General features: G+C 69.5%; 117 protein-coding genes (2 of these 117 cut by a window edge). 56 read left to right on the forward strand and 61 right to left on the reverse strand.

Going from position 1 to position 109,525, the window contains the following annotated elements:
• Positions 1-576, forward strand: partial view of a glutamine synthetase family protein gene (locus tag Q1A87_RS01130; protein ID WP_299646183.1) — the 3' portion only. Its footprint begins 822 nt before the window's first position; only the last 576 of its 1,398 coding nucleotides appear in the window; the start codon falls outside the window, past its left edge; it ends in the stop codon at positions 574-576.
• Positions 573-1,835, forward strand: coding sequence for an FAD-binding oxidoreductase (locus tag Q1A87_RS01135; RefSeq protein WP_299646184.1), 1,263 nt, complete (start codon positions 573-575; stop codon positions 1,833-1,835). The genes Q1A87_RS01130 and Q1A87_RS01135 overlap by 4 nt, the downstream gene beginning before the upstream one ends.
• Positions 1,836-2,226: 391 nt before the next feature.
• Here Q1A87_RS01135 and Q1A87_RS01140 read toward each other — a convergent pair whose 3' ends face one another.
• Entirely contained in the window at positions 2,227-3,048 is an 822-nt protein-coding gene (locus Q1A87_RS01140) for a nucleotide-binding protein (RefSeq protein WP_299646187.1), read from the reverse strand.
• Positions 3,045-3,947 carry an FAD-dependent thymidylate synthase gene (gene thyX, locus Q1A87_RS01145; protein WP_299646189.1) on the reverse strand — a complete coding sequence of 301 codons (903 nt, stop codon included), beginning with the start codon at positions 3,945-3,947 and terminating at the stop codon, positions 3,045-3,047. Before thyX ends, Q1A87_RS01140 begins: the two co-directional genes overlap by 4 nt.
• A 120-nt stretch (positions 3,948-4,067) precedes the next feature.
• Here thyX and Q1A87_RS01150 point away from each other — a divergent pair, with 120 nt between their 5' ends.
• Positions 4,068-4,502: a VOC family protein gene (locus tag Q1A87_RS01150; RefSeq protein WP_299646191.1), complete on the forward strand. Its 435-nt coding sequence runs from the start codon at positions 4,068-4,070 to the stop codon at positions 4,500-4,502.
• Positions 4,503-4,608: 106 nt separating this feature from the next.
• Here the strand turns inward: Q1A87_RS01150 and Q1A87_RS01155 are convergent, their stop codons facing one another.
• Genes Q1A87_RS01155 through yajC form a run of 5 tightly spaced genes read right to left on the reverse strand, consistent with a single transcriptional unit; the run spans position 4,609 to position 8,688 of the window.
• Positions 4,609-4,965 (reverse strand): Mth938-like domain-containing protein, encoded by a 357-nt coding sequence (locus Q1A87_RS01155; RefSeq protein ID WP_299646193.1) that lies wholly within the window; start codon positions 4,963-4,965, stop codon positions 4,609-4,611.
• A gap of 24 nt (positions 4,966-4,989) precedes the next feature.
• On the reverse strand, positions 4,990-5,742 hold the full coding sequence (locus tag Q1A87_RS01160; protein ID WP_299646195.1) for a sulfite exporter TauE/SafE family protein: 753 nt from the start codon (positions 5,740-5,742) through the stop codon (positions 4,990-4,992).
• Complete coding sequence (gene secF, locus Q1A87_RS01165; RefSeq protein WP_299646197.1) at positions 5,735-6,700, reverse strand: protein translocase subunit SecF; 966 nt, start codon at positions 6,698-6,700, stop codon at positions 5,735-5,737. The genes Q1A87_RS01160 and secF overlap by 8 nt, the downstream gene beginning before the upstream one ends.
• Position 6,701: 1 nt before the next feature.
• On the reverse strand, positions 6,702-8,366 hold the full coding sequence (secD, locus tag Q1A87_RS01170) for a protein translocase subunit SecD (RefSeq protein WP_299646199.1): 1,665 nt from the start codon (positions 8,364-8,366) through the stop codon (positions 6,702-6,704).
• Position 8,367: 1 nt separating this feature from the next.
• Positions 8,368-8,688 carry a preprotein translocase subunit YajC gene (yajC, locus tag Q1A87_RS01175; RefSeq protein WP_299646201.1) on the reverse strand — a complete coding sequence of 107 codons (321 nt, stop codon included), beginning with the start codon at positions 8,686-8,688 and terminating at the stop codon, positions 8,368-8,370.
• A 165-nt stretch (positions 8,689-8,853) separates the two neighbouring features.
• On the opposite strand from yajC, the gene serS reads away from it, so the two are divergent.
• Positions 8,854-10,146, forward strand: coding sequence for a serine--tRNA ligase (gene serS, locus Q1A87_RS01180; RefSeq protein WP_299646203.1), 1,293 nt, complete (start codon positions 8,854-8,856; stop codon positions 10,144-10,146).
• Between the two features lie 101 nt (positions 10,147-10,247).
• Here serS and Q1A87_RS01185 read toward each other — a convergent pair whose 3' ends face one another.
• Positions 10,248-10,940, reverse strand: a complete 693-nt coding sequence (locus tag Q1A87_RS01185) for an HAD family hydrolase (protein ID WP_299646204.1) — start codon at positions 10,938-10,940, stop codon at positions 10,248-10,250.
• A gap of 104 nt (positions 10,941-11,044) precedes the next feature.
• On the opposite strand from Q1A87_RS01185, the gene clpS reads away from it, so the two are divergent.
• From clpS to Q1A87_RS01210, 5 genes are read left to right on the forward strand one after another with little or no spacing between them, the layout of a single operon-like run.
• Positions 11,045-11,368, forward strand: coding sequence for an ATP-dependent Clp protease adapter ClpS (gene clpS, locus Q1A87_RS01190; protein ID WP_299646206.1), 324 nt, complete (start codon positions 11,045-11,047; stop codon positions 11,366-11,368).
• Between the two features lie 55 nt (positions 11,369-11,423).
• The gene (locus Q1A87_RS01195) at positions 11,424-12,362 is read left to right on the forward strand and encodes a methyltransferase (protein ID WP_299646208.1); all 939 of its coding nucleotides are present in this window, start codon (positions 11,424-11,426) and stop codon (positions 12,360-12,362) included.
• Entirely contained in the window at positions 12,359-13,171 is an 813-nt protein-coding gene (locus Q1A87_RS01200) for an SDR family oxidoreductase (RefSeq protein ID WP_299646210.1), read from the forward strand. Before Q1A87_RS01195 ends, Q1A87_RS01200 begins: the two co-directional genes overlap by 4 nt.
• Positions 13,172-13,206: 35 nt before the next feature.
• Entirely contained in the window at positions 13,207-14,838 is a 1,632-nt protein-coding gene (locus Q1A87_RS01205; protein ID WP_299646212.1) for a peptide chain release factor 3, read from the forward strand.
• Positions 14,835-15,203: a hypothetical protein gene (locus Q1A87_RS01210; RefSeq protein WP_299646214.1), complete on the forward strand. Its 369-nt coding sequence runs from the start codon at positions 14,835-14,837 to the stop codon at positions 15,201-15,203. Before Q1A87_RS01205 ends, Q1A87_RS01210 begins: the two co-directional genes overlap by 4 nt.
• Positions 15,204-15,260: 57 nt before the next feature.
• Here the strand turns inward: Q1A87_RS01210 and Q1A87_RS01215 are convergent, their stop codons facing one another.
• Entirely contained in the window at positions 15,261-15,686 is a 426-nt protein-coding gene (locus Q1A87_RS01215; protein WP_299646216.1) for an OsmC family protein, read from the reverse strand.
• Positions 15,687-15,910: 224 nt separating this feature from the next.
• Between Q1A87_RS01215 and Q1A87_RS01220 the strand changes: the two genes are divergently transcribed.
• Complete coding sequence (locus Q1A87_RS01220) at positions 15,911-17,386, forward strand: DEAD/DEAH box helicase (protein WP_299646218.1); 1,476 nt, start codon at positions 15,911-15,913, stop codon at positions 17,384-17,386.
• A 27-nt stretch (positions 17,387-17,413) separates the two neighbouring features.
• The gene (locus Q1A87_RS01225; protein WP_363322936.1) at positions 17,414-18,610 is read left to right on the forward strand and encodes a TCR/Tet family MFS transporter; all 1,197 of its coding nucleotides are present in this window, start codon (positions 17,414-17,416) and stop codon (positions 18,608-18,610) included.
• Here the strand turns inward: Q1A87_RS01225 and Q1A87_RS01230 are convergent.
• From Q1A87_RS01230 to fabA, 7 genes are all read right to left on the reverse strand, one after another.
• The gene (locus Q1A87_RS01230) at positions 18,601-19,551 is read right to left on the reverse strand and encodes a threonine/serine dehydratase (RefSeq protein WP_299646220.1); all 951 of its coding nucleotides are present in this window, start codon (positions 19,549-19,551) and stop codon (positions 18,601-18,603) included. The two genes, Q1A87_RS01225 and Q1A87_RS01230, sit on opposite strands and share 10 nt — an antisense overlap.
• On the reverse strand, positions 19,533-20,357 hold the full coding sequence (locus Q1A87_RS01235; RefSeq protein ID WP_299646222.1) for an alpha/beta hydrolase: 825 nt from the start codon (positions 20,355-20,357) through the stop codon (positions 19,533-19,535). Before Q1A87_RS01235 ends, Q1A87_RS01230 begins: the two co-directional genes overlap by 19 nt.
• Entirely contained in the window at positions 20,358-21,047 is a 690-nt protein-coding gene (locus Q1A87_RS01240) for a haloacid dehalogenase type II (RefSeq protein WP_299646224.1), read from the reverse strand.
• A 50-nt stretch (positions 21,048-21,097) separates the two neighbouring features.
• Positions 21,098-21,289 (reverse strand): hypothetical protein, encoded by a 192-nt coding sequence (locus tag Q1A87_RS01245; RefSeq protein ID WP_299646226.1) that lies wholly within the window; start codon positions 21,287-21,289, stop codon positions 21,098-21,100.
• Positions 21,290-21,403: 114 nt separating this feature from the next.
• A complete protein-coding gene (locus tag Q1A87_RS01250; protein ID WP_299646228.1) occupies positions 21,404-22,186 on the reverse strand; it encodes an enoyl-ACP reductase in 783 nt (260 codons plus the stop codon).
• A 4-nt stretch (positions 22,187-22,190) separates the two neighbouring features.
• Entirely contained in the window at positions 22,191-23,423 is a 1,233-nt protein-coding gene (gene fabB / locus Q1A87_RS01255; RefSeq protein ID WP_299646229.1) for a beta-ketoacyl-ACP synthase I, read from the reverse strand.
• A gap of 17 nt (positions 23,424-23,440) precedes the next feature.
• Positions 23,441-23,950, reverse strand: a complete 510-nt coding sequence (gene fabA, locus Q1A87_RS01260; protein WP_299646231.1) for a bifunctional 3-hydroxydecanoyl-ACP dehydratase/trans-2-decenoyl-ACP isomerase — start codon at positions 23,948-23,950, stop codon at positions 23,441-23,443.
• A gap of 150 nt (positions 23,951-24,100) precedes the next feature.
• Between fabA and irrA the strand changes: the two genes are divergently transcribed.
• Both irrA and Q1A87_RS01270 read left to right on the forward strand, forming a co-directional pair.
• Entirely contained in the window at positions 24,101-24,526 is a 426-nt protein-coding gene (irrA, locus tag Q1A87_RS01265) for an iron response transcriptional regulator IrrA (protein WP_299646525.1), read from the forward strand.
• An 83-nt stretch (positions 24,527-24,609) separates the two neighbouring features.
• Entirely contained in the window at positions 24,610-25,494 is an 885-nt protein-coding gene (locus tag Q1A87_RS01270) for an NAD(P)-dependent oxidoreductase (RefSeq protein WP_299646233.1), read from the forward strand.
• A gap of 117 nt (positions 25,495-25,611) precedes the next feature.
• Here Q1A87_RS01270 and Q1A87_RS01275 read toward each other — a convergent pair whose 3' ends face one another.
• Genes Q1A87_RS01275 through mobA form a run of 3 tightly spaced genes read right to left on the reverse strand, consistent with a single transcriptional unit; the run spans position 25,612 to position 28,732 of the window.
• Positions 25,612-27,675 (reverse strand): molybdopterin-binding protein, encoded by a 2,064-nt coding sequence (locus Q1A87_RS01275; protein ID WP_299646235.1) that lies wholly within the window; start codon positions 27,673-27,675, stop codon positions 25,612-25,614.
• Positions 27,663-28,127 (reverse strand): molybdopterin-guanine dinucleotide biosynthesis protein B, encoded by a 465-nt coding sequence (gene mobB, locus Q1A87_RS01280; RefSeq protein WP_363322937.1) that lies wholly within the window; start codon positions 28,125-28,127, stop codon positions 27,663-27,665. Before mobB ends, Q1A87_RS01275 begins: the two co-directional genes overlap by 13 nt.
• Before the next feature lie 5 nt (positions 28,128-28,132).
• Positions 28,133-28,732: a molybdenum cofactor guanylyltransferase MobA gene (gene mobA / locus Q1A87_RS01285; RefSeq protein WP_299646527.1), complete on the reverse strand. Its 600-nt coding sequence runs from the start codon at positions 28,730-28,732 to the stop codon at positions 28,133-28,135.
• A 260-nt stretch (positions 28,733-28,992) separates the two neighbouring features.
• Between mobA and Q1A87_RS01290 the strand changes: the two genes are divergently transcribed.
• Positions 28,993-30,198: an IS110 family transposase gene (locus Q1A87_RS01290; protein WP_299646239.1), complete on the forward strand. Its 1,206-nt coding sequence runs from the start codon at positions 28,993-28,995 to the stop codon at positions 30,196-30,198.
• A gap of 11 nt (positions 30,199-30,209) precedes the next feature.
• Here Q1A87_RS01290 and Q1A87_RS01295 read toward each other — a convergent pair whose 3' ends face one another.
• Entirely contained in the window at positions 30,210-31,037 is an 828-nt protein-coding gene (locus Q1A87_RS01295; protein ID WP_299646241.1) for a formate dehydrogenase accessory sulfurtransferase FdhD, read from the reverse strand.
• 62 nt (positions 31,038-31,099) lie between these two features.
• Between Q1A87_RS01295 and Q1A87_RS01300 the strand changes: the two genes are divergently transcribed.
• From Q1A87_RS01300 to Q1A87_RS01310, 3 genes are all read left to right on the forward strand, one after another.
• On the forward strand, positions 31,100-31,783 hold the full coding sequence (locus tag Q1A87_RS01300; protein ID WP_299646243.1) for an AzlC family ABC transporter permease: 684 nt from the start codon (positions 31,100-31,102) through the stop codon (positions 31,781-31,783).
• A complete protein-coding gene (locus tag Q1A87_RS01305) occupies positions 31,780-32,100 on the forward strand; it encodes an AzlD domain-containing protein (protein ID WP_299646245.1) in 321 nt (106 codons plus the stop codon). Before Q1A87_RS01300 ends, Q1A87_RS01305 begins: the two co-directional genes overlap by 4 nt.
• A gap of 275 nt (positions 32,101-32,375) precedes the next feature.
• The gene (locus Q1A87_RS01310) at positions 32,376-34,325 is read left to right on the forward strand and encodes a Calx-beta domain-containing protein (RefSeq protein WP_299646247.1); all 1,950 of its coding nucleotides are present in this window, start codon (positions 32,376-32,378) and stop codon (positions 34,323-34,325) included.
• 46 nt (positions 34,326-34,371) lie between these two features.
• On the opposite strand, the gene Q1A87_RS01315 is transcribed toward Q1A87_RS01310, so the two are convergent.
• Complete coding sequence (locus Q1A87_RS01315) at positions 34,372-34,863, reverse strand: Lrp/AsnC family transcriptional regulator (protein WP_299646249.1); 492 nt, start codon at positions 34,861-34,863, stop codon at positions 34,372-34,374.
• A 104-nt stretch (positions 34,864-34,967) separates the two neighbouring features.
• Between Q1A87_RS01315 and ald the strand changes: the two genes are divergently transcribed.
• The gene (ald, locus tag Q1A87_RS01320; RefSeq protein WP_299646251.1) at positions 34,968-36,083 is read left to right on the forward strand and encodes an alanine dehydrogenase; all 1,116 of its coding nucleotides are present in this window, start codon (positions 34,968-34,970) and stop codon (positions 36,081-36,083) included.
• 60 nt (positions 36,084-36,143) lie between these two features.
• Here ald and mscL read toward each other — a convergent pair whose 3' ends face one another.
• From mscL to rbfA, 9 genes are all read right to left on the reverse strand, one after another.
• A complete protein-coding gene (mscL, locus tag Q1A87_RS01325; protein ID WP_299646253.1) occupies positions 36,144-36,560 on the reverse strand; it encodes a large conductance mechanosensitive channel protein MscL in 417 nt (138 codons plus the stop codon).
• Positions 36,561-36,775: 215 nt separating this feature from the next.
• Entirely contained in the window at positions 36,776-38,908 is a 2,133-nt protein-coding gene (pnp, locus tag Q1A87_RS01330; RefSeq protein ID WP_299646255.1) for a polyribonucleotide nucleotidyltransferase, read from the reverse strand.
• A 231-nt stretch (positions 38,909-39,139) separates the two neighbouring features.
• Positions 39,140-39,706: a hypothetical protein gene (locus Q1A87_RS01335; protein WP_299646257.1), complete on the reverse strand. Its 567-nt coding sequence runs from the start codon at positions 39,704-39,706 to the stop codon at positions 39,140-39,142.
• A gap of 129 nt (positions 39,707-39,835) precedes the next feature.
• On the reverse strand, positions 39,836-40,327 hold the full coding sequence (locus Q1A87_RS01340) for a hypothetical protein (protein WP_299646259.1): 492 nt from the start codon (positions 40,325-40,327) through the stop codon (positions 39,836-39,838).
• 299 nt (positions 40,328-40,626) lie between these two features.
• Positions 40,627-40,896 carry a 30S ribosomal protein S15 gene (gene rpsO, locus Q1A87_RS01345; RefSeq protein ID WP_299646261.1) on the reverse strand — a complete coding sequence of 90 codons (270 nt, stop codon included), beginning with the start codon at positions 40,894-40,896 and terminating at the stop codon, positions 40,627-40,629.
• A gap of 115 nt (positions 40,897-41,011) precedes the next feature.
• Complete coding sequence (locus tag Q1A87_RS01350; protein ID WP_299646263.1) at positions 41,012-41,533, reverse strand: DUF1643 domain-containing protein; 522 nt, start codon at positions 41,531-41,533, stop codon at positions 41,012-41,014.
• 40 nt (positions 41,534-41,573) lie between these two features.
• Positions 41,574-42,473: a tRNA pseudouridine(55) synthase TruB gene (gene truB, locus Q1A87_RS01355; protein ID WP_299646265.1), complete on the reverse strand. Its 900-nt coding sequence runs from the start codon at positions 42,471-42,473 to the stop codon at positions 41,574-41,576.
• Between the two features lies 1 nt (position 42,474).
• A complete protein-coding gene (locus Q1A87_RS01360) occupies positions 42,475-43,197 on the reverse strand; it encodes a phosphodiester glycosidase family protein (protein WP_299646267.1) in 723 nt (240 codons plus the stop codon).
• The gene (rbfA, locus tag Q1A87_RS01365; protein ID WP_299646269.1) at positions 43,194-43,607 is read right to left on the reverse strand and encodes a 30S ribosome-binding factor RbfA; all 414 of its coding nucleotides are present in this window, start codon (positions 43,605-43,607) and stop codon (positions 43,194-43,196) included. The genes Q1A87_RS01360 and rbfA overlap by 4 nt, the downstream gene beginning before the upstream one ends.
• A gap of 108 nt (positions 43,608-43,715) precedes the next feature.
• Here rbfA and dapB point away from each other — a divergent pair, with 108 nt between their 5' ends.
• Positions 43,716-44,525: a 4-hydroxy-tetrahydrodipicolinate reductase gene (gene dapB, locus Q1A87_RS01370; RefSeq protein ID WP_299646271.1), complete on the forward strand. Its 810-nt coding sequence runs from the start codon at positions 43,716-43,718 to the stop codon at positions 44,523-44,525.
• A 3-nt stretch (positions 44,526-44,528) separates the two neighbouring features.
• Here dapB and Q1A87_RS01375 read toward each other — a convergent pair whose 3' ends face one another.
• Complete coding sequence (locus Q1A87_RS01375; protein ID WP_299646273.1) at positions 44,529-44,819, reverse strand: DUF1674 domain-containing protein; 291 nt, start codon at positions 44,817-44,819, stop codon at positions 44,529-44,531.
• A 77-nt stretch (positions 44,820-44,896) separates the two neighbouring features.
• On the opposite strand from Q1A87_RS01375, the gene Q1A87_RS01380 reads away from it, so the two are divergent.
• The 11 genes from Q1A87_RS01380 (at position 44,897) to Q1A87_RS01430 (ending at position 59,855) form a co-directional block, all read left to right on the forward strand.
• The gene (locus tag Q1A87_RS01380) at positions 44,897-46,147 is read left to right on the forward strand and encodes a transcription antitermination factor NusB (protein WP_299646275.1); all 1,251 of its coding nucleotides are present in this window, start codon (positions 44,897-44,899) and stop codon (positions 46,145-46,147) included.
• Between the two features lie 87 nt (positions 46,148-46,234).
• A complete protein-coding gene (locus Q1A87_RS01385; RefSeq protein WP_299646277.1) occupies positions 46,235-47,932 on the forward strand; it encodes a heparinase II/III family protein in 1,698 nt (565 codons plus the stop codon).
• 20 nt (positions 47,933-47,952) lie between these two features.
• Positions 47,953-49,536, forward strand: coding sequence for a bifunctional phosphoribosylaminoimidazolecarboxamide formyltransferase/IMP cyclohydrolase (purH, locus tag Q1A87_RS01390; RefSeq protein ID WP_299646279.1), 1,584 nt, complete (start codon positions 47,953-47,955; stop codon positions 49,534-49,536).
• The gene (gene lspA / locus Q1A87_RS01395; RefSeq protein WP_299646281.1) at positions 49,536-50,003 is read left to right on the forward strand and encodes a signal peptidase II; all 468 of its coding nucleotides are present in this window, start codon (positions 49,536-49,538) and stop codon (positions 50,001-50,003) included. The genes purH and lspA overlap by 1 nt, the downstream gene beginning before the upstream one ends.
• 58 nt (positions 50,004-50,061) lie before the next feature.
• Positions 50,062-50,571: a DUF3035 domain-containing protein gene (locus Q1A87_RS01400; protein WP_299646283.1), complete on the forward strand. Its 510-nt coding sequence runs from the start codon at positions 50,062-50,064 to the stop codon at positions 50,569-50,571.
• Between the two features lie 174 nt (positions 50,572-50,745).
• Entirely contained in the window at positions 50,746-52,158 is a 1,413-nt protein-coding gene (locus Q1A87_RS01405; RefSeq protein WP_299646529.1) for a pitrilysin family protein, read from the forward strand.
• Positions 52,159-52,163: 5 nt separating this feature from the next.
• The gene (locus tag Q1A87_RS01410) at positions 52,164-53,468 is read left to right on the forward strand and encodes a pitrilysin family protein (protein ID WP_299646531.1); all 1,305 of its coding nucleotides are present in this window, start codon (positions 52,164-52,166) and stop codon (positions 53,466-53,468) included.
• A 60-nt stretch (positions 53,469-53,528) separates the two neighbouring features.
• Positions 53,529-55,298, forward strand: a complete 1,770-nt coding sequence (gene mutL, locus Q1A87_RS01415; RefSeq protein WP_299646285.1) for a DNA mismatch repair endonuclease MutL — start codon at positions 53,529-53,531, stop codon at positions 55,296-55,298.
• Positions 55,295-56,347: a DNA recombination protein RmuC gene (gene rmuC / locus Q1A87_RS01420; protein ID WP_299646286.1), complete on the forward strand. Its 1,053-nt coding sequence runs from the start codon at positions 55,295-55,297 to the stop codon at positions 56,345-56,347. Before mutL ends, rmuC begins: the two co-directional genes overlap by 4 nt.
• A 38-nt stretch (positions 56,348-56,385) precedes the next feature.
• The gene (gene rnr, locus Q1A87_RS01425; RefSeq protein WP_299646288.1) at positions 56,386-58,638 is read left to right on the forward strand and encodes a ribonuclease R; all 2,253 of its coding nucleotides are present in this window, start codon (positions 56,386-56,388) and stop codon (positions 58,636-58,638) included.
• Positions 58,639-58,706: 68 nt separating this feature from the next.
• Positions 58,707-59,855 carry a lytic murein transglycosylase gene (locus tag Q1A87_RS01430; protein WP_299646290.1) on the forward strand — a complete coding sequence of 383 codons (1,149 nt, stop codon included), beginning with the start codon at positions 58,707-58,709 and terminating at the stop codon, positions 59,853-59,855.
• A gap of 41 nt (positions 59,856-59,896) precedes the next feature.
• Here Q1A87_RS01430 and Q1A87_RS01435 read toward each other — a convergent pair whose 3' ends face one another.
• Positions 59,897-61,096, reverse strand: a complete 1,200-nt coding sequence (locus Q1A87_RS01435) for an aminotransferase class V-fold PLP-dependent enzyme (RefSeq protein ID WP_299646291.1) — start codon at positions 61,094-61,096, stop codon at positions 59,897-59,899.
• Positions 61,097-61,215: 119 nt separating this feature from the next.
• Here Q1A87_RS01435 and Q1A87_RS01440 point away from each other — a divergent pair, with 119 nt between their 5' ends.
• The 3 genes from Q1A87_RS01440 to Q1A87_RS01450 all read left to right on the forward strand — a co-directional run bounded on the left by Q1A87_RS01440 (position 61,216) and on the right by Q1A87_RS01450 (position 64,387).
• Positions 61,216-61,929, forward strand: a complete 714-nt coding sequence (locus Q1A87_RS01440; protein ID WP_299646293.1) for a folate-binding protein — start codon at positions 61,216-61,218, stop codon at positions 61,927-61,929.
• 74 nt (positions 61,930-62,003) lie between these two features.
• Positions 62,004-63,815, forward strand: coding sequence for a M3 family oligoendopeptidase (locus Q1A87_RS01445; RefSeq protein ID WP_299646295.1), 1,812 nt, complete (start codon positions 62,004-62,006; stop codon positions 63,813-63,815).
• Entirely contained in the window at positions 63,812-64,387 is a 576-nt protein-coding gene (locus tag Q1A87_RS01450) for an NUDIX domain-containing protein (RefSeq protein WP_299646297.1), read from the forward strand. The genes Q1A87_RS01445 and Q1A87_RS01450 overlap by 4 nt, the downstream gene beginning before the upstream one ends.
• Positions 64,388-64,429: 42 nt before the next feature.
• Here the strand turns inward: Q1A87_RS01450 and Q1A87_RS01455 are convergent, their stop codons facing one another.
• A complete protein-coding gene (locus tag Q1A87_RS01455; protein WP_299646299.1) occupies positions 64,430-64,975 on the reverse strand; it encodes a DNA starvation/stationary phase protection protein in 546 nt (181 codons plus the stop codon).
• A 135-nt stretch (positions 64,976-65,110) separates the two neighbouring features.
• Here Q1A87_RS01455 and pth point away from each other — a divergent pair, with 135 nt between their 5' ends.
• From pth to Q1A87_RS01470, 3 genes are all read left to right on the forward strand, one after another.
• Entirely contained in the window at positions 65,111-65,803 is a 693-nt protein-coding gene (gene pth / locus Q1A87_RS01460) for an aminoacyl-tRNA hydrolase (protein WP_299646301.1), read from the forward strand.
• 85 nt (positions 65,804-65,888) lie between these two features.
• On the forward strand, positions 65,889-66,275 hold the full coding sequence (locus tag Q1A87_RS01465) for a DUF2237 domain-containing protein (protein WP_299646303.1): 387 nt from the start codon (positions 65,889-65,891) through the stop codon (positions 66,273-66,275).
• A 79-nt stretch (positions 66,276-66,354) separates the two neighbouring features.
• Entirely contained in the window at positions 66,355-66,951 is a 597-nt protein-coding gene (locus Q1A87_RS01470; RefSeq protein WP_299646305.1) for a GNAT family N-acetyltransferase, read from the forward strand.
• A gap of 106 nt (positions 66,952-67,057) precedes the next feature.
• On the opposite strand, the gene trpB is transcribed toward Q1A87_RS01470, so the two are convergent.
• The 5 genes from trpB to rpsA all read right to left on the reverse strand — a co-directional run bounded on the left by trpB (position 67,058) and on the right by rpsA (position 71,734).
• Complete coding sequence (gene trpB / locus Q1A87_RS01475) at positions 67,058-68,290, reverse strand: tryptophan synthase subunit beta (RefSeq protein WP_299646307.1); 1,233 nt, start codon at positions 68,288-68,290, stop codon at positions 67,058-67,060.
• A 60-nt stretch (positions 68,291-68,350) separates the two neighbouring features.
• A complete protein-coding gene (locus Q1A87_RS01480; RefSeq protein ID WP_299646309.1) occupies positions 68,351-69,013 on the reverse strand; it encodes a phosphoribosylanthranilate isomerase in 663 nt (220 codons plus the stop codon).
• Between the two features lie 16 nt (positions 69,014-69,029).
• On the reverse strand, positions 69,030-69,377 hold the full coding sequence (locus tag Q1A87_RS01485) for a LapA family protein (protein ID WP_299646311.1): 348 nt from the start codon (positions 69,375-69,377) through the stop codon (positions 69,030-69,032).
• A 47-nt stretch (positions 69,378-69,424) separates the two neighbouring features.
• Positions 69,425-69,709 carry an integration host factor subunit beta gene (gene ihfB, locus Q1A87_RS01490; RefSeq protein WP_299646313.1) on the reverse strand — a complete coding sequence of 95 codons (285 nt, stop codon included), beginning with the start codon at positions 69,707-69,709 and terminating at the stop codon, positions 69,425-69,427.
• Between the two features lie 345 nt (positions 69,710-70,054).
• Positions 70,055-71,734: a 30S ribosomal protein S1 gene (gene rpsA / locus Q1A87_RS01495; protein ID WP_299646315.1), complete on the reverse strand. Its 1,680-nt coding sequence runs from the start codon at positions 71,732-71,734 to the stop codon at positions 70,055-70,057.
• Between the two features lie 205 nt (positions 71,735-71,939).
• Here rpsA and Q1A87_RS01500 point away from each other — a divergent pair, with 205 nt between their 5' ends.
• The gene (locus tag Q1A87_RS01500; RefSeq protein WP_299646317.1) at positions 71,940-72,632 is read left to right on the forward strand and encodes a zinc transporter; all 693 of its coding nucleotides are present in this window, start codon (positions 71,940-71,942) and stop codon (positions 72,630-72,632) included.
• A gap of 4 nt (positions 72,633-72,636) precedes the next feature.
• Here the strand turns inward: Q1A87_RS01500 and Q1A87_RS01505 are convergent, their stop codons facing one another.
• The 5 genes from Q1A87_RS01505 to aroA all read right to left on the reverse strand — a co-directional run bounded on the left by Q1A87_RS01505 (position 72,637) and on the right by aroA (position 77,107).
• Entirely contained in the window at positions 72,637-73,320 is a 684-nt protein-coding gene (locus tag Q1A87_RS01505; protein WP_299646319.1) for a dienelactone hydrolase family protein, read from the reverse strand.
• A complete protein-coding gene (locus tag Q1A87_RS01510; RefSeq protein WP_299646320.1) occupies positions 73,313-74,536 on the reverse strand; it encodes a DUF2130 domain-containing protein in 1,224 nt (407 codons plus the stop codon). The genes Q1A87_RS01505 and Q1A87_RS01510 overlap by 8 nt, the downstream gene beginning before the upstream one ends.
• A 49-nt stretch (positions 74,537-74,585) precedes the next feature.
• On the reverse strand, positions 74,586-75,203 hold the full coding sequence (locus Q1A87_RS01515; RefSeq protein ID WP_299646322.1) for a (d)CMP kinase: 618 nt from the start codon (positions 75,201-75,203) through the stop codon (positions 74,586-74,588).
• Positions 75,200-75,607, reverse strand: coding sequence for a GFA family protein (locus Q1A87_RS01520; protein ID WP_299646324.1), 408 nt, complete (start codon positions 75,605-75,607; stop codon positions 75,200-75,202). The genes Q1A87_RS01515 and Q1A87_RS01520 overlap by 4 nt, the downstream gene beginning before the upstream one ends.
• Positions 75,608-75,772: 165 nt before the next feature.
• Positions 75,773-77,107, reverse strand: coding sequence for a 3-phosphoshikimate 1-carboxyvinyltransferase (gene aroA, locus Q1A87_RS01525; protein ID WP_299646326.1), 1,335 nt, complete (start codon positions 77,105-77,107; stop codon positions 75,773-75,775).
• Between the two features lie 99 nt (positions 77,108-77,206).
• Here aroA and Q1A87_RS01530 point away from each other — a divergent pair, with 99 nt between their 5' ends.
• Positions 77,207-78,250 (forward strand): MBL fold metallo-hydrolase, encoded by a 1,044-nt coding sequence (locus tag Q1A87_RS01530; RefSeq protein ID WP_299646329.1) that lies wholly within the window; start codon positions 77,207-77,209, stop codon positions 78,248-78,250.
• A 7-nt stretch (positions 78,251-78,257) separates the two neighbouring features.
• Here Q1A87_RS01530 and Q1A87_RS01535 read toward each other — a convergent pair whose 3' ends face one another.
• Genes Q1A87_RS01535 through Q1A87_RS01550 form a run of 4 tightly spaced genes read right to left on the reverse strand, consistent with a single transcriptional unit; the run spans position 78,258 to position 80,699 of the window.
• Positions 78,258-78,968 (reverse strand): tRNA (guanine(46)-N(7))-methyltransferase TrmB, encoded by a 711-nt coding sequence (locus tag Q1A87_RS01535; protein WP_299646331.1) that lies wholly within the window; start codon positions 78,966-78,968, stop codon positions 78,258-78,260.
• Positions 78,965-80,029, reverse strand: a complete 1,065-nt coding sequence (locus tag Q1A87_RS01540; RefSeq protein ID WP_299646333.1) for a 5-(carboxyamino)imidazole ribonucleotide synthase — start codon at positions 80,027-80,029, stop codon at positions 78,965-78,967. The genes Q1A87_RS01535 and Q1A87_RS01540 overlap by 4 nt, the downstream gene beginning before the upstream one ends.
• Positions 80,026-80,511 (reverse strand): 5-(carboxyamino)imidazole ribonucleotide mutase, encoded by a 486-nt coding sequence (purE, locus tag Q1A87_RS01545; protein WP_299646335.1) that lies wholly within the window; start codon positions 80,509-80,511, stop codon positions 80,026-80,028. The genes Q1A87_RS01540 and purE overlap by 4 nt, the downstream gene beginning before the upstream one ends.
• Positions 80,512-80,522: 11 nt before the next feature.
• Complete coding sequence (locus Q1A87_RS01550; RefSeq protein WP_299646533.1) at positions 80,523-80,699, reverse strand: DUF465 domain-containing protein; 177 nt, start codon at positions 80,697-80,699, stop codon at positions 80,523-80,525.
• A 204-nt stretch (positions 80,700-80,903) separates the two neighbouring features.
• Here Q1A87_RS01550 and Q1A87_RS01555 point away from each other — a divergent pair, with 204 nt between their 5' ends.
• Both Q1A87_RS01555 and Q1A87_RS01560 read left to right on the forward strand, forming a co-directional pair.
• A complete protein-coding gene (locus Q1A87_RS01555; RefSeq protein ID WP_299646337.1) occupies positions 80,904-81,329 on the forward strand; it encodes an Hsp20 family protein in 426 nt (141 codons plus the stop codon).
• Between the two features lie 21 nt (positions 81,330-81,350).
• Positions 81,351-81,581 carry a DUF1150 family protein gene (locus Q1A87_RS01560; protein WP_299646339.1) on the forward strand — a complete coding sequence of 77 codons (231 nt, stop codon included), beginning with the start codon at positions 81,351-81,353 and terminating at the stop codon, positions 81,579-81,581.
• Positions 81,582-81,648: 67 nt separating this feature from the next.
• Here the strand turns inward: Q1A87_RS01560 and Q1A87_RS01565 are convergent, their stop codons facing one another.
• The 4 genes from Q1A87_RS01565 to trxB form a co-directional block, all read right to left on the reverse strand.
• A complete protein-coding gene (locus tag Q1A87_RS01565; RefSeq protein WP_299646341.1) occupies positions 81,649-82,026 on the reverse strand; it encodes a response regulator in 378 nt (125 codons plus the stop codon).
• A 185-nt stretch (positions 82,027-82,211) separates the two neighbouring features.
• On the reverse strand, positions 82,212-83,930 hold the full coding sequence (locus Q1A87_RS01570; protein ID WP_299646343.1) for a bifunctional sulfate adenylyltransferase/adenylylsulfate kinase: 1,719 nt from the start codon (positions 83,928-83,930) through the stop codon (positions 82,212-82,214).
• A gap of 151 nt (positions 83,931-84,081) precedes the next feature.
• Complete coding sequence (locus Q1A87_RS01575) at positions 84,082-84,363, reverse strand: hypothetical protein (RefSeq protein ID WP_299646345.1); 282 nt, start codon at positions 84,361-84,363, stop codon at positions 84,082-84,084.
• Positions 84,360-85,385 carry a thioredoxin-disulfide reductase gene (gene trxB / locus Q1A87_RS01580; protein ID WP_299646347.1) on the reverse strand — a complete coding sequence of 342 codons (1,026 nt, stop codon included), beginning with the start codon at positions 85,383-85,385 and terminating at the stop codon, positions 84,360-84,362. Before trxB ends, Q1A87_RS01575 begins: the two co-directional genes overlap by 4 nt.
• Before the next feature lie 441 nt (positions 85,386-85,826).
• Here trxB and Q1A87_RS01585 point away from each other — a divergent pair, with 441 nt between their 5' ends.
• Positions 85,827-86,327 carry an Lrp/AsnC family transcriptional regulator gene (locus Q1A87_RS01585; protein ID WP_299646535.1) on the forward strand — a complete coding sequence of 167 codons (501 nt, stop codon included), beginning with the start codon at positions 85,827-85,829 and terminating at the stop codon, positions 86,325-86,327.
• 24 nt (positions 86,328-86,351) lie between these two features.
• On the opposite strand, the gene Q1A87_RS01590 is transcribed toward Q1A87_RS01585, so the two are convergent.
• Positions 86,352-87,272 carry a manganese-dependent inorganic pyrophosphatase gene (locus tag Q1A87_RS01590; protein WP_299646349.1) on the reverse strand — a complete coding sequence of 307 codons (921 nt, stop codon included), beginning with the start codon at positions 87,270-87,272 and terminating at the stop codon, positions 86,352-86,354.
• Positions 87,273-87,362: 90 nt separating this feature from the next.
• Between Q1A87_RS01590 and Q1A87_RS01595 the strand changes: the two genes are divergently transcribed.
• Genes Q1A87_RS01595 through Q1A87_RS01605 form a run of 3 tightly spaced genes read left to right on the forward strand, consistent with a single transcriptional unit; the run spans position 87,363 to position 89,670 of the window.
• Positions 87,363-88,007 carry a DUF2161 family putative PD-(D/E)XK-type phosphodiesterase gene (locus Q1A87_RS01595; RefSeq protein WP_299646351.1) on the forward strand — a complete coding sequence of 215 codons (645 nt, stop codon included), beginning with the start codon at positions 87,363-87,365 and terminating at the stop codon, positions 88,005-88,007.
• A gap of 42 nt (positions 88,008-88,049) precedes the next feature.
• Positions 88,050-88,910, forward strand: coding sequence for a DMT family transporter (locus tag Q1A87_RS01600; RefSeq protein WP_299646353.1), 861 nt, complete (start codon positions 88,050-88,052; stop codon positions 88,908-88,910).
• Between the two features lie 31 nt (positions 88,911-88,941).
• Positions 88,942-89,670, forward strand: coding sequence for an alpha/beta hydrolase (locus tag Q1A87_RS01605; protein ID WP_299646355.1), 729 nt, complete (start codon positions 88,942-88,944; stop codon positions 89,668-89,670).
• 77 nt (positions 89,671-89,747) lie between these two features.
• On the opposite strand, the gene Q1A87_RS01610 is transcribed toward Q1A87_RS01605, so the two are convergent.
• The gene (locus Q1A87_RS01610) at positions 89,748-91,874 is read right to left on the reverse strand and encodes a tetratricopeptide repeat-containing sulfotransferase family protein (protein ID WP_299646357.1); all 2,127 of its coding nucleotides are present in this window, start codon (positions 91,872-91,874) and stop codon (positions 89,748-89,750) included.
• Between the two features lie 212 nt (positions 91,875-92,086).
• Here Q1A87_RS01610 and Q1A87_RS01615 point away from each other — a divergent pair, with 212 nt between their 5' ends.
• The 5 genes from Q1A87_RS01615 (at position 92,087) to Q1A87_RS01635 (ending at position 96,238) form a co-directional block, all read left to right on the forward strand.
• Entirely contained in the window at positions 92,087-92,758 is a 672-nt protein-coding gene (locus Q1A87_RS01615; RefSeq protein WP_299646359.1) for a Hint domain-containing protein, read from the forward strand.
• An 82-nt stretch (positions 92,759-92,840) separates the two neighbouring features.
• Positions 92,841-93,713, forward strand: coding sequence for a TIGR01459 family HAD-type hydrolase (locus Q1A87_RS01620; RefSeq protein WP_299646361.1), 873 nt, complete (start codon positions 92,841-92,843; stop codon positions 93,711-93,713).
• 119 nt (positions 93,714-93,832) lie between these two features.
• Entirely contained in the window at positions 93,833-94,750 is a 918-nt protein-coding gene (locus Q1A87_RS01625; protein WP_299646363.1) for a bifunctional riboflavin kinase/FAD synthetase, read from the forward strand.
• Positions 94,740-95,219: a YcgN family cysteine cluster protein gene (locus tag Q1A87_RS01630; protein WP_299646365.1), complete on the forward strand. Its 480-nt coding sequence runs from the start codon at positions 94,740-94,742 to the stop codon at positions 95,217-95,219. The genes Q1A87_RS01625 and Q1A87_RS01630 overlap by 11 nt, the downstream gene beginning before the upstream one ends.
• Entirely contained in the window at positions 95,219-96,238 is a 1,020-nt protein-coding gene (locus Q1A87_RS01635) for a beta-eliminating lyase-related protein (RefSeq protein WP_299646367.1), read from the forward strand. Before Q1A87_RS01630 ends, Q1A87_RS01635 begins: the two co-directional genes overlap by 1 nt.
• 35 nt (positions 96,239-96,273) lie before the next feature.
• On the opposite strand, the gene Q1A87_RS01640 is transcribed toward Q1A87_RS01635, so the two are convergent.
• Complete coding sequence (locus tag Q1A87_RS01640; protein WP_299646369.1) at positions 96,274-96,528, reverse strand: accessory factor UbiK family protein; 255 nt, start codon at positions 96,526-96,528, stop codon at positions 96,274-96,276.
• A 95-nt stretch (positions 96,529-96,623) separates the two neighbouring features.
• Between Q1A87_RS01640 and lgt the strand changes: the two genes are divergently transcribed.
• The 3 genes from lgt to pgeF are packed head-to-tail and all read left to right on the forward strand — an operon-like array spanning position 96,624 to position 99,306.
• Complete coding sequence (lgt, locus tag Q1A87_RS01645; protein WP_299646537.1) at positions 96,624-97,523, forward strand: prolipoprotein diacylglyceryl transferase; 900 nt, start codon at positions 96,624-96,626, stop codon at positions 97,521-97,523.
• Positions 97,520-98,569, forward strand: a complete 1,050-nt coding sequence (locus tag Q1A87_RS01650; RefSeq protein WP_299646371.1) for an SAM-dependent methyltransferase — start codon at positions 97,520-97,522, stop codon at positions 98,567-98,569. Before lgt ends, Q1A87_RS01650 begins: the two co-directional genes overlap by 4 nt.
• Complete coding sequence (pgeF, locus tag Q1A87_RS01655; protein ID WP_299646373.1) at positions 98,566-99,306, forward strand: peptidoglycan editing factor PgeF; 741 nt, start codon at positions 98,566-98,568, stop codon at positions 99,304-99,306. Before Q1A87_RS01650 ends, pgeF begins: the two co-directional genes overlap by 4 nt.
• A gap of 306 nt (positions 99,307-99,612) precedes the next feature.
• On the opposite strand, the gene Q1A87_RS01660 is transcribed toward pgeF, so the two are convergent.
• Genes Q1A87_RS01660 through sseA form a run of 3 tightly spaced genes read right to left on the reverse strand, consistent with a single transcriptional unit; the run spans position 99,613 to position 103,311 of the window.
• The gene (locus Q1A87_RS01660; RefSeq protein ID WP_299646375.1) at positions 99,613-101,250 is read right to left on the reverse strand and encodes a thiamine pyrophosphate-binding protein; all 1,638 of its coding nucleotides are present in this window, start codon (positions 101,248-101,250) and stop codon (positions 99,613-99,615) included.
• A gap of 25 nt (positions 101,251-101,275) precedes the next feature.
• On the reverse strand, positions 101,276-102,460 hold the full coding sequence (locus tag Q1A87_RS01665; protein ID WP_299646377.1) for an amino acid aminotransferase: 1,185 nt from the start codon (positions 102,458-102,460) through the stop codon (positions 101,276-101,278).
• Positions 102,460-103,311 carry a 3-mercaptopyruvate sulfurtransferase gene (sseA, locus tag Q1A87_RS01670; protein ID WP_299646379.1) on the reverse strand — a complete coding sequence of 284 codons (852 nt, stop codon included), beginning with the start codon at positions 103,309-103,311 and terminating at the stop codon, positions 102,460-102,462. Before sseA ends, Q1A87_RS01665 begins: the two co-directional genes overlap by 1 nt.
• 155 nt (positions 103,312-103,466) lie before the next feature.
• On the opposite strand from sseA, the gene Q1A87_RS01675 reads away from it, so the two are divergent.
• A complete protein-coding gene (locus Q1A87_RS01675; protein WP_299646381.1) occupies positions 103,467-104,117 on the forward strand; it encodes a 50S ribosomal protein L25/general stress protein Ctc in 651 nt (216 codons plus the stop codon).
• A gap of 61 nt (positions 104,118-104,178) precedes the next feature.
• Here Q1A87_RS01675 and Q1A87_RS01680 read toward each other — a convergent pair whose 3' ends face one another.
• The 4 genes from Q1A87_RS01680 to Q1A87_RS01695 form a co-directional block, all read right to left on the reverse strand.
• Complete coding sequence (locus Q1A87_RS01680) at positions 104,179-105,162, reverse strand: Gfo/Idh/MocA family oxidoreductase (protein ID WP_299646383.1); 984 nt, start codon at positions 105,160-105,162, stop codon at positions 104,179-104,181.
• Positions 105,163-105,232: 70 nt separating this feature from the next.
• Positions 105,233-105,502: a DksA/TraR family C4-type zinc finger protein gene (locus Q1A87_RS01685; RefSeq protein WP_299646385.1), complete on the reverse strand. Its 270-nt coding sequence runs from the start codon at positions 105,500-105,502 to the stop codon at positions 105,233-105,235.
• A 25-nt stretch (positions 105,503-105,527) separates the two neighbouring features.
• Entirely contained in the window at positions 105,528-106,424 is an 897-nt protein-coding gene (gene rpoH, locus Q1A87_RS01690) for an RNA polymerase sigma factor RpoH (protein ID WP_299646387.1), read from the reverse strand.
• A 211-nt stretch (positions 106,425-106,635) separates the two neighbouring features.
• Positions 106,636-107,640 (reverse strand): RluA family pseudouridine synthase, encoded by a 1,005-nt coding sequence (locus tag Q1A87_RS01695; RefSeq protein ID WP_299646389.1) that lies wholly within the window; start codon positions 107,638-107,640, stop codon positions 106,636-106,638.
• Between Q1A87_RS01695 and Q1A87_RS01700 the strand changes: the two genes are divergently transcribed.
• The 3 genes from Q1A87_RS01700 to Q1A87_RS01710 all read left to right on the forward strand — a co-directional run.
• Positions 107,612-107,917: a DUF6476 family protein gene (locus tag Q1A87_RS01700; protein ID WP_299646391.1), complete on the forward strand. Its 306-nt coding sequence runs from the start codon at positions 107,612-107,614 to the stop codon at positions 107,915-107,917. The genes Q1A87_RS01695 and Q1A87_RS01700 overlap by 29 nt on opposite strands.
• A gap of 155 nt (positions 107,918-108,072) precedes the next feature.
• Positions 108,073-108,906 carry an EAL domain-containing protein gene (locus Q1A87_RS01705; RefSeq protein WP_299646393.1) on the forward strand — a complete coding sequence of 278 codons (834 nt, stop codon included), beginning with the start codon at positions 108,073-108,075 and terminating at the stop codon, positions 108,904-108,906.
• Between the two features lie 162 nt (positions 108,907-109,068).
• Positions 109,069-109,525: the 5' end (the start) of an acetyl-CoA C-acetyltransferase gene (locus Q1A87_RS01710; protein WP_299646395.1), read on the forward strand. It continues 719 nt past the right edge of the window; only the first 457 of its 1,176 coding nucleotides appear in the window; it begins with the start codon at positions 109,069-109,071; its stop codon lies off the right edge, out of view.

Raw genomic sequence — 109,525 nt, forward strand, 5'->3', positions numbered from 1 at the left:
CATATCCACCATTCGGTCGTCGACATGGAGACGGGGCGCAACCTGTTCGACGGCGGCAACGGGACCGAGACGCCGGCGTTCCTGCATTTCATCGGCGGGATGCAGCGGCACCTGCCCTCGGTCATCGCCCTGCTCGCGCCCTACGTGAACTCCTACCGGCGCTACGTCCGGGACTTCGCCGCGCCGATCAACCTCGAATGGGGGCGCGACAACCGCACGACCGGCCTGCGCGTGCCGGTCTCCGAGCCGGAGGCGAAGCGGGTGGAGAACCGGATCGCGGGGATGGATTGCAACCCGTATCTGGGCCTCGCCGGCTCGCTCGCTTGCGGCTATCTCGGGCTAGTGGGGGAGATCGACCCGGCGCCGCAATTCACCGGCGACGCCTACGATTCCGGCGAAGGCATCCCGCGCGACCTGTCCGCCGCGCTGGACCAGTTCGATGCCGATTCCGAGATCCGGGAGGTCCTGCACCCGCACTTCGCCGCGATCTATTCGGCGGTGAAGCGGCTGGAGCACGGGGCATTCCTGCAGGTCATCTCGCCCTGGGAGCGCGAGCACCTGCTCCTGAACGTATGAGCTGGCTGCACGCCAACGGCGACGGCTGGCCCGGCACGCTCTACGACGAGGGGCTGCCGCCCGCGCCGGAGCATCCGCCGCTCCGGGGTCGGCGCACGGCCGATCTCTGCGTCGTGGGGGGCGGGATCACCGGGCTGTCGGCGGCGCTCCACGCGGCACGGGCGGGCATGTCGGTCGTGGTGCTGGAGGCGCAGCGCGTGGGCTGGGGCGCGTCGGGGCGCAACGGCGGGCAGATCGGGCGCGGGTTTAACTGGTCGCAGCGGCAGCTGGAGGCGAAGCTGGGCGAGCGGACGGCCCGGGCGCTGTGGGAGCTGTCGGAGGAGGCGGTGCGGACGACGCGGGAGGCGCTGCCGCCGGAGGCGGGGCACCGGTCGGGCATCCTGACGGCGGCGCGCTCGGACGGGGAGCGGGCGCGGATCGCGGCGGATGCCGAATGGATGAACGAACGCTACGGGACCGACGCGCGGGTGCTGGACCGCGACGAGATCGCGGCGGCGATCGGGACGCGGGCCTATGCGGGCGGCGTGCTCGACCGGGTGGGCGGCACCTGCAACCCGCTGGCCTATATCCGGGCGCTGGCGCGGCAGGCCACCGAGGCGGGCGCGGCGATCCACGAACGGTCGGAAGTGCACCGCATCCACGGGACGGAGGTGGCGACGGCGCAGGGGGCCATCGCCGCGCGGTTCGTGCTGCACGCGACGAACGGGTATTCGCCGCACCTGACCGGGCCCACGGCGGCGCGGGTGCTGCCGATCAACAACTACATCGCAGCGACCGCGCCGGTGCCGGGGGCCGAGGGGAGGGACGGCTTCGCGGTGGCCGACGACCGCTTCGTGGTGAACTACTTCCGGTGGACGCCGGAGGGGCGGCTCATCTACGGCGGCGGCGAGAGCTACGGCCGCCGCTTCCCGCGCGACATACCGTCAAAGGTCCGCGCCAACCTCGTCCGCGTCTATCCGGAACTGGCGGAGGTGGAGCTGACCCATGCCTGGGGCGGCACGCTCGCGGTGACGGCGACGCGCCTGCCGTATCTGGCGGAGGTGGCGCCGGGCGTCTTCGCGGCGGGGGGCTATGCCGGGCACGGGCTGGCGCTGGCGGGCCTCGCGGGGCAGGTAGCGGTCGAGGCGATGCGGGGCGAGCGCACCCGCCTCGACCTCCTCGCGCACCTCCCTGTGCCGGCGTTACCGGGCGGGCGGATCTTCGGGCCGTGGGCGGCGCAGGCGGGGATGGTTTTGGGGGCGATGCGCGATCGGCTTTAGCCGACCGATCGCTCCGGTGGAGCGATCGGAGCGCAGAGCGCCCGAAGCGCAAGCGGAGGGCTTAGAATCGGTTTTGATCCTCCTGCGTATGCAGGGGCCGAAACGGAGGCACCCGCCCGGCCGAGGGGGGCGTGGAACACGCCCGCCGTGGGGGCGGACGGGCGTGTGCCGGGCCGCCGGCCGACCCAGCTTTGTGGGTGTGGTGAGATCCAGCATCGAGTGGACTGGGGGTCCGATGGAGCGGCCAAACCGAACATCCCGCCCATATGGAATGGGCCGACTTTCAATAAATAAAATGCAAGGGGGAGGGCCGGGCGAAGTCTACAGTTGCGCGAATGACGAAGAACGACCGGTGGGTTGACCTAACTCTACGCTATGCAACGTCAACTCATCAAAATGCGTTGTTAAGATCAATATTAAGGCCAGCAGCTTTCATTTCCCTAGCCAGAGCACCCTTCCATGCTCCGGCACCATCTATAAGGTGATATATTATCCCATGAAAGTCGGACGGAATTTCAACATCTTTGTCGCGCAGAACCACGACACGTTCCCTTCCTATTTTAGCAACAAAGTAACCTAACTCCAAGACTGCGTTCTGTCTTGCTCTGGGCTTTAACTGTTTATTATCGACCTCCTCAAGAGATCCCCCCATATCGTCCGCTGTAAATAGTATTACTGCGAATGATGCTGAAGATTCCTCTTCGAACTTCTCGATTATTGTTCGACCCCTGTTCGGTTCATCTCTCAATACAACGGGTTGAAGCCTAAGCTTATGAACCAGTAGTTCTACCTGATGTGTTGCCGCGTCACGGTGACCGTGAACTATAAAGACGCGTTCTTGACCATCACTTATTGGCCGAACAGGATGCGAGAGTCTTTCAGTTATCTCGCGTGTCTGATCCAGCTCCGACGAACTTCCAAAAAGTCTTATTACCCTCAAAACGCGTCGTATTCTTATACCCAGATCTTCTAAATCTTGACTTTGATACTGATACTGATCCTCACCAATCCGTAGATCGTTTAGCTTTGCAAATAGTTCTTCAGGCTCACGGGCGCGCGCATAATCTACTGCATCCTCCAAAAGTTCTTTGAACATTCTCCATAAACGAGTCTTTTCTTCGTTTTGGTATGATGCGTAATCTTGGTTGTTTCTTTCAAACTCAACGGAATCTAATAGATTCTGAAATTCGTTGAAGAACTCGTGCATACTCATAATGCGATTGTCCCCATAAACTCCCGCCACTCCCCCTTAGACATCCCGGACGTCTCCTGCGTCACCTCCTCGCCCGCCAGCATCCGCCGCACGCACTCGACCCCCCGGGCGGAGAGCGACGCGCCGCCCAGCCGGTAATCCTCGAAGGCCGCGTAGGCGGCGGGGACCCAGTCGCGGACGATCTCGCAGAGCGCCTCGGCGTAGACGCGGATTTCCATCTGGGCGTGGGGGTCGGCGCGCAGGCGCAGGAAGTGGAACAGGTTGTGCAGGTCCACCTTCCAGTACCATTGCGTGTAGACGTTCGCCGGCAGGTTCATCCGCGCCAGCTCCCGCGCGAGACCCTGCTGGCCCTCCTGCGAGATCATCGCCTCGTAATGGTCGTAGGCGCGGTTCGCGTCGTCGCGGAGCCAGTCGAGCACCCGCGCCGCCTCCTCCCCCTCGAGCGCCGCGCCCCGGCCCTGGTTGTTGACCTCCGACTGCGCGGCGAGGTGTTCGGGCGCGGGGATGTAGAACTCCCGGTCGAGGATCGAGTAGCGGGCGGAATATTCGTTCACGTTGGCGGTGCGGTGGCGGATCCATTGCCGCGCCACGAAGACCGGCAGCTTCACGTGCAGCTTGACCTCGCACATCTCGAACGGCGTCGAGTGCCAATGCCGCATCAGGTAGCGGATCAGGCCCGTGTCGCTCGAGACGGCCTTGGTGCCGCGCCCGTAGCTCACCCGCGCGGCCTGACAGATCGCCGCGTCGTCGCCCATGTAGTCCACCACCCGGATCATCCCGTGGTCGAGCACGGAATGGGCGGTGTGGAGGTGGCGCTCCATCCCCTCGGCCACGGCGCGCAGCGTAGGGGTGGGCGTCGCGCGAAGCTCCTCGATCTCGGCCAGCTGTTCCGGTGTCATGTCGTCCCTCGCATCGGTTCCACGGGGAGGCTACAGGGCACCTTGCGCGCGGGACAGAGGGGCGGCGTGATTTCGAGCGCCCGCGTCCTAGGTGCCGCGGGGAACAGGAATGGAGGGCATATGCCGACGACTTATCTGCACACCATGGTCCGGGTGAAGGACCTCGACGCGACGATGGATTTCTTCAGGATGCTGGGGCTCACCGAGCGCCGCCGGATCGAGAACGAGAACGGCCGCTTCACCCTCGTCTTCATGTGCCCGCCCGAGCAGGCCGACGGAAAGGCGGACGTGGAGCTGACCTACAACTGGGACGGCGACGACAAGCTGCCGGACGATTCGCGGCATTTCGGGCATCTGGCCTACACGGTGGACGACATCTACGAGATGTGCCGGACGCTGCAGGAGGCGGGCGTGACCATCAACCGGCCGCCGCGGGACGGGCACATGGCCTTCGTGCGCTCCCCCGACAACGTGTCGATCGAACTGCTTCAGGCGGGCGACGCGAAGGAACCGCAGGAGCCGTGGGCGAGCATGGAGAATACCGGCCACTGGTAAGGGGCCTCGCCGTCGATCCGGGCCTGTCGCTCACAGAGGACAGCGCCCGGCCTTGCGGTCGGGCGGACGGGTCACGCGCGATGGTTCGGGCAGTTGATCCGTTGCCCTAGTCCACGGGAAGGACGGCCGCGGCGACGCGCCGGCCTTCCCCCACCAGCACGTTGTAAGTGCGGCAGGCGGCGGGCGTGCTCATCGCCTCGAGCCCCAGACCCGTCGCCTCCACCGCTTCGCGGAGCTCGCGTGGGATGTGGGCGATCTCGGTGCCGGTGCCGACGAAGATCACGTCCACCTGCCCGGCGAAGGCGGTGAGCGCGTCCGCATCCGCGTAGCCGCCCCAGCCGCGCAGGCCGCCGGGGTGGACGATCACCGCGCCTTCCACCACGTCACCGCCGACGCGGAAAAAGCCGGGGCCGTAGCCGTCGAAGGGGCGGGCGTCGTCGAAAGTCATCTCGGTCAGTTGCATGGGGGTCGAGTTAGGGCCCGGGGCTCAGTCGAACAAGGGCAGACCCGCCACCACCGCCGCCGCGACGACGAGATGGGCAAGCGTGCGATAGAGCCGCTCCGCCTCCGGCCGGAACAGCGCGGCGCCCACCAGCGTGGCGAGCATGTAGACTGGCAGGAGGACGAGGCCGACCCCGACGGCGCGGGCCGGCAGGGCGTCCTGCAGCCAGAGAAGCGGCAGGAAGGCGCAGTTCACGACCGTCAGGAAGGTCGAGACGTTGGCGCGCATCCGACCCGCCCCGTCGCCCGAGGCCAGCGTCGTCAGGATCACCACCGGGCCGAGCAGCCCCGTCGCGCCGCCGACCAAGCCCGCCGCCGCGCCGAGGGATAGGCGCGGCGCGGGGCCGGAGCCGAGGCGCAGCTTCCAGCCCGACAGGACCGCCGCGAGCGTTCCCGCCACGATGAGGCACATCGCCCAGCGGAGCGGGACCGGGTCGGCCCGCGCGAGAAGCCAGATCCCGGCCGGCATCGTCGCCACTGCGGCCAGTATCATCCATGTCGTGGCGCGCCGCTCCGATTGCGCCCATGTCCGCGGCAGCATGGTGACGACCGAGCCCATGCCGATCAGCGACATGATCGCGACCGCCGCTTCGGGCGGAACGACGCTGGCGGCGATCGGAAGGAAGATGAGCGCGGTCCCGAAACCGGCGAAGCCGAAGCAGAGCCCGGCGACGATGGTGGCGATCAGCAGCCAGACCAGCCCCGGCTCCGCCAGGGCCGATCCGAGCGCGTCAGGCATCGATGTCGGCAAATTGCGTGCCCGCCTCGGAGGGCTTCTTCGGGTCGCGGTCGATGCCGAGCATCAGGACGATGTTCTTGGCGACGTAGACCGAGGAATAAGTGCCGACGATGATGCCCCACAGGATCGCGAAGACGAATCCCCGGATCACGTCGCCGCCGAGGATCAGGAGCGCAAGAAGCGCGATCAGCGTGGTGCCGGAGGTCATCAACGTCCGGCTCAGCGTCTCGTTGACGGCGCGGTTCATGACCTCGATCAGCGGCGTCTTCTTGAACTTGATGAGGTTCTCGCGGAGCCGGTCGAAGATCACGACCGTGTCGTTGATCGAATAACCGATGATTGTGAGAAGCGCCGCGATCGTGGCGAGGTCGAAGCGGATCTGCAGGAGCGAGAACAACCCGATCGTTACGATCACGTCGTGGAACAGGGCGGCAACGGCGCCGACCGAGAACTGCCATTCGAAACGCAGCCAGATATAGACGAGGATCGCGAGCAGCGAGGCGCCGACCGCGAGGAGCGCGGTGGTGATGAGCTCGCCGGAGACCTTCGGCCCGACAGATTCGACCGACGGGAAGGTGATCGAGGAATCGACCTCCTGCAGCGCCGTCTCCACCGCGGCGATCGTGTCGGCGGTGACCGCCTCCGCCCCCTCCTGCGCCTGGATGCGGATTTGCGCGACGTTCTGGTCGGCCTCGAAGGTCGGGTCGAACACCTCCGTGATCGTGACGTCGCCGAGCCCCAGCGGCGCGATCGCGTCGCGGTAAGCACCGACGTCGACGCTCTCCGCGCTCTCGGTGCGGATCGTCGTGCCGCCGAGGAAGTCGATACCGAAGTTCAGCCCGATGGAGAGCCAGATGACGAGGCTCGCGATCACCGCCACGACCGACGCGCCGAAGGTGAGGTTGCGGTACTTGAAAAAGTCCCAGTTCGTCTCGTCGGGAACCAGTTTCAGGCGCATGTCAGACCTCGATCTGCTTGGGACGGCGGCGCTCGAACCAGAGCACGATCAGAAGTCGCGTGACGAAGATCGCCGTGAAGACGGATGTCAGGATGCCGATGCCCAGCGTCACCGCGAAGCCGCGGACGGGGCCGGATCCCAGCAGGAACAGGATCACCGCGATGATGAAGGTGGTGATGTTGGCGTCCACGATCGCCGAGAGCGCCCGCTCGTAGCCCAGCTCGATGGCGCGGGCGGGACCGCGGGCGGTCTTCAGTTCCTCGCGGATGCGCTCGAAGACGAGGACGTTGGCATCGACCGCCATGCCGATCGTGAGCACGATCCCGGCAATGCCCGGCAACGTCAGCGTGCCGCCGATGAGGCTCAGGATGCCGAAGATCAGCAGGACGTTCACGCCGAGCGCGACCGTCGCGAACACGCCGAAGAGCCCGTAGCTCGCGATCATCAAGACGACGACGGCGACCATCGCGACGATGGAGGCGACCTTGCCGGCGTCGATGCTGTCCTGCCCGAGCTGCGGCCCGATCGTGCGCTCCTCCAGGAAGGTCATCTCGGCGGGAAGCGCGCCGGCGCGCAGCAGGATGGCGAGGCGGTTCGCCTCCTCCACGTCGAAATTGCCGGTGATCTGGCCTGAACCGCCGGTGATCGCCTCGTTGATGCGCGGCGCGGTCACGACCTCCTCGTCGAGAACGATCGCGAAGGGCGCGCCCACGTTCTCGGCCGTGTAGACGCCGAAGGCGCGCGCGCCGGCCGGGTTGAAGCGGAAGGTGACGGCGGGCCGGCCGTTCTGGTCGAAGCCGGGCTGGCTGTCCACGAGATCGTCACCGGTGACGACGGGCGTGCGCTCCAGCGTGTAGAACTCGCCATCGTCGTCGAGCGACCGCACGAGGAGTTGGTTGCCGTCGACCCGCGCGTTCGGGTCCGTGCCGCGACTGACGACCGGGTGGAACGTCAGGCGCGCGGTGGTTCCGATCAGCGCCTTGAGCTCCTGCGCGGAACCGATGCCGGGCACCTGGATCAGGATGCGGTCCTCGCCCTGACGCTGAATCGTCGGCTCCCGCGTGCCGGCTTCGTCGACGCGGCGGCGAATGATCTCGAGCGACTGCTCCATCGTGCGGTCGTCGGTCGCCGCCCGCTCCGCTTCCGAGAGTTGCAGCGTCAGCGTGTCGCCCGAGCCACTCACCTCGATGTCGTTCTGACCGACCCCGCCGAGCGAGACGATGGGCTGCGCCAGTGCGCGCACGGCGTCGACGGCGGCCTGAAGCCCTTCGGGCCGGCTGATGCGGACCTGAAGCGTGCCGGGCGCGCCGTCCTGCCGGCGGATCGTGCCGACCTCGTCGCGCAGGGACCGGAGCGTGTCGCGCACCTCGGGCCAATAGCCGTCGATCCGGCCCGCGTAGACGTCGCCGAGCTGCACCTCGGCCAGAAGATGCGCGCCCCCGCGCAGGTCGAGGCCCAGATTCATCAGCGATGCGGGGAGCCAGTCGGGCCAGGCCGCGCGCCCCGCGGTCAGATCCGGCGTCTCGACCGAGCCGCGCTCCAGGGCGGTCACGGCGTCGTTGTGGCGCTCGACGCGGGAATAGAACGCGTTGGGCAGCGCCAACGCCAGACCCGCGAGGCAGACGACGAGAATCGTCAATCGCTTCCAGAGCGCGATCTGGAGCATGTCAGGTGGCCGGATCGGTCTTGGAAAGGACCTGCGCGACCGTGGCGCGGACGATGCGCACGCGCACGCCGTCGGCGATCTCCACCTCGATCTCGTTGTCGTCCTTGACCTTGCTCACCTTGCCGACGATGCCGCCCTGCGTGACGACCTGATCGCCCCGGCGAAGGGCTGCGACCATGGCGCGATGCTCCTTCACCTTCTTCTGCTGCGGGCGGATCAGGAGGAAGTACATGATCGCGAAGATCAGGATGAGGGGCACGAAACTCCCGAGCCCGGCGGCAGCGTCGGCCATCCCCTGCGCGTTGGCGGCGGTTACGAACATGTCCTATCCCTTCGGTTCCGGGGCATCGTGGCGCACCCCTGCCAGAAATCGTGGGCGAACCTATGCGCCGCATATCGGGCGTGCAAGCAGCGGTGGCAACCTCTGGCCGCGCGGGAAGCGCTGTGGCATGTCGCGGGCGACGCGACGACATCGGGGAACCGAGCCATGCACGACATCCGCACCATCCGCGACGACCCTGCCGCCTTCGACGCCGCGCTGGCGCGTCGGGGACTGGCGCCAGTCTCGGCCGACCTGCTCGCTCTCGACGAGACGCGCCGCCGCGCGATCACCGGGGCGGAGGCCGCGCTGGCGGATCGCAACGCCGCCTCGAAGCAGGTGGGCGCCGCCAAGGCCGCGGGCGACGACGCGGAGTTCGAGCGGCTGCGCGTGCTCGTCGCCGCCAAGAAGGACGAGATCGCGGCCCTCGAGGACGAGGCACGGAAAGCCGACGAGGCCTTGCGCGCCGCGCTTCTCGAGATCCCGAACCTGCCGGATGCCGACGTCCCCGACGGCAAGGACGAGGCCGACAATGTCGAGATCGCCCGCTGGGGCGAGCCCGCGACCTTCGACTTCGCTGCGAAGGAGCATTTCGAGATCGCGGGCGTGATCCCGGGCATGGATTTCGAGACCGCCGCCAAGCTCTCGGGCAGCCGCTTCGTCCTGCTCCGCGGCGCGGTCGCACGCATCCACCGGGCGCTCGCGCAGTTCATGCTGGATACGCATGTGGCCGAGAACGGGCTGATGGAGCACATGACCCCCGTACTGGTGCGCGACGACGCGATGCTCGGCACCGACAAGCTGCCGAAATTCGGCGACGACAGTTTCCTGACGCGCGAGGGCTACTGGCTCATCCCGACCTCCGAGGTCACGCTGACCTATTCCATTGCCGGGGACGTGCTGGACGAGGCCGCCTTGCCCCGCCGCATGGTCGCGCACACGCTCTGCTTCCGCTCGGAAGCGGGCAGCGCCGGTCGGGACACGGCGGGGATGCTGCGCCAGCACCAGTTCGAGAAGGTGGAGATGGTATCGGTCACCCATCCCGACCGGTCGCGGGCGGAACTCGACCGGATGACCCGTTGCGCCGAGGGCATCCTCGAGCGGCTGGGCCTGCCCTACCGCACCGTCGTGCTCTGCACCGGCGACATGGGCTTCGGCGCGCGGCGCACCCACGACATCGAGGTCTGGCTGCCGGGCCAGGGCACCTACCGCGAGATCTCGTCCTGCTCGACCACCGGCGATTTCCAGGCCCGCCGGATGAACGCGCGGTTCCGCCCCGCGGGCGGCGGCAAGCCCGATTACGTCCACACGCTGAACGGCTCCAGCCTCGCGGTCGGCCGCTGCCTCATCGCGGTGCTCGAGAACGGCCAGCGTGCCGACGGTTCCGTCGCCCTGCCCGAGGTGCTCGGCCCTTGGCTCGGCGGCCGGCTGACGCTAACGGCCGAAGGCGAGCTGGTCTGAGCCGGGAATGAGTATTTGAGCCAAGAAGAAGCGGGAATGCGCCTTCTTCTTGGTCCGAATACTCCCGCCGGAGGCTCCGCGACCCGCCCCCTGCGCCGCCGTCAGATGGTCGCGACGAGACCGGGCAGATCCGCGAGGCTCACGATGCGGCGGAAGCGCGGCGCGTCCTCGGGGGCCTCGGCGCGCTCCAGCGCCCACTCGATCTCGGAGGGGCAGAACACGCCCCAGGCGCCGGCCTCGATGGCCGGGATCACGTCGGATTTCATCGAATTGCCCACCATCAGCGCGCGGTCCGGCCCGTCGCCGTGGCGCGCGAAGGCGCGGCGATAGGTGGCGGGGGTCTTGTCGCTGACGATCTCGACCCCGTCGAACAGATCGCGCAGGCCGGATTCCGCGAGCTTTCGCTCCTGGTCGAGCAGATCGCCCTTGGTGATCAGCACGAGGTTGTGAGAGCCCGCGAGCGCCCGCACCGCGTCTTCCGCTCCGTCGAGAAGATGGACGGGATGGCGCAGCATTTCTCGTCCCTCCGCCAGGATCTCGCCGATGACGCTTGCCGGCACCCGGCCGTCGGTCACCTCGATCGCGGTCTCGATCATCGAGAGCATGAACGCCTTGATGCCGTATCCGTAATGTCCGAGGTTGCGACGCTCCGCATCGAGCAGACGTTCCATCAGGTGGTCGCTCTCCGCATGGTCGGCCAGCAGCGCGGCGAAGCGCTCCTGCGTCAGGCGGAAGAAGTTCTCGTTCTGCCAGAGCGTGTCGTCGGCGTCGAACCCGATCGTGGTAACCGTCATGCCGCGACCCCCTTTCCTCGTGCGCCGCGTTCATTATATCAAGGCACGCAGCCCGTCACCCCGCCAATGGATCGCCCCCCATGTCTCCGCTCGAGATCACAGCCATGGCCCAAACTCCCGACGACGGCGACGGCGACACCTCCGTCGTCACCAAGACCCGTCCGAAGACCGCCAAGCCCCCGCTCTACAAGGTCATGCTCCTGAACGACGATTACACGCCGATGGAATTCGTCGTGATGGTGCTCGAGAAGTTCTTCCAGATCGGCCATTCGCAGGCCGTCGAGATCATGCTGACGGTGCACAAGCGCGGCCTCGCCGTGGTCGGCGTCTTCAGCCACGAGATCGCCGAGACCAAGGTGGCGCAGGTCATGGATTACGCGCGCCGCCACCAGCATCCGTTGCAATGCACGATGGAGAAAGAGGACTAGTCCTCCCTTCACGGTCGTGCAGTCCCGCCTGTCCCTCGCCCACGCGGCCGGTGCCGTGACCTTTCCCGAGGGACGGGTGGCGCTGTTCCGTCCGCCCGTCGATCTCGACCTGGAAGGGCTCGATCCCGGGCGGCTTGTCGCGGTGCACGGCTTCAGACCGGACCACGACGCCCTCGCGGGGCGCGGGCTGGCGGTCGCACCGGAACTTGAGGGCGCGCTCGACGGCGCGGTGGTCTTCGCCACGCGCTCGAAGGCCTTCGCCCGCGCGCTTATCGCCCGGGCCTGCGCCGCCCTGCCCATGGGCGCGCCGGTCGTCGTCGACGGGCAGAAGGGCGACGGGATCGACTCGCTGCTGAAGGCCTGCCGCGCTGCGTTCGACGTGGGCGAGGTCTTCTCGAAGGCGCATGGCAAGTGCTTCGCCTTCCCGGCCGCGCCGGCGCCGGCGGACTGGACGGACGGACCGATCGAGGCGGACGGGTTCGTCACGCGACCGGGGGTCTTCTCCGCCGACGGCATCGATCCCGGCTCGGCCCTGCTCGCCGCGGAGATGGGACCGCTCGCCGGGCGGGTCTGCGATCTCGGCGCGGGCTGGGGCTTCCTCGCGCGGGCGGCGCTCGCCTCGCCGGACGTCACCGAGGTGGCGCTGGTCGAGGCGGAGCGGATCGCCCTCGACTGCGCCCGCTCGAATGCCCCCGATCCGCGCGCCGTCTTCCACTGGGCGGACGCGACGCGCTTCGAGGCGGCGCCGTTCGACCACGTCATCTGCAACCCGCCCTTCCACACGTCCCGCAAGGCCGATCCCGAGCTTGGCCGCGCCTTCGTGCGAGCCGCAGCCCGGCTGACCGCGCCGCGGGGCCGGTCCGTCTTCGTGGCGAACCGGCACCTGCCCTACGAGGCGACGTTGCAGGACGCGTTCGGCTCCGTCGTGGTGCTCGGCGAAATGGCGGGCTACAAGGTGATCCAGGCCGAGAGACCGCAGCGGAGCCGCGCATGAGCCTCAGCATCGAAGGCAAGACCGCCATCGTCACGGGGGCCGCGAACGGGGTCGGCCTCGCCATCGCCCGGCACTTCGTCGAGCAGGGGGCGAACGTCGTCTTCGCCGACCGCGACGAGAGCCGGCTCGAGGCGGAGGTGGGCGACGCGCAGATGGAGGAAGGCGCCCGCCTGCATTACTTCGCGGGCGATCTGCGGGAACGGCTGACCATCGCGAACCTGCTTTCGGCCACGATCGACGCCTACGACCGCGTCGACATCCTCGTGAACGCTTCGCGCCAGATGCTGATCACCGACCCGCTCGACGCCGAGGACAACTCGGTGATGACGCTCCTGGAGCAGAACCTGATGACCGCCCTGCGCCTGAGCCAGGCGGTCGCCAAGCGGATGATCCATCAGGCCGCCCGGGACGGACAGGACGAGGGGATCATCGGCACGATCGTCAACGTGGGCTCCATCGCCGGACGGCGTACGCAGCCGGAGCTTCTGGCCTACTCGATCAGCGCCGCCGCGCTCGATCAGGCGACGCGCAGCCTCGCGGTCTCGCTGGCGGCCGAGCGCATCCGCGTCAACGGCATCGCCCTCGGCTCGGTCATGTCGAACAACCTGCAGATTCGTCTGGCCGATGCCGAGGAGTTGCGGCAGGGCATCATCGACGCCACGCCGCTCGGCCGGATCGCCGCCCCGTCCGAGCTTGCCGAGACGGTGCAATACCTCGCCTCCGACGCGTCGGGCTTCATGATCGGCCAGGTCCTGACCGTGGACGGAGGCCGCACGCTGATCGACCCGGTGGTCGAGCCGGCGCACTGAGCGGCGCGATTGCGGCGCATCCCCGCCCCGCCTATATGCCGCCCATGCCCGACACGCTTCTAACCAACGCCCCGCCGCTGCCGCCCGAGATCGGCCGCCGCCGCACCTTCGCGATCATCTCGCATCCGGATGCCGGCAAGACGACGCTGACCGAGAAGTTCCTTCTCTACGGCGGCGCGATCCAGATGGCGGGACAGGTCCGCGCCAAAGGCGAGGCGCGACGCACCCGGTCGGACTTCATGAAGATGGAGCAGGACCGCGGCATCTCCGTCTCCGCCTCGGCGATGTCCTTCGACTTCGCGCGGGGGACGGAGCGCTACCGCTTCAACCTCGTCGACACGCCGGGCCACTCGGACTTCTCGGAGGACACCTACCGCACGCTCACGGCGGTGGACGCGGCCGTGATGGTGATCGACGGGGCCAAGGGCGTGGAGAGCCAGACGCGGAAGCTCTTCGAGGTCTGCCGTCTGCGCGACCTGCCGATCCTGACCTTCTGCAACAAGATGGACCGCGAGAGCCGGGACACGTTCGAGATCATTGACGAAATTCAGGAGAACCTCGCCATCGACGTGACGCCGGCCTCCTGGCCCATCGGCGTCGGGCGCGACTTCATCGGCTGCTACGACCTGATCCACGACCGGCTGGAGCTGATGGACCGGGCGGACCGGAACCGCGTCGCGGAAACGGTGAAGATCTCGGGCCTCGACGACCCCAAGCTCGTCGAGCGTGTGCCGGCCGACCTGCTGGCGACGTTGCGCGACGAGCTGGAGATGGCACGGGAGCTTCTGCCGCCGATGGATGCGGCCGCCTTCCTCGAGGGCTCGCTCACGCCGATCTGGTTCGGCTCCGCGATCAACTCCTTCGGCGTGCAGGAACTGATGGCCGGCATCGCCGAATACGGCCCACCCCCGCAGCCCCAGCGCGCCGAGCCGCGGCAGGTGAGCGCCGATGAGACGAAGGTCGCGGGCTTCGTGTTCAAGGTGCAGGCCAACATGGACCCCAAGCACCGCGACCGGGTGGCCTTCGTCCGCCTCGCCTCGGGGCATTTCGAGCGCGGCATGAAGCTCATGCACGTGCGCTCCAAGAAGCCGATGGCGATCTCGAACCCGGTCCTGTTCCTCGCCGCCGACCGCGAGCTCGCCGAGGAAGCCTGGGCCGGCGACATCATCGGCATCCCGAACCACGGCCAGCTCCGCATCGGCGACGCGCTGACCGAGGGCGAAAGCTTGCGCTTTACCGGCATCCCCTCCTTCGCGCCCGAACTCCTGCAGGGGGTGCGCGCGGGCGACCCGATGAAGGCCAAGCATCTCGAGAAGGCGCTGATGCAGTTCGCCGAGGAGGGCGCGGCCAAGGTCTTCAAGCCCGCCATCGGCTCCGGCTTCATCGTCGGCGTGGTCGGCGCGCTGCAATTCGATGTCCTGGCGAGCCGGATCGAGCTGGAATACGGCCTGCCCGTCCGCTTCGACGCCTCGCAGTTCCAGTCCGCGCGCTGGCTCTCCGGCCCGAAGGACGCGGTCGAGGGCGTGATCGCGAAGAACAAGCAGCACATCGCCCATGACAACGACGGCGACCCGGTCTTCCTGACGCGCCTGCAATGGGACATCGACCGCATCGAACGCGATCACCCGGAGGTGACGCTGTCGGCGACGAAGGAGATGATGGGGTGATCCCGCGCGCCACGGTCGCCGCGGCGCTCGGCCTGCCCGCGACGACGGACGCGCTCCCAGAGGGCGACCTGCCGCTCGACCGCTTCGCCGCGCGTTACGTGGCCTACCTCGTCTCCGGTGAGACCGAGAGCGGTGCCGCGGATGGCTGGACCGGGGCGGTGATGGACCACCTGATCGCGGAACATCCCGATCTGGCGCTGGACGCGATCCGCGCCGGATTGCCGCAGGACGAGGCCGATTGCCTCTCGGACCCGCTCGCGGACCTTGCGCAGCGTCCGGGCATGTCGACCGTCATATCGCGCGCAGCGTCAGGCGACCCCGCCCTTGCCCGACTGGTCGACCGCGCGAATGCCGGGGGCGATTGAGTGAATCGGCCCGGGCCGACTGCCCGGAGCGATCCTGTAGTAATCGGTCGGGTGAGGTCAGACGACCTTCGCGTCCATCGTGATCTCCGTCGCCAGAAGCTTGGAGATCGGGCAATTCGCCTTCGCCGTCTCGCAGGCGTCGAGTACGTCCTGCTCCGATGCGCCGGGCACGCTTACCGTCACGTCGAGATGCGACTTGGTCACGGCGAACCCGCCGTCGACCTGATCGAGCGTCACCGTGCAATCCGTGTCGATGGCCGAGGGCGTCATCTCGCTCTGACCCAGCACCATGCTGAGCGCCATCGAGAAGCACGAGGCATGGGCGGCGGCGATCATCTCCTCGGGATTGGTGCCCGGCTTGTCCTCGAATCGCTGGCCGAAGCCGTAGGGCTGCTTGTCGAGCGCGCCGGATTCCATGGAGACCGTGCCCGTGCCCTCCTTCAGACTGCCTTCCCAATGGGCGGAGCCGTGTTTCTTCGGCATGTCGTATCCTTTCATCCGTGTTGCCGGCAGTAACCCGCAGCCGCGCCCGGCCGTTCCCTCAGACGGCTCCGTCAGCCGACATTGACCGCCGGCCTTCCTTTTGATACTGGTTTCGCGCCTGCCGAATGCGGGCAGACGTTACCGCGGGGCGCACAGGCAGATCGGCGTCCCACAAACCCCAGAGTGGTCCGGCAATACGGCCCTCCGCTCCAAACAGGACGCTCATGACCAGCTTTACCGACCTGAACCTCGATTCGAAGGTTCTCAAGGCCATAGAGGCCGCCGGATACACGACACCGACGCCGATCCAGAAGGGGGCGATTCCCCCCGCGCTCCAGGGGCGCGACGTGCTCGGCATCGCGCAGACCGGCACCGGCAAGACGGCGAGCTTCACGCTGCCGATGATCACCATGCTGTCGAAGGGCCGGGCCCGTGCGCGGATGCCGCGCTCGCTCGTGCTCGCCCCCACGCGGGAGCTCGCCGCGCAGGTGGCCGAGAACTTCGACACCTACGCCAAGGGCAGCCGCCTGACCAAGGCGCTCCTCATCGGCGGTGTCTCCTTCAAGGAGCAGGACCAGCTCATCGACCGCGGCGTCGACGTGCTGATCGCCACGCCGGGGCGGCTCATCGACCATTTCGAGCGCGGCAAGCTGCTGCTGACCGGCGTGCAGATCATGGTCGTGGACGAGGCCGACCGGATGCTCGATATGGGGTTCATCCCCGATATCGAGCGAATCTTCGAGATGACGCCCTTCACCCGCCAGACGCTGTTCTTCTCGGCGACCATGGCGCCGGAGATCGAGCGGATCACCAACAAGTTCCTCTCGAACCCCGAGCGGATCGAGGTCGAGCGGCAGAATTCCACCTCGGACGCGATCGAGCAGATTCTGATCGAGCACACGCCCCGGCGGCGTGACATGGCCGCAAAGGACAAGCGCGAGATCCTGCGGACGATCATCGAGCGTGACGGCGCGGCGCTCCGCAACGCGATCATCTTCTGCAACCGCAAGACCGAGGTCGACGTGGTGGCGAAATCGCTCCGCAAGCATGGCTACGACGCCGAGCCGATCCACGGCGATCTCGACCAGTCGCAGCGGACGCGGACGCTCGATGGGTTCCGGGACGGCACGCTGCGCTTCCTCGTGGCCTCCGACGTGGCGGCGCGCGGCCTCGACATCCCGAACGTGAGCCACGTCTTCAACTTCGACGTCCCGAGCCATGCGGAGGATTACGTCCACCGGATCGGCCGCACCGGCCGTGCCGGCAAGACCGGTATCGCCTACACGCTCTCGACCCCGTCGGACTCAAAGTATCTCGACGCGATCCAGCATCTCGTCGGCTCGGAGATTCCGCGCGGCGAAAACCCGTGGAGCGCGCCAGCGCCCAGGGGCAAGCCCGACGAGATCGAGGAGGAGGCTCCCAAGCGCACCGCCTCCCGCTCGCGGAGTCGGAAGAAGGACAAGCCGGAGGCGGTGGTGGAACCCGCTCAGGAGGCGCCGGCAGATGTCGCCGTGGCCGAGGAGCCCGTGGCCGCACCGCGCGACAATCGCTGGGACCGGGGCGGACGTGCTGACGAGGATCGCGGGCCCCGCCGTGGCGGACGCGGCCGGCAGGACAGCGGCCCGAAGGTCGTCGGTCTGGGCGACCACGTGCCGGGCTTCATCGAGATGAGCTTCGAGGAACGGCGCGCCGAGGGCTGACGGCCCGCCCGGCGGCGGATCGTCCAGATGATCCGTCTGCCCGTCCTCTTCATCCTGGTGACGATGGTGATCGAGGCCATGGGCATCGGTCTCATCATGCCGGTGATGCCCGCGCTACTCGAGGAGGTGCAGGGCGTCGGACTCAGCGAGGCCGCGCTCTGGGGCAGTGTTCTCGCCTCCGCCTACGCGCTGATGCAGTTCCTGTTCTCGCCGCTGATCGGCAACCTTTCCGACCGGTTCGGGCGTCGGCCCGTGTTGCTCGTGTCGATGGCGGTGATCTGCCTCGACTACGTGCTCATGTCCGTCGCGCACACGTTCTGGCTCCTCCTCATCGGACGGGTGATCGCGGGGGTGGCGGCCGCGACGATGGCCACCGCCACCGCCTTCATGGCCGACATCTCGGCGCCGGAGGAAAAAGCCGCCAATTTCGGCCTCGTCTCCGCCGCCTTCGGGGCGGGCTTCGTCCTCGGCCCGGCCTTCGGCGGCATCCTCGGCGAGTACGGCGCGCGAGCACCGTTCTGGGCGGCGGCGCTCCTCGCGGGCGCGAACGTCGTCTTCGGCCTCCTCGTCCTGCCCGAGACGCTGCGCCGTCCGCGCGCCTTCGACTGGCGCCGCGCGAACCCGCTGGGCAGCCTGCGCGCCCTCAACGCGCTGCCGGGTATGGGCGCGCTGCTCGCGCTGTGGTTCGTATTTCAGGTCGCGAACTGGGTCTATCCGGCCGTCTGGGCGTATTTCACGCAATCCGCCTTCGGCTGGCGCGAGGGAATGGTCGGCCTGTCGCTCGCGGTCTATGGCATCTCCATGATCGTCGTGCAGGGCGTCGTGATCCGGTGGGTGATCCCGTGGCTGGGGGAGCGGCGGACGATCGCGTGGTTCCTGCCCTACAACGTCGCCATCCTCGTCGCCATCGCCTATGTCCCGAACGGCACGCTGCTTCTGATCCTCACCCCGCTCTCCGCGCTCGGTGCGCTGGTGCAGCCGGCGATCCAGGGGCTGGCCAGCCGCATCGCCGACGACGACGCCCAAGGCGAATTGCAGGGTGTGCTGGCGTCGATCACCGCCATCGCGGCCATCCTGTCACCGCTCGTCATGGCGCGGATCTTCAACCTCGCGACGGAGGGTGCGCGGCATTTTCCCGGCGCCCCGTTCCTTGCGGCGAGCGGATTGATGGCGATGGCGTGGCTTCTCTACTGGCGCCAGAATGCGCGCGGCGTTCAGGCGTAGGCGAGCGCGCGGACGAAGGTCTCCCGATCGACATTGCCGCCCGAGGCGACCACGGCCACGTCGCCCTCGTGGTGGAACAGAGCGGCGGCGAGCGCGACCGCGCCGCCCGGCTCCAGCACGATCCGCAGATGCGTCCAGGCCAGCGCCCCGGCGCGCAGCGCCTCCTCGTCGGTGACGACGAGCCCCGGACCGCAGAGCCGGTGGAGAATCGGGAAGGTCAGCGCCCCCGGCGACGGCGTAAGGATCGCGTCGCAGAGCGAGCCGGTCAGCTTCGCGTTCGTTTCCCGCCGGCCGGAGGCAAGGGAGCGCGTCACGTCGTCGAACCCTTCGGGCTCCACCGGGCGGACCCGCGCGCGACCCTCCAGCGCGAGCGCGGTGCCCGACGTCAGACCGCCCCCGCCGCAGCAGACCAGCACCTCGTCGATCCCGTCGAGCAGGTCGTCCGCGATCTCGAGCCCGCAGGTCCCCTGCCCCGCGATCACCCGCGGATCGTCGTAGGGTCTCACCAAGTCGAGGCCCCGCTCCGCCTGCAGCGCCTGCCCGATCTCCTCCCGACTTTCGTTCGCACGGTCGTAGAGGACGACCTCCGCGCCGTAGCCGCGCGTGTTGGCGACCTTCACCGCCGGCGCATCCGAGGGCATGACGATCACCGCCTCCCGCCCCGCCATGCGCGCGGCCAGCGCAACGCCCTGTGCGTGGTTGCCGGACGAATAGGCGACCACGCCGCCGGTTCCCTGCGACACCGCGTTGAAAGCGCCGCGGAACTTGAAGCTGCCGGTCTTCTGCAGGCATTCCGCCTTCACGAAGATCCGCCGGCCCGCGACCGCGTCGAGCGACGGCGCGTTCAGGAGGGGGGTGCGCGCCGCGTGGCCCGCGATCCGCCGGGCCGCGGCCTCGATATCGGCGCGGGTGACCGCCTCCGTCAGAGAAGCATCGTCCATTCGTTCAGCGCCTCCAGCGATTCGGGTTCGTCGAGGAACGGGACGTGGCCGCGACCCGGCACCTCCGCCACGATCATGTCGGGCCGGCGCCGCCGCATCTCGGCCAGCGTCTCTGGGCTGAGCAGGTCCGAATTCGCGCCCCGGATGCAGGCCAGCGGCAATCCGTCCAGCGCGTCGAAGAGCGGCCAGAGATCGGGCGGCGGCCCCTCTCCCGCGGCCAGCACCGCGTCGCGCAGCTTGGCGTCGTAGTTGATGACGAGGCCGTCATCCGTCTCCCGGTAATGCTTCTCGACCTCCTCGCGCCAGCGGCTCTCGGGCACGTCCACGAACCCGGCCATCAGCGCGGCACGCCCCGCCACCGCGTCGTCGTGCGTCGCCGCCTCGGGGTTGAGCCCGACATAGCCGCGGATCGCCTCCATCCCGTCTTCGGAGATCTCCGGGCCGATATCGACGAGGCAAAGCCCGCCCAGTCGCGCCTTCGCGGTGAGCGCCAGCGCCATGCCGATCAGCCCGCCGCGCGACGTGCCGAGGATCGGCACCCGGTCGAGGCTGAGATGGTCGAGCAGCTCCACCACGTCGCGCGCCTCGGTCGGGATGTTGTAGGTTTGCCAGTCCGGCGCACGCTGCGACTTGGCACGGCCCCGGTAATCGAGCCGGATCACCCGGTGCTCGCCCACCAGATAGGGCAGCACGTAGTCGAAATCGGTGGAGTTCCGCGTCAGCCCGCTCAGGCACAGGAGCGGCGGGCCGTCGCCCTGATCCTCGTACCAGAGGCGCAAATTGTCGGATGTCTTGAACTCGGGCACTCAGATCGACCCCGCCAGCTCGGGCACGCCGGTCAGGTCGTCCAGGACGTGATCGGGGCGCCACGGCAGACGGTCCATCGGCTGCCCGGCCCGGTTCACCCAGGCCGTGCGGAACCCGTAGCCCGCCGCGGCGGCCACGTCCCAGCCGTTCGACGAGACGTAAAGCACGTCGTCCTTCGCGCAGTCGAAGGCCCGGTTCACCAAGTCGTAGACCTTGGACGACGGCTTGTAGATTCCGACCGACTCGACCGACAGGACATGATCGAGCAATCGCCCGATCCCCGCCGACTTCGCCGCCGATTGCAGCATCTCGGGCGAGCCGTTGGACAGGATACCGGTCGCGAGTCCGGCGTCCTTCAGACGCTCCAGCATGGCGGGCGCCTCCGGATACGCGGCAAGATCGACATAGAGCTCCTTCAACCTGTCCCGGAGGCCGTTCTCCCCCTCGAGGCCGGAGGCTTCGAGCGCGTAATCGAGCGACTCGCTCGTGACCTGCCAGAAATCGGCGTGCTCACCGGTGATCGCGCGAATCCAGGTGTATTGAAGCTGCCGCTCCCGCCAATCTGCGGCGACCTTCTGCCAGCGTTCCGCAAGCGCCGGATGGTTCCCCTCCTCGGCCGCCAGCCGCGCCGCGGAGGTCACGTCGAAGAGCGTGCCGTAGGCGTCGAAGATGCAGGTGTCGATGGTCACGTCCAGGCCCCTCGCGTCGGATCGGGCGGACCCTGCCACGGGCTGCGGGACTAGTCGAGGGCAGCGCGGACCAAGGCACAGGGCCCTGTCCCCTCGCATTCCACAGACGCGGCGTCGAGAATACGCGGCGGCCCGTTCGCGATGACCGCGAGCGAGGTCAGGACGAGGCAGATCGTCAGTACGAGCCAATCGAGGCAGACCACGCCCTGGGCGTCGATCGGGATGGGTCTCGGTAGGGGCATCGGCGGGTCCGCTCGCTCGGGCTTCGATGCAAACGGGGTCGCCTGCCGGAATGGCGAGAATGCGGCGGAAACGGCAAGACTTTTCGTCGATTTTTCGATGCCGCCGGAAACCGGTCAGAGATTGTCGGGCCGCGGCATGCCCATGACGTGGAATCCGCCGTCCACGTGGACGATCTCGCCCGTCGTGCAGGCGCCGTGCGCGGAGGCGAGATAGAGTGCGGTGCCGCCCACGGCCGAGAGCGTCGCGTTGGCGCGCAGCGGCGCGTTGGCCTCCGCGTGCTTGAACGTCCGGCGGGCGCCGCCGATGGCCGAACCCGCCAGCGTCTTCATCGGCCCGGGCGAGATCGCGTTCACGCGGATGCCGTCGGGGCCGAGATCGGCGGCGAGGTAGCGCACCGTCGCCTCGAGCGCGGCCTTGGCGACGCCCATCACGTTGTAATGCGGCATGACCCGCTGCGAACCGTCGAAGGTCAGCGTCAGGATCGTGCCGCCATTGGTCATCAGCGGCGCGGCGCGGCGCGCGATCTCGATCAGCGAGTAGCAGGAGATGTCGAGGGAATGCTTGAAGTTCGCGCGGCTCGTGTTGACGAAGCGCCCGGTCAGCTCGGACTTGTTGGAATAGGCGATGGCGTGGACGATCACGTCGAGCGGCCCCTGTTCGGCCAGCGTCTCGAACGCGCCGTCGAGGGAGGCGTCGTCGGTCACGTCCACGTCGAGAAGCGTCTCGGAACCGAGGGTCGCCGCAAGCGGCCGGACCCGCTTGCCGAAGGCCTCGCCCTGATAGGTGAAGGCCAGCTCGCAACCCTCGGCCGCCAGCACCCGCGCGATCCCCCAGGCGATGGAGTGATCGTTCGCGACCCCCATCACGAGTGCGCGCTTCCCGTCCATCAATCCCATCGGTCTACTCCAGATGCTTCGAGATGATGACGGTGCCGTTCGTGCCGCCGAACCCGAAGGAGTTCGACAGGATCGAATCAATCTCGACATCTTCGCGCAGTTCGGTGGCGATCTCGGCCGGAGCGAGCTCCGGGTCGAGATCGGTCACGTTGATCGACGGCGCAATGAATCCCTTGTTCATCATCAGCATCGAATAGATCGCCTCCTGCACGCCCGCAGCGCCGAGCGAATGGCCCGTCATCGCCTTGGTGGAGGTGACCGGCGGGGTGGAACCCTCGCCGAAGACGTTGCGGACCGCGACGATCTCCCTGACGTCGCCCACCGGGGTCGAGGTGCCATGCGCGTTGATGTAATCGATCCGGCGGCCCTCCGGCATCTGGCTCAGCGCGAGGCGCATCGAGCGCTCGCCCCCCTCGCCCGAGGGAGCCACCATGTCGACCCCGTCGGAGGTCGCCCCGTAGCCCGTCACCTCGCCGTAGATCGTGGCGCCGCGCGCGATGGCCCGGTCCCGCTCCTCCAGCACGACGACCCCCGCACCGCCGGCGATCACGAAACCGTCCCGGTTGGCGTCGAAAGGGCGGGAGGCGAGCTCCGGCGTGTCGTTGTACTTGGACGACATCGCGCCCATCGCGTCGAACAGGCAGCTCAGCGTCCAGTCCACCTCCTCGCCGCCTCCGGCGAAGACGATGTCCTGCTTGCCGAACTGGATCTGCTCGACGCCGTTGCCCATGCAATGCAGCGAGGTCGTGCAGGCCGAGGTGATCGAGTAGTTGACGCCCTTGATCCCGAACGGCGTGGCCAGACAGGCGGAGTTGGTCGAGGACATGCAGCGCGTGACCATGAACGGCCCCATCTTCTTCGGGCTGCCCTTCTCGATCACGGTGTCGAAGGCGGTGAAGAAGTTCGACGTGCTCGGCCCGCCGGAGCCCATCACGAGGCCGGTCCGCTCGTGGGAGACCTCACCGGGCTCCAACCCGGCATCGGCGATGGCGCGTTCCATCGCGATGTAATTGTAGGCCGCGCCGGGGCCCATGAAGCGGAGCTGCCGCTTGTCGATGTGGTCCTCGAGCACGATGTCCGGCACGCCGTGGACCTGGCTGCGGAAGCCGTGGTTGGCGTAGCTCTCGGAGAATGTGATGCCGGATTTGCCGGCACGCAGCGAGGCCTCGACCTCGTCGGGGGTGTTCCCGATCGGCGAGACGATCCCGATCCCGGTGACGACGACGCGTCGAAGCATGGTCTGTTCCCTTTCGATCAGCTCTCGGAGAGAGCGACCTTCATGTCGCGGACGACGTAGATCTCCTCCCCGTCCGCCTCCACCCGTCCGTCGGCCACGCCCATCGTCAGGCGCCGCGTCTGCACTGCCTTGGTGAAGTCGACGTAGTAGGTCAGCATCCTGCGCTCGGGCCGAACCATGCCGGTGAGCTTCACCTCGCCCACGCCGAGCGCGTAGCCGCGCCCCTGCCAGCCGCGCCAGCCGAGGTTGAAGCCGGTCAGCTGCCAGAGCCCGTCGAGCCCGAGGCAGCCCGGCATGATCGGGTTGCCCGGAAAGTGGCAGTCGAAGAACCACAGGTCGGGATTGATGTCGAACTCCGCGACGACGTGTCCCTTGCCGTGCAGCCCCGCATCGGCCGAAATGTCCGTGATGCGGTCCATCATCAGCATCGGCGGTTCGGGAAGCTGCGCGTTCCCGGGCCCGAACAATTCGCCGCGGGCACAACGCAAGAGGGCGTCCCGGTCGAAATAGGTCGGATATTCGGCCATGCGTCCTCCCTCGGCGACAGTTCCGCCCCTCTATCACCCGAGGTTTCGGCGTCGCAACCCTGCGCGATTGGCGGAGTCGGGACGGGCGGAAGGGGACGGTTTTGCGATTCCGTTTGAAAACGCTGCTGTCGCACCCCTATATTGCCCGTGATGCAAACGATCGATCCAAACAGCACCCGTGGCGAAACCTGGCTTGCCCGCGCCAACCTCCGGCCCACACGCCAGAGGCTCCTTCTGGCCGACCTCCTCGTGGGCGACGGGCGCGACCGGCACGTGACGGCGGAATGGCTGCACGACGCGGCCCGGCGCAGCGGCGACAGGGTCTCGCTCGCGACGGTCTACAACACGCTCCGGGCCTTCACCGAGGCCGGCCTCGTGCAGGAGATCACGGTCGACGGCACCGGCAGCTATTTCGACACCCGGGTCGACGATCACCCGCATTTCTACTGGGAAGACGATGCGCGGCTGACCGATGCCGGCACCCAGCCGATGGAGATCGTCAACCTCCCCGCCGCGCCCGAGGGAATGGAGATCGCCAAGGTCGACGTCGTGATCCGCCTCCGCGCCAAGGGCTGACCCCGAGGGTCGAGTTCTCCCCTCCGCTCGACATGCCGGACCGAGCATGCGACGCAGGCCCGACCAATCAGGGGAGAGACGATATGGAACGGATCGGCTTCGTCGGCGTGGGCCTCATGGGTCACGGCATGGCCGCGAACATCCTCGCGGCCGGGCACCCGCTCACGGTGATCGCACACAGCAACCGCACGCCCGTCGAGGATCTCGTGTCGAAGGGGGCCGAGGAGGCCGCGGACCTCGCCGCGCTCGCACGGGCCTCGGACATCGTGCATATCTGCGCCCCCGGCTCGCCACAGGTCGAGGCCATCGTGGACGGGATGATCGACCACCTGCCCGAGGGCGCCGTCGTCGTCGACTGCTCCACCTCGAGCCCGGTCTCGACCGAAGCGCTGGCCGCGAAGCTCGCCGAACGCGGCTTCGCGATGGCCGATGCCCCGCTCGGCGGCACGCCCGTGCAGGCGGAAGCGGGCGAGTTGACGGCGATGGTTGGCGCCACGGAGGAGACGTTCGCCCGGATCGAGCCGGTGCTCGCGACCTGGGCCAAGACGATCCGTCGCGTCGGCGAACCCGGCGCGGGCCACAAGATGAAGCTGCTGAACAACTTCGTCTCGCTGGGCTATGCCGCGATCTACGCCGAGGCGCTGGCGCTGGCGGAAAAATCGGGGCTCGGCATCCAGACTTTCCACAGCGTGATCGGCGGTAGCCGGATGGATTGCGGCTTCTACCAGACCTTCATGGGCTACGCCGCGGAGGGCAACCGCGAGGCGCACAAGTTCACGCTGACCAACGCGCTCAAGGACATGAACTATCTCGCCGCCTTCGCGGAGGGGACCGGCGTGGCGAACCCGGTCGGCGCGACGGCGCGCGACAGCTTCGATGCGGCGGTGAAGGCGGGCGGCGACGGGCCCGAGGATTACGTCCCGCACCTCGTGGACTTCGTGGGACGGGCGAACGGGATCGACCGGTAATGTCTTGAGGGCAGGCCCCGGCCGCGGGTGGGGGTGAAGCCCTCACCCCGGGGGCGGTCGGGGACTGCCCGGCCGATCACCGGGCTGAACATCGAATCGAACCGCCCTCGCTTCGCACTAGCCGATCCCAAGCTCGGCGAAGGAGACGTAGCGCACCGGGTCCCCCGCCTCGACGCGCGCGGCCTCGTCGGGCAGGTCCACGAACCCCTCCGCCCAGGAGAGTCCGGAGACGAGGCCGGACCCTTCCGAGCGGAACGCCTCCGCCGCCCCGTCCCGCAGACGCGCGCGCAGGAGTTCCCGCCGCCCGGCCTTCTTGCGCTTTGCGAAGGCCGCGGGGACCATCAGCCCGACCGGCTCCCGCCAGCCAGCGCCCGCCATCTGCAGGAGCGCGGGCCGGGCGAACCATGCGGCGCAGGTGAAGGCCGCGACCGGGTTGCCCGGCAAGCCGAAGACCGGCACGCCCTGCCAGAGCCCGAGCGCCAGCGGCCGGCCCGGCTTCACCGCGATCCGCCAGTGATGGAGGCTCCCCCGCGTGCGGAGCAGGCGTGACAGGTGGTCCTCGTCGCCCGCGCTCGCCCCGCCCGAGGTCAGGATCGCGTCGGTCGCCGCGCCGCCGAGCATCGTGGCGAGGGTCTCCGCATCGTCCGGCGCGTGGCCCAGATCGACCGCCGCGAACCCCCACCCCGCGAGCATGGCAAGCAGCATCGGCCGGTTCACGTCAGGGATGCCGCCCTCCGCGCCCGGCGCCACGATCTCGTCGCCGGTCGAGAGCACGCCGACCCGAAGCCGTGTCCGCACCTGCAGCGTCCCGTGCCCCGCCGCGATGGCGAAGCCCACGTCGCCGGGCCGCAGGATCGTGCCCTGCGCGAGCACCGGCCCGCCTACCCGGACATCTTCCCCGGCCGCGCGCGTATTGGCGCCCGCCTTCGGCACCGCGGCTAGCGAAAGGCCATCGTCGCCCGCCTCCGCGTCCTCCTGCAACGCGACCGTGTCCACGCCCGCGGGCAACGCCGCGCCGGTCAGGATGCGGATCGCGTGGCCGGGGGGGACCACACCGGGATAGGGTTGTCCTGCGGCCGCGCGGCCTTCCACGATCGGAACGCGGCCTTCCGAAAGTGTGCCGTGCGCAAAACCCCACCCGTCCACCGCGGCATTGGCCTCGGGCGGGTTGGCGCGGCGGGCAGCGATGTCCTCGGCGAGGATGCGGCCCGTCGCCTCGGACACGTCGACACGTTCGATCCCCGTCGCCACGTCGCTCGCCGCGCGCAGGGTCGCGAGCGCCGTTTCTACCGGCGTCCAGGTCACGCCCGGCGGCAGGGCGAAGCAGTCCGAGGCCACGCGCGGCGCTGGCGGCGCGGGATACGGCCCGTCCGGCCCGATACCGAGGATCCACCCCTCCTCCACCGCAAGGCGCGTCGCGTCGGGATGCACCGCGGGGGCGGAGAACCACTCGGCCGGCGCGGCGCGCAAGGCGCGCGCCGTGGCGACCACCTGCCCCTCGTCGCGGATCGCCGCCGGAGCCGGCGGCCAGAGCGAAGGGTAGATCTCCGCCAGAACGATCCGCGCCTCGGGCCGGACGAACCCCGTCTCCTGCGGCCAGACGACGAGGTCGGGCCTTTGCCGCAGGCGGGCGAGCGCCGCGCAACCGAGCAGGCTCTGGCTGCCGACCGCGCCGGCATATGCGAGCTGCCAGACCGGCTTGGCCGTGGGGGCCAGACGCTCGACGGCGCGGCGCATCGCGGTCAGGGGGTGATCCACGACCGCCCGCGTCGGCGGCAGGTCGGGCAAGTCGAGATGCGCCGGGCGGCCCCAGAACGGCCCCGTACCCGGCAGGCTGCGGTTGATCGCCTGTCCGACCGCGAAGCGGTTGTTGGCGTTGTCCGGCCCATCCTCGATCTGCTCCGCAAGCCAGTCCCAGAGCGCGAGCGCCTCGGACCGGCCGGTCAGATGCGCGGCGAGCCCGGCCGGAAACCCCATCGCGAAGTCGAATGTCAGCAACGTGCGAAGCCCGCGATCGAGCTGCCTGTCGATCCATTCGAGCGCCGCGGCGCGGGTGCGGAAGTATTCGGTCGTCTCGACCCCGCCCTCCTCGGCGCAGATCCAGATCGCATCCTTGCGCGGCGCCGCCCCGGTCGGCACCGCGGCAGCGGACCAGTCGGCGACGAGGATCAGGTCGAACATACGAAGTCCGCGATCGCGGCCACGTCGTTCAGATCCAGCACGTTCTGCGTCACCTCCGGGTCGCCGGCCGCGGCCACGGCCCGGATCGTCGGATCGTTCCGCGCGAGGGGCGCCCGGCCCGTCTCCGGCCGCCAGACCTCGATCCGCGGATGCCGCCCGGCCTTCCATCCCTCGGCCAGCACCACGTCGCAGGGTGCCAGACGGGTCAGGAGATGCGCGATGCCCGGTGCCCTCGCCTCCTCCATCAATGTCAGCCGCCGATCGGTCGCCAGCACGACCTGCTGCGCGCCGGCCATGCGGTGAAGGTGCGTGTCCGTCCCGGGCGTCTCCAGGTCGACGGCGTGATGCGTGTGCTTGAGCGTGGAGACCCGCAGGCCGCGGCGGGTGAGCTCGGTGACGAGCGCGGCGGTCAGCGTCGTCTTGCCGGCGTTCTTGTGTCCGACGATGCCCATCAGGATCACGCCATCGCCTCCGCCCGCGCCAGATCCTCGGGCGTGTTGACGTTGAAGAACGGGTCCCAGGGCTCGGTCGGGAACACCGCGAGCCCGGCCCCGTGCGCGTCGGTCCAGGCGACGATCTTGCGCGTGCCCGCCGCCAGCGCCGTGCGCAGGTCGTCCCGCAGCGCGACGGGCCAGAGGCCGAAGGTCGGCTGTGCCCGGACGCGGCCGTCCACCTCGGTCGCCGCGAGCGCGAAGCCGGATGGCGCGGCAGCGGCGAGCAGGCGCGGCACGAGGTCGGGCGGCAGGAACGGCGTGTCCGCGGCGGCCGTCACGATATGCGGGCAGCCCGTCGCCGCCGCCCAGTCGAGACCGGCGAGCACCCCCGCGAGCGGCCCCGGCCTGTCCGGCGCCTCGTCGGGGAGGACCGGCAGGCCCAGATCGGACCAACGGTCCGGCGCGCCGTTGGCGTTGAGCGCCAGTCGATCCACCTGCGGCGCCAGTCGGTCGACCACTCGTGCGACGAGCGACCGGCCCGACAGCATCAGTCGCCCCTTGTCGCCGCCGCCCATCCGCGTGGCCCGGCCCCCGGCCAGGATCACGCCATGCGGCTGCACCATGCCGCTCATTGGTGCACCCTTCCCACTGGAAGCCTTACCGTTGTTGATGCGAGCCTTCTGCTTCCAGCGTCCCGTCGCGACGGCCCAGGGCGCTCGCCGCTCGACGGCCCGCATGAGACCCGCCGCGCGGCGGGCGCCGGGAGGATGCAATGGGCGACAGGCTGATCCGCCGTGGGCTGGCCCCCAGAGCGCCTGACAATGAGCTTCCCGCAGATCCTCTCGGCCGGAATAGATGTAACGCACACGGGAGGGATGATCCCATGACTTTCGTGATCGGACTTGACTGGGGCGGGGCGGCACACGCCGTCTGCGTGATTGATCGGAGCAGCGGCGCCGTGGTCGACCGTTTCGAGACGCGCCACGACGCTGGCGGCTTGCGCGATATGACACGCAGGCTCGCCCGGCACGGCGCGGCTGCAGATCTGCCCGTAGCAGTCGAACGGCCTTCGGGGTTGATCGTCGATGCACTGGTCGCAGCGGGCCTTCTGGTCGTGCCCATCTACCCGAACGCCGTCAAGGCCTCGCGCCCGCGCTACCGTGCCTCCGGGGCCAAAGACGATCGTGGCGATCCGTACCTGCTGACCGATCTCTTGCGCACCGACGGGCACAGGTTCCGGCCGCTCCCTCCGCCCTCTGACGCGGTCCGCGCCCTGCGCACGCTGGTGCAAGGCCGCGACGACCTCGTCGCCGTCCGTGTGCAGCTTGCCAACCAGTTGCGCGCCTTGCTCGAAAGCTTCTGGCCCGGAGCCGCAGCGATCTTCGCCGACATAGACAGCCCCATCGCGCTGGTCTTCCTTGAGCGATATCCAACGCCCGACAGCGCCACGCGTGTGGGCGTGAAGCGCCTCGCAAGCTTCCTTGCCCAGTACCGCTACACCGGCCGCCGCAGCCCGGAAGAGCTCCTCACCCGCCTGCGTGCCGCCCCCCAGGGCCTCGCTGGCCCCGCCGAGGCTGAAGCGAAGGGCGAAATGGTCCGCGCATTGGTCGCCTTTCTCGGTCCCCTCGTCGACAGCATCACGGATCTGTCTGCGCGCATCCGCCACAATGCTATCGCAAGCGAGGTCGGCCGCATTCTCATGAGCTTTCTTCGCGCGGGCCAACTCTGCGCTGTCCAGATCCTGGCCGAACTCGGCGAGGACCGTGCCCGATACCTGACCGCCGACCAGCTTGCCGCCGACGCAGGCCTCGCCCCAGTCATCAGACAGTCGGGCCGGTCGCGTGGGGTCTCCTTCCGGTGGGCCTGCAACAGACGTCTGCGCAAGGCGCTCACCTGCTTTGCAGACAACTCCCGCCACGCTTGCCCGTGGGCGGCATCCGTCTATCTCATGGCACGCGGTCGAGGATGCAGACATCCGCATGCTATCCGCATCCTCGGCCGCGCCTGGCTCCGCGTTCTCTGGCGCGCCTGGCAGGATCGGAAACCCTACTATCCGCTCCTGCACGGCGCTGCTCAAGCCATAGGTTGACACAGGCTGTCTCATGCCGCGTCCCAGACGACGCGGTCGGCGCCCGACAGGCAGACGAAGCGCGTGCCCTTCATCCGGCCGATCACCGTCAGCCCGACCTGCCGCGCGATCTCCACCCCCCAGGCGGTGAAGCCCGAGCGCGAGACGAGCGACGGGATGCCCATCAGCGCGCACTTGATGATCATCTCCGACGTCAGCCGGCCGGTCGTGTAGAGCGTCTTGTCGCCCGGCGCGACGCCCTCCATCCGCATCCAGCCGGCCAGCTTGTCGACCGCGTTGTGCCGGCCGACATCCTCGAAATAGGCGAGCGGGTCCGGGCCGTGGCAGAGGCAGGTCCCGTGGATCGCGCCCGCCTCAAGATAGAGGCTGGGCGTCCGGTTGATCGCCGCCGACAGGGCCTGCAGGTCGGCGACATGCAACGGCGTCGCCGGCAGCGTCAGCCCCTCGAGCCCCGCCATCATGTCGCCGAAGACCGTTCCCACGGCGCAGCCCGAGGTGCGCGTCGCACGCGCGAGCTTGGCCTCGTGATCCGTCTCCACCGCCGTGCGGACCACGACCGTCGCCAGCTCCTCGTCGTAGTCGATGCCCGTGACCGTGTCGGCGGCGCGCACCATCCCCTGATTGACGAGGAAGCCAAGGCCCAGCCATTCCGGATGATCGCCGATCGTCATCGCCGTCACGATCTCCCGCGAATTGAGGTAGATCGTCAGCGGCCGCTCCTCCACCACGCGCAGGTCGACGGGCGCGCCGGACTGGTCGCGCCCGGTCACGCCTCGGGTCAGGCGCGGATCGTCGGGGCGCGGGGCGACGCGGAGGCTGGCGGGGGTTTCGGTGGACACTTGAGACCTGTCACGAGGAGGACTACGCCCACGATGTCCGTCAGATCGAAAGGATGCAAGCGATGGCCCGCGCCGCGTTTCGCAAGGGCATCGCCGAAGGGCTGCCGTTCATCATCGTCATGGTCCCGTTCGGCGCGCTGTTCGGCGTGCTTGCCTCGGAGGCCGGGCTGCCGATCGGGCAGATCATGGGCTTCTCCATCGTCGTGATCGCCGGGGCGGCGCAATTCACGGCGGTGCACCTGATGTCGGACGGCGCGCCATGGGCGATCGTGCTGCTCTCGGCGCTCGCGGTGAACCTCAGGATGGCGATGTATTCGGCGTCGATGGTGCCGTGGCTCGGCCGCGCGCCGCTGTGGCAGCGGGGGCTGATCGCCTACATGCTGGTCGATCAGACCTATGCCCTCTCGGCGCAGGCCTACGAGGCGGAGCGCACCTGGTCGGTTCGCGACCGGGTGATCTACTTCGCCGGCACCGCGCTGCCGGTGTTCCCGGCCTGGGTCGGAGCGACTTGGGCGGGCGCGGCGCTCGGCACGCGGATCCCGGAGGAATGGGCGCTGGACTTCGCGATGCCGCTCGCCTTCCTCGCGCTGGTCGGGCCGATGCTGCGGACCCGCGCGCATGTCGTCGCGGCAATCGTCTCTGTGACGCTGGCGCTGCTCCTGTCCTGGATACCGTGGAACCTCGGCCTCATCATCGCGGCCGCCTGCGCGATGGCGGCCGGCGCGGAGACGGAGCGGCGAACATGAACGACCTCTATGTCTGGAGCATCGTCCTCGTCCTGGGCGCCGGAACGTTCCTGATCCGGTTCCTGTTCATCGGCTTCGTCGGCGACCGCCCCCTGCCGTCCTGGGCGCTGCGTCACCTGCGCTATACCGGCGTCGGTGTCCTGCCCGCCCTCGTCGCGCCGCTCGTCGTCTGGCCGGAAGCGACCGGCGGCGCGCCCGACCCCGTGCGCCTGATCGCGGCCGGTGTCACGCTCGCCGTCGGATTGTGGCGGCGCGACACGATCCAGGCGGTCATCGCGGGCGGGCTGACGATGCTGGTGCTGAGCCTCGCATTGTAAGCTGCCGTCGCCCTGACAACCCGTGGCCGGCCGCAGCTCGATAGGATAGTACTGACGAAAGGCAACCGAAGCGTCCGAAAAAACTTTGCAAAATGTTAAAGGTTGTTAAAACTTCCAGCGTCGTCTGCTGACGGTGCCCGCAAGATTGTATGTTTGAGGACATTTCCATGCCCATTGCCCGCGTATCCGGTTCAACGATTACGGAACCCGATTCATCTTATTCCAACCTGACCTTCCTGATTTCTTTGGACCAGGTCGCGACCGAGACGATACGGGTGCCCTGGCAAGTCGTCGACGGTAGCGCGACCGGTGCGGTGGACACGTATTCCGGCGGCAGTTACTCCTCCGGCACGGCCTACATCTATGCCGGCCGTTCGCAGGCAGAGGTCAACGTCCGTGTCTTGGGCGACCTCGAGGCGGAGGCGGACGAGTCCGTCGTCATGGAGATCTTCAAGCCGATCAACGCGGACCTCGAGAACGGCGTGATTTCGGAGCAGGCCGTCGGCTGGATCAACGACGACGACGGCACCCTTCGGCCCACCTCGCTCTTCGTAAGCAGCCCGCGCGTCATGGAAGGCGGGCGCGCGGTCTTTGACCTGAAGCTGTCACGTCCTGCAACCGAGACGATCACGATCCCCTTCTCGCTCGACGGAACCGCAGAGGCCGGTTCGGATTACCGGGACATTTTCGGACGCGTCAAATTCCTTGCAGGCCAGGACGAGGCCTCCATCGTCGTGAACGTCAAGAACGACCGCGTGGCCGAGTCGCTCGAGCATATCGACCTGAAGCTCGACCTGCCGAACTCCATCGCGGAAATGACCGGGGGCCAGATCACCATCATCGACGAGGACGATCGTCTCGACGAGCCCTTCGTCCTGATCGCCGGAACTTCTATCGAGGAAAGCGATTCGTCCTATCGGAACATGACCTTCACGGTCATGCTGACGGAACCCAGCTCCGAGACGGTGACCGTCCCGTGGAGCATGTCTCCCGCGCTCGCCGAGGGGACGTCGGATCGCTATTCCGGCGGCTCCTACGATGCCGGAACGCTCTATTTCAGCCCCGGGGAGATGATCGAGCGGATTAACGTCCGGGTCACCGGAGACACGGAGGCCGAAACCGACGAGAGTGTGGTCGTAAAGATCGGCACGCCGAACAACGCGCAGCTTCCGGGCGGGGTGAACTTCGTCGAAGCGACCGGCTGGATCCTCGACGAGGACGGCTCCACGAAGACGCTCGCGATGCAGGTGTCGAACCCGGAGGTCGAGGAGCTCGACTCAGAGAACGTGACGGCGAACTTCATGGTGGAGCTTTCGGCGCCGGCGCCGCGGGACCTGTCGATAAACTGGCGCACGGTTGCAGGTTCGGCCAAGGGCGGCCACGACTTCAAGGCCACGAACGGCACGTTGGAGATCGAGAAGGGCCAGAGCATCGGTTCCATCGGCGTCGAGGTGAAGGGCGACACGGCGACGGAGAGTTCCGAGACGTTCTCGCTGCAATTCTTCCTGCCGCCCGAAATCGCCGCGGCCCGCGGCGGGACGGCCACGATTCTCGACACCGATTTCGGCAAACCCGAGATCGTGTACGGCAACGACGGCGACAACACGCTTCGGGGCAACGACTACATCCAGCGGTTTTTCGGCCGGGACGGGGACGACCGGCTGATCGGCAACGGGGGCGACGACAGGCTTTTGGGCGGCAGCGGTCGGGACGAGCTCGTCGGCGGGACCGGTGCGGACCTCCTCAAGGGTCAGGCCGGGAACGACGTGATGAAGGGTCAGGCCGGCGGCGACGTGATCCGCGGCGGCGGCGGCAAGGACAAGGCCTACGGCGGAGGCGGCAACGATCGTCTTTACGGCAACGGCGGCGACGACCGGCTCGAGGGTCAGGCCGGCAGCGACAACCTCGTCGGCAACAGTGGCGACGACCGCCTGATCGGCGGCGGCGGGAACGACATGCTGAAGGGCGGTCGCGGCCGGGACGTGTTGACCGGAGACCGCGGCAAGGACGTCTTCGTCTTTGACAAGGCGTCGGGCCGCGATGTCGTCACCGACTTCCAGAACGGCAAGGACACATTCGAGATCGAGAACGGTGCGACCCGCTTCCGCGACCTCGACATCTCGCGGGAGGATGGCGACGTCCATATCGAGTTCGCCAACACGACGATCGTGATCGAGGACACGCAGCTGCGCGAGATCGGCGCGACCGACTTCTTCTTCACCTGAAGACGCGGGCGAGCCGGACCCGTCCGGCTCGCCCCTCGGGTCACGCTCAGACCGGCAGCGCGGTCGTGTGGAACACGGTCTTGAGCGCGAAGGAGGATTGCAGCTTGGCCACGCCCGGCAGCCGCGCGAGATGGCGGCGATGGATGAGGGCGAAATCCTCCGAGTCGCGCGCGGCGACCTTCAGCAGATAATCGTAGGCGCCGGTCATCAGGTGGCATTCGAGCACGTCGGGAATGCGCGCCACCGCCGCCTCGAACGCGTCGAGCACCTCGTCGGCCTGCGTTGCGAGGCTGATCTCCACGAAGACGGTGGTCGGCCGCCCGACCGCGCGCGGATTGAGCAGCGCGACCGTCCGCTCGACGATCCCGCACGCCTCCAGGCGTTGCAGGCGGCGGTGACAGGCCGAGGGGCTCAGGTTGAGCCGTTCCGAGAGTTGCCCGGCGGTCAGTCGCGCGTCCTGCTGCACGAGGCGAAGAAGCGCCGCGTCCGTCGCGTCGTAGCCTTGTGCGAGATTTTTGCCTGCCTCGCCCGCTACCATGCGCGACAATCCTGCGTAACTCCGATCCTTGTGCGGGAAGATAACGAGATAATCCCGCGCCGTCGCGGATAAACTTCCCGCGACCAGCCAAAGGGGGATCAGGCATGCTCATCGGGTGCCCGAAAGAAATCAAGCCGCAGGAATTCCGTGTCGGGATGACGCCGTCCGCCGCGCTCGAGGCGATCGCGCACGGCCATTCCGTCGTCGTCGAGACGAAGGCCGGCGCAGGTTCCGGCTTCGAGGACGGCCAGTACGAGGCCGTCGGCGCGAAAATCGTCGATACCGCGGAGGAGGTCTTCGCGACCGCCGACATGATCGTGAAGGTGAAGGAGCCGCAGGCCGTCGAGCGGGCCCGGCTGCGCGAGGGCCAGCTCCTCTTCACCTACCTCCACCTTGCCCCCGACCCGGATCAGACACGCGACCTGATCGCGTCCGGCGCGACCTGCATTGCCTACGAGACGGTCACCGACCGGAATGGCGGCCTGCCCCTGCTCGCGCCGATGTCGGAGGTCGCGGGCCGGCTGGCGCCGCAGGTCGGGGCCTGGACGTTGCAGAAGGCCAATGGCGGTCGCGGCGTCCTGCTCGGCGGCGTGCCGGGCGTCGGGCCGGCGCAGGTCGTGGTGATCGGCGGCGGCGTGGTCGGCACGCATGCGGCGCGGATCGCCGCCGGGATGGGTGCGGACGTGACCGTGCTCGACCGCTCCCTGCCCCGCCTGCGCTATCTCGACGACGCGTTCGGTTCGGTCTTCAAGACGCGCTACGCCAGCGCCGGCAACACCGCCGAGATGGTGATGGCCGCCGACATGGTGATCGGCGCGGTCCTGATCCCCGGCGCGGCGGCGCCGAAACTGGTGAAGCGCGCCGACCTCAAGCACATGAAGACAGGCGCGGCGATCGTCGACGTGGCGATCGACCAGGGCGGCTGTTTCGAGACGTCGCATGCAACCACGCACGAGGACCCGATCTACGAGATCGACGGCGTGATGCATTACTGCGTGGCGAACATGCCGGGCGCGGTGGCGCGGACCTCGACGCTTGCGCTGGGCAACGCGACGCTGCCATTCCTGCTGGCCTTGGCCGACAAGGGCTGGAAACGCGCCTGTGCCGAGGATCCGCATCTGCGCGCCGGGCTCAACGTCCATGCCGGTCAGCTGACCTACGGCGCCGTGGGCGAGGCGCTCGGCCTCGACCATGTCGAGGCGGAGAAGCTGGTCGCCTGACCGGACAGCTTACCGAGGAAACCGCAGGAGCCCACGGGGGCCCCTTTTCACGTGCGCCGCTCAGATCGGGTCGGCGGGGTCGCGTGGGGCGGCCGACCGGGCGGCGAGCTGATCGCGGATGTCGATCAGCACGTCGAGCTCGGACGGCGCGGTGTGCACCTCCGGGGCGACGTCGTCGGGACGCTCGGCTACCGAGCGCAGCCGGTTCACGGCCTTCACCAGCAGGAACACGACGAAGGCGACGATCAGGAAGTTGATCACCGAGGTGATGAAATTCCCGTACATGAACTGCGCCTCGCCCACGCCGAAGCTCAGCCCGCTGAAGTCCAGGCCCCCGACGAAGAGCCCGATCAGCGGGTTGATCAAATCCTCGACCATGGAAGTCACGATGGCGGTGAAGGCCGCCCCGATGATGATCCCGACGGCGAGGTCCATCACGTTGCCCTTGGCAATGAAATCCTTGAATTCCTGTATCACGATGGTCCCTCGTCAGTTTGCGCGCGGCGCGCCTTTCTGCGCCTGGGGCAGAGCTTTCGCCCGCGCCCGGACGTTGTCACCACATTTCCGCGCCCGCATCGAAAGCGGCGGATTGCCGTGGGGCGGGGGCAACGCCGGAATGAAGCGCCGATCCCCGAACGCAGAGGGCCCCGGCATCGCTGCCGGGGCCCTCGCATCTTCGCTCGGAGTTCGCCCTACTCGGCGTCTTCCTTCACGCTCTCCTCGCCGGTCTCCTGGTCGACCATCTTCATGGCCAGCCGGACCTTGCCGCGGTCGTCGAAGCCCAGGAGCTTGACCCAGACCTCCTGGCCTTCCTTGAGCACATCGGAGGGGTGGTTCAGCCGCTTGTTCTCGATCTGGCTGACATGGACGAGCCCGTCGCGCTTGCCGAAGAAGTTCACGAAGGCGCCGAAATCGACGATCTTCACGACCTTGCCCTTGTAGACCTTGCCCTCCTCCGGCTCCGCCACGATCGAATAGATCATGTCGTAGGCCTTCTGGATGGCCTCGCCGTTGGCGGAGGCGATCTTGATCACGCCGTCGTCGTTGATGTCGACCTTGGCGCCGGACGTCTCCACGATCTCGCGGATGACCTTACCGCCCGAACCGATCACTTCCCGGATCTTGTCCGTCGGGATCTGCATCGTCTCGATCCGCGGGGCATGGGCGGAGAATTCCGACCGGCCCTCGGCCAGCGCCTTCGACATCTCGCCCAGGATATGGATACGACCGGTCTTGGCCTGCGCCAGCGCCGTCTCCATGATCTCGGGCGTGATGCCCGCGACCTTGATGTCCATCTGCAGCGAGGTGATGCCGTCCTCGGTGCCCGCGACCTTGAAGTCCATGTCGCCGAGATGGTCTTCGTCGCCCAGGATGTCGGTCAGCACCGCGTAGTCACCGTCCGATTCGAGGACGAGGCCCATGGCCACGCCCGCGACCGGCGCCTTCAGCGGCACGCCCGCATCCATCATCGACAGCGAGGAGCCGCAGACGGTGGCCATCGAGGAGGAGCCGTTCGACTCGGTGATCTCGGAGACCAGACGGATCGTGTAGGGGAAGTCCGTCGCCGACGGCAGGACCGCCTGCAGCGCCCGCCAGGCGAGCTTGCCGTGACCGATCTCGCGCCGGCCCGGAGGCCCGAAGCGCCCGACTTCACCGACCGAATAGGGCGGGAAGTTGTAGTGCAGCAGGAAGTTCGATTTGAAGTTCCCGTGCAGCGCGTCGATGAACTGCTCATCGTCGCCGGTGCCCAGCGTGGTCACCACGAGACCCTGGGTCTCGCCGCGCGTGAACAGCGCCGAGCCGTGGGTCCGGGGCAGCAGGCCGACTTCGGAGACGATGGGGCGCACGGTGTCGAGCGCACGGCCGTCGATCCGCTTGCCGTTCTTCACCACGTCGCCGCGCAGCACCGCGGATTCGAGCTTCTTGAGCGCGGTGCCGAGGTTCGGGTCCTCGAGCTGCGCCTCGGTGAGCTCGGCCTTGATGGCCTCCTTTGCCGCGGAGACGGCCGATGTCCGCTCCTGCTTGTCGGTGATGGCGTAGGCGTCGCGCATGCGCTGCTCGCCCGCGGATTTCACCGCGTCGTAGAGCGCTGAATAGTCCGGCGCCTGGAAGTCGAACGGCTCCTTCGCGGCGTCCTCGGCCAGCGACACGATCAGGTCGATCACCGGCTGCATCTGCTCGTGGCCGAACTTCACGGCCCCCAGCATCTCCGCCTCGGAGAGCTCGTAGGCCTCCGACTCGACCATCATCACGGCGTCCTTCGTGCCCGCGACGACGAGATCGAGACGCTGCTCGGGATCGTTCTTCAGGCCCTGCATGTCGTCGACGGACGGGTTCAAAACGTATTCACCGTCGACGAAGCCCACCCGGGCGCCGGCGATCGGACCCATGAACGGCGCGCCGGAGATCGTCAGCGCGGCGGAGGCGGCGATCATCGCAACGACGTCGGGGTCGTTCTCGAGGTCGTGGCTCAGCACGGTGCAGATGACGAGGACCTCGTTCTTGAAGCCCTCGACGAAGAGCGGCCGGATCGGCCGGTCGATCAGGCGCGAGGTCAGCGTCTCCTTCTCGGTCGGCCGGGCCTCCCGCTTGAAGAAGCCGCCGGGGATCTTGCCCGCGGCGTAGTATTTCTCGTTGTAATGGACCGTCAGGGGAAAGAAGTCCTGCCCCGGCTTCGGCGCCTTGGCATAGGTGACGGCGGCCATGACGGAGGTCTCGCCGTAGGTGGCGACGACGCAGCCGTCGGCCTGACGCGCGATCTTGCCCGTCTCCAGAGTGAGGGTGTCGTGACCCCACTCCATCTCTTTCTTCACGATGTTGAACATGTCGTATCCTGTCTGGAGGCTTACCCGGCCCTCCGGGTCCTCCGTGTGTATGGCGGCCCCATTGCCGCCGATCCCTGTCCTTCGCACGACGCCGGGATCCAGTGCGTCACGTCTCAGATTTGGCGGCCATATCCTGTTTTCCACCCCGAGGTAAAGACATGCAGGGTCCGGTCCGTCCACGGGACCGGTCGATGCCGGTCGCGCGGATGGTCGTGTCGGACCTCGCAGGCATCAGTTCCCGGAACCGGACCGCGCCAGTTCCCGGGCCGACCGGACGGCCTCCGTCATCGTCGAGTTCGGGGTCGTGGTGCATTGGTCGAGCAGAGCGTTGACGACAGGGACCAGTTGCAGGTCTTCGTCGCCCCCCGTGCCGGTCGCTTGCGGCGTGCCGGTCGCGGAGGTCTCCGCGGTCGCGCCAGACCCACTGGAGGTTTCGGACGACGTGATGCCCGCGGAGGGGCTCGCGACGTCGGATGCGGTGGGTCCGTTCATGTCACTGAACTCGGTGCCAATGCCGTCTTCTGCACCCGTTGCCCTCACGCTTGCCGACCCGCCCGAGGCCGCGCCCGGACCGCCCGCATCGTTGCCCGCGAGACGTGGCAGCAGCGCGGCCGCCTGATCCGCCATGCCGAGTTCGAGAAACGTCGCGCAGGTCATGTCGCCGCTTTCGTTCGTGGCGGACAGACCGGAGGGCGAATCGCCGGCTGACGGTGCCGTGCCGGATGTCTGCGCGCTGGCGACACCGAACATGAGGAGGCTCGCGGTGGCGGCTCCGACGAGGGCGCTGGAATATCGCATGACGGTCGGTTCCTTCTTCGGGGCAAGCTCGGTCGCCTATGCAGGCAGCCAACTCGCAAACCGAGCCCGGAAGGTTGCGGTTCCATGAGGTCGGAGGCCTCGCGATGCCTGTCTGCTCCGTTCGCGCGATCAGTTCGACGATCGCGACGCGTTCTGCGCGGATCGGCCGACGCTCTGCATGGCCTCGTCCATCTTTGCCTCGGGATCGCCAGCGCAATATCCGAAGAGACCCGTCACCACCGCGACGAGACGCGTGTCGTTGGTCCTGCCCGGCGCGCCGGAGGACGACGTATCGCCGGATGCCGACCCCGCGGAGCCGTCGATGTGCCGGTGGCACCTATCGCGGCGTCCGCACCCGACGTAGCCCTGTCTCATGCCGTCGTACCGGACGAGCTGTCCGAACCGGCCGAGGCGGGGTCGGTCGGCAGCCTGCCGCGCGGCGAACCGAACATGGAGGAACAGGAGCCGTCCGATGCGCGCGCGGTGTCCATACCGCTGCCCATCGAGCCCATGTCGGTGCTCGCGGTGGAGCCGGTGCCGCTGCCGGCGGACATCGTATCGCTTGACGAGGCGCTCGGGCTGTCCGGTGGAGTTCCGGCCCCACCGGGCTGCATGACCCATTGGAGGTGCCCGACAGACCGGACGACATGTCGACGGAAGGCGGAAAACCGGTCCCGTCAGGGGCGGACCCTTGCCAGTTCTGGAAAGACAGCCCCAATCGCGCCAGCGTACGGTTCTCGACCGACCGTTCCGGACGGGTCAGCTCGCAGCGGATACGGTTTCGGCATCTTCATAGTCGAAAACGTCGGGGCTTGAGACGTTCCCTGCTGCCGACCGAAAGATTGCAAAGGAATGGAAGTCCCTATGCAAAAGGGGGCCGATCGGCCCCCTCCTCGTCCCGTATACAGACGTGACCCGGCTCAGCGGCGGATGCCGAGCCGCTTGATCAGATCCTGGTAGCGGGCCTCGTCGTTCCTGCGGGTGTAGTCCAGCAGCTTCCGGCGCTGCGCGACCATCATCAGGAGACCACGACGGGAGTGGTTGTCCTTCTTGTGGGTCTTGAAGTGCTCGGTCAGCGCGGTGATGCGGCTGGTCAGGATCGCGACCTGGACCTCGGGGGAGCCGGTGTCGCCCTCCTTGGTCGCGAATTCCTTCATCAGGCGGTTCTTCTCTTCGACGGTGATCGACATCGGGGTCTCCTTCGGGTTCGAGGAATGGCGCAAGCCGGGATGTCGTCCAGCAAGGCCCTTGGAGTGAGGCGCGCCCATACGACAGGGGCGGCTCGAAGGGAAGCCCCGATCTCGGCTAGTCCGGTGCAGCCGGCCAGGGGGCGGGCGCGACCCCGTAGCCGATATAGAGCGGATGCTTCGGATGGCCGTGCTTCGAAAGGCCGAACGTCTCGAGCGGCACGTCCGCCGCGCGCAGCAGCCGCTCCACCGCCGCGCCGCGCCCCAGATGCGCACCGTGCGCGCCCCAGGCGCAGACCACCCGGTCCGCCCAGAGCGCGGCCTCGCGGATCGCCGCGTCGTTCGCGGGTCCGCCCACCGGGTCCGGGCAGGCCCGCATGTCCTTCGGATCGGTAGCGCGGAAGGCGAAGATGTTGGTCACGCGGAACGCGCCGTAGCCCAGCGTCCGCGCGCGGCGCTCGCAGCGCTCCACCGTCGGATCGTTGGCGAGCTCGGTCGCGGTCGAGGGGTTCAGCATCACGAAGTTGATCTTCGCGCCGTCCGGGTCCCAGACGCGGACGAGATCGTAGCGGTGCCGCTCGTCGTCGGAATAAGTGGCGACGGAGGCGGCATCGCCCTTGGTGAACTCGCGCGTGATCATGGCTCGCGCGGGATGCCACCAGAGGCGTCGGCGGGCAAGCCTAGCGGACGAAGACCTTGGAGGGATGCAGCTGCCCCGCTCGGTAAGTGCCGATCGCGACCGCCCGCCCGCCGGCGGACGCCCAGCAGGTCTCGCCGTATTCCGCGCCGGTCAGGACCTCGGCGGGGTTGCCGTGCGCCAGACGGGCGGCCGCCATCTCGCTCACCGCCAGTTCCGGCAGGTCGTCGAGCGCCAGTTCCAGCGGCTGCACCAGCGCGAGCAGGTCCGGCGTCCGGGCCAGCGCCTCGATCCGGTCCCAGGCGACCGCCTGGTCCACATGGAACGGCCCGGACCAGACCCGGCGGAGCCAGCCGACATGGCCGAGACAGCCGAGCGCGCGGCCAAGGTCGCGGGCGATACTGCGCACGTAGCCACCCTTGCCGCAGACCATTTCCAGCTCCGCCCCCTCCGCATCCGCGGCGATCACGTCCAGGCGATCCACGAAGAGCGGCCGGGCGACGAGCTCCATCTCGACCCCTTCACGCGCGAGGTCGTAGGCCCGCTCGCCCTCGACCTTCACGGCGGAGACCTGCGGCGGCACCTGCAGGATGTCGCCCCGGAACGCCGCGAGCGCCGCCTCGACCGCCGCCGCATCGGGCCGCAGGTCGGATCGCTCCAGCACCTCGCCCGAGGCGTCGTCGGTGCTCGTCTCCGCGCCCCAGACCACGCGGAAGCGGTAGCATTTCAGCGCATCCGTCACGAGCGGCACGGTCTTCGTCGCCTCGCCCAGCGCCACGGCGAGGACGCCCGTCGCGTCCGGGTCGAGCGTGCCGGCATGGCCCGCCTTCTGCGCCTCGAGCGCCCAGCGGACCTTCCCCACCACCTGCGTCGAGCCGATCCCCGCCGGCTTGTCCACGATCATCCAGCCGTGGACCGGGTTCCCGCGCTTGCGCCGCGCCATCTCAGCGATCCGTCACGGCGAGGATCGGGCCCATCGCGCGGCCGGGATCGGAGCGCCCCTGCGCCGGCACGTGCAGCCGCGAGATCGAGCCGTCGAGATAGAGCGCGTTCGACACGCCCAGAACGTCGCGGAACAGGGTCGCCATCTCGTGGAAGGTCACGACGCCCTCGGAGACGACGAAATGGACGATCCGCCCGTCCGCCGAGGCGCCGACCCCGTTGCGCCGCTTGGCCGAGGGCGATGCAGGCAGGAAGCGCGGATGCAGCGCGCCGTCGATCACCAGCATCGGCCCCGATTGCGTCGCGGACCGGCAATCGGGCCGCTCGGCCGCAAAGGTGCCGGTCTCGATCACGTCGGCACGGTCGTCCCGGACGCAGAACACGCCGTTCGGCAGCATCCCGAAATTGCCCGGCCCCGCCTGCGTCACGAGGCCCGCCACTTCCCGCCCGTCCTCGACATAGAGCCCGACGGGGCGGCGGTCGGGATGGTACATGCCCCCGTTCATCGCGAGCGCCACGGGCCGGTCCATCGCCCGCTCCAGCGCCGCGAAATCGCCGAGCGGCGTCCCGTCCGGGGCGAGGAGGTGGAGCGAGATATCCTGCGTCGCCAGATCGACGGTGCAGACCGTGAAGGCGCGATCGCGATGCGTGACTGTCTCGCAGGCACGCGCCATGCCGACCGTCGCCATCGTCACGGCGAGGCAGAGAAGCGCCAGCCGTATCATTCGTCGTCGTCGCCCGGCGCCTCGACGTCGCGGCGGACGGTCTCGTCGGCGAACATCGCGCGGGTCGCGTCCATCCGGTCGAAGGTCTCGTCGATGCGGAAGCGCAGGTCGGGCGCGAACTTGAGCGTCATGTCCTTCGAGATCGCGCGACGCAGCTCGCCCTTGTTGCGCTTGAGGGCGGCGATGGCCTTCTCCCGGTCGCGCCCGCCCAGCGGCAGGACGAAGGCGGTCGCGATCTTCAGGTCCGGCGTGACCTGCACCTCGCCCACGGTGATCGACATGCCTTCCAGCTCCGGGTCGTGCACGTCGCCGCGCATCAGCACGTCCGACAGCGTGTGCCGGATCAGCTCGCCCACCCGCAGCTGCCGCTGCGACGGGCCGCGGCCCTCCTCGTGTCTGGATCGTGCCATGCCGGCCTCCTGCTCGGAACGGGAGGGATATTTGGCCCGCCTCCGGAGCGCAAGCGTTGCACGGACGGGATCGTTCCACCAAGAGGGGGCGCGAAGACGGAGGGCGAGATGGCGGCACCGGCGATCGTGGTAATGGGCGGCTCGGGCCGCATGGGGCGGATGCTCTGCGACCTGGTGCGGGCCTCGGACGCGATGCGCCTCGCCGGCATCGTCGAGGCGCCGGGCCACGACTGGGCAGGTCGCGATCTCGGCACGGCCATGGGAGGTGCAGAGATCGGCGTGCCGGTGACCGACGATCCGGCCGCGATGGTCGCGGGGGCGGACGCGGTGATCGACTTCACGACGCCCGCCGCCACGGTCGCGATGTCGCGCCTCTGCGCAGAGACCGGCACTGCCCATATCGTCGGGACCACGGGGCTTACCGAGGACGACATCGCCGCCGTCGACGGCGCGGGCGCACACACGGTGGTGGTGCGGGCGGGGAACATGTCGCTCGGCGTCAACCTAATGACGCAGCTCGTCCGGCAGGTGGCGGCGTCACTCGACGCGGATTACGATATCGAGATCGTCGAGGCGCATCACCGCCACAAGGTCGACGCCCCGTCGGGCACGGCGCTGATGCTGGGCGAGGCGGCGGCGGAAGGTCGCGGCGTGACGCTGGGCGATGTCGCCGACCGGGGCCGTGACGGCATCACCGGCGCCCGGGACCGCGGCGATATCGGGTTCGCGGCCATCCGGGGCGGCGACGTGGTGGGCGAGCACGACGTGATCTTCGCCGGCGCGGGCGAGCGGCTGATCCTGCGCCACGTCGCCTCCGATCGTTCGGTCTTCGCGCGCGGCGCGTTGAAGGCTGCGCTCTGGGCACAGGGCCGGGCGCCCGGCGCCTACGACATGCGGGACGTGCTGGGGCTGCGCTGAGCCTCAGAAGTCGATGGCAAGTCCCTTCCGCTCCCAGTCGCCGTAGCGCACCGGCTCCGGTCCGGCCCGGCCGCCGAGCTCGGGAGGCAGCGTCACCTGCCCCGCCTGCCGCGCTTCGGCCTCCGCCAATGCACGCCGGGCCACCTCGGGCAGCGCGGCGCGGCGGGCGTCCTCGGCCTCCGCGGAAAGCGGCGTCAGGTCCACGCCCCGGTCGCGCGGCGTCGTCGGACAGGCCGGCGCGTCGGGCGCGGCTTCGGGCAGGAACGCGGGATCGACGGACATGCGGGTGACCATGGCGGGACTCCTCGTCGGTTGCCGGACGGACCAAACGCATATACGTCGCGGGCGCCTTCCTGCCAAGGATACCTGCGATGACCGCGCCGTCCGACAGCCTTTCCGCCCGCATGGGCGCGCTTCGCCTGATGGCGCATGTCCTGCGCGACGGGCGGATGCTGCGCGACGGGCAGAGCGGGCTGACCGGTCCGGATGCGGCGCGGGCGCTGCGCCTCGCGGGCCTGACGCTGCGCCATATGGGCCGGGCCGACGCGCTGCTGAAGCGCCATGTCGAGCGGCAGCCCGCGGCGCGGGTGCGCGACATCCTGCGGCTGGCACTTGTCGAGATCCACGTGGACGGCGCCGCCCCGCACGGCGCGGTGAACGACGCGGTGGCGATGGCGCGGACCTCGCCGAAGACGACGAAGCAGGCCGGGCTCGTCAACGCCGTCCTGCGCAAGCTTGCGGAGGCACGGGAGGAATGGGCCGCGCTCCCTGCCCCTGCCCTGCCCGCTTGGCTGCGCAAGCCGCTCGCCAGGACCTGGGGCCGCGAGCGGCTCGAGGCGATCGAGGCGGCGCATGTGATCCCCGCGCCGCTCGACCTGACCGCGAAGCCGGGGGCCGTGGTCGACGGGGCCGAGCGGCTGCCCACCGGGTCGTTCCGTCTCGCCGGCGGGCAGGTCTCGACGCTGCCGGGCTACGAGGCGGGCGACTGGTGGGTGCAGGACGCGGCCGCCGCGATGCCCGCGCGGCTCCTGGGCGACGTGGCCGGTCTGCGCGTGCTCGACCTCTGCGCGGCGCCGGGCGGCAAGACGATGCAGCTCGCCGCCGGCGGCGCGGAGGTGACGGCGCTCGACCTTTCGGGCAAACGGCTGACGCGCCTGCGGGAGAACCTTACGCGGACCGGGCTCGCCGCCACGCTCGTCGAGGGCGACGCGCTGGACTGGACCCCGGAGGTGCCCTTCGACGCGGTCCTCCTCGACGCGCCCTGCACCGCGACGGGCACGATCCGTCGCCACCCCGACCTGCCGCATCTGCGCGAGGCGCGCGACGTGGAGACGCTGACCGCGCTGCAATACCGCCTCCTCGACCGGGCGATCGGCTTCGCGCGTCCGGGCGGGCGCGTCGTCTTCTGCACCTGCTCGCTCCTGCCAGTGGAGGGCGAGCACCAGGCGAGCGCCGCGCTGAAGCGGCATGCGGGCCTCGTGGCGGAGGTGCCGGACCCGGTGGCGCTCGGCGTGCCCCCCGAGGCCGCCTCGGCGCACGGGCTGCGCCTGTTGCCGGATCTCTGGTCCGAGCGGGGCGGAATGGACGGCTTCTACATGACACTGCTCCGAACCCCCGGATGACGTTGGCGTGACACGGAGCGCCGCAGGGCCTATTCATTGCCCGAGGTCCGGCCGGCATTCCGTATCGCGGCCGGCGGGGACGGGACGATGAGCGCGCAGGGGATCCGCGAGCGATGGCGGCGCAGGCTCGCCTTGCGCCTGTCCCGCCCGCCGCGCGACCGCGGCATCGCCTGGCACCCCGCCCCGCGCGACAGCGGCATGCCCGGACGCGGGCGCCAGATCGTCGGCGGGCTGTGGCACATGGCCGGACAGGTCGTGGACGCGCCCGACGGAAGCCCCTGGGACATCGTCCCGCCCTCCACCCCGTTCGAGATGCAACTCCACGGGCAGGGCTGGCTCGACGACCTCATGGCGCTCGGGACGGCCGACGCGGCGGTGAAGGCGCAACGCTGGACGCTCGACTGGATGCGGCGGTTCCGCGGCGGGCGCGGGCCGGGCTGGGACGCATCGCTCACCGGACGCCGCCTGCTGCGGCAGATCGACCATGCGCCGATCCTGCTGCCCGGGATGCAGACGCGGGAGCAGGCCGTCTATCTCGACGCGCTCTACGCGCAGGCCACCCATCTGCGGCGGGACTGGGTCGAGGCGCCGGCCGGCCTGCCCCGGATAGAGGCGCTGACCGGGCTACTGTTCGCCGGCCTGTCGCTGCGGGGAATGGCGGCCCTCGTCGGCGAGGCGGCGGTCGCGCTGTCGGAGGCGGCGGACCGCGACATCGGTGCCGATGGCGGCATCGCCGCGCGCAACCCGGAGGCGCTTCTGGAGACGGCGATGCTGATCGGCTGGGCGATCGACGGGTTCCGCGCCCGCTCCGACGTGCCCGTTCCGCTCCGCGCGGCGCAGGACCGGATCGCGCCGACGCTGCGGGCGCTGACCCATGCCGACGGTGGGCTCGCGCGGTTCCACGGGGGCGGGCGGGGCCGGCCCGGACGGCTCGACCGGGTGCTCGCCGCCGTAGCCGCGCCGGATGATCGGGCGGCCCAGGCGATGGGCTTCGCGACGATCTCCCGTGGCGACACGACGCTGGTCGTGGATGCCGCACCGCCGCCGACGGGCGAACATTCCGGCTCGGCCCATGCCTCGACGCTCGCCTTCGAGATGACCTCCGGCCCCGCCCCGCTGATCGTGAATTGCGGACCGGGCGGCGCCCACGGGCCGGACTGGCACCGGGCCGGACGGGCCACCGCGTCGCATTCGACGCTCTCCCTCGACGGCCATTCCTCCGCCCGCGTCGGCGCGCTCATCCCGCTCGGGCGACGTCGCATCGCGCCGCTGGTGCAGATCCCCGGGCGCGTGGATTGCCAGCGGGCCGACACGTCCCGCGCCGCCATCGTGCTGGCGCGCCACGACGGCTACGTGCCGGGCCACGGGCTGACCCATCTGCGCCGGCTCGCCCTCTCGCAGGACGGCCTGACGCTCGAGGGCGAGGACAGCCTGCGCGCCATGGGCGGCGCGGACCGGGCGCGGCTGGACCTGGCGCGAGGGGACGCGCCGGGCGTGGCCTTCGACATCCGCTTCCACCTGCATCCCGACTCCGCCGCGTCCTGCGAGGAGGCGACGTCCGCGGTCACGATCACGCTGCCGACGGGCGAGGTCTGGACGTTCCGCACCGGCTCGGATGCCGAGCTTTCGCTCGCCGCGTCGGTCTATCTGGAACCCGACCGCCTGAAGCCGCGCCCCTCGCTGCAGGTGGTTTTATCCGGCCGCGTGGTGTCCTATGCCGCGACCATCGACTGGACCCTGACGCGGCTGCACGCGGCCGACCCGCCGCACGACGCCGAATCCTGACCTGCCCGAAGGACGCCCCGATGACGACGATCCCCCTGAAACGCGCGCTGATCTCCGTGTCCGACAAGGCGGGGCTGGTGGAACTGGGACAGGCGCTCGCCGCACGCGGCGTTGAACTCGTCTCCACCGGCGGGTCGGCGGCGGCGCTCCGCGCGGAGGGGCTCGACATTCGCGACGTGGCGGACCTGACCGGCTTCCCGGAGATGATGGACGGGCGGGTGAAGACCCTGCACCCGAAGGTGCACGGGGGGCTTCTGGCGCGGCGCGACGACCCCGATCATGCCGCGGCGATGGAGACGCATGGCATCGCGCCGATCGACCTCCTCGTCGTCAATCTCTACCCGTTCGAGGCGACCGTGGCCTCCGGCGCCGACGAAGCCACCTGCATCGAGAACATCGACATCGGCGGGCCGGCGATGATCCGGGCGGGGGCGAAGAATCCGGCCTGGACCTGCGTCGTCACCGACCCGGAGGATTACGGCGCGCTGCTGGCCGAGCTCGACGCCAACGACGGCGGCACGACGCTGGCCTTCCGGCAGCGGCAAGCGGCCGTCGCCTACGGTCGCACCGCCGCCTACGACGCCGCGGTGGCCAGCTGGATGAGCCGGTTCGAGACCGCGCGCGACGCGGCGCCCCGCCGCGTCGCCGCCGCCGCCCGCCTGCGCCAGCCGCTGCGCTACGGCGAGAACCCGCATCAGGCCGCGGCCTTCTACGCCGATGGCGACGACCGGCCCGGCGTGGCCACCGCGACGCAGCATCAAGGCAAGGCGCTCAGCTATAACAACCTTGCCGACACCGATGCCGCGATCGAGCTGGTGGCCGAGTTCGACCGTCCCACCGTGGCGATCATCAAGCACGCCAATCCCTGCGGCGTGGCCACGGGCGAGACGCTGGCCGAGGCCTACGGGCGCGCCTTCGATTGCGACCGCACCTCCGCCTTCGGGGGGATCGTCGCGCTGAACGGCCCGCTCGACGCGGCGACGGCGGAGGCGATCACGGGCATCTTCACCGAGGTCGTCGTCGCCCCCGAGGCCACCGAGGAGGCGCGCGCCGTCTTCGCGGCCAAGAAGAACCTGCGCCTCCTGACGATCGGCGACCTGCCCGACCCCCGCGCACCCCGCCGCGCGATGAAGCAGGTCGCGGGCGGCTGGCTGGTGCAGGACCATGACAACGGGCAGCTCACGCCGTCGGACCTGCGGGTCGTGACCCGGCGCGCGCCGAGCGACGATCAGATGCGCGACCTGCTCTTCGCGTGGCGGGTGGCCAAGCACGTCAAGTCGAACGCCATCGTCTACGCGAAGGACGGGGCGACCGTCGGGATCGGCGCGGGCCAGATGAGCCGGGTGGACTCCTCGCGCATCGCCGCGCGAAAGGCGCAGGACATGACCGAGACGCTGAACCTCGCCCATACGCCGGCGCGCGGCGCGGTGCTGGCCTCCGACGCGTTCTTCCCCTTTCCCGACGGGCTCATGGCCGCGGCCGAGGCCGGGGCGCGCGCGGTCATCCAGCCCGGCGGCTCGGTGCACGACGACGAGGTGATCGCCGCCGCCGACGCCGCGGATCTGGCGATGGTCTTCACCGGCATGCGGCATTTCCGGCACTGATGCGCACGCTCTGGCTCGCCGCGCTCGCCGCCTTCGCCACGGATCAGGCGTCGAAGGTCCTCGTCGTCCACCTGCTCGACCTGAAGTCGCGACTGGTCCTGCCGGTGGTGCCGCCGCTCCTGACCTTCCGCATGGGCTGGAACGAGGGGATCAACTTCGGCATCCTGCACGGTGCCGGGGCGCGATGGCTGCTGGTCGCAGTGGCGGTGCTCGTCACCATCGTCCTCCTCCGCTGGGCACGGACCTTCACGCGGCCGCTGGCGCGCGTATCCGCCGGGCTGGTCATCGGCGGGGCGCTGGCCAACGCGCTCGACCGGGTGATCTACGGCGCGGTGGCGGATTTCCTGAACATGTCCTGCTGCGGAATCGTGAACCCCTATGCCTTCAACCTCGCCGACGTGTTCATCTTCGCCGGGGCGGGGGGGCTCGTCCTCTGGGCCGACGACCGCAAGGCCGAGACCACGTGACGCGGGCCGGGGCTTGGGGTAGGACCGGGGCGACGCCGAGGACAGGAGGGTCGACGGGATGATCGCGAGGCTTGGAATCGCCGTGCTGCTGTCGCTGACGCTCTCCGCCTGCGGGGGCGGCGCGCCGAAGCTCTTCAACCTGCGCAAGACCGACCGCACGCCCGACGAGTTCTCGATCCTGCCCTCGCGCCCGCTCGAGACGCCGCCGAACCGCGCGGCCCTGCCGCCGCCGACGCCGGGCGGGCCGAACCGCACCGACCGCGCGCCCCTGTCGGAGGCGGTGGCCGCGCTCGGCGGCAATCCGGCGGGCGGGACCGGCGCCGACGGCGCGCTGGTCGCCACCGTATCGCGCTATGGCGTCGAGCCGAGCATCCGCGGCCAGCTCGCGGCCGAGGATCTGGCCTTCCGGCAGGCCAATGACGGACGCCTGCTGGAACGAGCCTTCAACCTCAACGTGTACTACCGGGCCTACCAGCGGCAATCGCTCGACCAATACGCCGAACTGAGGCGTCTGCGCCGGGACGGCGTGCGGACGGTGGCGGCCCCGCCCGATCCGGCCGGGAACTGAACGGCCCGCCTCACGCGGTCGTCACGCGAATGCGACGACACGGTCTTTGAAATCGTCCGGCGCGGGGCGTATGTGCGGCGTAACCCCTTTCGACATCCGGAGATCGCCTTGCGCCAGCCCCTGCTCGTCGCCGCCGTCGCGGCGCTCCTCGCCAGCCCCCTCGCCGTCACGGCCATCGTCGCACAGACGCAGACCGACGCCCCCCCCGCCGATGCGGGCGCCCCGACGGACGAGAGCGTGACGACCTTCACGCTCGAGAACGGTCTCGACGCGATCGTGATCGAGGATCACCGCGCGCCGGTCGTCGTCCACATGGTCTGGTACGACGTGGGCGCCGCCGACGAGCCGCCGGGCAAGTCCGGCATCGCGCATTTCCTTGAGCACCTGATGTTCAAGGGCACCGACGACCGCGCCCCCGGGGAGTTCAGCACCGTCGTCTCGGCGCAGGGCGGCACCGACAACGCCTTCACCAGCGACGATTACACCGGCTACTTCCAGCGCGTCGCCTCCGACCGGCTGGAGCTGATGATGGAGATGGAGGCCGACCGGATGCGCGATCTCGTCCTCGACGACGAGGACATGCTGACCGAGCGCGACGTCGTGCTCGAGGAACGTGCGCAGCGGACCGACTCCAATCCCGGCGCGCTGTTCGGGGAGATGCGGGCGGCGACGCAGTACCTCAACCACCCCTACCGCATCCCGATCATCGGCTGGCGGCAGGAGGTCGAGCAGCTGACCCTCGCGGACGCGCTGGACTTCTACCGGACCTACTACGCCCCCAACAACGCGACCCTCGTGGTCGCGGGCGACGTCGATCCCGCCGAGGTGGAGCGGCTGGCGAAGCAGTATTACGGCCCGCTCGCGCCGACCGAGGGGCTCGGCCCCCGCGAGCGCCCGCAGGAGCCGCCGCAGATCGCGCCGCGTCGCCTGACCTACACGGACGGGCGCGTCTCCAACCCCTACGTCCTGCGCACCTATCTCGCCCCCGAGCGCGATGCCGGCGCGCAGGAGAAGGCCGCGGCGCTGACGATCCTGGCGGACCTCCTCGGCGGCTCCTCGCAGACCTCGATCATGGGCCGCGCGCTTGAGCAGGAGGAGGGCACGGCGCTCTACACCTCCGCGTTCTACGACGGCACCCGCTACGACGACACGCTGTTCGGCCTGCTCGTGATGCCGAGCCCCGGCCGCACGCTGGAGGAGGCGGAGGCCGACATGGACCGGATGATCGCCAGGCTCCTCGAGGACGGGATCGATCCCGCGCAGCTCGAGCGCATCAAGTCGCAGGTCCGCGCCTCGGAGATCTACGGCCGCGACAGCCTGCAGGGCCGTGCCCGCGACTACGGCGTGGCCGTCACCAGCGGGCTGACGGTCGAGGACGTCGCCGAATGGCCGCGCCTGCTCGAGGCCGTGACCGAGGAGGACGTCCTCGCCGCCGCGCGCGAGGTCTTCGACCTCGACCGCTCGGTGACCGGCTACCTGACCAAACCCGCGGAGTCCGCCGAGGCGGAGAGCACCGCATCCGACCCCGTCGCGGCGCAGCCCGCCGCTGCCGATACGAACGACGAAGCCCCGGAGCCCATCCAATGACGCGCATGTTCGCCCTGCTGACAGCCGCCCTGATGCCCCTGCCGGCCCTGGCCGAGGTGGAAATCCAGGAGGTGACCTCGCCCGGTGGCATCACCGCCTGGCTTGTGGAGGAGCATTCGATCCCGTTCACTGCCATCGACATCCTGTTCGAGGGCGGCGCCAACGAGGATGCGGCCGGAAAGCGTGGCGCGACCAACCTGATGATGTCGCTTCTCGAGGAGGGCGCCGGCGAGTACGACGCCCAGGCCTTCGCGGAGCGGGCGGAGGAGCTGGCCGCACGCATGTCCTTCGACGCCGCGAACGACTCGGTCTCGGTGGGACTGCAGTTCCTGACCGAGAACCGGGAGGAGAGCGTCGACCTGCTGCGCGAGGCGCTGACCGACCCGCATTTCGACATGGACGCCGTGGAACGCGTACGCGCGCAGGTCCTGGCGTCGATCGCCTCGGATGCGAGCGATCCGGGCGACATCGCCTCCGACACGTTCTCGGGGCTGGCCTTTCCCGGCCACCCCTACGGCACCTCGCTCGAAGGCACGCCGGAGACGGTCGCCGCGCTCAACATCGAGGATCTGCGCGATGCCCACCAGCGGGCGCTGACCCGTGACCGCGCGCTCGTCGGCGTGACGGGCGACATCACCGCCGAGGAACTCGGACCGCTGCTGGACCGTCTGCTGGGCGACCTGCCCGAGAGCGACGGCGCCACGGTCGCGGAGGCAAGCTACGACCTGTCCGGCGGCGTGACGGTGGTGGACTTCCCCTCGCCGCAATCGGTCGTCCTGTTCGGGCACGAGGGCATCGCCTTCGACGACCCGGATTACTTTCCGGCCTACGTGCTGAACGAGGTGCTGGGCGGCGCCGGCTTCGATTCGCGGTTGATGCAGGAGGTGCGCGTGAAGCGCGGGCTGACCTACGGGATCGGCACCGATCTCGTCCCCCGCGACCTCGCGGCGCAGGTGATGGGCCAGTTCTCGTCGTCGAACGACAAGACCGCCGAGGCGGTGCGCATCGTGCGCGACGAATGGGCGAGGCTGGCGAGCGAAGGCGTGACCGAGGCGGAGCTCGACGCCGCCAAGACCTACCTGACCGGTGCCTATCCCCTACGCTTCGACGGCAATTCGCGGATCGCCTCGATTCTCGTGGGCATGCAGGCCAACGACCTGCCGATCGATTACATCGCGACTAGGAACGCGCGGATCGAGGCGGTGACGCAGGACGACGTGCGCCGTGTGGCCGCCCGCGTCCTGCGGCCCGAGGAGCTGCATTTCGTCGTCGTCGGGCAGCCCGAGGGCCTGCAATCCGGCGGCTTCTGATCTGGCGGAACCGGCGGCGTCCATGCTAGCCCTCGTGGCATGGGCGCCGCCGACCGCAACATGATCCTCCCCCGCATCCGTCAACTCGACGAAGGTGCGGTCAATCGCATCGCCGCGGGCGAGGTGGTGGAGCGTCCCGCCTCGGCGGTGAAGGAGCTGGTCGAGAACGCGCTCGACGCCCGCGCCCGCCGCATCACCATCGACATCGCCGATGGTGGCCGGACGCTGATCCGCGTCACCGATGACGGGCACGGGATCGCGGCCGAGGACCTGCCGCTCGCGCTGTCGCGCCACGCCACGTCGAAGATCGACGGCAGCGACCTTCTCAACATCCACAGCTTCGGGTTCCGCGGCGAGGCGCTGCCGAGCCTGGGCGCGGTCGGGCGGCTTACGATCACCTCGCGCGCCCGTGGCTCGGACGGGGCCGCGACGATCCGCTGCTCGGGCGGCCGGCTGGAGCCGGCGAGGCCCGCCGCGCTCGGGGCCGGAACGGTGGTGGAGCTGCGCGACCTGTTCCACGCCACGCCCGCGCGACTGAAGTTCCTCAAGACCGAGCGGTCGGAGACGATGGCCGTGACCGATGCGGTGCGCCGGCTGGCAATGGCCGAGCCGGGCGTCGCCTTCACGCTGCGGGACGTGTCCGACGGCGGCGAGCGCGTGCTGTTCCGCGCCGATGCCGCAACCGACCGGGCCGACCGCCTGGCCGCGATCCTGGGCCGTGCGTTCTCGGAGAACGCGATGGCGCTCGACGCGGAGCGGGAGGGCTTCCATCTGGGCGGCCATGCCGGGCTGCCGACCTATTCGCGCGGCAACGCCGTCCACCAATACCTTTACGTCAACGGTCGCCCGGTGCGGGACCGGATGCTGACCGGCGCGCTGCGCGGCGCCTATCAGGACGTGCTGGCGAAGGACCGCCATGCCGTCGCCGTCCTGTTCGTCACCTGCGACCCGACCCTCGTCGATTGCAACGTCCACCCGGCCAAGACCGAGGTACGGTTCCGCGATGCCGGGCTCGTGCGCGGGCTGATCGTCGCCGGGCTGAAGCAGGCGCTGGCCGAGGCCGGGCATCGCGCCGCCACGACCGTCTCGGACGCCACGCTGGGCGCGATGCGGCCCGAACGGCCCGCCGCGCCGATCTACCAGATGGACCGGCCCTCGGCGACGGCGCGGCACGACGCCTACATGGCGCAGATGCCGGGCTTCGCCGAACCCTCCGCCCGGACGGAGCCGGTGCCCGAGCAGGCGGATGACGGCCCGCTGGGCGCCGCCCGGGCGCAACTGCACGAGAACTGGATCGTCGCGCAGACCGGCGACGGCATGGTGATCGTCGACCAGCACGCCGCCCACGAACGGTTGGTCTACGAACGGCTGAAGGCGCAGATGCGGGACCGGGGCATCGCGGCGCAGGCTCTCCTGATCCCCGAAGTGGTCGAGGTCGGCGCGGAAGCGGCGGAGCGCCTGCTGGCGCTCGATCTCGCCCGGCTCGGCCTCGCCCTCGATGCGTTCGGCCCCGGCACCGTGGCCGTGCGGGAGACGCCGGCGATCCTCGGGGCCTGCTCGGCGGAGGCGCTCCTGCGCGACATCATCGAGGAGATCGAGGACGAAGACGAGGCCGATCCCCTATCGCTCCAGTCGCGCCTCGATGCGATCCTAAGCCGGATGGCCTGCCACGGATCGATCCGGTCGGGACGCCGGATGTCGGCGCCGGAGATGAACGCGCTTCTGCGCGAGATGGAGGCGACGCCGCGTTCGGGCCAGTGCAACCACGGGCGCCCGACCTACGTGGAGCTGAAGCTTGTTGATATCGAACGGCTGTTCGGCCGGACATGACGCTCGACCTCGCCGACCCGCTCACGCTGGCCGCGCTCGCCGGCGGCGCGGCGCTGCTGATCCTCGTGATCCTCCTCCTCACGCTCGGCGGACGGCTGCGCGACATGAGCCACGCGCAGGCGCGGCTGACCGGCGGACTGGCCCAGCTCACCGAGGCACAGCGGCGGTCGGAGGCGCAGGTCGGCACCGCGCTCGGCGACAGCGCGACGCGCACGGCCCGTGCGCTCGGAGAGTTGCAGCAGCGGCTCGCGACCATCGACCGCGCGCAGGCCAAGATCGAGGCGCTGTCTGGCGACGTGCTTGGCCTACAGGACATCCTGTCGAACAAGCAGACCCGCGGGGCCTTCGGCGAGATCCAGCTCCACGACATCGTCGCCAAGGCCCTGCCGCCCGACGCCTTCACCTGGCAGGCGACGCTCTCCAACGGCCGGCGGGCCGATTGCCTGATCCACATGCCGGACCCGCCCGGCCCGCTCGTCATCGACGCGAAGTTCCCGCTCGAAAGCTACGAGGCGCTCGTGGCCGATCCGAAGTCCACCGCGGCCCGGACGGCGTTCCGCGCCGCGCTGCGCACCCATATCCGCGCCATCGCGGACCGGTATGTGTTGCCGGGCGAGACGGCCGACGGAGCCTGCCTGTTCCTGCCGTCGGAGGCGATCTACGCCGAGCTGCACGCGACCTTCCCCGAGATCGTGCGCGAGGGATTCGCCGCGCGCGTCTGGATCGTCTCGCCCACGACCTGCATGGCGGTGCTCAACACCCTGCGCTCCGTGCTGAAGGATCACCGGATGCGCGCGCAGGCGGGCGAGATACGGCGCGCGCTGGCCGCGCTCGGGCGCGACGTGGAGTTGATCGTGGAGCGGGCGGCCAAGCTGGAGACGCATTTCGACCAGGCCCGCCGCGACGTCGAGGGGATCGCCACCGCCGCCGAGCGCGCCGGCAAGCGCGCCGAGCGGCTCGACGCCTTCGACTTCGACCCCGCACCGGAGCCCCCGGCCGAGGCGTCGAAGCCCCGGCTCGCCCCGGTGATCCGCCGCCGAGAGGGGTAAAATTGTGAAAGCGCCCGGCCAGTGCTAGCTCCCCTCCCATGAGCCAGCTCCCCACAAAGGCGGACATCCTGCAATGGATCTCCGACAACCCCGCCCTCACCTCCAAACGCGACATCGCCAAGGCCTTCGGGATCAAGGGCGCGGCCCGGATCGACCTGAAGCGCATGCTGAAGGATTTGGAGGGCGAGGGGCACCTCGCGAAGCGCAAGCGCTCCTACGACGACCCGAACCGCCTGCCGCCGGTCTCCGTCCTCAAGGTCGCGGAGGCGGATCGCGACGGCGACCTGTTCCTCGCGCCGCATGACTGGCAGGGCGACGCGGCCGAGCCGCGCATCCTCTACGTACCCGGCAAGGACGACCCGGCGCTGGCACCCGGGGACCGGGTGCTGGCCCGCGTGACCGAGGTCGCGGACGACGATCACAGCCACGAGGGCCGCCTGATCCGCCGCCTCTCCGCCGGGCCGCGCCGGCTGCTGGGCATCTACCGGACCGGCTCCGAAGGCGGCCGCATCGTCCCCATCGACAAGGGCACGGACCGCGAGTGGACGGTCGGCGCGCAGGACACGGGCGGCGCGCGCGACGGCGAGTTGGTCGAGGCGGAGCAGACCGGGCCGAAGGGCCGCATGGGCCTGCCCCGTGCCCGCATCGTCACGCGGCTCGGCGACCCCGGCGCGGCGAAGGCGGTGAGCTTGATCGCGATCCACCAGCACGGGCTGCGCGACGAATTTCCCGACGCGGCCGTCCTCGAGGCCGAGCGGGCGAAGCCGCCGGAACTCGGGGACCGGACCGACCTGCGCGACCTGCCGCTCGTCACCATCGACCCGTCGGACGCGCGCGACCATGACGACGCGGTCTACGCCCATCCCGACGACGACCCGAAGAACGAGGGTGGCCATGTCCTCTGGGTCGCCATCGCCGACGTGGCCGCCTACGTCACCCCGGGCAGCGCGCTCGACCGGGAGGCGCGGGAACGGGGGAACTCGACCTACTTCCCCGACCGGGTCGTGCCGATGCTGCCCGACGCGCTGTCGGGCGACCTCTGCTCGCTGCACGAGGGGGTGGAGCGGGCCTGCATCGCGGTGCGGATGGTGATCGACGCGCAGGGCACGAAGCGCGGACAGGAATTCTTCCGCGGCCTGATGCGCTCTCCGGCCAGCCTGCATTACGAGGAAGTGCAGGCCGCCATCGACGGGGGCCCGACCGAACGGACGGACCCGCTGCTGGAGACGGTCCTGCGCCCGCTCTACGCCGCCTACGACGCGCTGCGTTCGGCCCGCGCCCGGCGGGAGCCGCTCGACCTCGATCTGCCGGAACGCCGGATCGCGCTGTCGGAGGCGGGCGAGGTCACCTCGGTCGCGTTCCGCGACCGGCTCGACGCGCACCGATTGATCGAGGAGTTCATGATCCTCGCCAACGTCGCCGCGGCCGAGGAACTGGAGCGACAGCGCACCCCCCTCCTCTACCGTGTCCACGAGGAGCCCGACGCCGACCGGATCGAGGCGCTGCGCGAGACGGCGAAGGCGAGCGGCTTCTCACTGCCGAAGGGACAGGTCCTGCGGACCGCCGCGCTGAACCGGCTGCTGCACGACGCAGCGGGCACGGAGCTTTCGGAGCTCATCTCCATGTCCACGCTCCGGGCGATGACGCAGGCCTATTACGCGCCGGCCAATCTGGGACATTTCGGCCTCGCGCTGCGGGCCTACGGCCACTTCACCTCGCCCATCCGCCGCTACGCCGACCTGATCGTGCACCGCGCCCTCGTCACCGCGCATGGTTGGGGCCCCGATCCGCAGGGAGACGGCCTGTCGGCGTTCGACGTCGAGCATCTGGCGGCGACGGGCAAGGCGATCTCCGAGGCCGAGCGCCGCTCGATGATCGCGGAGCGGGACACGAACGACCGCTACCTCGCGGCCTTCCTCGCGGACAAGGTGGGCGCGGAGTTCGCCGGCCGCATCTCGGGCGTGCAGGCGTTCGGCGTGTTCGTGAAGCTCGACGAGACCGGCGCGGACGGGCTGGTGCCGGTGCGCTCGCTCGGGGCCGAATACTTCCGCTACGACCGCGACGCGCAGATCCTGCACGGGACGGAGAGCGGCACCGAGATCGGCCTGGGCCAGCGCGTCACCGTCCGGCTGGCCGAGGCGGTGCCGGTCACGGGCGGGCTGGTGCTGGAACTACTGTCGATCGAGGGCGAGGCGCGCCGGGCGACGGGGCGCGGCCGATCGGGCAAGGCGGGGCGGCCGAAGAAGCGCAAGCTGCGCAAGGCGCCGTCGAAGCGGCGCGGCAAGGGATGAGGGCGGCCTGCGCACTCGCGCTCTGCCTGGCGCTACCGCAGGGTGTCATGGCGCAGGAGCCCCGTCCCATGCCGCGACCCCTCATCGTGCGCGAGGTGCCGTTCGACGCCTGGGTGGCTAGCTTTCGCGAGAGAGCCTTGGCGCAGGGGATCGGCACCGCAACGTTCGACGCGGCGATGCGTGGCGTCCGGCCCCTGCCCGGCGTGATTCGCCGGGACCGCAACCAGTCCGAATTCACCAAGACGATCTGGGATTACCTCGACACCGCGGTCAGCGACCTGCGCGTGGCAAACGGCCGGCGCGCGATGGAACGGCACGGCGACGCGCTGGCGGCGATCGAGGCGCGGCATGGCGTGCCGGCGGAGATCGTAGCGGCGATCTGGGGGCTGGAGAGCAGCTACGGCGCCTATCGCGGCGACGTCGACACGCTCTCTGCACTGGCCACGCTCGCCGCCGACAGCCGGCGCCCGGACTTCTTCGAGGATCAGCTCCTCGCCGCGCTCGCCATCCTCGAGACCGGCGAGGCCGACCCGTCCGACCTGCGCGGGTCCTGGGCCGGGGCGATGGGGCACACGCAGTTCATGCCGACCTCCTGGCACGACCACGCGGTCGACGGGGACGGCGACGGACGTCGCGACATCTGGGGCGACGATCCGACCGATGCGCTGGCCTCGACCGCAGCCTATCTTGCCGCCAACGGCTGGACGACGGGACAGCCCTGGGGCGCGGAGGTCGTGCTGCCCGAGGGGTTCGACTACCGCCTGACCGGGGAGCGGGTGGAGAAGTCGCCCGCCGAATGGACCGCCCTTGGGGTCCGCGCGGCGGATGGCGGCCCGGTGCCCGAGGGCGGCCCGGCCTCGATCCGCGTACCGGCCGGCCACGAGGGTGCGGCCTTCGTCACCTACGCGAACTTTCGCGCGCTGGAGAGCTACAATACCGCGGACGCCTACGTGATCGGGGTGGGCCACCTGGCCGACCGGCTGGCGGGCGGACCGCCGCTCCGGGGCGGCTGGCCGCGCGGCGACCGGGCGTTGACCTTCGACGAGCGGATCAAGTTGCAGGAGCGGCTGCGCGCGGCGGGGTTCGACCGGCTCAGGATCGACGCGCGGATCGGTCCCGACACGCTCGACGCGATCCAGCGCTGGCAGGCGAGCGAAGGGCTGGTCCCGGACGGCTATGTCGATCCGGATCTGCTGGAGCAGCTTCGGCGGAACTAGAGAGCAGTTGTCGCCCGGCGGCACGCCGGGCAGCCCCTCTCCTACGCCGCCAGCGCCTGCGACGCGCGGTCCAGTGCGCCCGGCCCGTGCGGGATGCCCAGTGCCTTCAACCCGGTGTCGATGGTCGCCAGCGTGCCGAGGATCGACTGGCCGGAGACGTGCCCCATATGGCCGATCCGGAAGAACCCGTGCCAATCCGGCGTGTCCGGCGCGGCCATGCCGACGCCGATGCCGAGGGTCACGCCCATCTTCGACTCCACCCAATTGCGCAGTTCCGTCGCCCGCTCCGGCAGACGGATCGCGGTGACGGCATGGCTGCGGACGGCCGGATCGCGGACGTTGAGCTCCATCGCCGCATCGTTGCCCGCCTCCCACGCTTCGAAGGCCGCGTGGATCGCCGAGGCGATGCGGGCGTGCCGGGCCCAGACGTTCTCGATCCCCTCCTCGTGGACAATCATGTCGAGCGCTTCCCGAAGGCCGTAGAGGTGATGCGTCGGGCCGGTGCCGTTGAAGTAGCGGAAGTAGATCTCCGGGTTGGTGCGCGGCACCCAGTCCCAGTAGCCGGTCACGCAATCCGCCCGCTCCCGCGCCTTCGACGCGCGGTCGTTGTAGAACACGAAGCAGACGCCCGGCGGCGTCATCAGTCCCTTCTGGCAACCGACGATGGCGGTATCGGCGCCCCATTCGTCCATCTCGAACCGGTCGCAGGCCATCGAGGCCATGCAATCGACCTGCAGCAGCGCCGGATGGCCCGCCGCGTCGATTTCCCGCCGGATGGCGGCGATGTCGGAGCGGATCGAGGAGGAGGTATCGACATGCACGACCAGCACCGAGCGGATCTCGTGGCCCTTGTCCGCGCGCAGACGCTCTCCGACGGCCGCGGCGTCGATCGGGTCGCGATTGCCGAAATCGAGCATCTCCACGTCGAGACCGAGGCCCCGCGCCATCTCGGCCCAGCCGTCGGCGAAGCTGCCCGTGCGCGGGACGAGGACGCGGTCGCCGCGCGAATGGGTATTGGCCAGCACCGCCTCCCAGGCGGCGTGGCCGTTGCCGATGTAGATCGTCGCGTCGTGCTCCGTCCGCGCCACCGCCTTCAGGTCGGGGATGAGCGAATGGGTCAGGTCGATCAGCGGGCCGTGATAGATGTTGGGCGACGGCCTGTGCATCGCGCGCAACACGCGCTCGGGCACCATCGAGGGGCCGGGGATGGCGAGGGTGTGGGGTCCGTTCGCGAGGGACATCGAGGGCTCCGATCCGAGGGTCGCGGCATGGCTACGCCCGGCCCCGGCGAGGGTCAATCTGCGGGGGCCGGGTGACGCGGGGGCTTGGATGGCAAGCGGGTTTGCCTATCTGTCGAAGCATGACCGAACGCACCCTCCTCCGCATCACCGGCCCCGATGCGGGCCATTTCCTCCACGGCCTCCTGACCCGCGACGTACCGGAGACGGGGCTGGGCTACGCCGCGCTCCTGACGCCGCAGGGAAAGTACCTCGCGGACTTCCTGACGTTCCGCGACGGCGACGCCTTCGTGCTCGACGTCGCCCGCGACCTCGCCCCGGCGCTCGCGCAGCGGCTCGGCATGTACAAGCTGCGCTCGAAGGTCGAGATCGCGGCGGAAGAGGCAGAGATCGCGCGTGGGACCGGCGAGGCGCCCGAGGGCGCGATGGCCGATCCACGGCCCGGCATGGGCTGGCGGCTCTACGATGCGGGCGACGGCGACGGGACCGACTGGGACGCGGTGCGGGTGGAGAACATGGTGCCCGCCACCGGCATCGAGCTCGTCCCGAACGAGAGCTACATCCTCGAGATGGGGTTCGAACGGCTGGGCGGGGTGGATTTCCGCAAGGGCTGCTACGTGGGGCAGGAGGTGACGGCCCGCATGAAGCACAAGACCGAGCTGCGGAAGGGGCTCGCCCGCGTCCGGGGCGATGTGACCCCGGGGGCGGAGATCACCGCCGACGGACGCCCGGTCGGGACGGTCCACACCGTGTCGGGCGACCGTGCGCTGGCCTATCTGCGCTTCGACCGGACCGACGGGATGGAGGTCAACGGCGCGCCGCTCACGCTCGCCTGAGCGGTGCCCGGGACCGTTTGCCCTCGATGCCTCGCGCGCCTAGGTAGGGCCGGAACCGACCTTTGAGGCGAGACATGACCCTTCTGCGCGACGCGAACGCAACCTCCCCCGCCGGCGAGCCGCTGGGCGATTTGCCGGACTGGAACCTCGACGACCTGTATACCGGGCAGGATGCGCCGCAGCTTCTGGCCGATCTCGACTGGCTGGAGGCCGAGTGCCGCGCCTATGCCGCCGATTACGAGAACCGGCTGGCCGAGCTCGACGCCGCGGAGATGCTGCGCGCGATCGAGCGGAACGAGAAGATCGACGAGGTGGCGGGCCGGATCATGTCCTATGCCGGCCTGCGCTACTACCAGGAGACGACGAACGGCGAACGCGCCAAATTCATGTCCGACATGCAGGACCGCATCACGGTGATGACGACGCCGCTGGTCTTCTTCGCGCTCGAGTTCAACCGGATCGAGGACGATGCCTACGAGGCGCTGATGGCGGCGAACGCGGATCTGGCGCGCTACCGCCCCGCGCTCGACCGGCTGCGCGCGATGAAGCCCTACCAGCTTTCCGACGAGCTCGAGCGGTTCCTGCACGACACATCGACCGTGGGTGCGGCGGCCTGGAACAAGCTCTTCGACGAGACCATCGCCGGGCTGACCTTCGATGTGGACGGCGAGAGCCTCGGCATCGAAGCGACGCTGAACCTGCTGACCGATCACGACCGCGCAAGACGGGAAGCCGGCGCCCGCGCACTGGCCGACGTGTTCGGGCGCAACACGCGGACCTTCGCGCGCATCCACAACACGCTCGCCAAGGAGAAGGAGATCGGCGACCGCTGGCGCGGCCTCCCTTCCCCGCAAGCGAGCCGGCACATCGCCAACCATGTGGAGCCGGAGGTGGTGCAGGCCCTGCGCGACGCCGTGGTGGCCGCCTATCCCCGCCTGTCGCACCGCTATTACGCGCTGAAGGCCAAATGGCTCGGCCTCGACAAGCTGCAGGTCTGGGACCGGAACGCGCCGCTGCCGATGGAGGAGACCCGGACGATCGGCTGGGACGAGGCGCGCAGCACCGTGATGGACGCCTATGCCGGCTTCTCGCCGGAGATGGCGCGGATCGCGGCGCCGTTCTTCGACCGCGGCTGGATCGACGCGGGGGTGAAGCCCGGCAAGGCTCCCGGCGCGTTCGCGCATCCGACCGTGACCAGCGTGCATCCCTACGTGATGCTGAACTACCTCGGCAAACCGCGCGACGTGATGACACTCGCCCACGAGCTGGGCCACGGCGTGCATCAGGTGCTGGCCGCGGATCAGGGCGAGATGCTGTCCTCGACCCCGCTGACGCTCGCCGAGACGGCCAGCGTCTTCGGCGAGATGCTCACCTTCCGCGCCATGCTCGAAGGCGCGAAGGACGACGCGCAGCGCAAGGTCATGCTCGCCGGCAAGGTCGAGGACATGATCAACACGGTCGTCCGCCAGATCGCCTTCTACGATTTCGAGGTGAAGCTGCACGACGCCCGCCGCGAGGGGGAGATGACGCCGGAAGACATCGACGCGTTGTGGATGTCGGTGCAGGCCGAGAGCCTCGGGCCGGTCTTCGAGTTCATGCCGGGCTACGAGCATTTCTGGGCCTATATCCCGCATTTCGTGCATTCGCCCTTCTACGTCTATGCCTATGCCTTCGGCGACGGGCTGGTGAACGCGCTCTACGCCGCCTACGAGGACGCGCCGGAGGGGTTCCAGGACAAGTATTTCGAGATGCTGCGTGCCGGCGGATCGAAGCACCACAAGGAGCTTCTGGCGCCCTTCGGCCTCGACGCCTCCGACCCGGCCTTCTGGGACAAGGGGCTGGGCATGATCGAGGGCTTCATCGATCAGCTCGAGGCAATGGAGTGAGCGAGCGCTATCGTCCCGTCTCGCAGGAAGTCCTGTCGGACAATTGGGGCACGCTCACCAAGCACACGTTCGACTACGTCCGCGGTGACGGCACGGTCGAACGTCAGGTGCGGGAGGTCTACGACCGCGGTCACGCGGTGGCATGCCTGCTGCACGACCCGGCGGCGGACACGTTCCTGCTAACCCGGCAGTTCCGCCTGCCGATGCAGGTCGCGGGACTCGACCCGTTCCTGATCGAGGTGCCGGCGGGCCTGCTCGAAGGGGCGGACCCGACGGCGCGGATGCGGTCGGAGCTGATGGAGGAGACGGGTTACGAGGTCGGCGCCCTCGACCATGTCGCCGATCTCGTCATGTCACCCGGGTCGGTCACCGAATCCCTGGCCTGCTTTCTGGGTCGCTACACGCGCGAGGAACGGGTTGGCCAGGGCGGTGGCCTGGCCGGCGAGGGCGAGGATATCGAAGTGCTGCACCTGCCGGTGACGGAAGCGGCGGCGATGGTCGAGCGCGGCGAGATCCGTGACGCCAAGACCGTGGTCCTGATCCAAACGTTCCTGCTGCGCCGCGCGGGGTGACCGTCGGGGGCTGTGGCAGGGGACTGCCACAGCCGGTCCCGCTCACTTCGTATGCGCGCGGAGTTGCCAGAGCTGTTTGTCGACGAGCGCGGTCACCGCGATGAGAAGATCCTGCGTCACGAGATCGTCCTCGGTCGCGTCGATCCGCTCGTAGAGACGGTCGGAGACGATCTTCCAGTTCTCCATGAGGAAGTCGATCGCGTCGCTCCCCTGCGTCTCGGTCGGCTCCGGCTCGGCGTTGGAGGCGTTCTCGCCCACCGCGGAGGGCCGGCCGTCGGCGATCACATCGAGCGCCAGCTTCCGCTCGGCGACCATGTCGATATAGGGTTCGAGGTCGGTGTAGAGCTCTTCGAAGAACTCGTGCATCTGGTAGTATTCGATGCCGACGACGTTCCAATGCTCCTGATGCGCCGCATGCTTCATTGCAATCAGGTCGTAGAGCGTGTCCTGCAGCGCCGTGGTGGAGGTCGACCGGACGTCCTCGGTCAGCGGGACGTTCTCCTCCGGGGCAGATTGCGTCGTGTCCTGTGCGAAGGCCGGAAGCGGCATCGCGAGACACAGGCAGACGAGGGGTGTGGTGATGCGCATGATCTGTATGTTCCGGGTTGGCATGGGGACAGGAGGAACGTCATCCCCGAAGCGGTGTTCCGTTCCGTATCGGCCGGACGGAACGACCGGGACGTTGCGTCGCAGGAGACGGAACACGAAGGCAGGAGGGACACGGTGACGCAGCTTTGGGCAGGTCTGGGCAATCCGGGCGCGAAATACGCGGGCAACCGGCACAATGTGGGCTTCATGGCGCTCGACCGGATCGCGGCGGATCAGGGCGCCGTCTGGCGCTCCAAGTTCCAAGGCGAGATCGCCGAGGTGCGGTTCGGCTCGGAGAAGGTCTGGCTCCTGAAGCCCGGCACGTTCATGAATCTCTCCGGCCAGTCGGTGGGCGAGGCGATGCGCTTCCACAAGCTCGACCCCGCCGACGTGACCGTGTTCCACGACGAGCTCGACCTCGCGCCCGGCAAGCTGCGCCTAAAGCAGGGGGGCGGGCATGCCGGCCATAACGGGCTGCGGTCGATCCACCAGCATATCGGCGCGGACTACGCGCGGGTGCGCATCGGCATCGGTCATCCGGGGCACAAGGATCGGGTCTCGGGCTACGTCCTGTCGGATTTCGCGAAGGCGGAGGACGAGATGCTGGACGACCTCCTGCGCGGAATCGCGGACGGCGCGCCGAAGCTCGCTGCGGGAGACGGGGCGGGCTTTTCGAACGCGGTCGCGCTCCGGACGACGCCGCAGCGGCCGTCGGGTGGCCGGGCCAACCTCGGCGACGAGCCGGAGCGCCATGCCCCGTCCGAGTCCGAACCGGAGCCCGAGGCGCAGCTCTCCCCCCTCCAGAAGCTCGCCCGCAAGTTCCGCTAGACGCCCCCGGCGGCAACGGGCGTGGCCGGCGCGGTGCGGCTGCGCTATGTCGAAAAGCAAGGCCGAACGCACAGGGAGCGACGCCATGGCGGAGACCGGGAAACAGCCGAGCGTGAACGTCTTTGACGAACGGCTCGAGACCTGCTCGACCGATCCGATGACGGGTTTCTTCCGCGACGGTTGCTGCAACACCAGCGGGATGGACGGGGGCGTGCACACCGTCTGCGCCGTCGTCACCGAGGATTTCCTCGAGCATTCCAGGGAAAGCGGCAACGATCTCAGCACGCCCCGTCCCGAATACGGCTTCGCCGGCCTGAAGCCCGGCGACCGCTGGTGCCTCTGCGCGTCCCGGTTCCTGGATGCCCACGAGCACGGGGCCGCGCCGCGCATCCGCCTCGCGGCCACGCACAAGCGCACGCTCGATGTCGTGCCGATGGACGTGCTGACGCTCTACGCGATGGACATCTCGTAAGAACGAACGCGCTTTCGCCTTCAGCTCGCCGGTCGTCGGCGCTGGCATTCATGTCCGACATCCTCTACCTCACGGGCCGATGCTCGAACCCGGTTTCCACCCTGTTGCACCCGGCCGGATCGCCGCCATCGTCACCCATCTGGAGATGCGAGCCCCGCCCCCGTCGCCCGACGCCAAGCTCCCTGAAGGCATGATGCTTCGCCAAGTCGAAGCGCCGGATCCGGACTGGTACCGCGACCTGTTCCTCCGGGTGGGCGGCCTGACATGGATGTGGTTCTCGCGCCTGCGCCTCTCGCGCGCGGCGTTGGGCGAGATCCTTGCCGACGGGGATGTCGAGGTCTTCGCGCTCGAGATCGACGGGCGGGCCGAGGGACTTCTGGAACTCGACTTCCGCGACGGGCGAAGCTGCGAGCTGGCCTTCCTCGGCCTCACCCCCGCCGCGCAGGGCAAGGGCGCCGGGCGGGCATTGATTCAGACCGGGATCGCGCGTGCCTTCGCGCGGCCCATCGAGCGGCTGCACATCCACACCTGCACCTTCGACAGCCCGGTCGCGCTGCCCTTCTACATCCGCTCGGGCTTCATCCCCGTGCGCCGCGAGGTCGAGGTGGTGGACGACCCCCGCCTCGACGGCACGATCCCGATGGACGCCGCGCCGCAGATCCCGCTGATCCGCTAGCGCGGTTGGCGGTAATCCCTATCAGGTCGCGAGTGCAAAGATTGCGGCTTCGGCCGCATGGCATGCCGCCGGGCGGTGCATTCTCCAACACCGCAAAATGCGGAGGCTATCCCCCTGACGCCATGTTCCAGCCGAGCGCCTTGGCGACGGTGAAGATGTCCTTGTCGCCCCGGCCGCAGAGATTCATGCAGATGATGTGATCGGACGGCAGGTCGGGCGCGATCTTCGTGACGTGTGCCAGCGCGTGCGACGGCTCGAGTGCGGGAATGATTCCCTCCATCTCGCAGCAGAGCTGGAACGCCTCCAGCGCCTCGACGTCGGTGATCGAGACGTACTGCGCCCGCCCGGTGTCGTGAAGCCAGGCATGTTCCGGCCCGATCCCCGGATAATCGAGCCCGGCGGAAATGCTGAACCCTTCGAGGATCTGCCCGTCCTCGTCCTGCAGCAAGTAGGTCCGATTGCCGTGGAGCACGCCCGGCCGCCCGCCGGTGAGCGAGGCGCAATGCTCCATCTTCTCGTTCACGCCCTTGCCGCCGGCCTCGACGCCGATGATCGACACCTCCTTGTCGTCGAGGAAGGGGTAGAACAGGCCCATCGCGTTCGACCCGCCACCGATGGCGGCGATGATCGTGTCGGGGAGCCGACCCTCGGCCTCCTGCATCTGCGCCTTGGCCTCCTGTCCGATGATCGCCTGAAAGTCGCGCACCATCGCCGGATACGGGTGCGGCCCCGCGACCGTGCCGATGCAGTAGAACGTGTCTTCGATATTCGTCACCCAGTCGCGCAGCGCGTCGTTCATCGCGTCCTTGAGCGTGCCGCGCCCCGAGGTGACGGGAATGACCTCCGCGCCCAGCAGCTTCATGCGGAACACGTTCGGCGATTGCCGCTCCACGTCGTGCGCGCCCATGTAGACGATGCATTTCAGCCCGAACTTGGCGCAGACGGTCGCCGTCGCGACGCCGTGCTGGCCCGCCCCCGTCTCGGCAATGATCCGGGTCTTTCCCATGCGACGGGCGAGGATGATCTGGCCCAGCACGTTGTTGATCTTGTGCGCGCCGGTATGGTTCAGCTCGTCGCGCTTGAAGTAGACCTTTGCACCGCCGAGATGCGCGGTCAGCCGCTCGGCGAAGTAGAGCGGGCTGGGGCGGCCGACGTAATGCGTCCAGAGATCGTGCATCTCGGCCCAGAACGTCTCGTCCGTCTTCGCGTGCTCGTATTGCCGCTCGAGTTCGAGGATCAATGGCATCAGCGTCTCGGAGACGAACCGCCCGCCGAAATCGCCGAATCGGCCCTTCTCGTCGGGGCCGGTCATGAAGGAGTTCAGAAGATCGTCGGGCATGTTCCACCTCCGAGGTCCGCGCCCGATCTCTAGAGGCGGCCGAAGGTCTCCGCAACGGCCCTAGCCATGCGCGGCGTCGCAGAAGGCCGCGATCCGGCCCGCATCCTTGACCCCGACCGCGGACTCGACCCCGGAGGAGACATCGACCTGCCGCGCGCCGGTCAGGCGGATCGCCTCGCCGACATTTTCGGGCGTCAGGCCGCCGGCCAGCATCCAAGGCGTCTGCCACGTCCGGTCGGCGATCAGGCGCCAGTCGAACCCGATTCCGTTCCCGCCCGGCAGCGCCGCCCCCTTCCGCGGTTTGGCGTCCACGAGGATCTGGTCCGCCACATCTGCATAGGTGTCGAGCGCGGCCAGGTCGGCCTCGTCGCGCAACCCGACCGCCTTCATCACCGGCAATCCGCTGCGCGCTCGGATCTCCGCGACCCGCGCCGGCGTCTCGCGGCCGTGAAGCTGCAGCATGTCCAGCGGAACGGCGCGGATGATCTCCTCGAGCAGATCATCCTCGGGATCGACTAGAAGCGCAACCTTGGCCAACCCGACCGGCGCCGCGACGGCGAGCGCACGGGCCGTCTCCGGATCGACGTGGCGGGGGGACGCGGGAAAGAAGACAAGACCCATATAGGCCGCCCCTGCCTCGGCCGCCGCGGCAACATCCTCCGGTGTCCGCAGACCGCAGATCTTCACGCGGACGCCGCTTCGGGAGCGGCTCACGCGAAGCATGGAACGACCGGCATGGTCAGGAGGGATCGTTCAGGAGCGCCAGAACCTCATCCCGATCGGAGCGGCGCGCGCGATTGCGGGTCAGCTCGCCCTGCAGACGTTCGCGTTCGGTCCGCTCCGCGCGCGCGGCGGCCCGGTGCTTGTGCTCGCGCAGCCATTCCCAGACGAACCCGATGAGCAGGCCGACCGCCATCGCGAGGAAGATCACGACGAAGAGCGGGGCCGTGAACCCTTGGCCCGTCCCGAGATAGGCGCCGACATCTTCCGGCAACAGGCGCAACGTCACCGCGCCGCGATTTGCCAGGGCCAGCACGAGGAGGACCAACGCGAGGATCCCGAGGAACAGATAGCGCACGAAATTCATGTCTGTGACCTATCCCCGGCGTTCGCGCCTGTCCAGCGTAGCGCGCATCACGCCTTGCCGTTCAGCCGGTCGCGGAGCAGCTTGCCGGCCTTGAAGAACGGTACGTGTTTCTCCTCGACCTCGACCGACTCGCCGGTTCGCGGGTTCCGGCCCATACGAGCATCGCGCTGCTTTACGGAGAAGGCCCCGAAACCGCGAAGCTCGACGCGGTTGCCGTCCGACAGGGCATCCACGATCTCTTCGAAGATGGTGTTCACGATCTTCTCGACGTCACGCTGGTAGAGATGCGGATTGGCGTCTGCGATCTTCTGAATCAGCTCGGATCGTATCATCTCTATTCCTTGCGACAGCTCCCGGTTCGATTCACCGGCGCGCGGACAACCCCCGATCTCCTCGAAGAAATCGCCTCGTGCAAAGGTAAACATACACAGGGCCGTGATCGCTAGCCCAAAAGTGCAACTTTACCGCGTGTTGCGCGAGGGAACGCGTGCGCGCCGCGCAAAAGACGGGCATCGGCCCGGCCCGATCGCCGGACGATGTCAGGGAAAATCCCACATAGAGGCTGGGTCAGGTCGCGATGTCGCGCGTCCACAGGGACCGGCCGGCCCTTGTCCGGAACGGCAGAAGCCCCGGCCGATCGACCGGGGCTTCCATGGGTCCGAACCGATCGTTCGGGCTCAGTCGTCGCCCTTCAGCGCGGCGCCGAGGATGTCGCCGAGCGAGGCACCCGAGTCGGAAGACCCGAACTGCTCCACGGCTTCCTTCTCCTCGGCGATCTCGCGCGCCTTGATAGAGAGGCCGAGCCGGCGATTCTTCGAATCGACGTTGGTCACGCGGACATCGACCTTGTCGCCGACGCCGAAGCGCTCGGGCCGCTGGTCGGCGCGGTCGCGGGCCAGATCGGACCGGCGGATGAAGGACTTCATCCCCTCGTACTCGACCTCGATGCCGCCATCCTCGATCTTGGTGACCTCGACGGTGATGATCGAGCCGCGCTTCACGCCGCCGATCGCCTCCGCATAGGGGTCGCCGCCGGCCGCCTTGATGGAGAGCGAAATGCGCTCCTTCTCGGTGTCGACCTCGGACACGACCGCCTTGACGATGTCGCCCTTGCGGTAGTCGCCGATGACGTCCTCGCCACGGCCTTCCCAGGTCAGGTCCGACAGGTGGACCATGCCGTCGATGTCGCCCTCGAGGCCGATGAACAGACCGAACTCGGTGATGTTCTTGACCTCGCCCTCGACCGGCGTGCCCTCCGGATGGGTCTCCGCGAAGACCTCCCACGGATTGCGCATGGTCTGCTTGAGACCGAGCGAGACGCGCCGCTTCGCGGTGTCGATCTCGAGCACCATGACCTCGACCTCCTGGGAGGTGGAGACGATCTTGCCCGGGTGGACGTTCTTCTTCGTCCAGGACATCTCGGAGACGTGGACGAGTCCCTCGACCCCCGGCTCCAGCTCCACGAAGGCGCCGTAATCGGTGATGTTGGTGACCCGGCCGCTATGCGTCGAGTCGAGCGGGTACTTGGCGACCACGGTGTCCCACGGATCTTCCTGCAGCTGCTTCATGCCGAGGCTGATGCGGTGGGTCTCCTTGTTGATCTTGATGACCTGCACCTTGACGGTCTCGCCGATCGACAGGATCTCGCGCGGGTCGTTGACCCGGCGCCAGGCCATGTCGGTGACGTGCAGCAGGCCGTCCACACCGCCGAGATCGACGAAGGCGCCGTATTCGGTGATGTTCTTGACGACGCCGTCGACGTTCTGGCCCTCGGCTAGGTTGCCGATGACCTCGGCACGCTGCTCGGCGCGGCTCTCCTCGAGGATGGCGCGACGCGAGACGACGATGTTGCCCCGGCGGCGGTCCATCTTGAGGATCTGGAACGGCTGCTTGAGGCCCATGAGCGGGCCCGCGTCGCGCACGGGGCGCACGTCGACCTGGGAGCCGGGCAGGAACGCCACGGCGCCGCCAAGATCGACGGTGAAGCCGCCCTTGACGCGGCCGAAGATGGCGCCCTCGACGCGCTCTTCCTTGCCGTAGGCTTCTTCCAGACGGTCCCACGCCGCTTCGCGACGGGCCATCTCGTGGCTGATCACGGCCTCGCCGCGGGCGTTCTCGACGTTGCGGAGGTAGACTTCCACCTCGTCGCCGACCTCGATCTCGGGCGCCTCGCCGGGCTGTGCGAATTCCTTGAGATCGACGCGGCCTTCCATCTTGTAGCCGACGTCGATGATGGCCTGTCCCGCCTCGATGGCGAGGACCTTGCCCTTGACCACCGAGCCCTCGCTCGGCGTGTCGATCTCGAGGCTTTCGTTCAGGAGGGCCTCGAACTCCTCCATGGATGCGTTTTGCGCCATATGGCCGGTCTATTCCTTACGGTTCATGGTTGCTGGCCGCGCGGTTGTCTCCGCCGGTCTGGGAAATTGGTCGGATAGCGCGACGGGTGCGGCCGCTGCCGCAATGACATCGCGCTGTCGGGTGACGCGCGGCTGTTAAGGCAAAAGCGCGCGCGGCGCAAGCGCGTGGGGGAACCCTCGCCCTTGCGGCTTGTTTGCCGGGATGATGGTCGCCCTCGTCATCGGGATCACGTCAGGCGCCCTCGTGCTCGGCGCCTGGATCGGTGTGCGCGGCTGGTTGTCGGAGCGGGCCGAGGGGCTGCTCGTCGCCGGGGCCGGCGGCGCGCTGATCGTCTCGGTGATGATGGAACTGATCGAGCCGGCGCTCGACGTGATCGGCCTGCCCGGGACGGCCGGGATCGTTCTCCTCGGCGCGGCGCTGTTCAGCGCGGCGGATGCCTGGACCGACCGGCACATGGCGCGGGCGGGCGGGCTCGGCCTGCTGCTCGCCGTGACCTTCGATGGCGTCCCCGAGAATCTTGCGCTCGGCACCGCCCTGATCGGCACGGGGCCGCTCGGGGTTGCAGCGCTCGCCGGATCGATCCTGCTGTCGAACCTCCCGGAGGCGGCGGGCGGTGCCGCCTCGATGCGCGAAGACGGCGAATCCGGAACGCGGATCATCCTGCTCTGGACCGCCGTCGCAGTGCTTCTGTCGTTCTCGGCGCTGGCCGGGCGGTGGTTTCTGGCAGACGTGCCGGACGGAACGGTCGAGGCGATCCAGTGCTTTTCCGCCGGCGCCGTCCTTGCCTCGCTCTCGACCGAGGTCTTTCCGAAGGCCGGACGGCAGGACCCTCATCTCGCCGGGATCGCGGTCGCCCTGGGCCTCGTCGTCGCGCTGTCGTTGGAGCAGCTTGGCTGAGCCGTCAGGTCAGCTGACCCGCGAGGAAGGCCTCGACCGCCGACCGGGTCCGCTCAGCGGATCGCTCGACATAGCCCATCGTCTCGCCGTTGCCGGGATTGGCCGGGTTGGTGAAGGCGTGGCCGGTCTGCCCGAAGCAGAGCGCGTGCCAGTCCGGCGAGTTCGCCTCCAGCTCCTCTGTCATGGCCTCGAAGTCGGCGGGCTTCGCGAGCGGGTCGTTCCAGCCGTGGCAGAGGAGCACGGGCGGCATCGCCTGCGTCTCGAAGGGCGGCTTGTCGTAGATCCCGTGCATCGAGACCGCCGCGTCGAGCTCGCCCGCCCGTGCGAGGTCGAGCACCGCCTTGCCGCCGAAACAGAAACCCATCGCGCCGACGCGCCCACCCCATCCCCGCGCCTCGGCGAGCGCGGCCCGGGTGCGGACAAGGAGCGTTTCGCGGTCATCGTCGAGCTTGCCCATCGCCGCGCTGGCTTCCTCGGGATCGGTGGTCGTCCAGCCGTCACCGAAGTAGTCGACGCCCAGCACCTCGTAGCCGAGCTCCGCGAAGCGATCGCATTGGGCCATCTCGAAGTCGCGCAGCCCCATGAATGCCGGAATCACCAGCAACACCGTGCCGTTCGGCGTTCCTGGCCGGGCGCGGTAGCCCTGCATCCACGTGTCCCCGGCCTCGTAATCGTGACGTTCACCCATGTTCGTCCCCCTCGAGAAGTTCGGACTCCAGCGCGGCGATCTCCGCGACGGCCGCGCCGGCGATGCCCCTCACGTCGCCGTACATGCCCATCATCGCCGCCATCGCCTTGTCCAGCGACTTCTCGCGGATGGCCCATTGCGCGTTCATCTGCTTCTTCTCCCGCAGAAGCGCGGTCTGCATCGCCTCGAACGGTTCGACCACGGCTTCCATCCGGGCACGGAACTCCGGGCCCGTGAGATAGTCGTAGAGCATCTCGGTCTTGGTCGCCTGCCCCTCCCGCGCGCCGCGCGCCTCGGAGACGCGGAGCAGGCTCTCGCGGAGGACATGCGCGAGCGGCACCGCATAGCGGGGCGCGGCGACCCAGACGCCGTCGAGCATGGCGAAACTCGCGATCCCCTCGGGCCGCGCCTGCGAGGTCAGCACGGCGACGTCCGCGCCCGCCGCACGCATGTCCTCGCGCAGCTTCGGCAGCCAGTCGCGCGAGAAGTTCGCGGTGCGCTTCGATTCCCACAGGATCGCGCCGGCCTCCCCCGCGGTACTGCGTACCCGCTGCAGGCAATCCGCGCCGCGCGCACCCTTGCCGACCGGGGCGATCTCGTCGGTCGGGAACGCCGCGCCGAGCTGCTCCTCGAGGAGAACCTCCGCCGCCTCTCCCTGTAGCTGCTGGCTGCCCTGTTCCATCTTCCGCTGCAGCGTCTCGACCTGACGGCGCAGCACGTCCATCTGCTGGTCCTTCTCGACGAGCTTCAGCCGTGCCGCCTCCTCCGCGGTGCGCAGCTTCTCGGTGGCGAGCGCCTCCGCCTCGGCGGACAGCTTCGCGCGGGCGGCCTCGGTCGCGGCGGCGACCTGCTTCTGTATGGTGAGGTCCATCTCGCGTTCGCGGTCGGCGAGCGCGGCCTCGCGCGCCATCGCCGCGGCCTGCGCCTTCTGCGCTTCGGCGAGCTTCGTCTCGCGCTGCGCCTCGCGGGCCCGGATCGTCGCGAGTTCCGCCTCGCGCGCCGCCTCCGCCTCGCGAAGCTCGGCCAGTTGCGCCGCCTGCTGCGCCACCGCGCGTTCCGCCGCCTTGGCCTCGATCGCGCGCTTCTGCTCGGCCAGGGCGGTCGCCTGACGTTCGGCCGCCTCCCTGCGCGTCGCCTCGAGAAGCGGGCCGGCCAGCGATTCGGTGAGCGGGATCTCCGAGGAACAGCTCGGGCAGAGAATCTTCGGATCGGTCATGGCGCCTTGCTGCCCCAGCCGGGACACGCGGGCAAGCGCTGCCCGGAGATCATCCCCGTCCGGAGCGCCGAACCTCCACGGCCGCGATCGCGGCGGCAACCGCATCCTCGACGGCCATGTCCGACGTGTCGATCAGGGTCGCGTCCCCGGCCGCCCGGAGCGGCGCCTCGGCGCGGCCCATGTCCCGGGCGTCGCGCGCCAGCACGTCCTCCAGAACGCCCGCAAGCGTCACCTCCGCCCCGCGCGCGACCAGCTCCGCGAAACGCCGCTCGGCGCGAATCTCGGGGGAGGCGGTGACGTAGAGCTTCGCCTCGGCCTCCGGGCAGATCACCGTGCCGATGTCGCGCCCGTCGAGAACCGCGCCGCCCTCGGACCGGGCGAAGCCGCGCTGGAAAGCGACCAGGGCCGCACGCACTTCGGGCACGACCGCGACCCGGCTCGCCGCGGCGGCCACGTCCTGCGTCCGAAGATCGGGGCTCCGCAGATCGTCGGGCGACAGCGCCTCGGCTGCCGCGACGGCGTCCTCCCCCGCCAGCATCCGCGCGCCGACCGCGCGGTACAGGAGGCCGGTATCGAGATGGCGGAACCCGAAATGATCCGCCACTGCCCGACTCACCGTGCCCTTGCCGGCCGCCGCCGGCCCGTCGATCGCGACCGTGAAGATCAATCCCAGACCTTCGCCGTCATTGCCGGGTCGTTCTCCGGCGCGCGCCGCTCGCCGTCCGGAATGTCGTACCAGTCGCCCTTTTCCCGACAGAAGATATGACCGATGAGGGCCAGCCCGGTGGGCTTGTCGAGCGCGCCCGCCATGATCGACAGACATTGGCCCGGCCCGTCCCAGAACAGGTTCGCCCCGCAGGTGGGACAGAACCCCCGCCGCGCGACGTCGGAGGATTGATACCAATGCACCTCGCCCCAGATCGACACCGCATGCTGGGGCGCCGAAGTGGCGGCGACGTAGTTGCCGCTCGTGCGTTTGCATTGTTCGCAATGGCAGGCCACGACGGGGCGCAGACGCCCGATGACCCTGAACTTCACTTGGCCGCAAAGGCAGCCGCCCGTCCGAACCATAGACGTTCCCCCGTACCCCAAGTCACCCTTCAAGGTAGCGTTGTCACGGGAGCGCGTCCACGTCTCGCTGGATGACGGGCGGACCGCGCTTTCTCGACGAAATGCCGCATGTTCCGGTTGCCGGACGCGCCGCCGCCCCGATCCGTTCGCGAGCACCCCGCGGGCCTAGCGAAACGTCGCGCCGAGCGCGTCCATGAGGTCGCGGAAGACGGGGAAGGAGGTCGCGATCGGGCCGGCATCGTTCACGGTGATCGGCGCCTGCGCGGCGAGACCCGCGCAGAGGAAGCTCATCGCGATGCGGTGATCCAGATGGACGGCCACCGTCGCGCCGCCCGGCATGCCCCCCGGGCCGCGCCCGTCGACCTCCCACCAGTCGGCGCCGTCGCGCACCGTCACGCCGCAATCGCGCAGGCCCGCGGCCATGGCATCGATCCGGTCGCATTCCTTGACGCGAAGCTCCGCCACGCCGCGCATCACCGTCGTGCCCTCCGCATGCGCCGCGACGACCGAGAGGATCGGATATTCGTCGATCATGCTCGCGGCGCGGGCAGGCGGCACCTCGATGCCCTTCATGTCGGGCGAGAAGCGGGCGCGGAGGTCGGCCACGGGTTCGCCCCCCTCCTCGCGCGGATTCTCGCAGGCGAGGTCCGCCCCCATCTCGCGCAGGGTCTCGAAAAGGCCGGCGCGGGTCGGGTTCAGCCCGATATTCGGCACCAGCACGTCGGAGCCCGGCACGATCAGCGCGGCGCAGACCGGGAACGCCGCCGAGGACGGATCGCGCGGCACGGCAATCGTCTGCGGCGCGAGCTCGGGGCGGCCGACAAGCGTGATCTCCCGGCCCTCCGGCGTGTCCCGCGTGGCGATCTCGGCGCCGAAGCCCGCCAGCATCCGCTCGCTGTGGTCGCGCGTCGCCTCGCGCTCGACCACCACCGTCTCGCCCGGCGCGTTCAATCCGGCCAGTAGCACCGCCGACTTGACCTGCGCCGAGGGCACGGGCGTCGCGTAACGCACGGGCACCGGATTCGCGGCACCGACGAGCGTCATCGGCAGCCGCCCGCCCGAGCGACCGTGGGCTACCGCGCCGAACTTCGCGAGCGGGTCGGTCACCCGGGCCATCGGCCGCTTCCGCAGACTCGCATCGCCGGTATAGGTCACCGCGAAGCCATGCGTCGCCGCCGCCCCCATCAGGAGGCGCACGCCGGTGCCGGAATTGCCGCAGTCGATCACGTCCTCGGGCTCCATCAGCCCGCCGACGCCGACGCCGTGGACGACCCACGTGTCGCCCTCCCTCTCGACCGTCGCGCCAAAGGCCCGCATGGCGCGGCCGGTATCAAGCACGTCCTGCCCCTCCAGCAGCCCGGTGATCCGCGTCTCGCCCACGGCCATCGCGCCGAGGATCAGGCTGCGATGGCTGATCGACTTGTCGCCGGGGACATGCGCCGTGCCCGAGAGCGGGCCGGCGGCGGTGGCGGTGAGGGGGGTGGCGGGGCCGTGGCTCATGTCTCTCTCCTCGCGGTCGCGGGCGACCTACCCCGCGCGGCCCGGCGCGTCCATTCCGCCGCAGGTGCAATCCGGCCGGAAACAGTCTATCCGCGCCCCATGAGACGCCGCACCTTCCTCGGCCTCGCCGCCCTGCTCGGCGTCGGGGCCTGCGCCGCCAGAGAGGTCACGTTGGGCAACCGCTACTATTCCGGTCCCGTCAGCGACCATTTCGACGGCTCGAAGTTCTTCAACCCCGACGGCATGCGGACGCGCGGCTTCCGCGAGCTCCTCCGCTGGCAGACCTCCGGTGGACGTCAGGACTGGCCCGACCACGTGCCTGTGACCCAGGCCGTGCCGGATGAACGCGTCGTGGGTCTGCGCGTCACCTTCATCGGGCAGGCAACGAGCCTCATCCAGGCGGGCGGGCTCAACATCCTGTCCGATCCGATCCTGACGAAGCATGCGAGCCCGGTGCAGTTCGCGGGCCCGGCGCGGGTGACGGCGCCCGGCATCGCGTTCGAGGACCTGCCGCCCATCGACCTCGTCGTCCTGAGCCACAACCACTACGATCACATGGACATGCCGACGCTTCGCCGTCTGCACGAGCGCGACGGGATGCCTGTGGTGACGCCGCTCGGCAACGACACGATCCTGCACGACGCGATCCCGGATCTCGACGTGCGGGTCGGCGACTGGGAGGACGTGTTCGAGGTCGGCGGCGCGACGGTGCGGCTTCTGCAATGCCACCACTGGAGCGCGCGGGGGCTGCGCGACCGGCACGACGCGCTGTGGTGCTCCTTCGCGGTCGAGACGCCGGTGGGGCGCGTGCTCGTCATGGGCGACACCGCCTTCGACGGGGGGCGGCCCTACGAGGTCGCGGCGCGGCACGGCCCCTACCGGCTGGCGCTCATCCCCATTGGCGCCTACGCGCCGCGATGGTACATGGCGCCGCAACACCAGGACCCGGCCGAAGCCGTGGCGGGGTTCCGGCTGTCGACCGCGCACTACGCACTTGCGCAGCATTGGGGCACGTTCCAGCTCACCGACGAGGCGCGCGACGACCCGGTGATCGAGCTGCACAAGGCGCTCGCGGAGGTAGGCATCCCGGAGGACGTGTTCCGCGCCGTCCCGCCCGGCACGGTCTGGGACCTGCCCGCCTGAACCAGGCTCAGTCCCGTCGAAAGGTCAGGTAATGCGGCACCCGCCCCTCGCGGATGGCCTTCGCCTCGTAGCGCGTCCGGGTCCAGTCGTCCCACGGCTCCCGCCAATCGGTCGGCCCTTCGGCAAGCCAGGTGAACCCGTGCTGCGGCACCTCCGCGAGCGTCTGGCGCACGTAGTCGGGGATGTCGGTCGCCACGCGGAAGATCGCGCCGGACTTCAGGACACGCGCCAGCGGCTCAAGATGCTCGGCCGTCACGAAGCGACGACGGTGGTGGCGCGCCTTGGGCCAGGGATCGGGGTAGAGCAGGAAGGCGCGACCGATCGAGGCCGGCGGCAGCACGTCGAACAGGTCGCGCACGTCGCCGGGATGGATGCGGATGTTGTTTGCCGTCGCGTCGCGCAGGAGGCCGAGCAGCTTCGCCACCCCGTTGATATAGGGCTCCGCGCCGATCAGGCCGACGTCGGGATTGCGCGCCGCCTGATGCACCAGATGCTCGCCGCCGCCGAAACCGATCTCCAGCCAGACCTCGCGCCTGTCGAAGATCGCGTCGAGGTCGAGCGGCGTGCGCTCCGGGTTGGACGCCCAATTCACGGCCCCGGGCGCATAATGCGCGAGATCCTCTTCCAGATAGGCCTGCTGGCTCGCCTTGAGGTGCTTACCCTTCAGGCGGCCGTAGAAGTTCCGGTGCGGGCGCTCGGGCGCAATCCTGTCCGTCATAGGCCGGCGAGGCGATTGACATGGCCCATCTTGCGGCCCGCGCGCGTATCGGCCTTGCCATAGAGGTGCACCTGGGTGCCGGACGCGGCAAGATGGTCCGGCAGCCGGTCCATGTCGTCGCCGATCAGGTTCTCCATCACCACGTCCGCATGCCGCGCCCCGTCGCCGAGCGGCAGCCCCGCGACGGCGCGGATATGCTGCTCGAACTGATCCACCGCGCAACCGAGTTGCGTCCAGTGCCCGGAATTGTGGACGCGGGGCGCGATCTCGTTGACGACGAGGCCGGCCCCGGTGACGAAGAGCTCCACCCCCATCACGCCCACGTAGTCGAGCGCGTTGAGGATGCGGCCCGCGAGAAGTGCCGCGTCGGTGCGAAGACTCGCGGGCAGCGTCGCCGGCACGGTCGTCGTCCGCAGGATGCCGGCCGCGTGCACGTTCTCGCCCGGATCGAAGCAGACGACCTCGCCCGAAAGCCCGCGCGCGGCGATGACGCTGACCTCGCGTTCGAAAGGTACGAACCCCTCGAGGATCGCGTCCGCCCCGGCCATCTCGGCAAAAGCCTCTCGCGCCCGGGCCGGATCGTCGATCCGCACCTGCCCCTTGCCGTCGTAGCCCAGCCGCCGCGTCTTCAGGATCGCCGGCGCGCCGAGATCGCCCAGCGCGGATTGCAGCGCGCCCAGATTGGGGATGTCCCGGAACGGCGCGACCGCGAGCCCGAGACCTTCGAGGAAGGTCTTTTCCGTCAGCCGGTCCTGGCTCACCGCCAGAGCCTCCACCCCCGGCCGGATCGGAACCAGCGCGCCGATCAGGTCGAGCGCGTTGGCCGGCACGTTCTCGAATTCGAAGGTCACCACGTCGACCGACTCGGCGAAGGCCCGGAGCGCGGCCATGTCCTCGTAGCTCGCGCGGGTATGGGCATGCGCCACGTCCGCCGCCGGCGCATCGCCGGGCTCGTAGACATGGCTGCGGTAGCCGAGACGGCTCGCCGCGACCGAGAGCATCCGGCCGAGCTGCCCGCCGCCGAGGATGCCGATCTTGGCGCCGGGCGCGAGACCGCTCATTCCGGGACCTCCGGGATCGAGGCGCTGAGCGCGGCGCGCCAGTCGTCGATGCGCCGCGCCAGGTCCGCGTCGGAAAGCGCGAGGATCTGCGCGGCCATCAGCCCGGCATTCGCCGCGCCGGCCGCTCCGATGGCCATCGTCGCCACCGGAAACCCGCGGGGCATCTGCACGATCGAATAGAGCGAGTCGACGCCGGACAGTGCTCTGGTCTGCACCGGCACGCCGATCACCGGCAGCCGCGTCTTCGACGCCATCATGCCGGGCAGATGCGCCGCGCCGCCCGCGCCCGCGATGATGACCTTCAGCCCGCGATCCACCGCCTCCCGCCCGTAGGCCCAGAGCCGGTCCGGCGTGCGGTGCGCCGAGACGATGCGCGCCTCGTGGGCCACGCCGAGCTCGTCGAGGATGTCGGCGGCGGCCTTCATCGTCGGCCAATCGGAGGTCGAGCCCATGATGAGTCCCACGGGCGGAGCGTCTGTCATGCCGGCTTGCCTCAGGCGATGATGTCGGGGGTGAGCTCGTCCTCGATCCGGGCGATGCGGTCCTTGAGGCCGAGCTTCTGTCGCTTCAGGCGCCGCACCACGAGCGGATCGGGCGCCGGACCGTCCTCGACCGCGCGGATCGCGACGTCGAGATCGCGGTGGTCCTGCCGAAGCACTTCGAGGCGCATGCGCAGGATGTCCTCGTGGTTCAATTTCTCGGGGGCATCGGTCACAGGCAGGCACTCGCAAGTCTTCGCAGGCCTCCTACACCGGCGGGGCGGCCAGTCCAACCATCTTGCAACACGGCGCCGTTATTCCCAGATATCGACCGTACCGGTGCCGCTTCAGGGCCGGACGACATCATCGGATCGCTTCGCGAAAGGACCCGAGACATGACCAAGCCGACTTTCGGCACCCACCCCTTCCTGCTGGGCTTCGACGAGCTCGAGCGGCTCGTCGAGCGTACGGCGCGGACGGGGAATGACGGCTACCCGCCCTACAACATCGAACAGACCGGCGAGACGGGCTTCCGCATCACGCTGGCCGTGGCCGGGTTCGGCGAGGCCGACCTGGCCATCACGCTGGAGGATCGCCAGCTCGTCATTCGCGGACGCTCGCGCGAGGATGGCGACCGCGTCTACCTGCATCGCGGCATCGCGGCCCGGCAGTTCCAGCGCGCCTTCGTGCTGGCAGACGGGGTCGAGGTCGCAGGTGCGACACTGGAGCACGGGCTTCTGCATGTCGACCTGCAACGATCGACGCCCTCGAGCGTTGTACACACGATACGAATCGAAACGACCCGCCCGTCCGGCGGCTGAGCCCGACCGAAGGAGATAGCCATGTCACGACATACCGATATCGAAGCCCTCGGTGGATCGCTCGTCTACGTCCGGTCCGTCGAGATGGACGAGTTGCCGACCGAAGTGCAGGACGAGGCACGCGAAGGTGGGCTCGACAAACTCTATGCGCTGCACCGCGCCGATGGCGAGCAGGTTGCGCTCGTTGGCGACCGCAGCCTCGCGTTCAACATCGCGATTCAGAACGATCTGCAACCGGTCAGCGTGCACTGACCGACACCTGCCGGAAACTGGAAAGGCCGCCCCACGGGCGGCCTTTTCCATGCATTCGACCCGATCGTTACATCGCGAGCTGGAGCTGCGACGCCTCCCGGAGCGACGTCAGGATCCTGACGATCTCGGACCCCCGGGCGGGCTTGACCAGAACCAGCGCGTCCGCGCCGTAACGGTCGACGAGCATCCGCAGGTCTGCGCGTCCCGTATGGAACAGGAACGGCTTGCCGACGGCCTGCAGGCGATCCGCGACGGGAAACACCTTGGAGCCGCAAAGATCGACGTCGAGCACGGCAAGGTCGACGGAGTCGCAAGCGGGCATTGCCGAATCGACCGTCGCGAAGGGCCCGACGACGTTCGCCCCCTCGTCTTCGAGCGTCAGGGACAGGTCCAGCGCCAGAAGCGCCTCGTCCTCGACAAGCATCACGTTGCAATCGTCCAGCATCATCGCCTCACAGATCACCTCGCGGGCACCTTGGCCGCACCGGGTCCGAGGCGCTCGTTTGGAATACCAGTTGGACCCAGTGCCGTTGGAACGGTGCCGTACTGCAGGATGTTCCGTCACCCGGCCACCATTCTGCATTCGCAACCAGATCGGGCGGATACGTTGCAGAAATGTGACAAATAGCCTCAGCCGGAGATGAGACCCATCGATTCCAGCTTCAGCAGGACCTGCTGGGCGCAATTATCGACCTCGTAGCCCTCGGTATCGACGACGAGCTCGGCATTGACCGGCGCCTCGTAGGGGTCCGAAATGCCGGTGAACTCCTTGATCTTCCCTTCGCGTGCCATCTTGTAGAGGCCCTTGCGGTCGCGCCGCTCGCATTCCTCGACGCTGGTGGCGACGTGGACCTCGACGAAGGCGCCGTAGGCCTCGACCATCTCGCGAACGGCCCGGCGGGTCGCGGTGTAGGGCGCGATCGGCGCGCAGATGGCGATGCCACCGTTCTTGGTGATCTCGGACGCGACATAGCCGATCCGCTTGATGTTGATGTCACGGTGCTCCTTGGAGAAACCAAGCTCGCTCGAGAGATGCTTGCGCACCACGTCGCCGTCGAGCAGCGTCACCGGGCGGCCGCCCATCTCCATCAGTTTCACCATGATCGCGTTGGCGATGGTGGACTTGCCGGAGCCCGACAGGCCGGTGAAGAACACGGTGAAGCCCTGGTTGCTGCGCGGCGGGGACGTGCGGCGCAACTCCTGCACGACCTCGGGGAAGGAGAACCATTCCGGGATCTCCAGCCCCTCGCGCAGACGGCGGCGCAGTTCGGTCCCCGAGATGTTCAGGATCGTGACGTCGTCGCGGTCGGCGATCTCGTCGGCGGGCTCGTATTGCGCCCGTTCCTGAACGTAGACCATGTGCTTGAAGTCGACCATCTCCAAGCCGATCTCGTCCTGGTGCTCACGGAAGAGTTCCTGCGCGTCGTAGGGGCCGTAGAAATCCTCGCCCGCCGAGTTCTTGCCCGGCCCGGCATGGTCGCGGCCGACGATCATGTGGGTGCAGCCGTGGTTGCGGCGGATGATCCCGTGCCAGACGGCCTCGCGCGGGCCGGCCATCCGCATTGCGAGGTTGAGGAGCGACATCGTCGTGGTCGACCCCGGATACTTGTCGAGCACCGCCTCGTAGCAGCGTACGCGGGTGAAGTGATCCACGTCGCCGGGCTTGGTCAGGCCCACGACCGGATGGATGAGCAGGTTCGCCTGCGCCTCGCGCGCGGCGCGGAAGGTCAGCTCCTGATGCGCGCGATGCAGCGGGTTGCGCGTCTGGAAGGCGACGATGCGGCGCCAGCCGAGCTTGCGGAAATAGGCGCGCAGCTCGTTCGGCGTGTCGCGACGGGCGCGGAAGTCGTAATGCACCGGTGGCTGGATGCCGGTGATCGCGCCGCCCACATAGACCGGGCCTGCGTTGTTGTGCAGGTAGTTCACTGCCGGATGGGCGAGATCGTCGGCGCCGTAGACCATCTCGGCCTCGCGCGCCTTGTCGGGGCGATAGATGTCGGTGACCGAGAGCATCGCGAGGATCACGCCCTCCTGGTCGCGCAGCGCGATGTCCTGCCCTTCGGCGATCGTCTCGGCGAAGGCTTCGCTCACGTCGAGCGTGATCGGCATCGGCCAGAGCGCTCCGTCGGCGAGCCGCATGGTCTCCACGACGCTCTCGTAATCCGACTGCCCGAGAAAGCCCTTCAGCGGGTTGAACCCGCCATTCATCAGCAGCTCCAGATCGCAGATCTGGCGCGGGGTCATGTCCCAGCTGACGAGGTCCGCCGCCTCGGCCTTCAACTTCTGCGCGCTGTCGTAGCTGACGTAGAGTTCGGGAATGGGCGTCAGGTTCGGCGTGGTAAGGGACATGCAGGGCTCCGGGTGGGATCGTCTCGGTCGGTTCGCGCGCCCTTAGACCCGAAGAAAGACGGGGTTCAAGCCCGGTCGTCCGATTTCGCGCGGTATGCACGGGAAACGATGCCGGCGCTTTGTTCGACCCCCCCCGGAGCCGATCGGATCGTCAGGACAGGTAGGGCGCGAAGCAATCCGCCTGCACCGGGTCGGGCCGGCCGCGTCCGGTGACGATCGCCCGCGCTGCCAGCGCCCGCGGATCGGCCGGGTCGCGCGCGAGCGCCGCCTCGACCGCCGCGCGATCGTTCAGGCGGATCATGTCGACAAAAGGCCCGTCCCGCACCGGGTCCGGGTCGGGACAGAGCCCCGGCCCCGCCACATCCGTCGAGGGCACGGATTCGCCACCGCAGGCCGCCAGCAGCGCGACCGCGAGAACCGCCGCCGATCTCATTCCGCCGGTTCCTCGACCGGGGCGCCATAGCCCAGCGGCTCGGTCTGGTCCTGCGCGGGGCCGGCATCCTCGCCATGCTCGGCCAGGAAACGCTCCGCCTCGAGCGCGGCCATGCAGCCCATTCCGGCGCTCGTCACCGCCTGGCGGTAGATGTGGTCGGTCAGGTCGCCCGCCGCGAAGACGCCGGGGATCGACGTCTCGGTCGAGTCGGGCTTGGTGACGACGTAGCCGCCGTGATGCAGGTCCAGCCAGTCCGCGACCAGTTCCGAGGCCGGCGCATGCCCGATCGCCACGAAGAAGCCATGCACCGCGATCTCGCGCACGGCACCGGTTTCGCGATGCTTCAGGCGCAGGCCCTCGACGCCGCGCGGCTGGTGGGCCCCCAGGACCTCGTCGACCTCGTGGTCCCAGATCACCTCGACCTTCGGGTTCCGGAACAGCCGATCCTGCAGGATCTTCTCCGCCCGCAACGTGTCGCGCCGGTGGATCAGCGTCACCTTGGACGCGAAGTTCGTCAGGAACAGCGCCTCCTCGACGGCGGTGTTGCCGCCGCCTACGACCGCGACCTCCTTGCCGCGGTAGAAGAACCCGTCACAGGTCGCGCAGGCGGAGACGCCGAAGCCCTTGAAATGCTCCTCCGACGGCAGACCCAGCCACTTCGCCTGCGCCCCGGTCGCGAGGATAAGCGCATCGCAGGTATATCGCGTCCCGGTGTCGGAGGTCGCCGTGAAAGGCCGCTTCGAGAGGTCGAGCGAGGCAATATGATCGCCCACGATCTCGGTACCGACGGCGCGGGCCTGCGCCTCCATCCGCACCATGAGGTCCGGTCCCTGCACCTCGATGTCGCCGGGCCAGTTCTCGACCTCGGTGGTGATGGTCAGCTGGCCGCCCGGCTGGATGCCCTGAACCAGAACCGGCTCGAGCATGGCCCGGCTCGCATAGACAGCGGCCGTGTAGCCCGCCGGCCCGGACCCGATGATGAGAACCCGTGAATGGCGCGTCTCGGTCTGTAAGTTGCCCATGTCGGTCCCCTTCTCGTCTGGTTTCCCGATATAGGCGGACGGGCCCTCGCGCGAAACCCCCGGGCGAGGGCGAACCGACGCCACGGGGCCCGGCGGTCGCGAACGCCAGGTCAACGTAGTCCGCGCCCGTCGAGGCGCTGCCGGAGCCGTCGACGATGACGAAGGCGTTCGAGATCGCATTGCCCTGTTGCCGAGAACGAGCATCGCGACCGCGGTGCCCGCGGCGATTAATTAACAACGAGACAAGGTATCCTCCTTCGACAGGCCTGCGAACCTGACGAACCCGGTGTCCCGAACTCGAATCCGGTAAGGACAGACGACCTCGGCCGACGGAGGGCTGCGCATCTCGGAAAAATGATTGCCGAGACGTGAAACAATCTTTCGCCCTCGCCGGAATTGCGACAAGTGAAAGGAAACGCATTCGACATTCCGGAGGCCGACTTGCCACGCTCCTCGCTCGATCCGATCGACCGTCAGATCCTCGCCGAACTCCAGGCCGATGGACGCATGACCAATGTCGAGCTCGCCCGCCGCGTCGGCATCTCCGCGCCGCCCTGTCTGCGCCGCGTCCGCGCGCTGGAGGAAGCGGGCTACATCGAGAATTACCACGCCCGCGTGAATGCCCGCGCCCTCGGCTTCGAGGTGCAGGTCTACGCGATGGTCTCGCTGGTCCGGCAGGCGGAGTCGGACCTCTCGGCCTTCGAGGCGCGCTGCCGGGACTGGCCGCTCGTGCGGGAGTGCCACATGCTCAACGGCGAGACCGACTTCATCCTCAAATGCGTGGCGACCGATCTCAGCTCGTTCCAGTCCTTCCTGACGGGCGAGCTGACCGCCGCGGAGAACGTCGCGAGCGTGAAGACCTCGCTGGTCATCCGCGACGCGAAGACCGTGCCGGGCGTTCCGTTCGAGGTGATGGAGGCCCGGCTGGCGCTCGACGCCTGATCGCGCCGGCCGGGCCCCGGCGGCTCAGACCTTGAGGGCGGGGATGATCTGCTTCTTGCGGCTCATCACGCCCGGCAGAACCACCTGATCGCCCGTGACCTGCGCGCCGAAGCTCGCCTCGGCGACCTTCTTCGTCATCTCGTTGGGCACGAGGAGCGTCGCCTCCTCGCGCAAGATGTCGACCACGAAGAGCAGGACCTGATGCACGTTGTCCTCGGCCGCGACCTCGGGCATCGCCGCCATCAGCGCGTCCTTGCGCGACAGGATCGTATCCGGCGACGTCGTCTCGAGGACGGAGACGCGGAACTTGGCGCCGCCGGTCTCGAACTCCTTGGAATCCATCCGCAGGAGCTCGGCTTCGGAAAAGGCGGAGACGTCGGACTTGGCCGCGAACATCTCGGCGGCGAATTCCGGGATGTCGACGCCCAGATCGCCCGCCAGACGCTCGGCCAGCGCGCGGTCGTGGTCGGTCGTCGTGGGCGAGCGGAACTCCAGCGTGTCCGACAGGATGCAGGTCAGCATCGCGCCGCGGATCGCCTCTGGCGCGGAGGACAGCGCGCTGCCCATCAGGTCGGCCATGATCGTCGCGGTGCAGGCGAGCGGCCGGATGGTGATGTCGATCGGCACGACGGTCTCGATCCCGCCGGTCAGCTTGTGGTGGTCGATGATCTGCCGCAGGTCGGCGCGGCCGATATTGGCGGGAAGCTCGGCGGGGTTGTTCGTGTCGACGATCACGCAGGGCTGGTCGTCCTCGATGTCGAGGAGGATCTCGGGCTTGTCCAGGCCCCAGCGCTCCAGCATCCACGCCGCCTCGGTGTTGGGCTCGCCCAGCAGCGCGGCCTTCGCCTCGGTGCCCAGCACCTCGTTCATATACCAGGCCCAGGCGATCGGGCTGCCGGTGGAATCGGTGTCGGGGTGTTTGTGGCCGAAGACGAGCGTGGTCATGGGGCATCCGTGGTGAAGTTGATCGGGGTCGCGCGGGCCCTTAGCAACGGCCGCGGGCGATGTCACGTCCGGCGAGGGGCGAGGCATGACATGCGGGAGACGGAGCTCTACGCCCCGGTCAAGGCGTTCCTCGAAGGTCAGGGCTACGCGGTGAAGGGCGAGATCGGCCCGGCCGACGTCGTCGCGGTCCGTGGGGACGAGCCGCCGGTGATCGTCGAGCTCAAGACCGGGTTCAGCCTCGCGCTGGTCCATCAGGCCATCGACCGGCAGGCGATCACGCCGCATGTCTATCTCGCCGTGCCCGACGTCACGGGACGGCGGGGCCTCGCGGCGCTGAAATCCAACCTGAAGCTCGCCCGCCGCCTCGGCCTCGGCATCCTGACCGTCCGTTTTCCCGACGGCGCCGTGACCGTGCATTGCGACCCCGGTCCGTTCCGGCCCCGCCTCTCCGCCAAGCCGAAGGCCCGATTGTTGCGCGAGTTCGCCGCCCGGCGCGGCGATCCCGCGCAGGGGGGCGCGACGCGGGACGGGCTGATGACGGCCTACCGGCAGGACGCCCGCGCGATCGCGGCGCATCTGGCGAAGGCCGGTGCGAGCCGCGGGCGCGACGTGCGCGACGCGACCGGAATCGTGCGGGCGACGACGATCCTGCGCGACAACCATTACGGCTGGTTCGCGAAGGTCGCACGCGGAACCTACGCGCTCACGCAGGCGGGCCACGACGCCCTTGCCTGACGCCGCCATTGCACCCGGTCCCGCCCCGGTCCACCAAGCGCCATGCGCCTCGCCCTGCTCACCGCCCTCGCCCTCTGCTTCCTCGCGGCGAACTCGCTGCTCACGCGCGCGGGCGTCGTGGATGGGACCGACCCGATGGCCTTCGCGGCGATCCGGGTGGCGGCCGGGGCGGCGGTCCTCGCGCTCCTGTCCACCGGGCGCGGGGTCACGTTGGCCGGGGCACGGCGCTGGGGCGCGGCGGTCGCGCTGGTCGTGTACCTCCTCGGCTTCTCGCTGGCCTACCGGACGCTCGATGCGGGCCTCGGCGCGCTGATCCTCTTCGCGACGGTGCAGATGGGGCTCTTCGCGCTGTCGCTCCTGCGCGGCGAGCGGAGCGGGCCGGTGCGGATCGCGGGCATGGCGCTGTCGCTCGGCGGACTGGTCTGGCTGCTCCTGCCCGGCGGCGGCGTGCGGGCCGATCCGATCGACGCGGCGCTGATGATTGCCGCGGGCCTCGGCTGGGCGGCCTACAGCTTCGCCGGCAAGTTCGAGCCCCGGCCGCTTGCGGGCAGCGCGGGCAACTTTCTCGTGGCGACCGCGCTCTTCGTCGTGCTCGCCCCCCTGTGGTGGGGCATGTCGGTGACGCTCTTCGGCGTAGTCATGGCGGTCCTGTCGGGCGCGATCGCGTCGGGCATCGGCTACGCGCTGCTGTTCCGGGTCCTGCCGCGAATGGGCGTGGCGACCGCCGGCGTCGCGCAGCTCGCCGTGCCGGTGATCGCGACCGTGGCGGGCGCGCTTCTCCTGTCGGAGATCCCGGATACGCGTGCGCTCGCGGCGGGGGCTCTGGTCCTCGCGGGGATTGCGCTCGCGACGCTTCGCCTGCCCTCCCGGTCTCGTGACGGCGCGCGACGCGCCGCACCCTAGCGTCATGACGAACGGACCCTAGATTCGACGGATGATCCGGTTCGCGCTCCTCGTCCTCTTCGCCGCGCTGCCGCTTTCCGCCCGCGCCGCCCCCGATTGCGTCGTCCTCCTGCACGGGCTGGCGCGGAGCGACGCGTCGATGCTGGTCATGGCCGAGGCGCTGGACGCGGAGGGCTACCGCGTCTCCAACAGCGACTACGACCCGGCCTCCGGCACCATCGTCGAGATCGCGGCGACCGCCCTGCCCCGCGCGATCGCGGGTTGCGGCGATGCGGCACGCATCGACTTCGTGACACATTCGATGGGCGCCATCCTGCTGCGCGCCTGGCTCGCCGCGCACGACCTGCCGCGGCTCGGGCGGACGATCATGCTCGCGCCGCCCAATGGCGGGTCGGAGATCGTCGACATGCTCGGCGACCTCGCGGCCTTCGAATGGGCGAACGGCCCGGCCGGGCGCGAACTCGGGACCGACGGCCTGCCGCCGAGCCTCGGCCCCGTCTGGCCGGGCGTCGGCGTGATCGCGGGCACGCGCAGCCTGTCGCCGTTCTGGTCGACCATCCTGCCCGGGCCCGACGACGGCAAGGTGTCGGTCGCCTCCACCCGTGTCGAGGGGATGGACGATCACCTGACGATGCCGGTCACGCATACCTTCATGATGAACCAGCCACTGGTGATCGGTCAGGTGCTGGCCTTCCTCGCCGAGGGCCGCTTCGACCGGACGATGACCCTCGGCGACGTCGTGGAGCGCTTCACCGACTGAGTGCGGGACGGGGTCGTCACCCTGTGACGGCCGCCTTTCCGCATCGCGGTCTCCCATCAACGACGTCACCAATAGCCCTACGCGTCTGGCAGTAGCCCCTTCCGGGCCAGCGCCGCGATCAAGGGTGCGATCTCCTCCGCGCTGGCCCGCCAGCCACCTTTGGACGACGTATAGATCGGCCGTCGCACCTGCGCGAAGCTCAGGGTCGCGACACGCGACGCGGCTTCGTGGAAGGACAGCACGGCAGGGTCCCACGGCAGGTCGCAGGCCGCGAGCAACGCCCGCGCCTGCCCCTCTGGGTCGTCCAGCAGCGCCTCGTAGGACAGCCTGTGGACGGCGTCGGGCAGAACCTCCCGCCAGAAGCCGATCGCGTCGTGGAAGGCCGCGATCTGATCGGCGATCCCCTCCTGCGAGGCGGCGTAGCGGTGTGTTCCCTCACGGAAATGGTTGCGCCAGATCGACAGACCGGTGTCGCGCGGATCGCGGGTGACGACGACGATGCGGGCCCGGGGCAACACCGCGCGGATGGCCCCGACCTCGAGGAAGGAAAAGATCGACTTGTCGGTGCGGCGCTGGTCCGTCGCCCCGCCCGCGGCCCGGTCCGCCGCGTCGGCATAGGCGCGCCCCGTCGCGGTCAGGAGGTCCGGCGTGACGGGCGCACCGGCCGCGATGGCCGCCTGGAGCGGGGCGGTCGCCCGGCGCAGCACCGCCAGTTCGCCGCCCGCGACGACCTCCGGATGCGCGGCGAGGATGGCTTCGACGAGCGTCGTGCCCGAGCGCGGCAGGCCGGTCACGAAGATCGGTGCCGCCGAGCAGTCGCTCGCGACCCCGCCCGCCATCGCCGTGCGGATGGCCGGCCAGACGACGTCGCGCGCATGCGCCACCTGCGCGGCGGGCTGACGCGAATCGTACGGATAGGCGTCCAGCATGGCCGCGTTGGCTTGCGCCAGATGCCGGGCCGCGCGCGCCGGATCGCCGGGTGCGAGCGCCCGGGCCAGCCCGTAATCGAGCGTGCGCGCCGCAGCGGCGGGCAGGTCCGGCCGCGCCCGCGCCGCTTCTGTCGCGGCGAGCGCTCCGTCGCCGGGGTCGAGCCGCGTGGCGTAGGCCAGGGCCCGGAAGGCCGTCCCGTCAGCGGGATCGGCGGCGATGGCCGCGCGCAGGTCGGCCTCCGCTGCCTCGGCCCGACCCAACGTTTGCAGAAGCTGTCCCCGCGCGGTCAGCGCCGCCACGTCTTCCGGATCGCGCGCGAGGATCTCCCCATAGGTCGCAAGCGCCGCGTCCGCCTGCCCCGCCCGGTCCTGCGTCGCCGCCAGAAGCAGGTCGCGCCCCGGCGCGTCCGGCCGGCGCGCCGCGGCACGCATAACGGCGAGGTCGCCCCGCCGGGCCTGCATCGCCGCCTCCGCCGCGAGCGCGAGCAGGCCGTCGTCCCGCAGCCCTCGCGTCAGCGCCGCTTCCGCGACGTCCGACGCAAGATCGGACTGCCCGGCCCGGAGCGCCGTGCGCCCGAAGACGATCTGGGCGCGGGCGAGCTGAGGCGCCGCCCGTGCCGCGAAGCGCGCATCCACGAGCGCCGCAGGCACGGCCCCGGCCGCGAGTCGCGCCTGCACGAGGCCGAGCCGCAGATCGACGGCGTAGGGCTCGCGCTGCAGACCCTGCGCGTAGGCCTCGACCGCGCCCTTCGCGTCTCCTGCCCGCGCCCGCGCCTGCCCGAGCAGGCCCCAGAGCACCGCACCCCCGCCCTTCGCCAGCAGCGGACGTGTCCGCCGCTCGACCGTCGCGGCCTCCCCCGAATCAGAGGCTCGCGACAGGGCGGCGAGGTCCGCCCGCGTCGCCGGGCCGGCGCCGGTGGCGCGTGCGCCCGATCCGCTCGCCGCGTCCCGCAGCATCGTCAGGAGCATCTGCGGCAGGGCCGCCTTCCGCGCCTGCTTCACCACGTCCCCGCCGCGCCCCTGTCCCGCCTCGAAGATCGCGAGTTCCATCCACGCGACCGGCTCGGACGGGGCGAGGGCGAGGCATCGCGCGAATGCCCCCCGCGCTGCGACCGTTCCGCCCATATCCGCCTCGGCCCGGCCCAGCAGAAGCCACGCCTCGGCCGCCGTCGCGTCTTGCGCGACGAGAGGGAGCAGCCGGGCGCGCGCCGGGGCGGGCTGCCCGTGATCGAGCATCCGCCGGGCGGTCTCGATGTCGGAGGAAGGCGGCGTCATGCGCCGGGATTAGCACTCGCGGCAGCACCGGAACAGGCGCGTGAAACGCATTGTTTCCCTCAGGGCAGTAGATCGGAAGCTGACCACGCGTTACGCCCGAAGCACTGCGGTGGGGGCCGTTGTCATAGGACGGCTCTGTCATGAGCGCATTCCAGCGATTCCCCGCAATCGATTCCGCCATCGTCCCACGGCCGGTCCCTGCACCGGAACCCATGGCGGACTACGACCTCGCCTGGCTCGACCACAAGGGCGTGCTGCGTCGCGACCTGCGCCGCCTGCCCGGCGCGCCGCTGATCGACGCCGCGGTGTCGAGCTTCGGGCGCGGAACGCTGCTGCGCGGCCCCGCCGGTCCCGTCGCGATCGAGGACGTGACGCCCGGCGATCGGGTTGCCGTGCGCGGCGGCGGCTTCGCCCGCGTCGACTGGGTCGGCTCGCGGCTCCACGGCGGTCCGGATGCGCAGCCGATGCTGTACCGCGTGGCGGCGCACGCCTTCGGCGCCGCGGGTCCGACGCAGGACATCGTCCTGGGCCAGCACGCCCTCGTCCTGATCGAACGTCCGGCCCTGACGGACCTCGTCGGCGGACCGGTCGCCTTCGCGCCGTTGGCGGCGTTCGAGGACGGGTACGGCGTGACGGCCGTCACGCCGAAGTGGGAGGTGGCGACCTGGGGCATCGCATGCGCCGGCCAGGAAGCCGTCCTCGCCGGCGGGCTGGGGGTGGCGAGCTACCATCCGGCCCGGGCGACCTGCGCGCACCTGACGCGGAACGTCCTGGCCGATCTCGCCCGCCTGTTCCCGCAGAGCGCGGGCGGCGCCGGGTTCGGCGCACCCCGCCTGCCGACGCTTTCGGCGACCGAGGCGCGCGACATCGCGCTCGCGGCCTGACGATACCGGCCGCCGCCCCGGGTGGACGGCGCGGCGTGTGTCTGTAGATACGGGCCCGGCACGACGGCGGAGCGGGGACCCCATGCAGATCATCGAAGCGCTCGCGGAGGTGTCGGACAGATACCGCGCCCTGTTCGTCGATCTCTGGGGCTGCGTTCACGACGGCGTGCGGGCCCTGCCCGGCGCGATGGAGGCCCTGACGACCTACCGTGCGGGAGGCGGCCGCGTCATCCTGGTCACGAACTCGCCCCGGACCCGCGCCGGCGTGGCCGCGCAGATCGCGCAGTTCGGCGTGCCCGACACGGCTTACGACGACATCGCCACCTCGGGCGACTCGGCCCGCGTCGCGATGTTCGGCGGCGTGGTGGGAGAGCGCGTCTGGCATCTCGGGCAGTCGCACGACGCCGCCTTCTTCGAGCCGCCCGCGATCCTCGATCATCCCGCCCGGATCGAGCGCGTCCCGCTCGAGGCGGCGGAGGGGATCGTCTGTACCGGCCCGTTCGACCCGATGGCCGATCCCGAGACCTTGCGGCCGGAGTTCGAGGCGGCGCTCGGGCGCGGCCTGAAGCTGCTCTGTGCGAACCCGGACATCGTAGTGGACCGCGGCGAAATCCGTGAATGGTGCGCCGGCGCGCTCGCGGCGCTCTATGCCGAGATGGGGGGCGAGAGCCTCTATTTCGGGAAACCTCACCCGCCGATCTACGACCTCGCCCGGCGGCGGCTCGCGAAGGTCGAGATGGTGCCGGATGCCGAGATCCTCGCCATCGGGGACGGTCCGGGCACCGATGCCGCCGGCGCGATGGGGGAGGATCTGGACCTGCTCTTCATTTCCGGCGGACTGGCCGCGACGGATACCGGAACCGGCCCTGACGGGCGTCCCGACCCCACCCGGCTCGCACGCTTCCTCGATGCCGAGGGAATCACGCCGACCTATACGATCGGGCGCCTCCGCTAGCCCCGCCCCCGAGGCGACGCGGCCGCGCAGTCCCCCGCCCGCGCCCGGTCGATCCCGTCCGCTCATCGAGCGCATGGCCGTCCTTGCACCCCTGCCCGGCCCGGGCTAGCCCGCTGCCCATGCGGATCATCACGGATCACCGGGCCGTTCCGGCCGAGGCGCGCGGCGCGTCGGCGGCGATGGGCAATTTTGACGGCGTCCATCGCGGCCACCAGTCGGTGCTCGACCTCGCGCGCGGCGCGGCGCCGCTCGCCGTCGTCACCTTCGAGCCGCATCCCCGCACCGTCTTCGCCCCCGATGCCCCGCCCTTCCGGCTGATGTCCCCCGAGGCGCGCGCGCACCGGCTCCAGAAGCTGGGCGTGGAGACGCTGTTCGAGCTGCCCTTCCCCGAGATCGCCCCGCTGACGGCGGAGGCCTTCATGGCGGACGTCCTGGCCCGCGATCTCGGCCTCGCGCGCGTCGTCGTGGGCGCCGACTTCCGCTTCGGCAAGGGCCGCGCCGGCGACGCCGGCACGCTGCGCGAGGGCGGCGCGCGGCTGGGCTTCGACGTGGTGCTGGCCGACCTCCTCGGCGGCGCGTCGCCCGTCTCCTCCACCGCGATCCGGCAGGCGCTGAGCGAGGGGCGGCCCGGCGACGCGGCGGAGATGCTGGGCCACTGGCACCGGATCGAGGGGCCGGTCCTGCACGGTGAGAAGCGGGGCCGCGGGCTGGGATATCCGACGGCGAACCTGTCGGTGGCGGGGCTGCACCTGCCGAAGCTCGGAGTCTACGCGGTGCTCGTCGACGTCTTGGGTGGGCCGCATTCCGGCCGCTACCACGGCGTCGCCTCCCTCGGCGTGCGACCGATGTTCGGGATCAACGAACCGAACCTCGAAACCTTCCTGTTCGACTTCGAAGGCGACCTCTACGACACCCACATCTCGGTGGCGCTCGTCGCGTTCCTGCGGTCGGAGGCGCGGTTCGACGGACTGCCCGCTCTCGTCGCGCAGATGGACGCCGACAGCGCCGGGGCCAGGGCGGCGCTCGATGGCCTCTGATCCGATCGACCGCGACGGGCTGCGACCGCGCTTCTGGGAGCGGGGGCTCGCGAACCTCACCACGCGGGAATGGGAGGCGCTCTGCGACGGCTGCGGAAAATGCTGCCTCAACAAGCTCGAGGACGAGGAGACGGGCGAGGTCGCGCTGACCCGCATCGCCTGCCGCCTGTTCGACGACGGCACCTGCCGCTGCTCGAGCTACGAGACCCGGCTCTCCTTCGTGCCCGAATGCGTCGTGCTGACTCCGAAGACCCTGGCCGATGCCGCCTATTTCATGCCCGACACCTGCGCCTACCGGCGCCTCCACGAGAACCGCCCCCTGCCGCACTGGCATCCGCTCCTGACCGGCGACCCGATGTCGCCGCACCTGGCCGGCGCGTCCCTGATGGACGAGACGGTGAACGAGACGATGGTGCAGGACGAGGACTGGGAGGATTTCGTGATCGAAGAACCCACAGGAGGGGCCTGATGAACCTCAACTTCGCCTCGGACAATACCGGGCCCGTCGCCGCGTCGATCATGGAGGCGATGGTCGCCGCCAACGAAGGCGGCGCCATGCCCTACGGCGCCGACCCCTGGATGCCGGGCGTGCGGGACGCGCTGCGCGACCTGTTCGGCTGGCCCGAGGCGGAGGTGCTGCTGGTCGGCACGGGGACCGCGGCCAACGCGCTCGCGCTTGCGGGTCTGGTGCCGCCCTGGGGGTCGATCCTCTGCCACCGCGACTCGCATGTGGAACGCGACGAATGCGGCGCGCCCGAGTTCTATGCCGACGGCGCGAAGCTCGTCCCGGTCGGGGGCCCGGACGGCAAGATGTCGCCCGACCGCGTCGCCGACGAGATCGCCCGCCTGACGGGCTCCGTCCACAACGTGCAGCTTGCCGCGATGAGCGTCACCAACGTCACCGAAGTCGGAACGGTCCATTCACTGGATGAACTCGCGGCCCTGACCGACCTCGCCCGCTCCCATGGCATCGCCACCCATCTCGATGGCGCGCGCTTCGCGAATGCCTGCGCAGCACTCGGCTGCTCGGCGGCGGAGATGGTGCAGGGCTTCGACGTGGTCAGCTTCGGCGGCACCAAGAACGGCTGCATGGCGGTCGAGGCGATCGTCATGCGCGACCCCGCCCGTCACTGGGAGATGCAGCTCCGCCGCAAACGCGGCGCACAGCTCTGGTCGAAACACCGGTTCCTGTCGGCGCAGATGGCGGCCTACCTGAAGGACGACCTCTGGCTCGCGAATGCCCGCGGCGCCAACAGAGCCTGTCAGCGGCTCGCGGCGGGCTTGCGCGGGATCGGCGCGGAGATGGCTCATCCGCCCGAAGCGAACATGATCTTCTGCCGCCTGCCCCGTGCCGCACACGAGCGTGCGCAGGCAGAGGCACAATATTACTTGATGGACGACATGAAGACTCCGCTGTGTCGCCTCGTCTGCGACTTTACGAAGACCGACGCGGAGGTCGACCGGTTGCTTGAGCTTCTGGCGGGCTGAGCCTTCTTCTTGGCGGAAATACTCCCGCCGGAGGCTCAGCCGTTCGCCCCGCCCGATCCGCTCATCGCGTCGAGCCGCGCCTTCAGCGCCTCGTTCTCCTCGCGCGCCTTCTGCGCCATCGCGCGCACGGCGTCGAACTCCTCGCGGGTGACGAAGTCACGATCGGCCATCCAGCGGTCGAGCAGCGACTTCATCGCCGTCTCCGCCTCCGTGCGGGCGCCCTGCGCCACGCCCATCGCATTGGTCATGAGCTGGCCGATATCGTCCATGAAGCGGTTGCGGGTCTGCATCTGTCGGGCCTCCGGGCTGGTTCGCATCCGATATGGGGCGCATGGACCCCGACCTCAAGGTTGACCGCCCCCGGACGCGCGGGCATTGCACCGGCATGATCGTCGCCGCAGCCCTCGTGCTCCCCTTCCCGGATATCTCGCCGGACATCTTCAGCGTCACTCTGGGCGGGATCACGATCGCGCCGAAATGGTATGCGGCGGCCTATATCGTCGGCATCGTCGGCGGCTGGCTGATGGCGCGCTGGGCCGCGCCGCGCGCCCGGTTCTGGCCCGGCGACGCACCGCTCGCCAGCCGCGCGCAGATCGAGGACATCATGACCTGGATCACGCTCGGCATCGTGCTGGGCGGGCGTCTGGGCTACGTGCTGTTCTATCAGCCGCAATACTACCTGAGCCATCCGGTGGAGATCCTCTACCTCTGGGAAGGCGGCATGTCCTTCCACGGCGGGATGATCGCGACCGGGCTCCTCGTGATCGTCTACGCGATGAAGCACGGCATTCCGATCCGCTCGCTCCTCGACCTCGCCGCGCTCTGCACGCCGCTCGGGCTCGGTCTCGGACGGCTCGCGAACTTCGTCAACGCGGAGCTTTGGGGCCGGCCCTCGACGCTGCCTTGGGCGGTGATCTTTCCCGGCGGCGCGGCGCAGGATTGCGCGAACGTGGGCGAGCTCTGCGCCCGCCACCCGAGCCAGCTCTACGAGGCCATGCTCGAGGGGCTGGTGCTCCTCGTCGTGCTCTGGGCCATCGCGTTCGCCGGAGGGCTGAAGGCGCGGGGCCTGATCTGCGGCCTGTTCCTCGCGGGCTACGGCGCGGCGCGGATCTTCGTGGAGCACTTCCGCCAAGCCGACGCGCAGTACATCACGCCCGACAATCCGCTGGGCCATGTGATCGGCTGGGGCGAGTTCGGCCTGTCGATGGGCCAGGTCCTCTCGGTGCCGATGCTGGTCGTGGGCCTCGGCGGCGCCTGGCTCGCGGTGCGCGCGGCACGGCGGTGAACCTTGCCGACGCCCTGATCGCACGGATCGAGACGACCGGGCCGATGACGGTCGCCGATTACATGACCGAGGCGCTGCTGCATCCGACGCTCGGCTACTACACGACGCGCGACCCGTTCGGCGCGGCGGGCGACTTCACCACCGCGCCGGAAATCAGCCAGATGTTCGGCGAGATGCTGGGCCTCTGCCTCGCGCAAGCGTGGCTGGATCAGGGGGGCGGGCCGGTCGCGCTCGCCGAGCTCGGACCCGGGCGCGGCACGCTGATGGCCGACATCCTGCGTGCCACGCGGTCGGTGCCCGACTTCGCGGCGGCCGTCTCCATCCATCTGGTGGAGGCGTCGCCGACGCTCCGCGCCGTGCAGGCCGACACCTTGATCGCCTACAATCCCACTTGGCACGACAGCGTGGACGACCTGCCCGAAGGGCCGATCCTGCTCGTCGCCAACGAGTTCCTCGACGCGCTGCCGATCCGGCAATTCGTTCGGGCGGCGGCGGGCTGGCGCGAGCGTTTGGTGACGGTGCGGGATAATGCACTGGCCTTTGCCCTCGGCCCCGTCGTGCCGGTGCCCGAGCTCGACCACCACGACGTCCCCGAAGGCACGCTGGTCGAGCGTTGCCCCGCCTTGCCGCATGTCGTCTCCGCCGTCGCCGAGCGCGTCGCCCGGGGCGGGGCCGCGATCCTCGTTGATTACGGCCACTGGCGCAGTCGCGGCGACACGCTGCAGGCGCTGCGCGACCACGCGCCTGTCCCGCCGCTCGACGCGCCCGGTACGGCCGACCTGACCGCGCATGTGGATTTCGAGGCCGTGGCCCGCGCCGCGCCGCCCGCCCGCGCTTCCGCCGTGACGCCGCAGGGCGTCCTGCTCGAACGGCTCGGCATCACCGCCCGGGCGCAGGCGTTGGCGCGAAAGCTCGAGGGCGCGGCACTCGACGCCCATGTCGCCGCGCATCGCCGCTTGACCCACCCGGCAGAGATGGGCGACCTGTTCAAGGCGATCGCCCTCGTCCCCGCGGGGGCGGCCCTGCCGCCGGGATTCGACGAATGACTCTGGAGATCCTGACCTCGGACCATCTCGGCGAGATCCGCCACGGCTTCTTCACGCGCCGCGGCGGGGCCTCGTCGGGCGTGTTCGACGGTCTGAACTGCGGCACCGGTTCCAGCGATCAGGCCGACATCGTCACCACCAATCGCACCCGCGTGGCCGAGGCGATGGGCGGTCCGCTCCACGGAGTGCATCAGGTCCATTCGGCGGAGGCCGTCGTGGCCGTCGACCCCGAAACGCGCCCCCGGGCCGACGGCATCGTCACCGACCGTCCGGGCGTCGTGCTCACGATCCTGACCGCCGATTGCGCCCCGATCCTGTTCCACGACGCGCAAGCCGGCGTGATCGGCGCGGCGCATGCCGGCTGGCGCGGCGCGCTGGGTGGCGTGCTCGAGGCGACGCTGGCCGCGATGGAAAACCTCGGCGCGACTTCCGGCGCGACCCGCGCGGCGATCGGCCCGACGATCAGCCAGCGCGCCTACGAGGTCGGCTCGGACTTCCTCGACACGTTCGAGGCGCAGGAACCCGACGCCCTCCGCTTCTTTGCGAATGGGGCGGACGGGAAATATCGCTTCGACCTGCCCGGTTTCGCGCTGCGACGCCTGCGCCGCGCGGGCGTGGACGCGGAATGGACCGGCCACTGCACCTATTCGGACCCGGCGCGGTTCTACTCCTACCGCCGGACGACCCATGCGGGCGAGGCGGATTACGGACGCCTCATCTCGGCCATCGCGCTCTGAGCCCGGGCGACATTCAAGCGCCACATTGAGGTCACCGAACTTCCCCGCTCCGGCCCTGTGGCCGCCGCGCTACCTTGCCATCCTGTTTACGAATTGCAGGTGAAGGTCGGACCGGTGTCGCGTATCGTCTGGATGGACCGGACCGCCGACGATGCCCGCGACGCGGAGACAACGCCGTCCCGGTTCCGGTCGACGCCCGCGGACGGCCGAACTGCGAAGACCTGAGATACGTCCGGGATCCCCTGCCAGATCCCGGGCGGGCCGGACGCGGTCCCGTCTGCCACGGTGGCCGCGTCCGATGAGACTTCAGCGGGACCGGGCGAGGTCCGACAGCGCCGCGCCGGTCGTCAGCATGTCCGGGTCGAGCCTGAGCTCGATCACCGCCACCGTCCCCGAAGCCAGCGCCGCGTCGAGCGCGGGCGCGAAGTCGGCCTGTTCCGTCACCGTCCAGCCCTGCCCGCCATAGGCCCGCGCCAGCGCCGCGAAGTCCGGGTTGGCGAGATCGGTGCCCGAAACGCGACCGGGATAGTGCCGCTCCTGGTGCATGCGGATCGTGCCGTAGCGGCCATTGTTAGCGACGATCACCACCGGCGTCGCACCGTGCTGCATCGCCGTCGACATCTCGTTCAAAGTCATCTGGAAGCACCCGTCCCCGGCGAGGCAGACGACCTGCCGTCCCGGATGGGCGAGGCTTGCCGCGATCGCCGCCGGGAAGCCGTAGCCCATGCTGCCCGAGGTCGGCGCGAGCTGCGTGCCCTGCCGCTTCCAGCGGTAGTAGCGATGCAGGAACCCCGCGTAGTTCCCGGCCCCGTTGGTCACGATCGCGTCCTCGGCGAGCGTCGCGTCGAGATGGGCGATGACCTCCTCCAGCCGGACCGCGCCCGGCGTGGGCTTCGGCCGCAGCCAGTCCTCGTACTCCGCCCGCGCCGCCGCTTGTGCCGCATGCCAGCCCGGCAGGTCGTCGTTCCGCGCAGACAGTGCCCGCGTCACGTCGGGGCCGCGCGCGGCGATGGCGATCTCGGCGGGCCAGACACGGTTGATCTCGTCCGGATCGGCATGGACGTGGATCAGCGCCGGCGTCGTGCCCTGCGGGTCCAGCACCTCGTAGCCGCCGGTGGAGATGTCGCCCAGCCGCGTGCCGAGCGCGAGGATCAGGTCGGCCGCGCCGAGCCGCTGCATGAGCTTCGGGTTCGGCCCGACGTTCAGGTCGCCTGCATAGGCCGGCGAGCGATTGTCGATCACGTCCTGCCGCCGGAAGGACACCGCGACCGGCAGGCCGTGCCGCTCCGCCCAGGTGGCGAGGTCGCGGCTGGCCTCCTCGGACCAGCCCGGCCCGCCCGCGACGACGAGCGGACGCTCGGCCCGTGTCAGCCGTTCGATCACGGGGCCGAGATCGGGCACCGCCGGATGCGGGACGACGACGCGGGGCCGGTCGGGCACCTCCGCCTCGGCCGAGAGCATGTCCTCCGGCAGCGCCAGAACGACCGGTCCCGGCCGCCCGGAAAGCGCGACCGAGAAGGCACGGGCGACGTATTCGGGGATGCGCTCGGTCTGGTCGATCTCGGCCACCCACTTGACCAGTGGGCCGAACATCGCACGGTAATCGACTTCCTGGAACGCCTCACGGTCGCGGTGGCCGCGCGCGATCTGGCCGACGAAGGCCACCATCGGCGTCGAATCCTGCATCGCGACATGCAGCCCGGCGCTGGCATTGGTCGCCCCCGGCCCGCGCGTGACGAACAGCACGCCCGGCCGGCCCGTGAGCTTGGCCGTCGCCTCCGCCATCATCGCCGCGCCCCCCTCCTGCCGGCAGACGACGTTCGCGATGCCGCTTTCGTGCAGGCCGTCGAGCGCGGCGAGGAAACTCTCGCCCGGGACGGAGAACACCCGCTCCACCCCCTGCGCCTTCAGCTGATCGGCGAGGATCTGTCCGCCGTGCCGCATGTCCCGTCTCCCGATTGTCGGTGGATCAGACGCCGGCGGCGACGATTGCGTCGGCCAGGCGCGGCACCGTCTGCGCGTTCAGGCCGGCGACGTTGATGCGGCTGTCGCCCACCATGTAGATGCCGTGATCGCGCCGCATCGTCTCGACCTGCTCGGGCGTCGCGCCGATCAGCGAGAACATACCCCGGTGCGCGGCGAGGAAGCCGAACCGGTCGGAGCCGGTACGGTCCCGCAGCTCGCCCACCAGCTGCTCGCGCAGCGACAGCATGTGTCCGCGCACCTCCTCCAGTTCCGCCATCCAGTCGGCGCGGAGCGTGTCGTCGCCGAGGATCATCGTCACCACACGCGCGCCGTGATCGGGCGGGAAGGAGAAGTTGAGCCGGTTCAGCGCCGCCATCGCCCCCTGCGTCACCTTGAGCGCGTCGGGCGACGGCGCGACCGCCATCAGGAGCCCGGTCCGCTCGCGGTAGATGCCGAAGTTCTTGGAGCAGGAGGCGGCGATCAGCGCCTCGGGAACGGCAGCGACGAGGCGGCGCACGCCGTCGGCATCCGCCGCGAGCCCGTCGCCGAAGCCCTGATAGGCGATATCGACGAAGGGCACCGCGCCGCGCTCGGACAGGATCGCCGCCGTCCGGTCCCACTGGTCCCGCGTCAGGTTCGCGCCGGTCGGGTTGTGGCAGCAGCCGTGCAGGATCACCGCGTCGCCGGGCGCGGCCCCGGCGAGGTCCGCCTGCATCCCCTCGAAGTCCACGCCACCGCTCTCGACGTCGAAGTAGCGGTAGGTCGCGATCTCCATGCCCAGATATTTCGCGATCGCCGTGTGGTTCGGCCAGGTCGGGTCCGACAGCCAGACCTTCGCCGCCGGCGCGGCCATGCGGATCAGCTCGAGCCCCTGCCGTATCGCCCCGGTCCCGCCGGGCGTCGCGACGGCGGCGAGCCGGTCGGCGGGCTTGTCGTCCCCCAGCACCAGCGTGGAGAGCGCGTCCGCGAAGGCCGGATCGCCGGCGAGCCCGGTATAGACCTTGGTGTCCTGCGTCTCCACGAGCTCTCGCTCCGCCGCCTTCACCGCGCGCATGACCGGCGTGCGACCCTCCGCGTCGCGGTAGACGCCCACGCCGAGGTCGATCTTCGCGTCGCGCGGATCCTCGCGGTAGGCGGCCATCAGCGCCAGAATCTTGTCGGGCGCCTGCGGCGTCAGGTCGGTCAGCATCAGGCGTCTCCTCGTGCGGTCTTCAGGTCGGGATACATGCCCCATTCGGCCCAGCTGCCGTCGTAGAGCGCGTGGTCGTCGTGGCCCAGCCGGGCGAGGCCGAGATTGAGGATCGCCGCCGTCACCCCGCTGCCGCAGGTGGTGATGACCGGTCGCTTCAGGTCGACGCCCGCGGCGATGAACGCGCGGGCGAGGTCCGCCCCGTCCTTCATCGTGCCGTCGGGCTCGAAGAGCGTGGCGTAAGGGACGTTGCGTGATCCGGGAATGTGACCCGCGCGCAGACCGGGGCGCGGCTCCGCCGCCTCGCCGCGGAAGCGGGCCGCGCCGCGGGCATCCACGATCTGCGCGTGCCCCAGCTTCGCCGCCTGCGCCACCTGTATCACGTCGCGCATGAGGTCGGGACGCGGCGCGACATTCATGTGCCGGTCGCGGATGGTGGGTGGGTCCGAGGTCACCTCACGCCCCTCGGCGATCCATTTCGGCAGGCCCCCGTCGAGCACCGCCGCCTGCTTGCCGAATAGCCGGAACAGCCACCAGACCCGCGCGGCCGAGAGGATCCCGGCCCCGTCGTAGATCACCACCGTATGTCCGTCGCCCACGCCCATCCGGCGCATCCGCGACACGAACTTCTCGACCGGGGGCGCCATGTGCGGCAGGGCCGAGCGCGCGTCGCTGACCTCGTCGAGATCGAGGAACCGCGCCCCGGGAATGTGGCGCTCCGCGTATTCCTCCCGCCCGTCGCGCCCCATGTCGGGCAGATACCAAGACGCGTCGATCACGCGCAGGTCGGGCGAGGCCAGCCGCGAGGCCAGCCAGCGCGTCGAGACGAGGGTTGCGGGATCGTCGGCCATCGGGCTCTCCTGGGGTCGTGCGCGGCTTAGACCCGGCCGGCCCGGCGCGCAACGCAAAGAGGGCTTGCACGGGGGGCGCACGGTCTTTAAGGGGCGGCCTTCGAACCGGGCGGACACCCTTGGAGGCCGCCCCTCATGACAGATTGGAGATCAACATGGCTGGAGAGATTCCGGATCTCGTGGCTCATGCCCGGACGGGGACAGGCAAGGGGGCCGCTCGTCAATCGCGCCGGAACGGGATGGTTCCGGGCGTCGTCTACGGCGGTGGCGCCGACCCGCTGCCGATCGAGGTGCCGTTCAACGACCTGGTGGCCAAGCTGAAGGCCGGCCGCTTCCGCGCGACGCTGTGGAACCTCAAGGTCGAGGGTCAGGAAGACGTCCGCGTCATCGCCCGCGACGTGCAGCGCGACGTGGTCAAGGACCTGCCGACGCATCTCGACCTCATGCGCCTGCGCCGCACGTCGAAGGTGAACCTGTTCATCCCCGTCGTGTTCGGGAACGTCGACGGCTGCCCCGGCGACAAGCAGGGCGGCGTGCTGACCGTCGTGCGCCCGGAAGTGGAACTGCGCGTGACCGCGGGCGACATCCCGGACCACATCTCGGTGGATTGCTCGAAGATGGAGATCGGCGACACGCTGCACATCTCCGACGTGACGCTGCCCGAAGGGGCGAAGGCGACGATCGAGCGCGACTTTGTCCTGGCGAACATGCAGGCGCCGTCGGGCCTCGCCTCGATGAAGGACGACGAGGACGAGGTCACCGAGACCGAGGTCATCAACCAGACGGACGACACGGTCGAAGGCTGAGCTTGGCGAAATCGCTTGCAAGGGGCGCGGCCATCCGGTCCGCGCCCCTTTTTCGTTCGCCTCAGCCGATCGCCGGCCGCCCGCCGGCCGCCGCGTAGGCCGCGTCGATCACCGCCTGGGTGCCGCGCGCATCCTCGAGGGTCCATGGGAAGGCAGCCTCCCCGCGGATCGCCGCGCCGAACGCCTCGACCTGGCGGACGTACTGGTTCTCGCCCGGCCAGGCGCGGTGGTGGATCACGCCGTCGGTGCCGCGCCATTCAACCGCCGCCTCCTTGAAGCGCCCGGCATTGAAGGGCGCCGTCAGCCGGATCAGGCCCCGGTCGCCGTGGAACAGCATGAACTGCTCCGGCAGCAGCCGCATCGAATTGACCCAATGCGCCGTGAACCCGTCGAACCGGGCCGAGACCCTCGCCAGCACGTCGCACCCGTCCTCCCAGTCGATGTCGGCATGGGTGATCTCGACCGGCTCCGACCGCGTGGCCCAACGGGTCGCCCCGTAGGTATAGACCCCGATATCCGGCAGCGCCCCGCCCCCGGTCGCCGCGACGTTGCGGATGTTCCGCGGGTCACTCGAATTGTCGTAGCTGAACACGCCCTCCACGTGGCGCAGCCGCCCGACGGCGCCGTCGTCGAGAAGTTGCCGCGCGAGCTGCCATTGGGGATGGTGGACGATCATGTAGCCCTCGGACGCGACGAGCCCGGTCCGGTCGCGCGCCTCGATCAGCGGCGCGATGTCCTCGGCCTGCATCGCCACCGGCTTCTCGACGAGGACGTGCTTGCCCGCCTCGAGCGCCTTCACGCCCCATTCGACATGCAGCGTGTGGGGCAGCGGCACGTAAACCGCGTCGATTTCCGGATCGGACAGCAGGGCATCGTAGCTGTCATGGACCCTGAGCCCGGGGGCCAGCTCGGCGAAGGGCGTGGCCTTGTCGGGGCTTCGCGTCGCGAGCGCGGCGAGGACATGCCCCCGCGACGCGTGGATCGCCGGACCCATCTCCCGCTGCGCGAAGTTCGATGCGCCCAGTATGCCCCATCTGATGGTCATTCGTCCGTCCCCCTCTGATCGGCGCCACACTGATGACGCGATCTCCGGGAGGCAAGGCCCGCGGCCGGGCCTATTTGAGCTGGCTGTCCTTGCTGCCGCGGCGATTGATCCCACCGCGCGGCGCGGCGCGGGTGTCGCGCTGGCCCGCGCAGTCGACGCAAAGCTTTACGCCGGGAATGGCCTGCCGCCGCGCTTCGGGGATCGGCTCTTCGCATTCGGCGCAATGCGTCCGGCTCTCGCCCGAGGGTCCCTGCCGCGCCTTCAGGCGCGTCAGCTCGTCGGCGATCGACGCCTCGATCTGCTCGCTCACCGCGCCGTCGCGCGTCCATCCACCGGCCATCGTATCTCCCCCCGCGTCGCGCCCGTCAGGCCGGAACCATGCCGGTCTGCCGCGCGAGATCGCGCACGCGCTTCGACAGCTTCTCGAACGCCCGGACCTCGATCTGCCGGATACGCTCGCGGCTGACGCCGTATTTCGCCGAAAGGTCCTCCAGCGTTACCGTCTCCTCGTTCAGACGCCGCTGGGTCAGGATGTCCTTCTCGCGATCGTTGAGCACGTCCATCGCCTCGGACATGAGCCCGATCCGGCTCTCGTATTCGTCGCGCTCGGCGTAGTCGCTCGCCTGGTCGGCATCGTCGTCGGCCAGCCAGTCCTGCCACTGCGTCGTGGAATCCCCGTCGGACCCGACCATGACGTTGAGCGAGGCGTCGCCGCCGGACATGCGCCGGTTCATCGACGTCACCTCGTCCTCGGTCACGCCGAGATCGGTGGCGATGCGCTGCACGTTCTCGGGGCGCAGATCGCCCTCCTCCAGCGCGCCGATGCGGTTCTTCGCCTTCCGGAGGTTGAAGAACAGCTTCTTCTGGGCGCTCGTCGTGCCGAGCTTGACCATCGACCAGGACCGAAGGACGTATTCCTGGATCGCGGCGCGGATCCACCACATCGCGTAGGTCGCCAGCCGGAAGCCCTTCTCGGGGTCGAACTTCTTGACGGCCTGCATCAGGCCCACATTCGCCTCGGAGATGACCTCGGCCTGCGGCAGACCGTAGCCGCGGTAGCCCATCGCAATCTTGGCGGCGAGGCGCAGGTGGGAGGTGACCATCTTGTGCGCGGCCGCGGTGTCCCCCTCCTCGACCCAGCGCTTGGCCAGCATGTATTCCTCTTCCGGCTCCAACATCGGGAACTTCCGGATTTCCTGCAGATAGCGGTTCAGCCCCGCTTCGGGGCTGGGGGCCGGCAGATTCGCATAGGTGGCAGCCATGTCTGCGCTCCCTCATGTTAACGGTTTTAACACCCTTTCGCTCGGAGATGGGTCCGAGCTAACGGAAAATCAACGATTCAAACGTTACGATCCCGTTACCAAAGGTTGACCGTAACTATTCGTTCCCGCTGATGAACGACAGGGTTGGAACGGCGGGGTCTCTGTGCTCCACCGCGCAGGACCGCGGCCCGTCCTGCCTCGACGCGGAGGCTCAGGCTCGCAACGCGGCGAGCAGCGCCTCCATGTCCACCGGGAGCGGCGACTCGAACCGCTCGCTCCGTCCCGTGACCGGATGGACGAAGCCGAGCGTCGCGGCATGCAGCGCCTGACGCGGGAACGTTTCCACCGCAGACCCGGCGGGATGGTCGCGCGGGAGGCGCCGGTGGCCGCCATAGACCGGATCGCCGATCAAGGCATGACCGGAATGGGCCAGGTGCACGCGGATCTGATGCGTCCGGCCCGTCTCCAGCCGACATTCGAGCAGCGCGGCCACGCCCATCGCCTCCAGCACCCGCGCCCGCGTCACCGCGTGGCGTCCGCCGTCCCACGTCACCGCCTGTCGCTGGCGGTCGGTCCGGTGCCGGGCGAGCCGGGTGGTGATCTTCAGCGTGTCGCCCGCCTCCCAGCTGACGCCGCGCGTGCCGCGCAGGCGGGGATCGCCGGCATCGGGCACGCCGTGGCAAATCGCCATGTAGCGGCGGTCGACGCTGTGCGCCTCGAACTGCGCGGCGAGACCGTGATGCGCGGCGTCGGACTTCGCGACGACCAGCAGACCGCTCGTGTCCTTGTCGATCCGATGCACGATCCCGGGCCGTCTCTCGCCCCCGACCCCCGACAGGTCGCCGCCGAAATGATGCAGGAGCGCGTTGACGAGCGTGCCTCCGGGACTGCCGGGCGCGGGATGGACGACCATGCCGGCGGGCTTGTCGATCACGATGAGGTCCGCGTCCTCGTGCAGGATGCGCAGGGAAATGTCCTCCGCCCGCGTCTCCGGGTCGTCCGCCACCGGCACCCGGACCACGACTGCGTCGCCGGCGCTCACCCGGTCTCGGGCGGCGGCCGTCGCGCCGTTCACCGTGACCGCGCCCTCGGCGATCAGGCGTGCCAGCCGCGAGCGGCTCAGATGCGCCTCGGCTGGCACGTCGCGGGCGATTGCCTTATCGAGGCGCGGCGGCGGATCGGCCGCGATGGCGAAGGTGACGATCGTGTCGGACATGAACCCCCCGGAGCCGCCGAACCTGCGGTTTCTCAGGCTTCTCGTCACGATCCTGACGGCGGTGATGATCGCCGGGCTGATAACGATCGTGGCGCTGCTTGTCACGCGCCTGCCGGGCGCGGCGGTCCGGGTACCGGCGGCCCTCGACATGCCCGACGGGACGGCGGTCAACGCCGTCACGCAGGCACCGGGCTTTTGGCTCGTGACGACGGAGGACGGGCGCGTCCTCCTCTTCGAGCCGGACGGAACGTTCCGGCGCGAGATCGCGCTCGAGTGAGGCCGGCTACCGACGGGGGACGAGACGGTCGGCCCGCGGGATTTTAGCAATCTTCTCGACAAAACAGCCTGGTAATCCGACGCCGGTCGCGACCCGTTTAACCACGCCGTAACGCCGGCCATGCGACCCAGCGGATCGATCCCGGAGGTTGACCCATGCCGCATCCCGTCGTTTCCGAGCCCGGTTCCGAAGACCCGCTGACCTTCGCCGTCTGCGAGCGGGACAAGTCGACCCTGCAGATGGTGCGCGAGGCGCTCGAGGACGGCAACGTCATGCTGGCCTACCAGCCGGTGGTCGGTGCAACGAACGGGAAGCCGGCTTTTTACGAGGGCCTGATCCGTGTCCTCGACGACAAGGGCCGGATCATTCCGGCGGGCCAGTTCATGGACGTCGTCGAGACGCAGGAACTCGGCCGCGAGATGGATTGCGCCACCTTGCGTTGCGGCCTCAACGCGCTGGCCCGGACCCCCGCCCTGCGCCTGTCGATCAACATGTCGGCGCGCTCGATCGGCTATCCGAAATGGCTGCAGATCCTGAAGCGGTGGCTGAAGGAGGACGAGACCGTCGCCGAGCGGCTGATCCTCGAGATGAACGAGGATTCGGTCATGCAGGTGCCCGAACTGGTCAAGACGTTCATGACCGACCTGCAACCCGCAGGGATCACCTTCGCCCTCGACAATTTCGGCGCGGGCCGGACCTCGTTCCGCCATCTCAAGAACTTTTACTTCGACATCATCAAGATCGACCGCTCCTTCGTGCGCGATTGCGACACCGATGCCGACAACCAGTGCATCCTCGCCGCGCTCATCACCATCGGGGAGCAGTTCGACATGTTCACGGTCGCCGAAGCGGTGGAGACGCAGGCCGAGGCGGAGTTCCTCGTCAATGCGGGGATCGACTGCATGCAGGGCTATTACTACGGCGCGCCCGAGGTGAAGCCCGCCTGGCTGCCGCCGGTGAAGGGGCACCGCGCCGCCCGCGCCGGCTGAGGCGTCCGCCGGCGCCCCGCGCGCCCTTTCGGCACACCTCCGGCATCTTCGCTGTTTACCCTTTCCACACGCTCGGGCTAGGCAGGACGGGATCGCCGCACGGGCGCGGGTTGGGGGAGGCCCGTTCCGCGCACCGGCGGCACCCGAACAAGGATGTCTGCCATGACCAATGTCGTGATCGCCTCGGCTGCCCGCACGCCCGTCGGATCGTTCCTCGGAGCCTTCGCCAACACGCCCGCGCATGAGCTCGGGGCTGCCGTGATCGAGGAGGTCGTCGCCCGCGCCGGCGTCGACAAGTCCGAAATCTCCGAGACCATCCTGGGCCAGGTCCTGACCGCCGCGCAGGGTCAGAATCCGGCGCGGCAGGCGCATATCATGGCCGGCCTTCCCGAGGAGAGCGCCGCTTGGGGCATCAACCAGGTCTGCGGCTCGGGCCTGCGCGCCGTCGCCCTCGGCGCCCAGCACATCCAGCTCGGCGACGCCGCGATCATCGTCGCCGGCGGGCAGGAGAGCATGTCGCTCGCCCCCCACGCCCAGACCATGCGGCAGGGGCAGAAGATGGGCAACATGAAGCTCGTCGACACGATGATCACCGACGGCCTCTGGGATGCGTTCAACG

The sequence above is a fragment of the uncultured Jannaschia sp. genome (assembly GCF_947494055.1).
Taxonomy (GTDB): Bacteria; Pseudomonadota; Alphaproteobacteria; order Rhodobacterales; family Rhodobacteraceae; genus Jannaschia.

Coding starts and splice junctions, on each gene's coding strand:
- Q1A87_RS01540 (WP_299646333.1), bottom strand. CDS start 80,029: ATGAGCGGTCTCGCGCCCGGCGCCAAGATCGGCATCCTCGGCGGCGGG.
- mobA (WP_299646527.1), bottom strand. CDS start 28,732: ATGGTGCAGCCGCATGGCGTGATCCTGGCCGGGGGCCGGGCCACGCGG.
- dapB (WP_299646271.1), top strand. CDS start 43,716: ATGGCGGCACCGGCGATCGTGGTAATGGGCGGCTCGGGCCGCATGGGG.
- Q1A87_RS01595 (WP_299646351.1), top strand. CDS start 87,363: ATGCGGGAGACGGAGCTCTACGCCCCGGTCAAGGCGTTCCTCGAAGGT.
- Q1A87_RS01385 (WP_299646277.1), top strand. CDS start 46,235: ATGAGCGCGCAGGGGATCCGCGAGCGATGGCGGCGCAGGCTCGCCTTG.
- serS (WP_299646203.1), top strand. CDS start 8,854: ATGCACGACATCCGCACCATCCGCGACGACCCTGCCGCCTTCGACGCC.
- Q1A87_RS01625 (WP_299646363.1), top strand. CDS start 93,833: ATGCGGATCATCACGGATCACCGGGCCGTTCCGGCCGAGGCGCGCGGC.
- Q1A87_RS01230 (WP_299646220.1), bottom strand. CDS start 19,551: ATGGACGATGCTTCTCTGACGGAGGCGGTCACCCGCGCCGATATCGAG.
- Q1A87_RS01560 (WP_299646339.1), top strand. CDS start 81,351: ATGTCACGACATACCGATATCGAAGCCCTCGGTGGATCGCTCGTCTAC.
- Q1A87_RS01695 (WP_299646389.1), bottom strand. CDS start 107,640: ATGTCCGACACGATCGTCACCTTCGCCATCGCGGCCGATCCGCCGCCG.
- secF (WP_299646197.1), bottom strand. CDS start 6,700: ATGCGCCTGAAACTGGTTCCCGACGAGACGAACTGGGACTTTTTCAAG.
- Q1A87_RS01150 (WP_299646191.1), top strand. CDS start 4,068: ATGCCGACGACTTATCTGCACACCATGGTCCGGGTGAAGGACCTCGAC.
- Q1A87_RS01340 (WP_299646259.1), bottom strand. CDS start 40,327: ATGGGTCATGCAGCCCGGTGGGGCCGGAACTCCACCGGACAGCCCGAG.
- Q1A87_RS01530 (WP_299646329.1), top strand. CDS start 77,207: ATGAGACGCCGCACCTTCCTCGGCCTCGCCGCCCTGCTCGGCGTCGGG.
- fabB (WP_299646229.1), bottom strand. CDS start 23,423: ATGCTTCGACGCGTCGTCGTCACCGGGATCGGGATCGTCTCGCCGATC.
- irrA (WP_299646525.1), top strand. CDS start 24,101: ATGCAAACGATCGATCCAAACAGCACCCGTGGCGAAACCTGGCTTGCC.
- Q1A87_RS01350 (WP_299646263.1), bottom strand. CDS start 41,533: ATGATCACGCGCGAGTTCACCAAGGGCGATGCCGCCTCCGTCGCCACT.
- clpS (WP_299646206.1), top strand. CDS start 11,045: ATGGCCCAAACTCCCGACGACGGCGACGGCGACACCTCCGTCGTCACC.
- Q1A87_RS01360 (WP_299646267.1), bottom strand. CDS start 43,197: ATGATACGGCTGGCGCTTCTCTGCCTCGCCGTGACGATGGCGACGGTC.
- Q1A87_RS01675 (WP_299646381.1), top strand. CDS start 103,467: ATGGCTGGAGAGATTCCGGATCTCGTGGCTCATGCCCGGACGGGGACA.
- Q1A87_RS01570 (WP_299646343.1), bottom strand. CDS start 83,930: ATGTCCCTTACCACGCCGAACCTGACGCCCATTCCCGAACTCTACGTC.
- Q1A87_RS01620 (WP_299646361.1), top strand. CDS start 92,841: ATGCAGATCATCGAAGCGCTCGCGGAGGTGTCGGACAGATACCGCGCC.
- Q1A87_RS01220 (WP_299646218.1), top strand. CDS start 15,911: ATGACCAGCTTTACCGACCTGAACCTCGATTCGAAGGTTCTCAAGGCC.
- rnr (WP_299646288.1), top strand. CDS start 56,386: ATGAGCCAGCTCCCCACAAAGGCGGACATCCTGCAATGGATCTCCGAC.
- Q1A87_RS01445 (WP_299646295.1), top strand. CDS start 62,004: ATGACCCTTCTGCGCGACGCGAACGCAACCTCCCCCGCCGGCGAGCCG.
- Q1A87_RS01500 (WP_299646317.1), top strand. CDS start 71,940: ATGGTCGCCCTCGTCATCGGGATCACGTCAGGCGCCCTCGTGCTCGGC.
- rbfA (WP_299646269.1), bottom strand. CDS start 43,607: ATGGCACGATCCAGACACGAGGAGGGCCGCGGCCCGTCGCAGCGGCAG.
- rpsA (WP_299646315.1), bottom strand. CDS start 71,734: ATGGCGCAAAACGCATCCATGGAGGAGTTCGAGGCCCTCCTGAACGAA.
- mutL (WP_299646285.1), top strand. CDS start 53,529: ATGATCCTCCCCCGCATCCGTCAACTCGACGAAGGTGCGGTCAATCGC.
- Q1A87_RS01315 (WP_299646249.1), bottom strand. CDS start 34,863: ATGGTAGCGGGCGAGGCAGGCAAAAATCTCGCACAAGGCTACGACGCG.
- Q1A87_RS01575 (WP_299646345.1), bottom strand. CDS start 84,363: ATGAGATCGGCGGCGGTTCTCGCGGTCGCGCTGCTGGCGGCCTGCGGT.
- Q1A87_RS01455 (WP_299646299.1), bottom strand. CDS start 64,975: ATGCGCATCACCACACCCCTCGTCTGCCTGTGTCTCGCGATGCCGCTT.
- Q1A87_RS01480 (WP_299646309.1), bottom strand. CDS start 69,013: ATGCTTCGCGTGAGCCGCTCCCGAAGCGGCGTCCGCGTGAAGATCTGC.
- Q1A87_RS01305 (WP_299646245.1), top strand. CDS start 31,780: ATGAACGACCTCTATGTCTGGAGCATCGTCCTCGTCCTGGGCGCCGGA.
- pgeF (WP_299646373.1), top strand. CDS start 98,566: ATGACTCTGGAGATCCTGACCTCGGACCATCTCGGCGAGATCCGCCAC.
- Q1A87_RS01685 (WP_299646385.1), bottom strand. CDS start 105,502: ATGGCCGGTGGATGGACGCGCGACGGCGCGGTGAGCGAGCAGATCGAG.
- Q1A87_RS01300 (WP_299646243.1), top strand. CDS start 31,100: ATGGCCCGCGCCGCGTTTCGCAAGGGCATCGCCGAAGGGCTGCCGTTC.
- Q1A87_RS01185 (WP_299646204.1), bottom strand. CDS start 10,940: ATGACGGTTACCACGATCGGGTTCGACGCCGACGACACGCTCTGGCAG.
- Q1A87_RS01410 (WP_299646531.1), top strand. CDS start 52,164: ATGTTCGCCCTGCTGACAGCCGCCCTGATGCCCCTGCCGGCCCTGGCC.
- Q1A87_RS01640 (WP_299646369.1), bottom strand. CDS start 96,528: ATGCAGACCCGCAACCGCTTCATGGACGATATCGGCCAGCTCATGACC.
- Q1A87_RS01440 (WP_299646293.1), top strand. CDS start 61,216: ATGACCGAACGCACCCTCCTCCGCATCACCGGCCCCGATGCGGGCCAT.
- Q1A87_RS01215 (WP_299646216.1), bottom strand. CDS start 15,686: ATGCCGAAGAAACACGGCTCCGCCCATTGGGAAGGCAGTCTGAAGGAG.
- Q1A87_RS01665 (WP_299646377.1), bottom strand. CDS start 102,460: ATGCTGACCGACCTGACGCCGCAGGCGCCCGACAAGATTCTGGCGCTG.
- Q1A87_RS01140 (WP_299646187.1), bottom strand. CDS start 3,048: ATGAGTATGCACGAGTTCTTCAACGAATTTCAGAATCTATTAGATTCC.
- Q1A87_RS01610 (WP_299646357.1), bottom strand. CDS start 91,874: ATGACGCCGCCTTCCTCCGACATCGAGACCGCCCGGCGGATGCTCGAT.
- pnp (WP_299646255.1), bottom strand. CDS start 38,908: ATGTTCAACATCGTGAAGAAAGAGATGGAGTGGGGTCACGACACCCTC.
- Q1A87_RS01380 (WP_299646275.1), top strand. CDS start 44,897: ATGACCGCGCCGTCCGACAGCCTTTCCGCCCGCATGGGCGCGCTTCGC.
- trpB (WP_299646307.1), bottom strand. CDS start 68,290: ATGCCCGACGATCTTCTGAACTCCTTCATGACCGGCCCCGACGAGAAG.
- lspA (WP_299646281.1), top strand. CDS start 49,536: ATGCGCACGCTCTGGCTCGCCGCGCTCGCCGCCTTCGCCACGGATCAG.
- Q1A87_RS01465 (WP_299646303.1), top strand. CDS start 65,889: ATGGCGGAGACCGGGAAACAGCCGAGCGTGAACGTCTTTGACGAACGG.
- Q1A87_RS01250 (WP_299646228.1), bottom strand. CDS start 22,186: ATGGGATTGATGGACGGGAAGCGCGCACTCGTGATGGGGGTCGCGAAC.
- Q1A87_RS01485 (WP_299646311.1), bottom strand. CDS start 69,377: ATGAATTTCGTGCGCTATCTGTTCCTCGGGATCCTCGCGTTGGTCCTC.
- secD (WP_299646199.1), bottom strand. CDS start 8,366: ATGCTCCAGATCGCGCTCTGGAAGCGATTGACGATTCTCGTCGTCTGC.
- rmuC (WP_299646286.1), top strand. CDS start 55,295: ATGACGCTCGACCTCGCCGACCCGCTCACGCTGGCCGCGCTCGCCGGC.
- aroA (WP_299646326.1), bottom strand. CDS start 77,107: ATGAGCCACGGCCCCGCCACCCCCCTCACCGCCACCGCCGCCGGCCCG.
- Q1A87_RS01605 (WP_299646355.1), top strand. CDS start 88,942: ATGATCCGGTTCGCGCTCCTCGTCCTCTTCGCCGCGCTGCCGCTTTCC.
- Q1A87_RS01430 (WP_299646290.1), top strand. CDS start 58,707: ATGCCGCGACCCCTCATCGTGCGCGAGGTGCCGTTCGACGCCTGGGTG.
- Q1A87_RS01555 (WP_299646337.1), top strand. CDS start 80,904: ATGACCAAGCCGACTTTCGGCACCCACCCCTTCCTGCTGGGCTTCGAC.
- Q1A87_RS01290 (WP_299646239.1), top strand. CDS start 28,993: ATGACTTTCGTGATCGGACTTGACTGGGGCGGGGCGGCACACGCCGTC.
- Q1A87_RS01705 (WP_299646393.1), top strand. CDS start 108,073: ATGCCGCATCCCGTCGTTTCCGAGCCCGGTTCCGAAGACCCGCTGACC.
- Q1A87_RS01510 (WP_299646320.1), bottom strand. CDS start 74,536: ATGACCGATCCGAAGATTCTCTGCCCGAGCTGTTCCTCGGAGATCCCG.
- mobB (WP_363322937.1), bottom strand. CDS start 28,127: ATGGGCATCGTCGGACACAAGAACGCCGGCAAGACGACGCTGACCGCC.
- Q1A87_RS01535 (WP_299646331.1), bottom strand. CDS start 78,968: ATGACGGACAGGATTGCGCCCGAGCGCCCGCACCGGAACTTCTACGGC.
- rpoH (WP_299646387.1), bottom strand. CDS start 106,424: ATGGCTGCCACCTATGCGAATCTGCCGGCCCCCAGCCCCGAAGCGGGG.
- Q1A87_RS01600 (WP_299646353.1), top strand. CDS start 88,050: ATGCGCCTCGCCCTGCTCACCGCCCTCGCCCTCTGCTTCCTCGCGGCG.
- purH (WP_299646279.1), top strand. CDS start 47,953: ATGACGACGATCCCCCTGAAACGCGCGCTGATCTCCGTGTCCGACAAG.
- Q1A87_RS01155 (WP_299646193.1), bottom strand. CDS start 4,965: ATGCAACTGACCGAGATGACTTTCGACGACGCCCGCCCCTTCGACGGC.
- Q1A87_RS01630 (WP_299646365.1), top strand. CDS start 94,740: ATGGCCTCTGATCCGATCGACCGCGACGGGCTGCGACCGCGCTTCTGG.
- truB (WP_299646265.1), bottom strand. CDS start 42,473: ATGGCGCGGCGCAAGCGCGGGAACCCGGTCCACGGCTGGATGATCGTG.
- thyX (WP_299646189.1), bottom strand. CDS start 3,947: ATGACACCGGAACAGCTGGCCGAGATCGAGGAGCTTCGCGCGACGCCC.
- Q1A87_RS01275 (WP_299646235.1), bottom strand. CDS start 27,675: ATGTTCGACCTGATCCTCGTCGCCGACTGGTCCGCTGCCGCGGTGCCG.
- fabA (WP_299646231.1), bottom strand. CDS start 23,950: ATGGCCGAATATCCGACCTATTTCGACCGGGACGCCCTCTTGCGTTGT.
- trxB (WP_299646347.1), bottom strand. CDS start 85,385: ATGGGCAACTTACAGACCGAGACGCGCCATTCACGGGTTCTCATCATC.
- ihfB (WP_299646313.1), bottom strand. CDS start 69,709: ATGATACGATCCGAGCTGATTCAGAAGATCGCAGACGCCAATCCGCAT.
- Q1A87_RS01470 (WP_299646305.1), top strand. CDS start 66,355: ATGCTCGAACCCGGTTTCCACCCTGTTGCACCCGGCCGGATCGCCGCC.
- Q1A87_RS01700 (WP_299646391.1), top strand. CDS start 107,612: ATGGCGAAGGTGACGATCGTGTCGGACATGAACCCCCCGGAGCCGCCG.
- rpsO (WP_299646261.1), bottom strand. CDS start 40,896: ATGTCGATCACCGTCGAAGAGAAGAACCGCCTGATGAAGGAATTCGCG.
- Q1A87_RS01205 (WP_299646212.1), top strand. CDS start 13,207: ATGCCGCCCATGCCCGACACGCTTCTAACCAACGCCCCGCCGCTGCCG.
- ald (WP_299646251.1), top strand. CDS start 34,968: ATGCTCATCGGGTGCCCGAAAGAAATCAAGCCGCAGGAATTCCGTGTC.
- Q1A87_RS01200 (WP_299646210.1), top strand. CDS start 12,359: ATGAGCCTCAGCATCGAAGGCAAGACCGCCATCGTCACGGGGGCCGCG.
- Q1A87_RS01550 (WP_299646533.1), bottom strand. CDS start 80,699: ATGCGCCTCGAAGTGCTTCGGCAGGACCACCGCGATCTCGACGTCGCG.
- Q1A87_RS01375 (WP_299646273.1), bottom strand. CDS start 44,819: ATGGTCACCCGCATGTCCGTCGATCCCGCGTTCCTGCCCGAAGCCGCG.
- Q1A87_RS01135 (WP_299646184.1), top strand. CDS start 573: ATGAGCTGGCTGCACGCCAACGGCGACGGCTGGCCCGGCACGCTCTAC.
- Q1A87_RS01590 (WP_299646349.1), bottom strand. CDS start 87,272: ATGACCACGCTCGTCTTCGGCCACAAACACCCCGACACCGATTCCACC.
- Q1A87_RS01160 (WP_299646195.1), bottom strand. CDS start 5,742: ATGCCTGACGCGCTCGGATCGGCCCTGGCGGAGCCGGGGCTGGTCTGG.
- Q1A87_RS01335 (WP_299646257.1), bottom strand. CDS start 39,706: ATGCGATATTCCAGCGCCCTCGTCGGAGCCGCCACCGCGAGCCTCCTC.
- Q1A87_RS01635 (WP_299646367.1), top strand. CDS start 95,219: ATGAACCTCAACTTCGCCTCGGACAATACCGGGCCCGTCGCCGCGTCG.
- Q1A87_RS01505 (WP_299646319.1), bottom strand. CDS start 73,320: ATGGGTGAACGTCACGATTACGAGGCCGGGGACACGTGGATGCAGGGC.
- Q1A87_RS01400 (WP_299646283.1), top strand. CDS start 50,062: ATGATCGCGAGGCTTGGAATCGCCGTGCTGCTGTCGCTGACGCTCTCC.
- yajC (WP_299646201.1), bottom strand. CDS start 8,688: ATGTTCGTAACCGCCGCCAACGCGCAGGGGATGGCCGACGCTGCCGCC.
- Q1A87_RS01565 (WP_299646341.1), bottom strand. CDS start 82,026: ATGCTGGACGATTGCAACGTGATGCTTGTCGAGGACGAGGCGCTTCTG.
- Q1A87_RS01245 (WP_299646226.1), bottom strand. CDS start 21,289: ATGCCCCTACCGAGACCCATCCCGATCGACGCCCAGGGCGTGGTCTGC.
- Q1A87_RS01435 (WP_299646291.1), bottom strand. CDS start 61,096: ATGTCCCTCGCGAACGGACCCCACACCCTCGCCATCCCCGGCCCCTCG.
- Q1A87_RS01520 (WP_299646324.1), bottom strand. CDS start 75,607: ATGGTTCGGACGGGCGGCTGCCTTTGCGGCCAAGTGAAGTTCAGGGTC.
- sseA (WP_299646379.1), bottom strand. CDS start 103,311: ATGGCCGACGATCCCGCAACCCTCGTCTCGACGCGCTGGCTGGCCTCG.
- Q1A87_RS01660 (WP_299646375.1), bottom strand. CDS start 101,250: ATGCGGCACGGCGGACAGATCCTCGCCGATCAGCTGAAGGCGCAGGGG.
- Q1A87_RS01270 (WP_299646233.1), top strand. CDS start 24,610: ATGGAACGGATCGGCTTCGTCGGCGTGGGCCTCATGGGTCACGGCATG.
- purE (WP_299646335.1), bottom strand. CDS start 80,511: ATGACAGACGCTCCGCCCGTGGGACTCATCATGGGCTCGACCTCCGAT.
- lgt (WP_299646537.1), top strand. CDS start 96,624: ATGATCGTCGCCGCAGCCCTCGTGCTCCCCTTCCCGGATATCTCGCCG.
- Q1A87_RS01225 (WP_363322936.1), top strand. CDS start 17,414: ATGATCCGTCTGCCCGTCCTCTTCATCCTGGTGACGATGGTGATCGAG.
- Q1A87_RS01680 (WP_299646383.1), bottom strand. CDS start 105,162: ATGACCATCAGATGGGGCATACTGGGCGCATCGAACTTCGCGCAGCGG.
- Q1A87_RS01615 (WP_299646359.1), top strand. CDS start 92,087: ATGGCGGACTACGACCTCGCCTGGCTCGACCACAAGGGCGTGCTGCGT.